We start from the raw sequence: 114425 nt of genomic DNA, 5'->3' as shown, positions 1-114425 counted from the left end.
AACATGGACATTACCGCAACCGCCAACGCGCTGTTGCCGCTACTCGGCGGCAAAGAAAACATTGCCAGCGCCGCCCACTGCGCCACGCGTCTACGCCTGGTGTTGGTGGATGACAGCAAGGTAGACAAAGTGGCGATCGGCAAACTGGACGGCGTGAAGGGCTGCTTTAGCAACGCCGGACAGATCCAGGTGATTTTCGGCACCGGTTTGGTCAACAAGGTACACGCGGAATTTATCAAGGCGGCCGGCGTCAGCGAGTCCAGCAAGTCTGAAGCCGCCGACATCGCGGCAAAGAAACTTAACCCGCTGCAACGTATCGCTCGCCTGCTGTCGAACATCTTTGTTCCGATCATCCCGGCGATCGTCGCCTCTGGCCTGCTGATGGGCCTGCTTGGCATGGTGAAAACCTACGGCTGGGCCGATGCCAACAGCGCTGTGTTCGTGATGCTGGACATGTTCAGCTCTGCGGCGTTTATTATTTTGCCGATCCTGATCGGCTTTACCGCAGCACGTGAATTTGGCGGTAACCCCTATCTGGGAGCCACACTCGGTGGCATTCTTACCCACCCTGCGCTGACCAACGCCTGGGGCGTCGCCGGCGGTTTCCACACCATGGATTTCTTCGGGTTGGAGATCGCCATGATCGGCTATCAGGGCACGGTGTTCCCGGTACTGCTGACAGTGTGGTTTATGAGCATGCTGGAAAAGCAGCTGCGTAAAGTGATCCCCAACGCGCTGGATCTGATCCTGACGCCGTTCCTGACGGTGGTCATTTCCGGCTTTGTCGCCATGCTGTTTATCGGCCCTGCCGGCCGTGCGCTGGGTGACGGCATCTCCTTTGTCCTCAGCACGCTGATCACCCATGCCGGCTGGTTTGCCGGCTTGCTGTTCGGCGGCCTGTATTCCGCCATCGTGATCACCGGTATTCACCACAGCTTCCACGCCGTCGAAGCCGGGCTGCTCGGCAACCCTAATATCGGCGTTAACTTCCTGCTGCCGATCTGGTCGATGGCCAATATTGCCCAAGGCGGTGCCTGTCTGGCGGTCTATTTCAAAACCCGCGACGCCAAGATTAAAGCGATTGCGGTGCCTTCAGCCTTTTCCGCCATGCTCGGTATTACCGAAGCCGCGCTGTTCGGTATCAACCTGCGTTTTGTGAAGCCCTTCCTGGCGGCGCTGGCGGGCGGTGCGCTCGGCGGTGCCTGGGTAGTGGCCAATCACGTCGGTATGAACGCGGTCGGGCTGACCGCAATCCCGGGGATGGCGATCGTGCAGGCCAGTTCACTGGTGAGCTATATCATTGGCCTGGTGATCGCCTTCGGTAGCGCCTTTATTCTCTCATTACTGCTGAAATACAAAACGGACAGTGAATAATGGAAGAACACGACTTAATGAAACAGGCTGTTCAAGCCTTGATGAGCGGCATGCCAAAGGCGCTGCGCGACCCGCACCGCCCGGCGTGGCATTTGGCGCCTAGCGTCGGCTTGCTTAACGATCCCAATGGGTTCATTCAGCATAACGGCGTGTACCATCTGTTTTATCAGTGGAATCCGCTGGGCTGCGATCACCGCAACAAATGCTGGGGCCACTGGCAATCGACGGACCTGGTCAATTGGCAGCATCAGCCGGTAGCCCTGGTGCCGGGTGCCTGTTACGACAGCCACGGCTGTTATTCCGGTTCTGCGGTCGTGGCGGACGGCAAGATCACGCTGGTCTATACCGGCAACGTGAAATACGCCGAGGGTTCTCGCACCGCTTATCAGTGCCTGGCGCAAGAGAATACGCAAAGCGGCTACGACAAACTTGGCCCAGTGTTGCCACTGCCAGCAGGTTATAGCGGCCACGTCCGCGATCCAAAAGTTTGGCGCCATCAGGACGCGTGGTACATGGTGCTCGGCGCACGCGATCTGCAAGATCGTGGCAAAGTCCTGCTGCTGCGTTCCGACGATCTACGCAGTTGGCAATTGCGGGGGGAAATCGCCGGTTCGCAACTTAACGGCATCGGTGACTTCGGCTATATGTGGGAATGCCCCGACCTGTTCACGCTGGACGGTGTCGAGGTGCTGATCTGCTGCCCGCAAGGGCTTGAAGCGCAGGCCGAACGTTACCTCAATGTTTATCAGGCTGGCTATTTCACGGGTAAGCTGGATTATCAACGGGCCACTTTTGACCATCAGGACTTCCACGAGTTGGATGCCGGATTCGAATTCTACGCACCGCAGACCACCCTGGCCGAAGACGGCCGCCGACTGCTGGTGGGTTGGATGGGCGTGCCAGAACAGGACGAGGATTATCATCCGACGCGGCAGTATGGCTGGATCCACACCATGACTTGCCCGCGCGAACTGTCATTGCAGAACGGCAAACTGTACCAACAACCGGCACGCGAACTGCAACAGCTGCGAGGCACAAGCCAACAATGGCAAGGTGCCGCCGACAGTGCGCCATGCTTGCCTGTCGATAGCGCGGAGCTGCTGCTGACACCGCAAGGGAGGTTCAGCGCTAACGTCGGCGATGCCATTGTGCTGGACTGGGACGGTGCCTTGCTGCGGCTGACGCGTAACAACCTACGCGACGGGCAGCCGGAACACCGCTACTGGCGCGGTGATCTGGCCCACTTGCAGATACTGTTTGACCACTCCAGCGTGGAGATCTTTATCAACCACGGCGAAGCGGTCATGAGTGCACGCTACTTCCCCGGCCCGCAACCGCTGTTGCAACTCGGTGGTGATGCGCACCTGGCGCTCGAACACTGGTCGCTGGCGCCATGCATGCTAGAATGACGCATCCTTCGATGAACTCAGATGCCGTCAGTGAAAAAAAATAAACGCATAACCATCAGTGATGTTGCCGCACTGGCCGGCGTGTCTAAATCGACCGCCAGTCTGGTGCTTAACGGCCGCAGCAAGGAATACCGGGTGTCTGATGACACCCGCGATCGTATCTTGGCACTCGCGGCCGAGCACCACTACCAACCCAGCTTCCACGCCCGTTCGCTGCGTTCTACGCGTAGCCATACGTTGGGGCTGGTGGTGCCGGAAATGACTAACTACGGTTTTGCGGTAATCTCACGCGAGCTGGAAACCCTGTGTCGCGAGGCCGGTTTGCAGTTGCTGATCGCCTGCACCGATGAGAATCCGGCACAAGAAATGATGGCGGTGAACAGCCTGGTACAGCGCCAGGTCGACGGTCTGATTGTCGCCTCCAGCCAGCTCACCGATACCGAGTATCAAAAAATCAATGCTGGCCTGCCGGTGGTGCAGATGGACCGTCTGATTACTGGCTCCGACCTGCCGCTGGTGATCACTGACTCGCTGACATCGACCGCCACCCTGGTTGAAAACGTGGCGCGCCAACACCCGGACGAGTTTTATTTCCTGGGCGGACAACCGCGCATCTCACCAACACGTGACCGGCTGGCCGGTTTTCAGCTCGGCCTTGAACGTGCCGGAGTCGTCTGTAAACCAGAATGGATCATCAACGGCAATTATCACCCCAGCTCCGGCTACGAGATGTTCGCTCAACTGTGCGCACAGCTGGGCCGGCCGCCAAAAGCGTTGTTTACCGCCGCCTGCGGCCTACTGGAAGGGGTATTACGTTACCTGAACCAGCACCAGTTGATGGAAAGCGATTTGCATCTGTGCAGCTTCGACGATCACTATCTGTTCGACGGCCTAACGCTGAAAATCGACACCGTGGCGCAGGACTGCCGCGCGCTGGCACAACACAGTTTCGACATGGTCAGCGCACTGATTGACGAGCGGCCATTAGAACAGAATGCGCTATACCTGCCGGGCAGTATCCACTGGCGGCATGCCGGTTCTAAAGCACTGCTCGACCAGCACCCGGTTTTTCCTTTTCCCGGTTAAGGAGCTCAACATGAGCCGTGAGATTAATAAAGATACCCAGCTGTGCATGTCGCTGGCAGGCCGCCCAGGCAACTTCGGTACTCGTTTCCACAATTACCTGTATCAGGAACTGGATCTGAACTTCATCTACAAGGCGTTTACCACCCAAGATATTCAGGCTGCGGTGGGCGGCGTTCGCGCATTGGGTATTCGCGGCTGCGCGGTATCGATGCCATTCAAAGAGAGCTGTATTCCCTTCCTGGACGCGTTGGATGCTTCCGCCACGGCGATTGAGTCGGTCAATACTATTGTCAATGACAACGGTTTTCTGCGGGCTTACAACACCGACTATATCGCCATTGCCAAACTGTTGGCGCAACATCAGATCCCGGCAGAAACATCCTTTGCCCTGCGCGGCAGCGGCGGCATGGCGAAAGCGGTCACCGCAGCACTGCGTGACGCCGGTTTCAAAAACGGCCATATCATCGCCCGCAACCCGGAGGCTGGACAGGCTCTGGCTAGCGCATACGGCTACCAGTGGCTGGCAGAAGTGGGTGAGTTACAGGTGGATATGGTGATCAACGTAACGCCAATCGGCATGGCCGGCGGTGTAGAAGCGGAGCAACTGGCCTTCGCGCCAGCGACTGTCGATGCGGCGAAAATCGTCTTCGACGTCGTGGCGCTACCCGCGGAAACGCCGTTGGTTCGTTACGGGCGTGAACACGGTAAACGCGTGATTACCGGGGCAGAAGTGATTGCATTGCAGGCGCTCGAGCAGTTTGTGCTTTATACCGGCGTACGCCCAACCGATGAGCAAATCGCCCGCGCTGCGGCGCACGCTCGCGGCTAAAGGGTGTTGAACGTTAGGGGCTGAGCAGATGAGCCAGCTCTTAACGTTCTAACGACAAGCCAGCAAACGCAAAATATTCCTCGCACCGTGGAATACTCGCTCGATCCTGACATTATGTTGCATCGCAGTAAAAACGATAAGGTATTTGCCATAGGCGCTAATCCTGACGTTCCGGCCAAGCTCAGGGCGCTTTTGATAGGTTTCCGGCGACTCGCCGATACGCTGGCATTGGCTATACAATTCAGAAATAAAACTCAGAGCACGCACCGGATTTTCCTGCGCAATATAGTCGCCAATATTTTCAATGTCACATATCGCCGCCGGCGATATTGTTAGCCCCATTAGTCACTTCCATTACCCACCATCCGTTGGTATTTAGTCCGTAAACGCGCAAATGCTTCCTCCGCGGGGACTCCCTCACCACTTTCGATTCCCTGCGCAATAGCGATTCGCAACTGTTCAATTTTCATCGCCCGCTCATGCTCTTCGAGCAGGCGTAGACCTGCTCGAATCACTTCACTGACGTTGCCATAACGCCCGCTGTCAATTTGCTCATGAACGAACCTTTCAAAATGAGGGCTTAAAGCAATGCTTGTTGGCATGGCCGACTCCGGAAAGTAGTGTTAATTACTATCTATTAGTATTTTCATTTGTTGAAGGCGCGTCAAGCTTTTGTACAAAATTCAGACAATAAAAAAGGGCGCCTGAGCGCCCTTTTTAGCCTGGGTGATCCCGACGCGCTACTTGGCGGCGCCTTCCATCCCCACCAGCCCGACTTTCAGGTAACCGGCTTTACGCAGCGTATCCATCACGCTCATCAGCGTTTCATAGTCCACGCTCTTATCCGCCTGGAAGAAGATAGTGGTCTCTTTGTTCGCCTGCGTCCGTTGATCCAGCACCGACGTCAGTTGATCTGCACTGACAGCTTGCTCGCCAACATAGAGCTGTTTGTCCGCTTTCACCGACAGGAACACCGGTTTTTCCGGGCGCGGCTGCGGTTTGGCGGAGGACGCCGGAAGATCGACACGGATATCTACCGTTGCCAGCGGCGCGGCCACCATAAAGATGATCAACAGCACCAGCATAACGTCGATAAACGGCGTCACGTTGATTTCATGCAGTTCGCCGCTGTCGTCCAAATCTTCATTTAAGCGCATCGCCATAACTCACCCCACCCGCAGTTGGTGTGAATGCTGTGAACGTTTGGCTTCCGCCGTAGCGGCCAGATCCAAATCGCGACCCAGCAGCAGCAGAACCTGCGCCGCTACGTCGCCAACCTGTGCACGGTGGCCGCTGATCACGCGGGCAAAGATGTTATAAATCACTACCGCCGGGATCGCGGCGACCAAGCCCAGAGCGGTGGCTAGCAGCGCTTCTGCGATGCCGGGTGCAACGACTGCCAGGTTGGTGGTCTGCGAGTGAGCGATGCCGATAAAGCTGTTCATGATGCCCCAAACGGTACCGAACAGACCGACAAACGGCGAAATGGCACCGATGGTCGCCAGGAAGCCATTGCCACGGCCCATATTACGGCTGTAGCCCGCTACGCGGCGCTCCAGACGGAAACCGGTACGTTCCTTGATGCCGTTGTTGTCGTTGGATGCCGCCGACAGCTCCAGCTCGTTCTGTGCATCGTTCAGCAATACGGAACTGATGCTCTCATCCGAGAAGCTTTGCGCCAGCTCAGAGGCTTCGTCCAGCGAGCGGACGTTGGCTAACGCCAACTGTTCACGGCGCAGACGGCGCTTGGCGCGGAACAGTTCGCTGCCTTTAGAGAACAAGATGGTCCAGGTGACAATAGATGCCAGCACCAAACCGATCATCACGATTTTTACCACGATGTCCGCATGTTGGTACATGCCCCAAACGGACAGGTCCATACCGCGGGTTTCTGGCGGTTGGATGGTCGGTTGTGGGTTCACCGGCGTGACATTTTCCGGCGTGGCTGCAACAGCAGGCGCCGCAGCCGGAGTAATGCTTTCGGTAACGGCTGGATTAGCCGCCGGTGCTGCCTGAGCGCTACCGGCCAGACCCACCACTAATACCATTGAAGCGATCAGACCGCGGCCGAATGCCTGGCCCCATTGCGCCCGGCCCTGACCGAACGATCCTTGATTTAAATTCTTGCCAGCCGTTTTCACGCTGTGCCTCCACCCGTTACCAATCAAAATTGAGGAATAATTCAGCGTGCGATCATATCAAACCACTCAGGGATTGATAGTAGTTCTCATTATTATTTACCAAATAATCGGGAAAATTATCGCTACGGCGTCTGCGACGCTCTCCCGCTAACCCATTCGCGACCTGTTCGGCCCTATAAGCACCTTTTATAAGGTTTTTCGTCACTTTTACGGCACAGGGCTGCAACAACGTCATCGTTTTATCGCATTTTGTCGTTACATCACGAATTTACCGATAAATCCGCTTGGTCATTGCAGCCCTGCAGAAGGATGACGTCCAGGAACAGCATCAGACAGAGGATTGCATCCGTTTCTGCATTTGGCGGTTAAAACGTCTGGATGGCTATTAAATGTCATGCTAACGTAAGGACTCTCGTAAATGGCCCGTGAAGACCCTATAAGGTGAGCCCGCTCCCATGACGTCAAAGAACATCGAAACCACCCTGATCGGCGCCGGGCGCAGCAAGCGCTATACACAGGGCTCCGTCAATCCCGTCACCCAGCGCGCTTCTTCACTGGTCTTTGATTCCGTCGCAGCCAAAAAACACGCCACCGCCAAGCGTGCTCATGGCGAGCTGTTTTATGGCCGGCGCGGCACCCTGACCCATTTCGCGTTGCAAGATGCGATGGTCGAACTGGAAGGCGGAGCGGGTTGTGTGCTTTACCCTTGCGGTGCGGCGGCGGTTTCCAACGCCATCTTGTCCTTCGTCAGCGCTGGGGATCACCTGTTGATGACCGGTTCTGTCTATGAACCAACGCAGGATTTTTGCACCCATATCCTGAGCCGTATGAACGTAACGACGACCTATTTCGATCCATTAATAGGCGCCGATATCGCCGGGCTGATTCAGCCCAATACGCGCGTGGTGTTCCTTGAATCGCCGGGTTCGATCACCATGGAGGTTCAGGATATCCCGGCGATGGTGCAGGCTATTCGTGCTGTGGCGCCGGACGTGGTGATCATGATCGATAACACCTGGGCAGCCGGCGTCTTGTTCAAAGCGCTGGATTTCGACATCGATATTTCGATTCAGGCGGGCACCAAATACATTATTGGTCATTCCGATTACATGCTGGGCACTGCCGTAGCAAACCCACGCTGTTGGGATCAATTGCGTGAATACTCTTATTTGATGGGCCAAATGGTGGATGCCGATACCGCTTATATGGCCAGCCGCGGGCTGCGCACGCTGGGTGTGCGTCTCAAACAACACCAACAGAGCAGCATTGAGGTCGCTAACTGGTTGGCCGACAGGCCTGAGGTGGCCGTGGTCAATCACCCCGCGCTGCCCAGTTGCAAAGGCCATGAGTTTTACCGTCGTGACTTCAGCGGCTGCAACGGCCTGTTCTCTTTTGTACTGAAGCAGCGTCTCAGTGACGTGCAGTTGGCCGATTACCTGGATAACTTCAACCACTTCAGCATGGCGTATTCCTGGGGAGGCTATGAATCACTGATCCTGGCTAACCAACCGGAAGAACTGGAAGCCATCCGTCCGGCGGGCGGCGTCGATTTCTCCGGCACGCTGGTGCGCCTGCATATTGGCCTGGAAAACGTGCAGGATCTGATCGCCGATCTCGCTGCCGGGTTCGAGCGTATTACCAACGCGCACTGATACATCGCCTGTTACAGCGGTAATTTTATTCGCCTCGTTTAATGTGTGCTTAAGCTATTAGCGGTACACTAGGCGGGTAACTGTCAGATACGGTCAACACCGCATCCTGGGGTACGTGGCTCCAGGCGCAACCGGCATGCAACAGGATATATAATGGATGTATTACGAGAGATTGTTCATGCGCTTTGGCAGCAGGACTTCATAGCCCTTGCCGATCCAAGCGTCATTTGGGTGGTTTATGCTGTACTTTTCACCACGCTTTTCTTAGAAAACGGATTACTGCCAGCTTCCTTCTTACCCGGTGACAGCTTATTGCTGCTATCTGGCGCATTGATCGCCAAAGGCGTAATGGCCTTTGTGCCTACGCTGATCATTTTGACCCTTGCCGCCAGCCTTGGTTGTTGGCTGAGCTACCTGCAAGGCCGTTGGCTGGGCCACACTAAACTGGTAAAAGGCTGGTTGCTGCAGCTGCCCGCCCAATATCACCAGCGGGCGCACAACCTGTTTAACCGTCATGGCCTGATGGCACTGGTGATTGGCCGTTTTCTGGGCTTTGTCCGTACCTTGCTGCCCACCATGGCCGGCATCTCTGGCCTGAACAGCACGCGTTTTCAGTTCTTTAACTGGTTGAGCGCCGTAATTTGGGTGGGTGCCGTAGTTGGCCTCGGCTACGCCTTCAGCCAGATCCCGTTAGTGAAACGCTACGAAAGCCAGGTGATGACAGGGCTGATGATCCTGCCGCTGGTTCTGTTGCTGGCTGGCCTGCTGGGTGCCATGTTGGTTATCTGGCGCAAAAAACGCGCAGCCTCTTCCTGATGCGTTAACGGGCGGCAGTCGCCGCCCGTACAGTTCAATCCGCATTAACCTGCAATCTACCCTTCCATCATCAGCGGAGGGTTGTCGCGCAGCCGGGCCACTTCGTCGCTCGGCGTCACGCCGAAGAAGCGTTTAAATTCGCGACTAAACTGCGAAGCGCTCTCATAGCCAACACGGATCGCCGCGGTGCTGGCCTTTAAACCATCATGCACCATCAGTAAACGGGCTTTGTGCAACCGATAGGATTTCACATACTGCAACGGCGAGGTATTCGTCACCGCTTTGAAGTTATGGTGGAACGCCGAAATGCTCATGTTCACCTCACCCGCCAGCTGTTCGACGTTGAGGCTGTCCGCGTATTGGTTCTCAATGCGCCGCAGCGCCTTGGCGATTTGGCTAAAGTGGGTATGGCGATTAACCAGCTCCTGCAGCGACGCTCCACAGGCACCACGCAATATGTAATACAGGATTTCACGTACAATCTGTGGCCCCAGCACCCGCGCGTCGAGCGGTTTGGCCATCACATCCAACAAGCGTTCGGTGGCGCACAATAGCTCTTCCGATAATTCAGCCAGGTTCACCCCACTGCTTTCTCGGCGCGGTTTCATCAGGTAGTCATCGTCGCCGATGTCGATCAGCAAATCCTGCAGCATCTGGCTATCGATATTCACGGATAACCCCACCAGTGGCAATTCTGGGCTGGCAAAGGTTTCACATTCGAAGGGCAAGGGCACCGTCATCAGCAAATAATTACGCGGGTCGTATTGGAATACCCGGTTACCGCAGTAACCCACCTTGTGACCCTGGAAAATGATCACTACCCCGGGTTCGTACATCACCGGTTGACGTGGGCAATGGCGGTCGACGTAGAGGATTTTCACCAGTGGCACTGGCGAGGGCGTATAACCGTTACTCTCGGCAAAACAGGCTGCCTGGCGCGCCATGCGGCTGCGCAGCTCATCAATGTCACTCACAGAAACACCCTCTTACACTAAGAATAATCCGGCATAAATAATAGTTTAAAACTCTATTTTTCTACAACGCTTTGTAGAAATAGGCAAGACTCGGGCAGGAATGTGCATTGTGCTGCGGGGCCAAGTTACTGACAATACCCCTCAGATATTTTGCGCCACCGGCGCTTGTCTTATGCAGAAGAGAAATAACCATGCAAAACTTTATTCTTCATACCCCAACCAAAATTCTGTTCGGCCAAGACCAAATCGCGGGTCTGGCGCAACAAATCCCTGCCGACGCCCGCATTTTGATCACCTACGGTGGTGGCAGCGTGAAGAAAAACGGTGTCTTGGATCAGGTCTATGCCGCGCTGGCGGGCCGCAATGTCCTGGAATTTTCCGGCATTGAGCCTAACCCAACCTACGAAACGCTGATGAAAGCGGTCGAGGTCGTGCGTGCAGAAAACATCGACTTCCTGCTGGCTGTTGGCGGCGGCTCCGTCGTGGACGGCACCAAGTTTATCGCTGCTGCAGCCCGCTACACCGCAGATAACGATGCCTGGCATATCCTGAAAACCGTCGGCAGCGAGATCAAAGACGCAGTGCCTATGGGTTGCGTACTGACATTGCCGGCCACCGGTTCTGAATCCAACAGCGGCGCAGTGATCACCCGTAAAAGCAGTGGTGATAAGCAGCATTTCTTCTCGCCACACGTACAGCCTTTGTTCGCCGTGCTGGATCCGGTCGTGACCTATTCACTGCCACCGCGCCAAATCGCCAACGGTGTGGTCGACGCCTTTGTTCACACCCTCGAGCAGTACCTGACCTATCCGGTTGACGCCAAGGTGCAAGATCGCTTTGCCGAAGGCCTGCTGCTGACCTTGCTGGAAGATGGCCCACGTGCGCTGGCTGAGCCGGAAAACTATGCGGTGCGCGCCAACGTGATGTGGAGCGCCACTATGGCGCTGAACGGTTTGATCGGCGCGGGTGTGCCGCAGGATTGGGCAACCCATATGCTGGGTCATGAACTGACCGCCATGCACGGCCTGGATCATGCCCAAACGCTGGCGATTGTCCTGCCTGCGTTGTTGATCGAGAAAAAAGCACAAAAACGCGAAAAACTGCTGCAGTATGCCGATCGCGTTTGGGGTCTGCGTGACGGTAGCGAAGACAGCCGCATTGACGGCGCTATTGCCGCCACTCGCGCCTTCTTCGAAAAAATGGGCGTGCCGACCCGCATGTCAGATTACCAGCTCGACGGCAGCTCAATCCCAGCGCTGCTCGATAAGCTGCACCAGCACGGTATGACCGCGCTCGGCGAACACCAGGACATTACCCTGGAAGTGAGCCAACGCATTTATGAAGCGGCGCGTTAATCGCAAACTCGCGATTTACTGCTAGGCTTTAGTTTCAACGACCCTCCTGCGCCCGACCGATCACGCTCGCCGGGCGCAGTGCCAAGCACGATTCCGATATCGTTGAAATTTGCTTAGCGAACTCAGCACTACCCCTGTTTGCCAGCTAGAATCTACTGATATAGCCTAAATAATTCGAGTTGCAGGAGGGCGGCAAGAGCGTGCATCCCGATGAGCTTACTCAAGTAAGTGATTTGGGATACAAATCTGCCGGGAGCAGATTTGAACGCTGCTTGCAGCGGCCCCTTTAGGGGCGTGGCCCACGGATGGGCCACGTAACCGTTTGCAGCCTACACCGCTGTAGCTTGAAGTATGACGGGTATCGCTGTTCCTGGTGCATGCAGCACCGGGCAATCCGTTGACAAGGAGATACGCATGACAACGCAACAACCCATCATCAAACTCCACGATGGTAATCTGATGCCGCAGTTGGGTCTCGGCGTTTGGCAGGCGAGTATTTCAGAAACCACCAATGCGGTGCTTAAAGCGCTGGAGGTGGGCTATCGCTCGATCGATACCGCTGCGATCTACAAGAACGAGGAAGGGGTCGGCGCAGCGCTGCAAACCTCCTCGATTCCCCGCGATGAACTGTTTGTCACCACCAAACTGTGGAATGACGATCAGGGCGACCCACAGGGCGCACTGGAAACCAGCCTGGAAAAGCTCAAGTTGGACTATGTCGACTTGTATTTGATCCACTGGCCGAAACCCCAGCAAGACCAATACGTGGACGCCTGGCGCGGGCTGATCAAACTGCGCGAACAAGGGCTGGTTAAAAGTATCGGGGTATGTAATTTCCATACCCCGCATCTCCAGCGCCTGCTGGATGAAACCAATGTCGCCCCGGTGATTAACCAGATCGAACTTCACCCACTGCTGCAACAACGCCAATTGCGTGCCTGGAATGCGACGCATCACATCGCTACCGAATCCTGGAGCCCTCTGGCACAGGGTGGTGAAGGGGTATTCGATCAACCCGTCATTAAATACCTGGCAGAAAAATACGAGAAAACACCGGCGCAAATCGTGGTGCGTTGGCATCTGGACAGCGGTCTGATCGTGATCCCGAAATCGGTCACGCCTTCCCGCATTCGTGAAAACTTCGAGGTCTTTGATTTCAAACTGGATAAAGACGAACTGAGCGAAATCGCCAAGCTGGATATCGGCAACCGTCTCGGGCCGGATCCAGACTCACTGTAATCTGACTCGGCCCTCTCCGCCTGAGAGGGCCACTTTATTCCCCGCTACAGCTGCTCACCGTTGGTGGCAATCACCCGCTGATACCAGCCAAAGCTCTGCTTTTTCTTGCGGGCCAGATTGTTGTCGTGATCGACATACACAAAGCCGTACTGTTTCTGATAGCCGTTAAGCCATGAGAGCAAATCGATAAACGACCAAGGGTAGTAGCCGCGTACATCAGCCCCCTGTTCGATCGCCGCACCGATCGCCTGAATATGATCGCGCAGGTAGTCAATCCGTGGTTGATCACGCACTTCTCCCTCGACGATCGGATCTTTGGCGCCCAATCCGTTCTCAGTAATGTAAATGGGTATGTTGCCATAGCGTTTGACGATACGCCCAATAGCATCGGTTAGCCCCTGTGGGTACACTTCCCAGTCCCAATCGGTGTAAACACCGTTCGGATTGCGTACCAGTTTGAACAGCCCTTTGAAACCCAATTCACGCCCGCTGCCCTTTTGGCCACTGGTGTTGATGGCATAGCCGTCCACGTCGTCGTTATGCGCCACCATTTCACGCTTGTAATAATTCAGGCCGATAAAATCTACGATGTTCTCCTTCAACAGTACCTCATCGCCAGGTGCAAAATAGGGTACGCCAAAGGCCTGCTGCGCCATCGCCAAGAGCTCTGCCGGATATTCCCCTTTTAGCACCGGATCGTACAACCAATGCGTGAAGATCCCTTCAGCGATCTCGCAAGCGCGTCGATCCTCCGGTGAATCGCTGATCGGATCGTTCGGTTGCAACACGTTGACGAAGCCGATCTGCCCCTTGATCTGCATTTCCCGGAAGCTTTTCACCGCACGGGCATTCGCCAAAAACACATGGTGGCAGGCCTGAATACCCTTCTTAGGATCGGTTAACTTGGGCGGATGCGCCCCGGTGATATAGCCCATACCGATAAACACGATGGTTTCATTAAAAGTGGACCAAAGCTCAACCCGATCGCCAAAACGTGCATAGCACAGACGAGCATATTCATCGAAAGCATCGACGATCTCTCGCGATTCCCAACCGCCAAAAGATTCTTGTAGCGCTTGCGGCAGATCCCAGTGGTACAGGGTGATCATCGGCTTGATATTGTGCTTAAGCAATTCGTCGATCAAGTCGCTGTAGAATTGGATCCCTGCTTCGTTCACTTCTCCCCTGCCCTGCGGCAACAGCCGTGGCCAGGAGATCGAAAATCGGTAGGTCTGCATACCCAATTCGGCCATTAGCGCCACATCTTCGCGGAAGCGATGGTAGTGATCGACCGCGACATCGCCGTTGGTACCCTGATAAGTGGTGCCGGGCAGATGGGAGAAGAGATCCCAGTTGGACAGGCCTTTACCGTCAGCATCAAAACCGCCCTCAACCTGGTATGATGCCGTCGCGGCCCCCCAGAGAAAATCCTTCGGAAATACGCTCATTGGTTTTTCACCCCGTTCTGTTCCAGTAATCGGTAAATTCTCACCAGCTCCTCTACCAGATCGCGCGCGAGCATGGCGTTCATGATGTGATCCTGTGCATGCACCATAATCAGGTTGACCGGTAACTTGCCTTCCCCCTCGTCAAATCCAATCAATTCAGTTTGAGTGGCATGGGCACGCTTGGCTGCCAGCTGCGATTCCGCCAGCAAAATGTCTACCTGATCCCACTGGTATTTACGCGCAGCGTACAGCGCCTGCATGGCGCAGCTGCGCGCCTCACCGGCGTTGATGATCAACTCCATGACTGCCGTTTCCATATCCATCATTCTGTGACTCCTTGCGTCTGTTCTATCTGATCCGCTTCGCTCACTTCCTGGTCCAACAGCTGTTGCTCATAGACCTTGAAGAACGGGTAATAAATCAGTGCTGATACCGCAGCCAACAGCAGCACCAACAGCGCCGCGCGGAAATCCCAACCGGTGGCCCAGGCCGCACCAATCGGGGCGGGTGCCGTCCAGGGCACTACCGAGATCACTCTGCCGATCAGATCCAGTTTCACCGCCGCATAGGCGATGATCGAATTGACGATCGGCGCGGTGATAAATGGGATAAAGAAGGTGGGATTCATGACGATCGGTGTGCCGAAGATCACCGGTTCATTGATGTTGAAGCAACTGGGCACCAGACTCAGCTTGCCGATCGAACGCAGATGCGCCGACCGGCTGCGCAGATAAAGCAGCACCAGTCCGAAGGTGGCGCCAGATCCGCCGATAACGATAAAGAAGGTCCAGAAGGCTTCCATAAAAATGTGTGGCATCGGCTGGCTGGCGGCCAACGCGTCCTGGTTGATACCCAGGTTGGTGAGCCAGAACGCCTGCAGCATGCCAGAGACGATCACCGCACCATGTATGCCGGCAAACCACAGCAAGTGGCCGATCAGCACAGCCAGCAGGATCGCCGGCAATGAGTCGGCGGCGGAAATCAGTGGCTGGAACAACGCCATGATCGCCTGCGGCAACAACAGGTTGAATTGGTGCTGCACCAGCAAACTAAGTGGATACAACGTGATCACCACCGCCAGGATCGGAATCAGCAGATCGAACGATTGCTTGATCTTGGCTGGCACCTGTTCCGGCAGTGAGATACCGATGTTTCGCACCTTGAGAAAACGGATCAACTCAGTGGTATAGATCGCCACCAGAATGGCGGTGAAGATCCCCACGCCACCCAAGGCCGCCGTCGGTAACATCTTCTCGGTTTGCGGCGCAGCGACCAATAAAAACGACATCAGGGCCAGCATCGCCGCCATAAAGGGATCGAGTTTATAACTTTGCGCTAAATTGTAAGCAATCGCAGCCGTTATATAGATGGACATGATCCCCATCGTCATATTAAACGGGGTAAGAATGGCAACCTGATGTTTTTCTGCCGTACCCAACCACCATTGGGCTATTCCCCAACTGCTGTCAGCAGAAAAAGGCGGATACGCGAAAACCAGTAAAAATGAGCCAACGATCATAAACGGCATGGCGGAAATAAAACCGTCGCGGATCGCCATAATATGTCGTTGAGTCGATAATCTACCGGCAATCGGGCTGATGCGGTTTTCAATAAAATTGAATGCGGCCTGGCTGATACTCATGGTTCAACCCTCGGGACGTTCTGAGTCAATGGTCACAGGGCGAGAAAGCCTACGGCAGCGCGCTGCGGCAGGCGGCCCCGGTAGGATTAGCGTGGTTCAATCATCGCCAACGCTTCGGCAAGGATTTTATCGCCACGCATCATGCCGTAATCCATACTGTTTATAACCGCAATGGGTTTATTTTCCCTGTCGGCGATCTTTTTAAAGTCGGCCAATTTATATTTAATCTGCGGACCAAGCAGGCAGCACTGGTAATTTTCCAATGTTGCTTCAAATTCATCTATACCGACGGCGATAATATCAACCTCAATACCCTGCTGTTCGGCAGACTTTTTCATTTTATTCACCACCATGCTGGTCGACATCCCGGCTGCGCAGCATAAGAATATTTTTTTCATCCGTTCTCCTGGGGTCAATAGGTGCAAATGATTCAGTTGAGGAATGAGTATGGTTTCAAAAATGAAAAAACAGCAACCGGTTTCAGTAACCGGTTACAGTGTTTGAACAGGTTCTGTGAAGGAGATCCAAAATTGCTGCCGATACCTCATTCATCCTGTCGAAAGCGCCCGATCCCCCTGTTTTTTACTAAAGATCTTTCCGGCAGCTGACGTTATGATGGCGGCACCCGGCCCCGTCCGCCGGCCCAATACCGTTAAAAATAGATAACGCACGGAGCACAATGAAATCTTCCCTATCACAGTGGTCACGCCTGAGCATACTTTGCGTCATGCTGATCCTGGCCGGTTGTTCCAGCAAAAAGCCACGTACCAGCTACGATGCTCATGCTTTTGATGATGCGATCGAAGATGCTGCGGATAAATACAACGTCGATAAGAAGCTGATCACGGCAATGATCAAAGTAGAATCCAGCTTTAACCCAGCCGCAATCAGCCGATCCAATGCTATCGGTTTAATGCAGTTGAAAGCAGATACCGCGGGGTGCGATGCCTATCGCTACAAAGGTAAACGCGGTTGCCCGGACGATGACGATTTGCTGGATCCTGATACCAACATCGATCTTGGTGCAGCCTATCTGGCCGTCTTGCAAAAACAGCAGCTTAAAGGCATCAACAATCCCGTCACCCTGCGTTATGCCACCATTATCGCCTACGTCAACGGCACGGGCGCACTGTTACGGACGTTCTCCAGTAACCGTCAGCAAGCCATTTCGATGATTAATAATCTGTCGCCAGAAGCCTTTAACTGGCATGTGCGTAAGTATCATCCAGCCCCGCAGGCACCGCGCCATTTGATGAAAGTGGAAGCCGCCTACGATCAATTGTGATTTTCAGACGTAAAGAGAAAACCTTGGGGTGAATGCCGATCGGTTAAGGTGTTTTTAGCAAGTTCAGCGTTCTTTTCGGTCGATAAACGCGCAAGGCACCATGAGGATCTTGCGCCTCGACCGAGCAAGGGGCCGTAAGCGCGGCCCCTTGCAACCCGCGCTCTTGCCCACTCAGACGGTTGGCTACGCCAACGGCTCTCACTTCATCACGCCGCATCACGGCCGGCTATGACAGGCGTCCATGGCGGTCTCGCCTATGCGTTGTGCTTGCGTTCGACGTCTTCAGGGCGCCCAACCGCGTGCTCATCTCATCATTTCCACTGTATTTCATCGCGCAACGTCAAACTGAGGCACAGGATGCTCAGTGGCTACCAATGTGGGTGGGGTAAAGGGGCCACGCCTTCGGCCCCTCCAATTGCCGTTCATTGTGGCCACAGAGAAATAGAGGGTATTTACGGCAATCCTACCTGCACTGAACCTACAGAAACCGAATAAAAAAATGCCGACCAGCTTTAACTGATCGGCATTAAACCCAGGGACTGAAGCCAATACCTACCCGTTACGGCTTACCATTACGGATAGGCTTACGCGGTGGCTTATTGGTCGGTGTTCGCTGACGGGTGATATCAGTATGCTTGGTCAGCGCCGGACGAGTATGGCGTTGCAGGCGCTTCGCTTCACGCTGTTCGTCGATGGTCGGTGCCGGCACCAGGCACTCGCGACGGCTGCCGATCAGGTGCTTCATGCCCATCTCTTCCAGCGCGGTGCGGATCATCGCCCAGTTGGCTGGATCGTGATAACGCAACAACGCTTTGTGCAAGCGACGCTGACGATCGCCCTTAGGTATCACGACGTCTTCACTCTTATAACCCACGCGGCTCAACGGATTTTTGCCGCTGTAATACATGGTGGTGGAGTTAGCCATCGGTGACGGATAGAAGTTCTGCACCTGATCAAGGCGGAAACGGTTTTTCTTCAGCCACAGCGCCAAATTCACCATGTCCTCATCACGGGTGCCCGGATGTGACGAGATGAAATACGGGATCAGGTACTGTTCTTTGCCTGCCAGCTTAGAATAATGGTCAAACAGCTGTTTAAACCGATCGTAGCTGCCCATGCCCGGCTTCATCATTTTCGACAGCGGGCCTTCCTCGGTGTGTTCCGGGGCAATCTTCAGGTACCCCCCCACGTGGTGGGTCGCCAGCTCTTTGATATAACGTGGGTCTTCCACAGCCAGGTCATAACGTACGCCAGAGGCAATCAAGATCTTCTTGATGCCCTCCAGTGAGCGTGCACGGCGGTACAGCTTGATGGTTGGCTCGTGATTGGTGTCCATGTAGGTACAAATCTCTGGATACACACACGAGGCGCGGCGGCAGGTCTGCTCAGCGCGCGGATTGGTGCAGCGCAGCATGTACATGTTTGCCGTCGGACCACCCAAATCGGAGATTACGCCAGTAAAGCCCGGCACTTTGTCACGAATTTCTTCGATTTCGCGAATAATGGAGTCTTCTGAACGGCTCTGGATGATGCGCCCTTCATGTTCGGTGATCGAACAGAATGAACAACCGCCGTAGCAACCACGCATGATATTTACCGAGAAGCGGATCATGTCATAGGCTGGAATGGTTTCCTTGCCATAGGACGGATGCGGAATACGCTGGTACGGCAGGGCAAATACGCTGTCCATTTCCGGCGTAGTCAACGGGATCGCCGGTGGGTTAATCCACACGTAGCGATCGCCATGTGACTGCATCAGTGCACGCGCACAGCCCGGGTTGGTTTCGTGATGCAGAATACGCGAAGTGTGCGCATACAGCACCTTGTCGGCCTTCACTTTTTCAAAGGACGGCAGCAACACATAGGTTTTTTCCCACGGCTTGGGTTTGGCTGCGCGTACGGTCACCGGCTTGGCTTCCGGCTCCGGCTTGCCACCGTCTGCGCACGGCAGATCGTCACCGTAAGGATTTGGAATTGGCTCAATGCGGCCCGGCTTGTCCAGACGGGTAGAGTCCACACCGGTCCAACCCGGCAACGCACCTTTGCGCATCACCGCCGTATTGCGGATATCGTGGATCTCGCTGATTTTCTCGCCCGCAGCCAGACGGTGTGCCACCTCCACTAACGGGCGCTCGCCGTTACCGTAAATCAGCATGTCAGCTTTAGAGTCAACCAGCACCGAACGACGCACGGTATCCGACCAGTAATCGTAGTGAGCGATGCGACGCAGGCTGGCTTCGATGCCGCCCAGCACGATCGGCACGTCTTTATAAGCTTCTTTGCAGCGTTGACTGTAAACCAGCGTCGCACGATCCGGGCGTTTACCGCCCACGTTGCCGGCGGTATAGGCATCATCGTGGCGCAGTTTACGGTCGGCGGTATAACGGTTGATCATCGAATCCATGTTACCGGCAGTGATGCCGAAGAACAGGTTCGGTTTACCCAGGCGCATAAAGTCTTCTTTATTGCTCCAGTCCGGCTGGGCAATGATGCCAACGCGGAAGCCCTGCGCTTCCAGCATGCGGCCGATGATTGCCATACCAAAGCTTGGGTGATCGACATAAGCATCACCGCTGATAATGATCACGTCACAGCTATCCCAGCCCAGTTGATCCATCTCTTCGCGCGACATGGGTAAAAATGGCGCAGTGCCATAACATTCGGCCCAATAAGGCTTATAGGAAAATAATTCACGATCGGGTTGGATTAGGCTGGTGGTGCTCATTCTCGTGCTCTTTTACAGGTTAATTAATCGCCGGGCGGCGATTATACGCACTAGTAGCAAAAAGAGCATGGTTATTTCACACATTAGTCACATCACAACGGGCTTGCCTCTCGACTCTGCACGCCTGCGCCGTCATCATAGCGCATTCTGTTCGGCCCACCGGTCGGCAGCGGAGGACATGAATGAATGAGTTTTTAGCAGTAAAGCCGGTCCTGGTTCTGGGCAGTGCGATCGGTGAAGTGACGCTAACGCAGGAACGGAAGATTGGCGGCAGTGCGTTTAACATCGCACGAGCACTGATGCATTTGCAGGTGCCGGTGATCAACGGCATGCCTGTCGGCAACGGTGACTGGGGTGCCGTGATTGAAGCAGAAATGGAGCAGATGGGCCTGCCGGTGCTGCTGCGCCACGGCCAAATGGACAATGGCCAGTGCCTGATACAGGCGTCGTCCAACGGGGAGTTGGTTCTTGTTATCAAGTCCGGCTGCGAAACCCAGTGGAATAAAGCCCAGCTGTCCACCCTCCCGTTGACTGAAGACACCCTGATCTACATCAGCGGTGAGCAATTGGTTGGGGACAACGGTGAAGCATTGCGCGATTGGCTGACGCGCCTCCCCTTCGACCAGCGCCGTCTTATCGTTCCGGGTTCCTATGTCGGCCAACTCGATGAAGATTTCTTCGCCATGCTCAGCGACAGCCACAGCCTGCTGATGTTGAACCGTAGCGAAACGACCACATTGTGCGGTACAGGTGATGTACTTGCCGCTGCCCGAGGGTTCGCCAGCGCTCATAACCTGACGCTGATTTGCCAATTGGACCGCGATGGTATCTGGCTTTGTGATGGCGATGCCCCACCGCTGCAAATTGCTGGCGGTTCGGTTGAAGACGCCAGCCCAAGCGACGCTCGCTGCGTCGGTCTGTTGGCTGGGCTGTCGGCCGGTTGGTCCGTGCCACAGGCCGTCGTTCTGGCCAACCGTGTCGCTGCTGAATGGGGAGCAAATCCGGGCTCTGTCGAGGTGCCGAGCAGGCAACAATGCTTTCCTCACGTTTGAATCAAAATGGGCGCATCCGGGCGCCCGTTTCATTTTTAATGTGCCCGTTGTACCGGCCCCGCATGCTCCTCGGGCCGATGCTGATAATTAAAGGTCAGCGCAAAAACGATGCCCAAGACCAACGTATACAACGCGAAGATCAACCAGATACTCTGCCAATCTTTTATGCCGTTGCTAGTGAAGTAATCCACAACTTCGCCGCTGGCAATCGCCCCCACATAGGCCCCGATCCCGTTAACCATGGTCATAAACAGCCCCTGAGCACTGGCGCGGATACGATGGTCCGCCTCTTTTTCAACAAAGATAGCCCCCGAAATATTAAAGAAATCAAAGGCACAGCCGTACACGATCATCGACAGCAGCAGTAAGACAAAACCGAAACCGGCTGGGGTGCCATACGCCAAAAACAAGAAGCGCAGCGTCCAGGCCGCCATACTGATCAGCATCACCTGTTTAATGCCGTATCGGCGCAGGAAGAACGGGATTGTGAGGATGAAGAACACCTCGGAGATTTGTGACAACGACAACAGCACCGCCGGGTATCTGACGCTTATGCTGTCTTGATACAGCGGATTGCTCGCAAAATCGTGCAGGAAGGGATTACCGAAGGTGTTAGTCACCTGCAGCGCAGCGCCCAGCAGCATGGCAAACAGGAAAAATAACGCCATGCGTCGCTGACGGAATAGCACCAGAGCGTCCAGCCCCAACACGCTGAGCACACTTTTTGATGTTTCCACCCTACTGGTCGGGCAGTTCGGTAACGTCAGCGAATAGAAAGCCAACAGTAGCGATACCCCAGAGGCCAAATACAGTTGCATATTGCTGAGTTCAATCTTGCTAAAACCGACCAACCACATCGCGACAATAAAACCGACGGTGCCATAGACCCGTACCGGCGGAAAATCTTTCACCGTGTCGTAACCCTGTTTCTCCAGGCAGAAATAGGAGATGGCATTGGAAAGCGAAATCGTGGGCATATACACCATGGCATTGAACAGCATGACCCAGAACATCACCATAGGCTGATCAACCTGCGCCGCGCAGTAAAGTGCTCCTGCACCGAGCAAATGGCACAACGCATACAGGTAGTTGGCTTTGATCCAACGATCGGCCAGGATGCCCGCCAATCCTGGCATAATCAGCGCTGCGATCCCCTTCGCGCTGTAAACCATGCCCACCTGCAGCCCACTGAAATGCAGGGTGTTAATCATGTAAGATCCCAGCGTGACCAGCCAGGCTCCCCAAATAAAGAACTGCAGAAAAACCATCACCTTCAGTCGCGTTTTTATAGCCATCACCATCACCTTATTATTTTGATTAAAACGATGATTTGCACGGCAAGGCCCCTGTGCCCTGCCGCGAAGGGACTAGAGCATTACAGCGTTTTGAAGAACTCACGGATCAGGCGCATAAAATCCTCTGCCGCCAGTGCAGCGCAGCTCAGGGTTTGCTCATGAGACAACGGCGTATCGGACAACCCTTCGGCGTAGTTGGTCATCGCGGACACCACCAACACCTTCAGCCCGCAATGGCGTGCAGAAAGCACTTCCGGCACGATAGACATACCCACCACATCACACCCCAGCGTTTGCATCATGCGGATTTCCGCTGGGGTTTCGAAGTTAGGCCCGGTGTAAGCGGCAAAGACCCCTTCTGCCAGCGGGATACCCACGCGTGCAGCCACCTGAGCCAGTTGGCTGCGCAGTTCGGGATCGTAAGCGTTCGCCAGGCTAAAGAAGCGCGGGCCGAAACGCTCATCGTTGTCACCGACCAATGGCGATTCAGGCATGAAGTTGATGTGATCGGTAAGCGCCACCAGGCTGCCCGGCGGTACCGATTGACGCAACGAACCGGCGGCGTTGGTCGCCAGCAAGAATTCGCAACCGAGCAATTTGAAAGTGCGCACGGCAGTGGTCATGACCTGCATGCCGCGGCCTTCGTAGTAGTGTCCGCGCCCTTTCATGCACAAGACTGGGACGCCCTCCAGCCAACCGGCAACCAGTTGCCCAGCATGGCCCACTACACTGCTTACCGGGAACCCCGGCAGCTCAGCGTAGTCGATGGTCACCGTGTCGGTCATGACCTCTGCCAAAGCACCCAGCCCCGAGCCCAGTATCAGCGCCGCTCGCGGTTGGAAACCCGGCAAGCGGGTGCGGATTACATCAGCACAGTAAAAAGCATCTTCTTGATTAAACATTGTATTCTCTTCTGTGAGGGGGGTAGTCACCCCATAGTAGAGAGCGATGTCCAACGGCGACCAATACATTATTGGCAGCCTATTTATTCCATTTACCTATAAATTGGCAGTCACAGGAGGCCATCATCAGCATGAAGCAGCCCCAGCAAATGCCCGATCCGAGCCGGATTAATTTCCGCCTGCTGCACTATTTCCGCGTCGTGGCAGAGGAGATGAACTTCACTCAGGCGGCACTCCGGCTAAATATTTCGCAGCCGCCGCTTAGCAAACACATCAAAGATCTGGAGAGCCAGCTGGGCGTCGCATTATTCAAACGCACCACACGCTCAATGGCGCTGACACTGGCTGGCCGAACGCTGTTTCGCAACGTGGAAATGTTGTTGGATCAAGCCGGGCATGCGCTGAATCAGGTTCAGCAGTTGGGCCGCGGCGAGGCGGGCCACATGGTCGTTGGCATGGTCGGTACCTCGATATGGGGCGGGTTGATACCGGCACTCAAGCGCTTTGCCGGGCAAACGGCCAATGTCACCTGGGCTTTAAACGAACTGACGCCCAGCCAACAGATCACGGCACTGCAAAAGCGTCATATCGATATTGGCGTCTGGCGGGAAGCCAGAGAACAGGTATTACCGGGGTTGGCGAGTCAATTACTGGCGCGGGAGAATATTGCGGTAGTGCTGCCACTGGAACACCCACTGGCGCACGCAGAAAGCCTCCCGCTTGCAGCGCTGAGGCATGAAAAGTTCATGGTATTGCCGCCACACGAGGCCAGCCTGGGCTTGTACCTGCATAACCTCTGCCTGCAGCAAGGGTTCAAACCCGATATCGCCTATCAGGTCAACGAACCGCAAACCCTGATGGCGCTAGTGGCCGAAGGTTACGGCATCACACTGCTGCCGGACAGCTATGGGCGCATTCCGTGGCCTGGCGTGCGTTTTTGCCCGCTACAGCAGGCGCCATCGGCAGATTTGTATGCCATTTATCATGCAGACAGCGCAACGCCGGTCGTACAGGCATTTCTGGACATGCTGCGTGCGGGTACGCAAGAGGAGTCCACACAACATGCTTAAAGTGCCGGCTGCACCATAAACTGACCTGCGCTACCGCGATCCGCCATTTCAAGCGTCTGGCTGTAGAAAAGGAACGGGAAGTGCTCCGAAGTGGACTGATTGAAATACACCAGCAGCTCGACGTCGCCATCGACCCATACCGTGTCCTTCCAGCCGCGATCTTCTGCCATCGGCTGCGCGCCGTTGACGCGTTTCACCAGGAACTGTACGCCCTGAATATGGAACGCCTGCGGCGTATCCGCGTGGATATTCCAGCGTTCCCAGCTGCCTTGTTGCGTTTGAACATCAATGCGGTTCATGTCCCAGATCGCCCCGTTGATCCCAGCCTGGCTGTCGCCCAAACGGAATTCGCGGGTACGGCTGACGCTACCATCCAGCAGTTGATCCGCCAGCAGGCGCATTGGCAAATTATCGGTCACCAGTGGCAATAACCCTGTCGGTTTCAACGTCAACACCTGGGTTGAAACCAGAATACTCGACGGCTCAAACAGCCCGCGCAGACGATCCATAATACCCGCTGCTTCACCGGCGGTGATTGTCACCTCATCGCCTTTAGACATGTCGATAAGCACTTCACGGCGCTCACCGGGTGCCAACGAAAGCTGTTGTACCGCAACCGGCGCAGGCAGGAAACCCTGATCGCTGGCGATAACGTTAAGTGGCCGGCCATCACTCAATTGCAGCATGTAGCGACGCGAATTGGAGGCATTGAGCAGACGTAAACGCACCCAACCACGTGATACTTCAACGTACGGGTTTTGCACACCGTTAACCAACAGCGTATCGCCAACAAAACCGCCTTGTGACGGCGGATCGTATTCCGGCGTACCGAAGTTATCTAATCGCTTGTCTTGAATAACCAGCGGGAAATCATCAACACCATAATGATTTGGCAGCGGCAGCGCCTTGCTGACTTCATCTTCAATCAGCCACAGCCCTGCCAAACCGTTGTAGACGTGAGGTGCCATACGGTTAGGCGTGCTGGCGTGATACCAGCAGGTGGTTGCGTTCTGGCGGATAGGCAGCACAGGTGACCAGTCAACGTTAGGCGACATCATGCGGGGGGCGCCGCCCACCAGCGTCCCCGGTACCTGCAGACCGCTGATGGTCATCGCCACCGGCTCTGGCAGACGGTTGCTGTAGATCAGCTTTACGTCATCACCGTTATAAACCCGCACTGTCGGCCCAAGATACATGCCGTTAATCCCCCACACCGAGGCTTTACGGTTATCCATAAATGCCCAATGGGCACGCTGCAGCGTTAAAAACAGCGGCTGTCCACGACGGGATTCAAGCAGGGGGGGAATAGGTAACGGGGTCTGCATTCCGCTCGCCTCAGCCCTCAGCGGCACGGATCCTGCGCACAGCGCCAAGCCCGATGCCTGAATAAACTGACGTCGACTGAGTGACATATTTTCTCCATGAAAAACAATAACTACACCCAAAATACTCGGCGTTCCATCAAGGCAGTAAGAGCGAGAATCCCCAAGAGCCTACGCAAGTCAGTGGCTGAGGTAAGCGCGCGTCGCCAACACAGATGCAACGTTTACTATAACGGGTATAAACCGTGTGCAAAGACCGGGCCCCTGACCATCAGATTAGCAGGAGCCCGGGCGTTAACGGCATTTGACGCCGTTTAAAAGTTCATTCTTTGAAGCCGGTAGGAATATTATTTTCCGGCTGCGTTGCGCTGGGCCACTTCTGCATCCAGCTCGGCAATTTTCGCCAGCATCAGCGCATGGCAATGGGCCGCCAGCTCACGCACATTTTCTTTACTGTAATGACTAATATCGACCGGTTCTAACATTTCGACGATCGCATGGCCATTATTCCAACGGTTAAGATTAATTTTACCGCTGGTCGTGGAAACGCAAATCGGCACAATTGGCACCCCAGCGGCAATCGCCGCGTGGAATGCGCCCGTTTTAAACGGCATCAGCCCGCGCCCGCGGCTACGGGTGCCCTCTGGAAACATCCAGATCGAAATATCGCGTTTTTTAAACTGTTCGGCTACCTGTGCAATGGTGCCATGTGCTTTGGCACGATTATCACGGTCAATCAGCAAGTTACCCGTCAGCCAATACAATGGGCCGAAGAAAGGAACCCACAGCAGGCTTTTTTTGCCCACGGTCACGGTGCGCGGCTGCACCGCCTTGGCGGCCGTCACCATGTCGTAGTTATTCTGGTGGTTGGCGATGTAAATGCAGTTGCCGTTTTTGGCCGCATCGGCCGGCACGCGAACTTCCACCTTCAAACCGAATAACCCGGACAGGCGGCCAAACAGGTGACCGAAGGTCGCCACATGGCGGGGATCACGCGGGCTGAACAAACAATAAATAGAACCGAAGATGCACACCAAAATACAATACAGAGTGGCAAGAATGGCACGCAAAATTAATAACATAACAACCTCATTAGCACACTGCCGACGCAGCCTGATGCGCTGCGTAGATCCCTTTTTCCCTTCATACTTGAAGTTGCATCTGTGTTGGCTGCGTCCGCGCCCCCCAGTCACTTAGTTTACTAAGCTCCCAGGGATTTACGGCCTTGCCGCCTTGATGCAACTCCAATTATTTTGGGTAAACTCATTCTTTGATTGCAGGGGCTGAAAACCTGCCCTGCATTTTTTTGCTATTTTCCCGCCAGCCGGCGATACGCACAATAATTTTATGCAGAGAAATGTTAACTATTTGAAAATAATTGCCGATAGTGGGAAATCAAGCGGGCGCAGCATGCTGCGCCCGCTTTGTTATCCTGCTGCAGTGAGCTTACTCTTCGCTGTCACCTGTAGGGGCGCGCGCCGGCGCGTCAATCTCTACGCGATCGATTCGCTGCAGCCCGCGTGGCAGTGAGGTACCTTTACGGCCGCGCTCCGCACGGAATTTCTGCAAATCTTCCGGACGCAACGTCAGCTTACGTTTGCCCACATGCAGAGTCACAGAGGTTTGCGGCGGCAGCACGAACAACCACGCTAACTTGTCTTCACCCGATGCGGCCTGCGCTGATGGGATAGAGACAATCTTGTTGCCCTTGCCCTTCGACAACTGCGGCAGATCTGCAACCGGGAACAATAACATGCGCCCTGCCGCGGTGATCGACAATAGCATGTCGTCGTTACCGTGAATCTCCATCGGTGCCAGCGCCTTGGCGTTATCTGGCAGGGTAATCATCGCTTTGCCGGCACGGTTACGCGCCACCAAATCGTTGAAGGTACAGACGAAGCCATAGCCGGCATCGGACGCCATCAGCAGCTTCTGATCGTCTGCCGCCATCAGCACTTGCTCAATGGTCGCCCCCGGCGGTGGCGTCAGCTTACCGGTCAATGGCTCGCCCTGACCACGTGCCGAAGGCAACGTCAGCGGATCAAGCGCGTAACTGCGGCCTGTGGAGTCGATAAACACGACCGGCTGGTTGGTCTTGCCGCGGGCCGCGCTGCGGTAGCTGTCACCGGCCTTGTAGCTCAGACCACTGGGATCGATATCATGGCCCTTGGCACTACGCACCCAGCCCATTTCAGACAGCACAATGGTCACCGGCTCAGACGGCACGAAGTCATGCTCGCTCATCGCCTTGGCTTCTGCACGCTCGGTAATCGGCGAGCGACGATCGTCGCCATAAGCCTGCGCATCTGCCTGGATCTCTTTTTTGATCAGAGTATTCAGCTTGCGCTCGGAGGCCAGTAACGCCTGCAGTTGATCGCGCTCTTTCGCTAACTCATCCTGCTCACCACGGATCTTGAACTCTTCCAACTTCGCCAAGTGACGCAGTTTCAGTTCAAGAATGGCTTCTGCCTGCGTATCAGAAATGCCAAAACGCTGCATCAGCACCGGCTTGGGTTCGTCCTCACTGCGGATGATGTGGATCACTTCATCGATATTGAGGAACGCCACCAGCAAACCTTCCAGGATATGCAGGCGTTTCAGGACTTTTTCCAGACGGTAGTTCAAGCGGCGGCGCACTGTGTCACGGCGGAACGCCAGCCATTCGGTCAGGATTTCCACCAACCCTTTAACTTGCGGGCGGTTGTCCAGGCCGATCATATTCATGTTGATTCGGTAGCTTCGCTCCAGATCGGTCGTGGCAAACAGGTGATTCATCACCTGCTCCAGATCGATACGGTTGGAGCGCGGCACAATCACCAACCGCGTTGGATTTTCATGATCGGATTCGTCACGCAGGTCTTCAACCATTGGCAGCTTTTTGGCGCGCATTTGGCTGGCGATCTGTTCCAATACCTTGGCACCGGAAACCTGGTGCGGCAACGCGGTGATTACCGCACTGCCGTCTTCTTTCTTCCAAACGGCGCGCATGCGAACTGAGCCGCGGCCATTTTGATAAATTTTGCGGATTTCGTCGCGCGGCGTAATGATCTCGGCTTCCGTTGGGAAGTCCGGCCCCTGTACGAACTCGAGCAAATCTTCAAGCGAAGCACCCGGCTTGTCGATCAATGCCACCGCGGCGGCGGCCACTTCACGCACGTTATGCGGTGGAATATCGGTCGCCATACCGACGGCAATGCCGGTAGTGCCGTTCAGCAGAATGTTAGGCAGGCGAGCCGGTAACATCTTCGGCTCCTGCATGGTGCCGTCAAAGTTCGGTACCCAGTCAACGGTACCTTGACCCAATTCGGCCAACAACACTTCCGCATACTTGGACAGACGGGATTCGGTATAACGCATCGCGGCGAAGGATTTCGGGTCATCCGGTGCACCCCAGTTCCCTTGGCCGTCGACCAGCGGATAGCGATAAGAGAACGGCTGGGCCATCAACACCATCGCCTCATAACAGGCGCTGTCGCCATGCGGATGGTATTTACCCAGCACGTCCCCCACGGTACGGGCAGACTTTTTGAATTTGGCGCTGTTATTCAGCCCCAGCTCAGACATGGCGTAGATGATGCGCCGTTGTACCGGCTTCAAACCGTCACCAATGTACGGCAACGCCCGATCCATGATGACGTACATGGAATAGTTCAGATAGGCGTTTTCAGTAAACGTGTGCAGCGGTAAACGCTCTACACCGTCATGAGTCAGATCACTCATTACTCAATTATCCTCAGACCGTGGCTTGGCAATCCCTGGACGACAAAGGGTTGATTCTGTCCGCGATAGTAACTCATCAGCGGGGTGGCTGTCACAGATGGCGCAGCAATCGTCCGGTAAAGCCCGCTCATCCGCTCGTTTTATTCGAAATCCCGTCATTTGACGCGCCTTTGTTGACTCAGAGTCAACACTGTTGTGCGCTGGATCCCATTTTTACTTACACGGCTAACAATTACACTCCCTATCAGCGAAAGGCTTCCCGCCCCTCTGGCGCGGAAAGCATCACATATTTTCATTCTGACAGGTGCCGTGAAAAATGAGCAATATCCTGATTATCAATGCGAAAAAACAGTTTGGTCATTCTAATGGCGAACTCAACCAGACCATGAGCGACGTTGCGGAAAGCTTCCTTCGCGATGTACAACATGAGGTACAGGTCACCGTCGTCGATGAGGGTTACGACATCGACGCCGAAGTGCAAAAATACCTGTGGGCAGACGTGGTGATTTACCAGATGCCGGGTTGGTGGATGGGCGAACCCTGGATCTTGAAAAAATATATCGATGAAGTGTTCACCGCAGGGCACGGTAGCCTGTACGCCAGCGACGGTCGCACCCGCTCCGATACCAGCAAGAAATACGGCTCAGGCGGCCTGATCCAAGGCAAGAAATACATGCTGAGCCTGACCTGGAACGCGCCACTGGAAGCCTTTACCGACCCAGATCAGTTTTTCCATGGCGTCGGGGTCGACGGAGTGTACCTGCACTTCCATAAAGCCAATCAATTCCTGGGCATGGAAGCGCTGCCGACCTTCATCTGTAATGATGTGATTAAACAACCGGATATCGACAGCGACATCGCACGTTATCGCGCGCATCTGACAGAAATTTTTGCTTAACTGGCATGATGCATGTCAATCAATGAGGTAGTGATGATCACCGTAATTGCAGAAATCAAGACCAAACCCGGCCACCGTGAAACCGTGCTGAAAGCGATTGAGAAACTGGTCCCCTTAGTGCTGGCGGAAGACGGTTGTAGCGAATATACGCCGATGGTAGACAGCCACACGCAGGCACCTTGGCAGAAGTTATCGCCAGATTCGGTGTTTATGCTGGAAAAGTGGGCCAGTCAGGCGCATCTGGAAAAACACCTGGATATCGCTCACATGCATCGCCATCGTGACACCATCAAAGACAGCGTGTTGGGCGTAACCATTCACGTGCTGGGTAACGCACTGTAAGCCCTTCAGGGGCCGCCTGACGGCCCCTACAATGTCTGCGTATCAATATGCGCGCTGACATAGTCCAGAAAACAGGTAATACGCGCTGCCAATTGGGTATTGCGGTAATACACCGCATTAATGGGCTGACGCACGTCCAATGTCTCCGATGCCAGTAATGGCACGAGCCGCCCGTTACGTTGATCGTCTCTCGTCATAAAATCAGCCAACTGCACGATCCCTTCACCACGCAAGGCCAACTGACGCAGCGTTTCACCGCTGGAGGCGGATATTGTCGGTGTAATGGCAAAATGCTGTGCCTGCTGATAGCGCAGCGGCCACAGATTGAGCGATTCCGGCTGCGTGAAACCGAGCAGGCAGTGGTCACGTAACGCCTCGACACTGCCAGGGATGCCATTACGGGCAAGATAGTCTGGGCTGGCTAAAATGCGTAAGCGGCTGGTACCCAACAAACGTGCATGGATGGTCGAATCTCTCAAGGCACCAATACGAATGGCAATATCGGTACGTTTCTCGAGCAAGTCGATAATCAGATTGTCGGTATTGAGCTCCAGCTCAATCTGCGGAAAACTGTGGCGAAACCCTGCGACCAACGGCACGATCACGTGCTCCATAAAGGGTGCGGCGGCGTTGACTCGCAGCTTGCCGGCCGGGATCAGCCTGCGTAGCGCCATCTGTTCTTCCGCATTCTCCACCGAGCGGATAATGTCTCGCGCATGACTGAGAAAGTTTTGCCCTTCTTCAGTCAATTCCAAGCGACGCGTGGTGCGGCGCATAAGGGTCGTTTCGAGTTTTTTTTCCAACCGGCTGAGCGCCCGGCTGATACCGGAGGTGGTTTGGCCGAGCTGTTCGGCGGCGGCGGTGATGGAGCCGCTGTCGACAACCGTGGTAAACGCCAATAATTCTTCGAGGGTGATTTTCATGCATTCCGCCCTGAGTGGTCAGGCACCACACGCAACGCCCCTACGGGAAGAAGGCCCGGCAAGGTGCCGGGCCTGGCAGTCGGTCAGACAGAGAGCTCTGCCATATCGCCTTTGTCTTGCAGCCAGTTACGGCGGTCTTCAGAACGCTTCTTGGCCAACAGCATGTCCATCATCGCCAGCGTTTGATCCACGTCATCCGCATCCACCGTCAATTGCACCAGTCGGCGGGTATTAGGATCAAGTGTCGTTTCACGCAGCTGCAATGGGTTCATCTCGCCCAGCCCTTTAAAGCGCTGAACGTTTGGCTTGCCCTTTTTGCGTTTCAACTGATCCAACACGCCCGCCTTTTCTTCTTCATCCAGCGCGTAGAACACCTCTTTACCAAGGTCGATACGGTACAGAGGTGGCATAGCCACATACACATGGCCGCCTTTGACCAGCGAACTGAAGTGGCGCACGAACAACGCACACAGCAATGTAGCAATATGCAAACCGTCGGAGTCCGCATCCGCCAGGATACAGATCTTGCCGTAACGCAGTTGGCTCAGGTCTTCACTGTCGGGATCAATGCCGATCGCTACGGAAATATCGTGTACTTCCTGCGAGGCCAACACTTCGTCCGAAGAGACTTCCCAGGTATTCAGGATTTTGCCTTTCAGCGGCATGATCGCCTGATACTCGCGATCGCGCGCTTGCTTGGCTGAACCGCCCGCCGAGTCCCCTTCTACCAGGAACAATTCGGTCATGTTCAAATCTTGAGAAGTACAGTCGGCCAGTTTACCCGGCAGTGCCGGGCCGCTGGTCAGCTTCTTACGGACCACTTTCTTGGCGGCACGCAGGCGGCGTTGGGCGCTGGAAATAGCCAGTTCAGCCAACTGTTCTGCCGCTTGGATATTCTGATTCAGCCATAGGCTGAAGGCGTCTTTCACTACGCCGGAAACGAATGCCGCACACTGACGCGAAGACAGACGCTCTTTGGTCTGCCCGGCAAACTGCGGATCCTGCATCTTCACCGACAGCACATAAGCGCAGCGATCCCAGATATCTTCAGCAGACAGTTTCACGCCACGCGGCAGGATATTACGGAACTCACAGAACTCGCGCATGGCGTCAAGCAGGCCCTGACGCAAGCCGTTAACGTGGGTGCCGCCTTGCATTGTTGGGATCAGGTTCACGTAGCTTTCGGTTAACAGCTCACCGCCTTCCGGTAGCCACAACAGCGCCCAGTCTACCGCTTCGGTATCGCCGGAGAAGTTACCGACGAACGCCGCTTCCGGCAACGTGATCAGGCCGTTGACGGCTTCCATCAGGTAGTCGGTCAGGCCGTCCTGATAGCACCAGCGTTGCTCGGTGTTGTTCACCTTGTCGATGAAATAGATTTCGACCCCAGGGCACAACACCGCTTTGGCTTTCAGCAAGTGGCTGAGGCGCGATACCGAGAAACGAGGGCTGTCGAAGAACTGTTCGTCAGGCCAGAAATGGATGCTGGTACCGGTATTGCGCTTGCCGCAGCTGCCCGTCACCGCCAATTCCTGCACTTTATCGCCGTTTTCAAAGGCAATGCTGTAGACGTTGCCGTCACGCTTGACGTTAACTTCCACCCGCTTCGACAGGGCATTAACCACAGAGATCCCTACGCCGTGCAGGCCGCCGGAAAACTGATAGTTCTTATTGGAGAATTTACCCCCCGCATGCAGACGACACATGATCAACTCAACCGCAGGCACGCCTTCTTCAGGGTGGATATCCACCGGCATACCGCGGCCATCGTCGATCACTTCCAGTGACTGATCGGCGTGCAAAATCACGTCGATGCGCTTGGCGTGACCGGCCAACGCTTCATCGACACTGTTATCTATCACCTCTTGACCAAGGTGATTGGGGCGCGTCGTGTCGGTATACATGCCGGGACGACGGCGCACTGGTTCTAGACCGCTGAGTACTTCAATGGCATCAGCGTTATAGCTGGATTGAGTCATCGTTGATTATTTTTTCGTGGTTAAAGGAAGGTGCCGGAAGCGTCTGCTCGATTCCCTTCGTGGTTCAAACCGCAGCCGGGTTATAGCCCTAAAAAATCCACAATCTGGGGGAAGTAGTGCTCGAAACCGACGAAGGCATGGTTTCCACCCGACTCCACCGTCTGTCGGCACGCGGTGTAATAGGCGACCGCTTGCCCATAATCGAGAATTTCATCGCCCGTTTGTTGCAGTAACCAGATTAAATCCGGTGACTCCAAGGGATCGATCTGCATCGTTTTCAGATCGTAAACGTGACGTGACTCTAACACATATTGCTGACCGGTGTAGGGGTTCTCGTTTTCGCCAAGGTAGTCAATCAACAGCTCAAACGGCTTCACCGCAGGGTTAACCACTACCGCTGGCAGTGAAAAACACTGTGAAAGCCAGGTCGCGTAGTAGCCTCCCAGTGAAGAACCGACCACGCCTATCGTCTGCCCGGCACGCTCCATCACCATGTTCTCGATCATCTCGGCGGCATCCGCCGGGAAAACCGGCAACTGCGGCACCAACATCTCAATATGCGGATGATGCTCAGCCAGCCACGCCTTGAAGGACGTTGCCTTCGCCGAGAGCGGTGAACTGTTAAAGCCGTGCAGGTAGAGCAATGTAGAAGGCATCAATATCCATCCGAATCCATGTCGGGGCGGAAATCGTCGTTTTCCAACCGGAAAACCTGTGTCTCGATGCAACCATCGGGCAGCAAGTCAAGGTAGCGCCAGCCGGGCGAAACGTCGTCGATAGTAAAGTTGGTGCAATGTGGTTTGAATTGCACGCACGTAGACGGCGACGCCAATAAACGCCGCCCCTGCCACTCCAGATCCAGCTCCTGGTGAATATGTCCACACAGCAGCGTGTTCACTTTCGGGTAACGCAGCAATACTGCCCCCAGCATATGCGGGTTACGCAGGCTGTGTTGATCAAGCCAGGTGCAGCCGGAAGGCAGCGGATGATGGTGCAACAGCATCAAAGTATAGCGATCGGGGTAGGCCTGAAGACAGCGCTCCATCCATTCGAGCTGGTATTCACTCAGTTCACCGTGCGGTACACCGAATACCTGGCTGTCCAGCAACAACACCTGCCAGTGATCGCCCACCAGTACGTGTTTTGACGGGGCAATGCCCGCGGCGGCCAGCGCGTCGACCATCGCTGGCTGAAAATCATGGTTACCCGGGAGCCAAACGCAAGGCGCCGGCAATCGTGCAATACCTTCAGCAAAATGCCGGTAGGCAGCCAATGAATGATCCTGCGCCAAGTCACCGGTGGCGACGATCAGATCAAAATCACGCTGTTGCGCCTTGATAGCGTCCAATACCGCATGATAGCTACGATAGGTATTGATGCCGAGCAACGTCTCATTTTCGCCGGCAAAAAGGTGGGTATCTGTTATTTGTAGAATCCTGACCCTGGCCCCACTTGCCACGGTCGGTTTAAACAGGCTTTCCAAATGGTGTCCTTTGTTATCTCAGTCTGTCTAACAAACCGGAACCGCCATCGCTCCATGCGCCAAACAGTAGCGCAACCAATCAGCAAGAAACTGGTTAATTTGATGCTTTTCGTCGCGTTGATGCAACTTTTTGTTGGGATAATCATAACGTGCTTTAAAGCGATAGATCTGCTGACTTGAACACACTTCCGCAACCATCGCATCATGATAGAGCCTTACCGTCATCGCAGGCAGGCTCCAATAGCTTACCGCCGGTGCGGTCTGCTCAATCTGCACCAGCGAGGTATAGCGCGTGGATTCAACAATAGTCAGACGATAACTGGCGCCGTTCACCTGATAAGTCACCGTTTCACCCACTTCATCATTGCGCGGCAGCAAGCGGCGCAATTGCGCGAAGTTGGTTTCGCACACTCTCATCATCTCGGGGAAATCAGGGGTATAGCGCTGTTTCATTAGTTAGCCCACTCTTTTCTTAACGATTCATGGTGCAACGCCAGCCACTGCAAAGCAATCACTGATGCCGCATTATCAATCGCGCCCTCTTCAACCCAGCGGTAAGCCTGTTCGCGGCTAACCACATGGACACGGATATCTTCATGTTCCTCTTCCAGTCCATGGATACCTTCCGCTGTGGTAGCGTCCACCTCACCCACCATGATCGACAGACGTTCACTGGTGCCGCCAGGGCTGGCCAGGTAGCTCAAGACGGGCTTACAACGTCCAACCACAACGCCGGCTTCTTCTTGCGCCTCGCGGCGGCAGACGTCTTCGACACTCTCACCGGTTTCGATCATACCCGCCACCATTTCCAGTAGCCAGGGCGAACTACTGGTATCGACCGCAGCGATCCGCAGTTGTTCAATCAGCACCACTTCGTCGCGTACCGGGTCGTAAGGCAGCAACACCGCCGCATGCCCACGCTCGAAAATTTCGCGCTTAATCTCAGGGCTCATTTCACCGTTGAACAAGCGGTGGCGAAAGCGATATAAATTGAGTGAAAAAAAACCACGATAAAGCGTCTCACGTGCAATAATTTCTACATCATTTTTATCGAGAGTAACGGGCGATGGCTGTGAGTGGCTCATAAGCGAATTCTCCTGCATGAGTATGCCGATAAAATAAACAGTTTTGATGACAGAAACGGCGGGATAATCTTCCGCGGCTTTATGTTAGATTGTGAGCCATGATATCAGGTGTGACGTGCGCAGCCAGTTGAACTAAGGTAAACAGGCGCCCTGAAAGGTAAAAGTTACGCAAGATGGCACATTCAGCCACCTGAGGCGTACAAGAGACTCTGCTAGAATCGGCAACTATTTCGTCTATCGTCAGCGCTAACATAGCAATATTGCTGCACAACAAGGAATGCAAATGAAGAAACTGCTCCCCCTTCTTATCGGACTGAGCCTGGGCGGCTTCAGTGCAATGAGCCAGGCAGAGAACCTGCTGCAGGTCTACAAACAGGCTAGGGAAAGTAACCCGGATCTGCGCAAAACCGCCGCTGACCGTGACGCCGCATTCGAAAAAATCAATGAAGCGCGCAGCCCGCTGCTGCCGCAGTTGGGTTTGAGTGCCGGTTACAATTACAATAATGGCTATCGTGACAGCAATGGCGTCAACAGTAATGTAGCCAACGGCTCGCTGGCCCTGACCCAGACTATTTTCGACATGTCCAAATGGCGCGCGCTGACGCTGCAGGAAAAAACCGCCGGGATTTCCGACGTGACTTTTCAAACCGCCGCGCAAACGCTGATCCTCAACACCGCTACGGCTTATTTTAACGTGTTGAGCGCCATTGATACGCTGTCTTATACCCAGGCGAATAAACAAGCGGTTTATCGTACCCTGGATCAGACCACTCAACGCTTTAACGTGGGTCTGGTAGCGATCACCGACGTGCAGAACGCCCGTTCATCCTACGACACCGTGTTGGCGGCAGAAGTGACCGCCCGTAACAACCTGGATAACGCGCTGGAATCCCTGCGCCAGGTGACCGGCACTTTCTATCCGGAACTGGCATCGCTGAATACCGCGTCCTTTAATACCAAGCGCCCGGAAGCCGTCAACAACCTGCTTAAAGAAGCCGAAAGCCGCAACCTGAGCCTGCTCTCAGCCCGTCTGAGCCAGGATCTGGCGCGTGAGCAAATCCGCTCGGCGCAAACTGGCTACATGCCAACGGTGAACCTGAACGCATCAACCGGTATTACCAATACCCAATACAATGGTTCGGTGACCCACAACAACGAACGCTACAGCGACTCTAACGCAGGTCAAAACCAAATTGGCGTATCGCTGAGCTTGCCACTGTATAGCGGCGGCCAAACCAACTCACAGGTGCAACAGGCGCAGTACAACTTCGTCGGTGCCAGTGAACAACTGGAAAGCGCGCACCGCAGCGTCGTGCAGACAGTCCGTTCTTCGTTCAATAACGTGAACGCGTCTATCAGCAGCATCAACGCATACCAACAGGCCGTTGTTTCTGCGCAAAGTTCATTGGACGCAACCGAAGCCGGTTATCAGGTGGGCACCCGTACCATCGTTGACGTGCTGGACGCAACCAGTACGCTGTATAACGCCAAGCAGCAGCTTTCCAGCGCGCGTTATACCTACCTGATCAACCAATTGAACATCAAGTCTGCACTCGGTACCTTGAACGAGAACGACCTGATGCTGCTGAACGGTGCACTGGGCAAGCCAATTTCTACGTCGCAAGACGTGGTCGCGCCACAGACCACCGCACAGGACGCTTACGCCGAAGGCTATAACGGCAACGCACCTGCGCCACAAACGGCAGCACCGGTTGCGGCCACCCGCGCCTCTGCGCCAGCAGCAAGCACCACGACCCAGCCAGTACGCAATAGCGGTAACCCATTCCGCAATTAATACGCGCACGACGCTGAAAACGGAGTTCGGCCTTTGCCGCACTCCGTTTTTTTTTGTTTTGTCACTGCTTCTGCCAGCCGTCTCACAGCCCGCCCCCCACCCGGTGGTGGTATCATTATGCGATGGCTTTATACCCAAAATAAACGGGATCAGATGGATAACACTTCGCGTTGGCAACGCCTGATAGAAGGTGAACTGCCTGCGGCACAACGCCCTGCCCCCACCATTTATGCGTCCTGGCTGCGTTGCCGCAGCCTGATGCAACCGGCGGTCTGGAAAGCGCCGCACTGTGCGCTCGGTGCCACTTTCAACTCCATCTGTCAGCGTAAGAATGATCTGCTAACGCTCGGCCAGGCGGCGCTGGAAGACGCCTGCGAATACATGGAACAGCGCCGCTGCTTGCTGATGATCCTCGACGAAAGCGGCTGCATGTTATGGCTGTGCGGCGATCCCCTGACGCGCGAGCGTTTGCAGCTATTGGGTTTCACCCCCGGCGCCTATTGGGCCGAAGGGGATATAGGCACCAATGCGCCGTCCCTGGCGGCGGCGGAGGGGCATCCGGTCCAGGTGCGAGGCAGCGAACATGTGCGCCAGGCGCTGCACGACTGGTCCTTCTGCGCCACGCCGGTTTATGACAACAGCGGCCGTCAGCGCGGTTCCATTTCGCTGGGCTGCCTGCTGGACGACTGTGCCGCCGGCGATCTTTCCCTGACGCTGGCACTGGCACGCGAGATCGGCAATTCACTGAATGCGGACAGCCTGCTGGCAGAGTCCAACCGCCATCTGAACCAGCTTTACGGTCTGCTCGATGGGGTGGATGACGGCGTCATGGCCTGGGATCATCGTGGCTACCTGCAATACATCAATCAGCGTGCCGCAACGCTGCTGAAGCTCGACGAACAGCACAGCCAAGGCAAACCACTGACACAGTTACTCACGCTACCCGCCCTACTCAATCGGGCCATTGCCCAGCGTCAGCCACTGCAACATGTTGAAGTGACCTTCGAAAGCCAGCGGCAGTTTATCGCCGCGCTATTAACGCTAAAGCCGATCTTCGACGGCGAGCGCTGTAGCTTTATCGCCCTGTTGCACCCCATTGAACGGCTGCACCAGTATGTCAGCAGCCAATTGGGGCGCGTCAGCCACAGTTTTGAACAGATGCCTTCCGCCTCATTGGAGATGCGCCGGTTGATTCGTTATGGCCAACAAGCGGCAAAAGGCCAGCATCCCATCTTGCTGTGCGGCGAGGAAGGTGTCGGCAAGGAGCTGCTCAGTCAGGCAATCCACAATGCCAGCGAGCGCGCCGCCGGGCCTTATATCGCCATCAACTGCCAGTTATTGCCGGAAGCACAAGGGCTTCGCGAACTGCTGGGTAGCGATGCCAACGAAGAAGAAGCGGGCCAACTGAGTAAGTTTGAACTTGCCAATGGCGGCACGCTGTACCTGGAGCAGATAGAGTATCTGCCGGCAGAAATGCAGTCGGCTCTGCTACAGGTGCTGAAGACTGGCGTGGTGATGCGGCTCAACTCTAACCGCGTGATCCCGGTTGATGTACGGGTGATCGCCAGCAGTGCAGCTAATCTCCCGTTGCTGGTGCAGCAGAACCGCTTTCGCCGCCAACTGTTTTACAGCCTGCAGGCGTTTGAGATCCAGATCCCCGCACTGCGCCAACGGCTTAGCGACATTCCACTGCTGGTAAAGCACCATTTGCGCACGCTGGAGCAACATTTCCAGTGTCGCTTCCGGGTGGATGATGAAGTCATGGCCCAGCTTGGGCTGTATTTGTGGCCCGGGAACGATCTGGAGTTGAAAGGCATCGTCGAACGCACGGCGATGATGTGCCACGGCCACCACCTTCAATTGGCGGATTTACCCGATCACCTGCTGAGCCACCAACCTTTGTTAGAAAGTGAACCACAACCGGGTATGCCGCTGTTAACGCTGGCGGAAATGGAACGCCAGGCGATTATCCGCGCGGCTAAAATCAGCCGCGGGCAATTGAACGAGATGGCGCAGCTACTGGGGATCGGCCGCACCACACTGTGGCGAAAAATCAAACAATATCAGATTGATATCCGCCAGTTTAAGCTGCGTGCCTGAACGCCCACTCAGTGGCTGAGTTGCAGCACACCGCGTGCTGCATCCAGCATCGCTTTCTGGCCGTTACGGGTTTTACTCATACAGTCGTTCATACCCACCACCATCGGTATACCCATCGCCTTGGCGAGGATCGCGCTGTGTGACAGCGCATTGCCACCACTCAGGCAGATGCCAAGCACTAAACGACGATCGAGCATGACCACGTCAGACGGCATCAGTTCGTCCATCACCAGAATTGCCGGGGCTGTGAGTGTAATCTGCGGCAATGGCTGCTGCTGCAGATGGCTCAGGGTGCGGCGCAGCATATCGCGAACATCCAACTCACGCGCCCGCATATACTCGTCGTCCAGCGCACGGTATTCCTCGGCTATTGCGTCCATTTCCTGCTGCCAGGCCTGCTCGGCGCTGCATTGCTGGCGGGCAATACGGCTGTAGGCCGCCTGCTGCAGATCCGGATCGTCCAGCAGCATGCTGTGCGCACCAAAAATCGCCGCCTGCGGTTTACCAATTAATGAGCCGGTACGTTCCGCCAACCGATTCAGATCACTCAACGTATGCTGTAGCGCCTGCCGTAACCGCTGTTGTTCATTCAGTACGTCGTCGGCACCAATCTGGCGTTCAACAACCTTTGGCCAGAAACTGTAGGCCTGCCATACTGGCCCGCTGGTTACGCTTTCCGCCACCGGAATGCCGTGTAACGAAGGCAGGCTCTGCTCAGAAACCGTTTCGCCAAAGTGCTGCTCTGCCAATGCTCGAAACGCCGCCAGCGCCTGTTCGGCCTGCACTCCATCTGCAATCAGTTGGATGGTGTCACCATGGCGAACCTGCAAAAGTGCCAGTTGGTTAAGGCTACGCGGGTTGGCATACTGGCCTTGCTTTTCCAACACCAGTTCTGCATCAAAAGGTGCCAGTACTTCCGCCAACCGTGCCGCTGGGCGCGCATGCAGCCCATGCGGGTTCTGCACCGTCCAACTCACACGTTTTCCCTGGATCAACGGTACTTCAACCTTTGAGGTGGCCGGCGCTGCTGCTTCGCCTAACTGCGCCTGTTTGGCCTGTAACGCCCCCTGTGCTTCAGCCAGTACCTGTTCTAACCCCGCACCGGCATTAGCGGCGACCACGGCCGCCAATGTGCCTTCAACCAGCGGTGCCGAACACAGCCTGACTTTAGCGGCCAAAGCCGGATCCAACAGATCAATTGCAGTTTCAGCGCTCAGCAATGCGCTGCCCAAATCCATCAGCACCACAATGCCCACGCCGTCGGCCACTGACTCGATCGCTTCCATCACTTTGATCGCATCCGTACCTATCGGGTTATCCACATCATCGACACCCGCCGCCAACACCAGTTTGCAACCCTCGCCGCGCATCATCTGCAACGACAGCTCCTCAACGCCGCGCGCCAATTGCGCACTGTGTGAAACTACAACGATATTGATCATCTCGCCTCCTGCTATTGACCCGCGACCTCTGCCAGCGTTTTCATCATCAACATTACGGACGTCGCCCCCGGATCCTGATGACCGATACTGCGCTCACCCAGATAGCTGGCTCGCCCTTTCCGCGCCTGCATGGTGATCGTACTTTCGACCGCCTGTTCTGCCCGTTCGCCGGCACGTTGCAAAGCTTCCGCCACGCTCAGCTGCTGTTGCGCTGACTGGCCGAGGCTTTCAACGACAGCCCACCAAGCGTCACACATGGTTTTATCACCCGGCTCTGCCTTGCCACGCATCACCACGCCATCAACGCCTTCCTGCACCATTTGATGCAGCTCAGCCAAATCCAGGCTCTGTTTGGCGTTCGCCGCCTGCGCCGCCCGAATAAAGAATGTGCCAAACAGTGGGCCACTGGCACCACCGACACTGGACAACAGCGTCATGCCGGTGTTTTTCAGGATAAAACCAATGTCTTTGTCCGCGACCGAAGGCAATTTCTCCACGACCTTATTGAAGCCACGATTCATGTTCAGCCCGTGGTCGGCATCGCCGATTTCGGTATCTAACTGGGTTAAAAAATCGCGCTGCTGGGTAAATACCTCACCGCAGCGCATTAGCCAATCGACCACCTGTTGTTTGGTTAACGCCATGATTCCTCCTCAGCAACCCCAACGCAGCGCAGGCGTTTTCACCGGCGCATCCCACAAGGACAACAACTCGTCATCCACCTTCAGCAACGTGATAGAGACCCCTTGCATATCCAAAGACGTGCAGTAGGAACCCACCAGGCTGCGCTCAACGATCATCCCAGCTTCTGCGCAACGCTCTGCCAAGCGGTGATAAACGCCATACAATTCGGACAGGGGTGTCGCGCCCAGGTTATTGACCAATGCAATCACTCGGTCGCCGCGCGTCAGCGGTTGTTTGGTCTGCACTTCATCGCGCCATTCCCCCTGCTGGCGATCCCAAACGCGAATCGTACGCTGGTAGTGGCCGTGCTCGATCAGCGTATGGAACATGTCGTCCACCGCCGCATTGAGTGTGGTGAAGGGACGCCGTGCAATGCCCGGTTCGCCATGGATACCGACACCGAATTCCATCTCGTTTTCCGCCAGCACAAACGACGGCTTACCCGCTGCCGGGACGGTACAGGCACCCAGCGCAATGCCGATCGAATGTCCGTGGTTATTGATGCTGTGGCCCAATGTCACGATGCTATCCAAATCGTCACCGCGCGCCGCAGCAGCACCGAGCAATTTTTCCATCAATACGGTATTCGCCACCCCGCGCCGTCCTGCGGTGAACAGGCTGTCTTTAACCGCGACATCGTCGTCGACCAGCACCGTCGCCACCTGGGTACCGCTGTCATGCAGCAGTTCGGTCGCCGTTTCAAAGTTCAGCACGTCGCCGGTGTAGTTTTTAATCAGCAACAATACCCCGGCACCACCGTCAATCGCCTGACCACATTCGTACATTTTGTCCGGCGTGGGTGACGTGAAAATCTCACCAGGGCAAGCCCCATCGAGCATACCCTCGCCGACAAAGCCACAGTGCATCGGCTCGTGGCCACTGCCACCACCGGACAGGATCGCCACCTTGCCCGCAACCGGCGCGTCGGCACGGGTGACAAACACCGGCTCCTGATGCACCAACAACTCAGGATGTGCCTCTGCCAACCCCAGCAGTTGCTCTTCCAGTACCGACTCAACGTTATTGATCAGTTTTTTCACGGTTATTTCCTCATGTCAGCAACGGGGCGCAGCCTGCTGCGCCCCTGCGCGATTAGCGTGAGTGTTGTTGCAGCCAGGCGCTGCCCAGCCGATCTGCCGTCAAGATTGCTGCCTGCACGCTGGCCGGCGTGACCTTGAACGGCATATTGTGGATAGTTTCGCCGGCAGCGCAGCTCGCCTCGGCAACGGCCATGATTTTCTCTGCCGGATCGCCGCTAACCCCCATCTGCGCCAGCGTGATTGGCAAGCCCAGGCGCTGGCAGAAGTCCAACACCGTTTCGATCTGCGCCATGCTGCTGTTTTGCAGCACTAACTGCGACAACGTACCAAATGCGACTTTTTCGCCGTGATACAGGTGATGACACTCTTCCAGCACGGTGAAACCGTTGTGGATAGCATGCGCAGCAGCCAGACCACTGCTTTCAAAACCGATGCCACTCAAATACGTATTGGCTTCAATAATGCGCTCGACCGCCTCCGTTACCACACCGGCCTCAACCGCCAGCTTGGCCTTAACGCCCTCCGCCAACAGCGTTTCGTAGCACAGACGTGCCAGGCTGAGCGCCGCCAACGTTGACTTGCCGCCCGCCATGCTGGTGGCCTGCGCATCAAAACACGCCTGCGCCTCAAAATAGGTCGACAGTGCATCGCCCATACCCGCCACCAGCAGCCGCACCGGCGCCTTGGCAATAATCGCGCTGTCCATCACTACCATGTCAGGGTTGCGTGGGTAGATCAGGTATTCGGCAAATTCACCCTGTTCAGTGTAAATCACTGACAGCGCACTGGTTGGCGCATCGGTAGACGCAATCGTCGGGATCAACACCACCGGCAAATGCTGGTAATGCGCGATGGCCTTGGCGGTGTCCAGCGTTTTACCCCCACCAACACCGATCACGCCACGGCAGCCATGGGCCTTCAACTCTTGGCCCAACCGGTCGATTTCCTTATGGCAGCATTCGCCGTTGAACACGCAGGCGTGATGCTTCACCCCGTGGTGTTGCAAGCTGCCCATCAGGGTATCGCCCGCCAGCTTCATCACGAAGTCGTCGGCAATCACAAAATAATGGTCGGCAAGGGCTTTAGCGTATTCGCCCACGGCGGCCAATGCGTTGGCACCCTGGATGTACTTGCCTGGAGACTGGATGATTCTCAACATAACCGGATCCTTTTTGGGAAATTGGCGATGGTAACGTTCAGATATCAGGTGATGGTGCGCCGGGCCTTGTGCCGTCGCGTTGTTATGGACTGACTATAGAGCCTGCCCGCCGCTTTGCGATCTCCCGTCTTTTTCGTTCCAAAGTGGAACGCCACTTTGCCCATGACGTTTCATAATGGAACTCTTACGCGGCTTTTTTAGCCAGTAAAGCGAACTGGCGCACAGCCTAACGTATAGCTGCGTAAAGAGTGGATTCTATGGGCGTTTCAGCTTTAATTTTGACCATCTTTCCCCTATTCTTACGGCCACTACTGGGAAAGGGCGAAAACAGCCCGACTGATGGGATTAATAACGATGAAACGGACAAAAAACATCAACCAAGAGACGTTCCGCAAATCCTGGCGCAACTACCGTGTTGCGCCCGTAGCCTTGGCGATCAGCGCAGTCTTTATGCTGGCCGGCTGCGAGAAAAGCGATGAAACGGTTTCGATGTATCAGAATGCCGACGACTGTTCGCGCACCAACCCTTCCATGAGCGAGCAGTGCACCACCGCCTATAACAACGCCCTGAAAGAAGCCGCAAAAACCGCGCCAAAATACGCCACCCGTGAAGACTGCGTCGCCGAGTTCGGTGAAGCTCAGTGTACTCAGGCACCGGCTCCGGCACAGGCCGGCATGGCCGCTGAATCACAGAGCAGCGGCAGCTTCTGGATGCCACTGATGGCAGGTTACATGATGGGCCGTATGATGGGCGGTTCCGGCTTTGCTCAGCAGCCGCTGTTCACGTCTAAAAACGCCGCCAGCCCGGCCAACGGTAAGTTCGTTGACGCGACCGGTAAGAGTTACGGCCCAGCCACCGCCGGCGGCCGCACCATGACGGTACCAAAAACCGCAATGGCGCCAAAACCAGCAGTGACCAATACCGTTACCCGCGGTGGCTTTGGTGAGTCCGTAGCCAAGCAAAGCAGCATGCAACGCAGCAGCGCAACCTCCAACTCCAGCTCTCGCAGTATGGGCGGCTAATACATGAAACGCGTTGCGATTACCGAGCGTCCGGACTGGCGCGAAAAAGCCACCGAATTCGGCTTCCGCTTCCACACCATGTACGGCGAACCGTACTGGTGTGAGGATGCCTATTATCAATTTACGCTGGCGCAGATTGAAGAGATTGAAAGCGCCACTGCTGAATTGCACCAGATGTGTCTGCAGGTCGTAGAAAAAGTGATCGGCAGCGATGCGCTGATGGCCAAGTTCTGCATCCCGAAACACACCTGGGATTTCGTGCGCAGCTCATGGCGTACTAACCAGCCTTCACTGTATTCGCGTCTTGATCTGGCCTACGACGGTGTTAACCCACCCAAGCTGCTGGAAAACAACGCCGATACGCCTACCTCGCTGTACGAGGCGGCCTTTTTCCAATGGCTGTGGCTCGAAGATCAGATCAACGCCGGCAATCTCAGCCCGGAGTCCGATCAATACAACAGCCTGCAGGAAAAACTGATCGAACGTTTCGCCGATCTGAAAGCACACCACGGTTTTGGCCTGCTGCATCTGGCCTGTTGTCAGGACAGCGAGGAAGACCGCGGTACCGTGCAATACCTGCAAGATTGTGCGCTGGAAGCGGGAGTCCCGACCGAATTCCTGTTTATGGAAGACATTGGTCTGGGTGAAAAAGGCCAGTTTACCGACCTGCAAGACCAGGTCATCGGTAACCTGTTCAAACTTTACCCGTGGGAATTCATGCTGCGCGAGATCTTTTCCACCAAGCTGGAAGATGCTGGCGTGCGCTGGCTGGAACCGGCGTGGAAAAGCATTATCTCCAACAAGGCACTGTTGCCAATGCTGTGGGAAATGTTCCCGGATCACCCAAACCTGCTGCCAGCATACTTTGCACAAGATGAGCACCCACAGCTCGATCACTACGTGACCAAGCCACTGTTCTCACGCGAAGGCGCTAATATCCAGATCGTGCAAAACGGTCAGGAAGTGGCACGCGTTGACGGCCCTTACGGTGAAGAAGGCATGATCGTGCAGCAGTTCCACCCGCTGCCCCAGTTCGAAGGCAGCTATACGCTGATCGGCAGTTGGCTGGTTGACGATCAACCCTGCGGTATCGGTCTGCGTGAAGACCGCGAACTGATCACCCAGGATCTGTCGCGTTTCTACCCGCATATTATTCTCGGTTAACGCTCACATTCGTGAGTAAAAGGCGCGACAATGTCGCGCTTTTTTTATGCCTTCCTTCTGGTGATTAATCGATTAACCTTTTATACTCGATATGTCTGTTCTCCTCGGGCGGAGCAACCAGATATGAAACTGACGTCCATTATTCCACCGCAGGTCAACCTGGCGAACGGATGCTTTACCGCGCCTGATATTCAGCGTAAATCCACAACCTTGAGCAGTTTGGCGGGCATCTTCGTCGATCCCGTCGCATGGGGCGCTATGCCTGCAGAGCTTGCCGTCTATCAGGTAGAAATGCTGCCCTCCGCCCAGCAAGAAGGCGAACTGTTTGTTGGTACCACTCACCTACAACCGGGCCGGGTGGGTAACGAATTCTTTATGACCCGCGGGCATTTCCATCAGCGCCCTGAACAGGCTGAATTTTATTTTGGCCTGCGCGGTCAGGGCTTGTTGTTGCTGCAACACCGGGACGGTGATTGCGTGCTGGAACAGGTTTTCCACGGCAGCGTTCACCATATCCCTTCCTTTACCGCTCACCGCCTGATCAATACCGGTAATGATGTACTCTCTGCGCTGGCCGTCTGGCCAACGGTTGCCGGTCATAACTACGATGCGTTGCAACCCCAGGGCTTCAAGCTGCGGGTCTTTGCCAACGCCGAAGGTTGGCAAGCGGAGGCGCAATATGAGTGAGTCGATGCTGCGATTTGGTCTTGATGTACACATAAACGACAACCCGATGGGGTTTGGCTACGGGGATGAAGTGATTGGGCCATTGCCAGAGATTCGGACGTTGGAACACATCCGCCGTTCGTTACGTGATCCGGACTGCAGCGGACCAGAACAGGTCTATGCCATCGCCATGGACGTCGCCAAACAGCGGCATTTGGCTGAATTGAAGAAACGCATGTTGTTGTTCGGCATTGTCACCTATGCCAAAGGCCAATTGGGTCAGGAGCCGGTACGCAGCCAGGGGCATATACACCGCATCAGCGCCCACAGCGGCTGGTCGCCGCCGGAGCTGTATGAGATCTGGCAAGGGAAGGCGATCATTTATATGCAAGAACGCGTGGAGCATGATCCTGGCCGCTGTTTTGCCGTCCATGCCGGCCCTGGCGAGAAAGTGTTGGTACCACCGGGATGGGCGCACGCCACAATTTCAGCCGACCCCAGTCAACCACTGACCTTCGCTGCCTGGTGCGATCGTGAATATGGCTTTGAATATGATGCGGTACGCGCATACAAAGGGCTGGCGTGGTATCCGTTATTGCAGGGCAATAATATTATCTGGCAGCAAAACCCGCGCTATCAATCCGGCAGGCTACATGCCATCGGGCCACGCCAATATCACGAATTCGGTCTGAGCGACGACCCTTTGTACCTACAGTTTGAAGTCGATCCAGCGCGTTTCCAGTTCATTTCCAAACCGGGCAACGTAGCGGAAAAATGGCAACGATTTGAGCCGTGAAAGAGAAAGGGGCGAATTTATTCGCCCCCTACGCGTCACTCATTATTGCTATAGCTTACGAGAACAAACCGCAGGCTACACCGGCCGCTGCCAACACTAATAACCCAAGCATCGCTTTCACCGGAGAAAGCCCTCGCTTCGCCATCAGATACCAGGTCACCAGCACCACCATCAGCGGCATCAGGTTAGGGAAAATGCCGTCCAGCATTTGCTGCAGGTGAATATTCACCCCATCTTTGGTAACAAACTCCAAACCCGTCCCCAGTTTGACGTAACTCGCCGCGACGCCTCCCATGACAAACACGCCCAACAGGGAAAGGGCTTCGCGCAGCCGCGAGGACTTGCTACTGACCAACATCTCCACCGAGCCGGAACCCATATGGTAGCCTTTCATAAACAGCCAGTAGGAGCCTGGAATGACGATCAAACTAAACGCGATGATGTAAAACAGCGGGCCAATCACACTGCCACCGGCCGCCAGCGCCATGCCGATACTCAATAAAATCGGGATCAGCATGCCCGGTACCATCGAGTCGCCAATACCGGCCACCGGCCCCATCAGCCCCACTTTGAGCGTGTTGATGGTTTCCCCGTCGATCGGCTCGCCGTTGGCGCGTTTCTCTTCCAATCCAATTACCATGCCGTTAACAATCGCGCCCAACTGCGGCTCGGTATTGTAAAACGAGGTATGGCGGCGAATGGCCTCAATGCGCTGTTGCTTGTCCTGATAGAGCTTTTTCAACGCGGGCATCATGCTCAGACAAAAACCGTAAGACTCCAGGCGTTCAAAGCTCATCGATGACAGGTTGTACATCATCCAACTACGCCAGCAACGGCGCAGATCCTGCTTATTCAGTTTTGGTGTTGGCGTATCCATCAGAATTCATCCTCATCATCAGCCTGAGGCGCGGCCTGAGCGGCAGCCACCTGTGGCTCTGGCTTATAGTTGTAGTGAATAAGTGCCAGCAGCGCGCCGACGATGACCAGCGCCACCATATTCAGCTTGAGGAAAACAATGCAGATGAACCCCACCAGGAAGTAAATCAGCATGCTGTAGCTTTTAATGATCTGTTTGAGAAGAATGGCGATGCCGACTGCGGGCAGAATACCCCCCACCACGTTCATGGTGGTCAGCACCAACGCCGGCAAGCTGTCCATAAAGGCGTTGATATAACGCGCCCCAAAAAAGACGGCGATAAACGTCGGCACAAAACGCAGCAGGAAGTTGGTAACCTGCGGCCAGATAGCGCTATTGAGGTAAATCCCTGGCTCATCTCCGCGTTCTACGGCCAGATCTGCACGGTGATTCCAGTAAGAATTGAGTACCATCATGGCATTGAACAGCACGGTCCCCATGATGCCAATCGTCGCCGCTAGCGCAACCGCCACCTCCGTCCCTTTACCGGAGAGGATACCCAGCGCGATCGCCGGGAACGCCACAAAGTTGAGATCGGCCGGCATCGATCCACCCGGCGTTACCATGGCGATATACACCGCCTGTACCGCAACACCGATGATAATGCCGGTCTGTACATCGCCGAGAATAGCCCCCACCAGCATGCCGGAAACTAACGGGCGGCTGAGAATATACCAGCCTCCGGTCAGCCCCAGCAGCCAAGGGCTGCTCAGCGCGCCGAGATAACACAGAATCCCGATAAGCGTCGCTTCAAACCACATAGTTAACTCCTGCCGTTTAGGCTTATTTGAGTTTCTTTTTTGCGTCCAACCAACTGAAATGACTGGCGTCAGGGACCAAACGGAATTCAATGGCATGCCCGTGTTCGGTCAGGAAATCAAAAGCAGCGGCTTCTGTGGCACTCACCGATTGATTCGGGCCAATCGTCACCGTTTCCTTACGGGCAGACATAGGTCCAACGTTAATCTTCTTGTTCCTGTTACTGAGATCTATCCCTGCTTCCATCAACCTACGCAGCGTGACCGGAGATTTGCCAATCACAAAATATTGCTTGTCACTGGCGATCACTTTCGGCAATTTTTCTATTGCCTGCTGTACGGTAAATAACCACACCTTGGTGTCCTGTACCGCCCCTTTCATCACCGATGACAGCAGCGGATCGGCCGCCACCTCATCATCGATCGCCACGATGCCGTCACAGGGCAATTCCTTTGCCCAGCGGGTTACCAGCTGACCGTGGATGACCCGGTCGTCGATACGTACAAATGAAATGGCCATATTCTTTCCTCAGAAATCGTCCAATTGCGCCGTTGATACCGGACGGGCAAGGGCTATTGCCTCTCCCCCCTGCGCCACCAGCTCCTGTGCCGCCTGTTGAACATCCTTCCCCTCCAGCAATTCGGCGCTCATCAACAACATTGGGAAATTCACCCCCGTTACCACGGCCATTGGCACCGGCGTCTCGGGGTCAAAAGCGTGGCGGCAGGCCACGTTGTAGGGCGTGCCACACAGCATGTCGCACAGCACCAGTACACCCTCCGCGCCGGTGCTCACCCGGCGCAGTTCGACAGCAAAATCGTGTTTAAAAGCCTCAATACCGGCGTTTTCACTCAGGCCGACATGGCTGGTTCCAGGCAGTTCGCCATAAACCATACGTGCGCTGCTTATCAGCGCTTCAGCCATTGGGCCATGAGAAATCACAATCACTTTCAACATGATACTTATCCCCTTACCCAAGCTTTAATCGTGCCAAGGGTTTTACCCAAGCTACGGCCATGAGGGCGAATGCGATACGCGCCTACGGCGGCCGGTACGATAAAGGTTTCCGCGTAATGCACCACAAAGGGAGCAAAATGCCCGTCGGGGCTTTCGATCACCGCCTCTTCGCCTTCGACCAAGTTCAGCACATTGACCCGGCCCTCTGTATGGTGCAGCACCGGCTTACTAAACCAGTGGCGTCGCGTTTCGATAAATTCACGCTCATGCAGACCCGTCCGTTCCTCTTGCCAGCCTTCCCCCTCGGCAACGGGTTCAATGCGGTTCACCAGATGCTTCGTTGCCCAGTCGGTATCACATTGCCAGTTAATCACTTGCTCGCCGTGCCGTAGATGCACGGGGCGTGGTTGACCATCTAATCCCAGGCGGCCCCAATCCCACAATTTGAAAGTGAAAATGTATGGCGTAGCGCTGATCTCCAACACCATGGAGCCTGCGCCTGAGCAATGCACCGTCCCCGCAGGGATTAAGAAGTGGTCGTGTTTACGCGCCGGAAACCGGTTAACAAAACGCCGATCATCAAACGCCTTTTCGCCTCGTTGGGCCGCGGCAAGATCGGCCATCATCGCTTGCGGGTCTGTGCCATTTTTTATACCCAGGTACACGTCAGACCCCGGCTCAGCGGCAAGAATGTAATAGCTTTCATCCTGGGTATAATGCATACCAAAGTGCTGTTGGATGTATTCCGTCAATGGGTGAACCTGGAAGCTAAGATTCTGCCCACCGACCGTGTCCAGCAGGTCAAAACGAATGGGGAATTCGGCACCAAAGCGGGCATGGACCTGCTCACCGAGTAAAGACTGCGGATACAGCAGTACCAAATCCTGTGAGGGGATCTCGACCCGAACGTCACCAAAACGCATTAGCAGGCTGTTTTCCTCGGGCACGCAGTCAAAACACCACGCGTAGTTGGCTGCCGTCGGGTCGAGATCAAACTGGTGTTTCATCCATTGGCCGCCCCAAATACCGGGGTCAAAAAACGGCACTACGCGGAATGGGCGTTGAGTTGCCTGCTGTAATCCGGCATGGAATGCCGTACCGGACACTAGGGTTGGTTTACCGGCCTGGTTCGTGTCCAGTACAAAATCTGCATGCTGAAGCAACGGAGTTTTATGGCGATCGAAGACCCGCCATTCCACAAAGAATGCCCGCTTGTAGCGGCGTAACACATCTTCATCCACATTGCCCGCGCCCCAGTTACCCAGCTCGCCACGGCGGAAACGCTGCTGGATTTCCCAACGGGCCATATCGGCATACACCAGCACGTCCCCTTCGGCGATCAACGCGGCGCCCGGCCCGTAGACCACGACCAGCCCATTATCGACACGTTCGATCTGGTCACGTAACCGCTGTACACGCGCAGTATCAAAAAATTCGGGCATTTCATGGCACGACAGCACGCCAAAAACACGATCATCCGTTAAATTACGCTCTATCATCGCGTGAATATGCGGTTCATCGTATTTGGCCGACTCGGCGTTGATACTGCAGGCCGGTTGCAGAGGATTGATGAAATGCTCTGTGAGCTCTGCCAGATTGACCCCATGGTAGCAATCCACGATCAACAGCGTTTTGCGCAACCCAAGAGCGGTAACTTTGCGACTGACAGCCTCAGTCACCGCCTGCCAACCTTGCCAGGCGGCGTCGTCATACCCCTGGACGGCCACTTCCGGGAACTTGTCGTAGCTTGTAGCCTGATACTGTTGCTCTGCCATATTGTTCTGCCTATGAACTGAATACATGGCAAAAGATTAATCGATTAACCTCATTTCAAACAGGCTGATTAACGAGATTAACCTCATATAACCGATAATAAACGCGTAAAAAACCGAAATCCCGTGACAGCCATCACGAATTATTTGCGCCATTTTACAAATTAAGGTTAATCGTTATACCTTAGTTTGATAGGCAGCACCCACAGGACATAAAATGAGCACAATCACCTTGGCGGACGTCGCCGCACATGCAAAAGTTTCCACCGCCACGGTATCGATGGTATTGCGCAACCGTGGACGCATTTCGGATGAAACCCGTAAACGCGTCCTGAGCGCCATTGACGAACTGGGCTACGTTTATAATCAGACCGCCGCCAACCTGCGCAACCGCAGTAGTAACCAGGTCGGCCTGCTGCTGCACGATATCACCAATCCGTTTTATGCCGAGATGACCGCAGGGTTGAGCCAGGAGATGGAACGTCATCAGTTGATGCTCTTTCTCGCTAACAGCGAAGAGTCGGCTGACCGACAGCAAAAGTTTGTCGACTCGCTGCTACAGAACAGTGCCAGCGGTATGGTGCTGTGTGCCGCCCGGCAAACGCCTACCCTGTTTTTTGAAACACTGAAACGTCGCAAGATACCGGCCATCATGGTGGTCCGCCCGGTGGCCGATGCGCACTTTGACTTTGTCGGCACTGATAATTTCCTGGGTACCCAATTGGCGACTCAGCACCTGTTGGATTTGGGGCACCGTCATATCGCGTTTATTGGGGGCTCCATCAATTCCACCACCCGCGCACAGCGGCTCGGCGGCTACACCAGTAAGCTGGTTGAACAGGGTATTGGGGTAAAAGGGGAATGGATCGTAGACAGTGAAGCCAGCCAAAGCTCAGGCGCCAAAGCTGCAGAACAGTTATTGATGGCCCACCCTGAAATCACCGCAGCGCTGTGCTATCAGGACATTGTTGCGTTGGGTGTGATGCAGACATTACGCAAGTTCAACCGTCAAATCGGCAGAGACTTTGCGCTGATTGGGTTTGATGATATTACCGAAGCGTCGTTGGTGCAGCCGGGTTTGACCACCGTATCGGTGGCCTCACGCGAGATTGGCCGTAAGGCTGGGGAATTGCTGTACAGCCGCATTCAAGGCAATGATGAGCCGCCAAAACGCATCATTCTGCCACCGTCATTGGTGATCCGGGAATCTTGCGGTTTTGCCGATAAAGCCACGCCAGCCTAAGCTGGCGGGGCAAATCAGCCGACCTGTACCGACAGCATGCTCAAAGAGCTCATCTCGATGCCATCTACCGGTATGGTGATTTCTTCCTTACCGTCCCATCCACCGAGCACATACAACAGCGGCAGATAGTGTTCCGGCGTTGGGTTCGACAGCGCCGCCCCTTCGTGCTGCATAAAATTCACCAGCGGATGGTTATTCCCCTGATAAGTCAGGTTATCCCGCACGAATTTATCAAACGATGTTGCCCACGGATACGGACTCGCTTCGCCCTGCCATTTGACCATCCGCAGGTTATGCACCACATTGCCGCTGGCGACGATCATCACCCCTTGATCACGTAATGCTGCCAGCTTGCGGCCTAGCTCATAATGATATTCTGCCGGTTGGGTACCATCGATGCTGAGCTGTACAATCGGGATATCCGCTTCAGGATACATCTTGATCAGCACACCCCAGGTACCATGATCCAACCCCCACTCGCTGACGTCTGCGGTGACGTTGACTGGCGCCAGCAGTTGCTGGATTTGCGCCGCCAATTCAGGTGAACCCGGTGCCGGATACTGCGTATCAAACAACGCCTGTGGGAACCCACCAAAATCATGGATAGTTTTCGGCTTTTCCATCGCCGTCACCGCGGTGCCACGGGTGTACCAGTGGGCAGAAACAGCGACGATAGCTTTTGGACGCGGCAACGTTTCACCCAGCCGCCGCCATGCCTGGGTATAGCGGTTTTCTTCCAGTGCGTTCATCGGGCTACCGTGACCGAGGAAAAGTGCAGGCATACGAGAGGTGTTCATACAGGATCCTTGGTTAGTCACAATATATTCTGAGGACTAGACTACGCCGTTTGTCACTGCGGCACAGCCGGATAACCGTGATGATGATTTTCAATAAATTTGAATGATTAAAGCCATAGAAGCAACCCGCAGTATCAGCCTGCGCAACTTCCCAGGTTTTTCTACCGACGTTAGCGGCAGCATCAGTTCATTATTTTCAGGCACAAAAAAGCCGCATTACGCGGCTTTTTCATATTCAGAATATCAGTCTGATATCAGCTGGCTTTCTGTTCGTGAGACTGGCGATAAGCCACCAGATCTTCGATAGTCAGCACAGTCATGCCATGCTGTTTGGCAAACAGGATAACTTCCGGTGCATGCGCCATGCTGCCGTCATCGTTAGTCAGTTCACACAACACACCGGCAGGTTTGAAACCCGCCATTGCCACCAGATCAATCGTCGCTTCGGTATGGCCACGACGGCTCAGCACGCCACCCGGCTGCGCACGCAGCGGGAACACGTGGCCTGGGCGATTCAGATCGCTCGGCTTGGCGTTATCAGCGATAGCCGCGCGGATCGTGGTCAGGCGGTCGGAAGCAGAAACACCGGTAGTCACGCCCTGCGCCGCTTCGATAGTCACGGTGAAAGCCGTCTGGAACTGACTGGAGTTGTTAGTCACCATCATCGGCAGCTCAAGCTGCTGACGGCGGTCTTCAGTGAGACACAGGCACACAATGCCGCTGCCGTGACGAATGGTCAGTGCCATCTGCTCAACGGTCATGGTTTCTGCGGCGAAGATCATATCACCTTCGTTTTCACGATTTTCATCATCGAGCACCATCACACCGCGCCCGTTGCGCAATGCTTCAAGAGCGCGTTCTACGCGTTCTACCGGCGTGCCGAAATCTGAAAGTAGGGTCTGATTCATGGTAAAAAACCTCATTAAAAAATTATGGATTACCAGAACCAGGGCGAACTTGAGGAGTAGCTAGCAATAGCTAAAAAAATAACGCAAGCGGGCGCAAACCCGACAGATACCGTTACTCTCTCCCATCCGGACTATAACCGTCGGCCCCGGAATTACACCGGATCTGCTGACCTCTAACCAAACTGCAAGAGATTGGCTGAGCGCTCGCGGGCTTTCACCGTAACAGGTGATTTACCGCCGGTGGGGACTTGCACCCCGCCCTGAGAATAAGCCTCTCGACTATAACGCTAATGATTAATCAGGGCAATTGGCAAAAGCACAATTCGGCCAGCGTCAGGGAATGCGGTTAATGGTTTATCCGGCGGGCAACTCGCATTACACTAAGGGAAAGCTATTAAACTCTGAAAGGGATACGCCATGATTGACCCGAAAAAAATTGAACAGATCGCACGCCAGGTACATGAGTCCATGCCTAAAGGCGTGCGTGAATTCGGGGAAGATGTTGAGAAGAAAATCCGTCAGGTGTTGCAGTCACAGCTCACCCGTCTGGATTTGGTCAACCGCGAAGAGTTCGACGTGCAAACCCAGGTGCTGCTGCGCACCCGTGAAAAACTGGCGTTGCTGGAACAGCGTATGAGCGAGCTGGAAAGCAAGCTGAACGCCGCACCGGTAGCACCGCAGCCTGACGCAGAGTAAGTTATTGATAAGGGCGCAGTACCGCGCCCTTATTGCTGTTTCAACGCTGCCTTCGACGTCAATTGCAATACCAGCCCAATCAGCGCAAACATCCCCAGCGCATACAGGCTTTTCCAGCCGATGATCACCATCAACAGCACACACAACACCAGCCCCGTCAGCGCCATTAAGCGCGAACGTCCATGCAGAATCCGACAGCCCGCCAGCATGCACAGCAAATAAATGAACACGAAGATCCCATTGGCATACACCAGCAACGTATCCAGCGGCAGATTCAATGTATAAATCAGCAAGGTGAATAACAGGCAGCTGCCGACCACTGCGCTGAGTGCGTTGACCGGTGCCTGCCCGGCGGACAGTTTGGCCAGCGCACTGGAGGGACGATCTTGCGCCTGCGACCACACCAGCCGGGCGAAACTTTGTGTATAGATATTCACGCTGGCAAAACAGGCCAGATAACCAATGATACAGGCCACCCACAGCGCATGCTGGCCAAACAATTGCACCACAATACCTGGCAACGACGCAGCCGCCGCCTGATGCTCACCGTAGGCGTGAAAATGCAATACCGCCACGGTACATCCCCAGTACACCGCCCCGGCGACCAACATGCCAAACAGCAGCGCACGCGGGAAATCGCGCTCCGGGTTACGGAATTCTGTCGCCAAATGCGCAAATGCTTCCAAACCAACAAAACACCAGAACATCACTGCCAGTGCATGGAACAGATTAGGGGGAGAAATTTCGTTGAACGTCGGCCAGGGAATATGAGTCAGCGAGATGTCGCCTCGCCACCAAATAGCGGCGACCAGCGCCACCACCAAAATAGCGATCAACGTTTGAATATTGGCGCTGGAACCGGCACTGCGCATGCCCAGCAACCAGATAACAACCAGCGTGGCAATTTGTACCAACAGCAGGCCGTTGGCACTCCAGCCGAAAGTGGCCTGCCAAAAACCGGCTGCAATCTGCAATGCCGCTGGCAACCCTACGGGGATTACCGACAAAAACAGCCAGCCGGTCACTTTTGCCATGCGCGGACCAAAGGCCAGGCCGACGAAGTGCGCAGCCCCCCCGGCACTGGGGAAATGACGCCCCAGAGCCGCAAAGGTAATAGCAATAGGGAAAACCAAGGCAATCAGCACCGGCCAGGCCCACAGGCTATCGCCCTGCGCCACCTGAGCCGCCAACGCCGGAACGGCAAATACGCCGGTACCCAGCAGTGAAGTGGACAATAGCCCAACGCCCTGCGCCAAACTCAGCTCTTGCTTCAGTCCACTCACTGCTCACCGCCGTTTATCCGTCATACTTCAAGTGGCATCCGCACACATGGCCAGTAACTCGCTCAACCTCGTAGCGAATCAGCCGGTGCCACCTTGATACCACTCGAATTATTTAGGCGAAATTAGCCACGTCCGTCTTTGATTGCCTTGATGATGTTGGTGGTCGACAGGCCGTCTTCAAAGTTCAGCACTTTGACGTCGCCGCCATTGGCCCACACCTCAGTGCTACCGGCGATATCTTCAGGCTTGTAGTCACCGCCCTTCACCAGCAGATCTGGCAGGATATCGGCGATCAGGCGTTGTGGCGTGTCTTCTTCGAAAGGCACCACCCAGTCCACGGCTTCGAGTGCACCCAGTACAATCATGCGGTTTTCCAAGGCGTTAACCGGGCGGGTTTCGCCCTTCAATCGTTTGGTAGAAGCATCACTGTTTACCGCTACGATCAGGCGATCGCCCAGTTTGCGGGCATTCGCCAGATAAGAGACATGACCGGCATGCAGAATGTCGAAGATGCCGTTGGTCATCACAACTTTCTCTCCGCGCTGACGAGCTTGCGCCACAGCGGTTTTCAACTGGGCTTCGGTCATCACGCCAAAGCCGGTTTCAGCCCGACCGCGTACCGCGTTTTCCAGTTCTATCGGTGAAACGGTAGACGTACCCAGCTTGCCCACTACCACACCGGCAGCGGCATTGGCCAGGAAACAGGACTCTTCCAGTGTGTTGCCGGCAGCCAGTGCCGCCGCCAGTACGCCAATAACCGTATCGCCGGCACCGGTAACGTCGAACACTTCCTGCGCCAACGTTGGCAAATGTAGCGGTGCAATACCCGGCTGCAACAGCGTCATACCGTGTTCGGAACGGGTCACCAACAGGGCAGAAAGCTCAAAATCCGCGACCAGCTTCATGCCGCGTTCAACCAGTTCAGCGTCGTCTTTACAGTGGCCTACCACCGCTTCGAATTCGGACAGGTTTGGCGTCAGCAGCGTCGCGCCGCGATAACGTTCGAAATCAGATCCTTTAGGATCGATCAGCACAGGGACTTTGGCAGCACGAGCCAGTTGGATCATGCTCTGCACCTGGCTCAGCGCACCTTTGGCGTAATCTGACAGTACCAACGCGCCAATCTGCGGCAATGCCTGCTGAATACGTTCCAACAGTGGCTGCGGATCGACGTTAGAAAAGCCTTCTTCGAAATCGAGACGAATTAATTGCTGATTACGCGATAGCACGCGCAGCTTGGTGATGGTCGGGTGCGTCGGCACCGAGACAAAATCACAGCGCACGTTCACTTCGTTCAATTTGGCGCTCAGCGCACGCGCCGCATCGTCAATACCCGTCAGGCCTACCAAGCGTGAGTTAGCACCCAGCGAAGCAATGTTCATCGCCACGTTAGCCGCACCGCCAGGACGCTCTTCAATGGTTTCAACCTTGACCACCGGCACCGGCGCTTCCGGTGAAATGCGGCTGGTCGGCCCATACCAATAGCGATCCAACATGACGTCACCCACCACCAATACCCCGGCGCGGCGAAAATCAGGCAGTGTAACTTTCATCCGATAACTCCAAAAAAGTACAAAATTTTAGTGGCGCAGATATTACCACAGACGTTTGTAATAGCGGCAAAACGTATTGCGCAACTGGCCTGCTCAGCCCAGCCACTTCGCCCAACTGGCGCGGACTTGCTCACGTTCGGCAACGAATTGCCCATTACTGACCTTGCTGGAATGCTCTTGCAACGCCAGGTGGTGGATCTCATCGCGCATGGTGACATACGCCTGAGTCAGCGCACGCGCTTCCTCTTCCGGCATGATGTCGTAATTGGCCATCAGTTCGAAAATACGCACGTTATCAGACCAGCGCGTCAGGCGCGGTTCAGCCCCCGCATAGCCTAAGACCAGATACTGGGCAATAAATTCGATATCGGTGATCCCGCCTTCATCCGCTTTGATATCAAAGAGATCGCGTTGCTTGCTGCCAAGATGATTGCGCATTTTCTCCCGCATCTCGCGGACCTCACGCCGTAGCGTTTCCGCATCACGCGGTTTGCACAGGATCTCACGACGGATAATGTCAAACTGCTGATGCAACGCCGGATCGCCATGCACAATGCGCGCCCGCACCAGCGCCTGGTGTTCCCAGGTCCAGGCTTCGTTTTGCTGATAATCCGCAAACGCCTCGACGGTACTGACCAACATGCCCGCCGCACCCGATGGCCGCAGGCGGGCATCAACTTCATACAATATGCCCGACGAGGTACGGGTACTGAACAGGTGCATCACACGCTGTGCCAGACGCAGATAGAATTGGCGACCATCGATGCTACGCTCCCCGTCGGTCATCACTTCCGGTGGGCAATCCAGGATAAATACCAAATCAAGATCAGAACTGTAACCCAGCTCCCACCCGCCCAGCTTGCCGTAGCCAATTACCGCAAAACCGCGCCCTTCGCGCTCTTGCAAATGCGTCGGCTGGCCATAACGTGCAACCATGTCATTCCACGCCTGCTGCACCACCGTGTCGATGATGGCTTCAGCCAGATAAGTGAGGTGATCGCTCACTTTCATTACCGGCAACGCGCCCGAGATATCTCCTGCGGCAATGCGCAATTGTTGGGCCTGCTTGAACTGGCGTAACGCCTCCAGTCTCTGCTCTTCGTCGTCTTCGGGTACCCGTAATAGATATTGGCGCAGTTCGCTACGATAGGCATCCGGGGCCACCGGCTGATACAGCGTCGCCGGGTCCAGTAGTTCATCCAACAGCAACGGATAGCGCGACAGTTGGTTGGCAACCATCGGCGAAGCCGCGCACAACCGAATCAAATGGCTAAGTGCCGCATGGTATTCCACCAGCAGTTCAAGGTAGGTGGTGCGGGTCACGATACTCAGCAATAACTGAGTCAAACGCAGCAAGGCCGTCGGCGCATCCTGACGCGGGCACACTTCCGCCAGTAATCGCGGCATCAGTTGGTCAAGCACGTCCCGACCACGTGGCCCAATGGTGCGTTTGTCGACGTCATGACGGAATTCAGCAATGGTGCGCAACATTTGCTTGCGCGCATCTTCGTCCAGGTGCGGCGTCAACGGCGCCAATTCGTTTTCTTCCAAGGCATCCTGCCACAAGCTGTGGTAGTTCTGATAATCCGGATCTTCACCAACATCCGGGCTATCATCGCCAATCAAGTCGTTAAATACGGCCCTTACCGCTTGCATATGCCCGTCGAGCGTGGCCAGCAGTGCAGACCAATCGCCGAACCCCATCCCCCAAGCCAAACGCGCCTGATCGAGTTCATCTTGCGGCAGTGTTTGTGTCTGTTGATCGGCAATTGCCTGCAGCAAGTTTTCCAACCGACGCAGGAACAGGTAACTGGCGCTCATTGCCTGTACCTGTTGGGGTTCCAGTAATCCCAATTCCCCCACGGCCTGTAACGTCGGCAGCAGCGAGCGCCCCTGCAATGCAGGCTCACGCCCACCACGGATCAGTTGGAACACCTGAGTGATAAATTCAATTTCGCGAATGCCGCCGGCGCCCAGCTTGATATTGTCTTTCAGCCCGCGCCGCCGCACCTCACGCGCAATCATGCCTTTCATATTGCGCAGTGACTGGATCACGCTGAAGTCGATATAGCGACGGAAGACAAACGGCCGCAGGGTTTTGCGTAACTCCTCGCTGTAAGCATCTTCTGAACCGCCCATCAGCCGCGCCTTCACCATCGCATAACGTTCCCAGTCGCGCCCTTGCTCCTGGTAATAGTCCTCCAGCGCGGCAAAGCTCATCACCAGCGGGCCGCTGTCGCCGAATGGCCGCAGCCGCATGTCCACGCGATAAACAAAGCCGTCGATAGTTTGTTGATCCAGCGCTTTGATCAGCCGCTGCCCCAGGCGGGTGAAGAACTGGGCATTATCCAGTTCACGCCGTCCGCCCTGAGTTTGGCCGTTTTCCGGGTAAGCAAAGATCAGATCGATATCGGAGGAAAAATTCAGCTCGCCGCCGCCCAGCTTCCCCATACCGAGGATCAGCAACGGCTGTGGCACGCCCTGCGCGTTGCACGGCGTTCCCCATTCACGGCAGCAAGTTTGGTACAACCAATCGCGAGCGCTGACAATCAGCGTCTCCGCCAACCCACTCAGCTGCAACAGCGTCTCTTGCGTGCTGCATAGCTCTTGTGCCTGCGCCCAAGCGATCCTCACCAGCGTCTCGCGGCGGAACAGGCGCAGTACGCGCATCAATTGCGCTTCGTCGCGAACCTCTTCCAAATCATCCTGCAGCCAGGCGGCGTAATGCTGCCACTCGCCCGCCACCGGCGGTTGTTTGCGCAGCGTCTCCAGCCATTCCGGCTGATTGAGTAACATGTCACAGACAAAGTCACTCGACGCTAAAACCCGCTGTTCCTGATCGCTGAGCGCGCAGCCCGCGCCCTGAGTTTCCTGAAAACGCTGCACAATGTTCTGTGCCTGAGCCTGTAACGCTGCTGAGAGTGGCAACATAATGAATGATCCGTTTTGCGGCCCGCGCCTCGCAGGCCAGCTTAATTAGCGGAGCGCGCCATTTAACCAGAATGGCGCATGCAATAAGGCTTGCTTGCGGCTACCTTCGTACCAGCCCTGGCGCCGCTCGGCTATCGCCAGCTGCAGCTCACGCCAGCCGTCGATATAGGGGCCGGTTTCGTCGTCAGGGTAAGCACCTGACAGCAGGATAAATGCCGAGATCTGACGCGTCAGACGCGGCAACTGTTCTTCGTATTCATCATCGTTCAGCGTACGGGTAAAAGCGTCTTTCAACTCCGCAGCGCTACGCCCCAGCATAATGTCACTGAAACGTTTGAAAGAACCGTCAAGTTTGGCCTGCGCCTTGGCGTCAATGAACGGGCGCCATGCGCCAGTCACCAACCAAGATGTGAGCGCCAACTTACATTGTAGATACTCTGCGCTGTAGCACAGCACCTGTGGCTGAGTGGTTTTATCGATCAGCAGCGGCTCCAGCGCCGTCAACCGGGCGCGCAGATCGGCGCTGGCCTTGCGCGGAACCAGGCCGCCGAAGATCACCAGGGCCTGACGGATCAGCGCAATCGCCTCCATAACGGAACGGCGTGCCTGAGCATCGCCGCGCAACCACAGTTCTTCGTGGTACTGCCAATGGCTCAAACCCCATTCAAAACTGGCGATCATCCCTTGTTCAACGCTGGATTTGGCGGCAGGCTTCAATACCGCCAAAGGGCGGCGCTCGCGCGGGGCATTGCCTTGTGCCAAATGATAACCGCGCGCCGCTTTACTCAGGCTACCCTGACGCAGGCCGCCGTGTTCTGCCAATGCGTTGGCCAGCGCCAGCAAATCTGCGGTATTCCCGGTTTTAAGCTCCAGTTCGATCTCACACAGCGCTTCGCTCAGCTCACCTGCCTTCACTTCACCCTGGTCAAGCCCCACTTCTATCTCGCTCTTACCGTAAGTGACCACCCACTTTTCACGCACAAAATCGGTACGGAACAGCGGTTGGAGCGCCTGTTGCAGAGCGTTGATATCACAGCCCTGTGGCCAGATATCTGCCGGAAACTGTGCCAGTGCCAGTTCTGGCGTGGCAATCGCGACATTGTATTCTGGGCGCTGATGCAAGCCTGCGACGACTTTACCGGCGGTTTTGATGGTCATTTCATAGCTGTCATCAAACCCGCGGATACGCAGCCCCATGTCATGACCACGCAGAAAATTATCCGCGGTTTCGAAATAAATATTGGTCAGTTTTTGCGGTGCGGAATGTTGGTTCGGCCAAACCGCCAGTTGCTGTGGCAACGCGGCAACGGCATCCGGGGTAGCAATAAATTTCAGTTCTATTTCAACGGTCATAAGTCTTTAACACCAATAAGTTACGCATTCGCGTCAGCCTTCACGGCGGCAAACCTTACCTGCCACGTTCTGCCCGGCGACGCACAGTTACCCTTATCTTACCGCGATTCCCGGCGCCTTAACCCTGCTAACTGCAGAAAAAACCTGTTACGTTATAAAACACCGCGCAACTCACAGAATCTGCCACAGTAAGATAGTTCTCATTCCGGTTTTTGCGTTGCGTCGTCAGACTGAACGCTCTACTATCGTTCCCATAAATTCACACAGAAACGATGAACTAATGCAGAAATTACGCCTAATTTGCCTTGCCGTGCTGAGCTTCAGCATCACTTGGGGCGCACATGCCGAAGATAAGCGCTATATCTCCGATGAACTGAATACTTACGTCCACAGCGGCCCGGGTAATCAGTACCGTATTGTCGGTACCTTGAACGCCGGTGAAGAAGTGACCCTGTTGAGCGTAAATGACAGCACTAATTATGGCCAGATCCGCGATGCCAAAGGCCGCACGACCTGGATCCCACTGGATCAACTTAGCCAAACGCCAAGCCTGCGTACCCAAGTCCCTGCGCTGGAGCAACAGGTAAAAACCCTGACCGACAAGTTGGCTAACATCGACAACAGCTGGAACCAACGCACTGCGGAAATGCAGCAAAAAGTGGCGGGCAGCGACAGCACCATCAGCGGCCTGCAACAGGAAAACCAGGATCTGAAAAACCAGCTGGTCGTCGCACAGAAAAAGGTTAACGCGGTTAACCTGCAGCTTGACGACAAACAGCGCACCATTATCCTGCAGTGGTTCATGTACGGCGGCGGTGTCGCTGGCGTAGGCTTGCTGCTTGGCTTGTTGTTGCCACACCTGATCCCACGTCGTAAAAGCAACAACCGCTGGATGAACTGATTTTCAGTCTCCTTCGGTTTGAAATCGGGCGCCTGTGGGGCGCCCTTTTTATTGGCGCCAACATCCCGCCACCAATTCATGTAATCTGATAGACAGAGCCTTAAGAAAAATTCAGGAGTTAACCGTGAAGATTTACCTGGTCGGCGGCGCTGTCCGCGACAGCTTGCTTGAGTTACCGGTGTTTGATCGCGACTGGGTGGTGGTGGGTGCCGCGCCCTCAGAGCTGATAGCACTGGGGTATCAGCAGGTCGGTAAAGACTTTCCGGTTTTTCTCAACCCGGAAACTCATGAAGAATATGCGCTGGCCCGTACCGAACGAAAGTCCGGCCAGGGCTACACCGGGTTTACGTGCTACGCCGCACCTGACGTCACGCTGGAAGAAGATCTGCAACGCCGCGATTTGACCATCAACGCCATCGCTCGAAGCGCCGACGGTGAACTGATCGATCCTTTCCACGGCGTAGCCGACCTACAAGCACGCGTACTGCGTCATGTGTCTGACGCTTTTGGTGAGGATCCCTTGCGAGTGCTGCGCGTGGCGCGCTTTGCCGCCCGTTTTGCTCATCTGGGCTTTACCATTGCCCCAGACACCCTTGCGTTAATGCGTCAAATGGCACGCAGCGGCGAATTGGTCGCGTTGACGGCCGAACGGGTATGGAAAGAAACGGAGAAGGCGCTGCAAAGCCAAAGTCCGCAGGTGTACTTTCAGGTGCTGCGAGACTGTGAGGCACTGAGCGTGCTGTTCCCAGAGATCGACGCTTTGTTCGGTGTGCCGGCCCCCGAAAAATGGCACCCGGAGATCGACACCGGCATTCACACGCTGATGACGCTGGCTATCGCTGCCCAGCTTAGCACTGAAGTTGACGTTCGTTTTTCGGCGCTGTGCCATGACCTCGGCAAGGGGCAAACGCCAAAAGAACACTGGCCACATCACCATGGCCACGGGCCAGCCGGTGTTTTGCTGGTCGACGCTCTCTGCCAGCGGCTGCGGGTTCCTAATCCAGTGCGCGATCTGGCTAAATTGGTCGCCGAATATCACGATCTGATTCATACCGTAAACAAGCTGCGCCCAGAAACGTTGTTGAAGCTGTTTGACGCGATCGACGTCTGGCGCAAACCACAGCGCCTGGAACAGATGATCCTCACCAGTGAAGCAGATGCCCGTGGCCGAACCGGATTTGAAAATAACCCTTATCCGCAGGGCGACTATCTGCGCCAGGCTTTCCAGGTGGCAAATGCCGTCTCGGTAAAAGAGGTGGTGGCTAGCGGACTGCAAGGGTTAGCCATCCGCGACGAACTCAAACGTCGACGCCAGCAGGCACTGGCAGACTGGAAGCAAACGCTGGATACTCCACAGGATCAGGCATAAAAAAACCCCGCAATGCGGGGTTTTTTATTGGCGAATCGCTTACATGAAGACCATGTAAACCACTCCGGCAACGATAAAGCGATAGATAGCGAACGGCACAAACGAAATACGTTTGATCAACGACAGGAACGTCTTGATCGCAATCAGCGCCACAACGAAAGCGGTGGCAAAACCGACCGCGAACATCGGTAAATCGCCCATGGTCAGGAAGTGCAAGCTCTTGTACAAATCCAACGCGCTGGCACCAATCATCATCGGCACCGCCAGAATGAAAGAGAACTCCGCAGCCGCGTAACGGTTCACCCCGACCAACATACCACCGGCAATGGTGGAACCTGAGCGAGAGAACCCCGGCCACAGTGCCAGGCATTGGAAGCAACCAATCATAAATGCCTGTCGATAAGTGATGTCATCCAGCCCTTCCGCACTCGGTTTCTTCGGTTTCAGCCATTCTGCAGCCAGGAGCAGGAAACCACCGACGACCAGCGCATACATCACGTTTTTCGGCGCGAACAGCGATTTGATGAAATCATGGAGCAACAGCCCCAGCACCACCGCAGGGATCATCGCCAGCAAAATATGGCCCAGTTTCAAATGGCCCGTCGTTTTGCCTTCGTGCTCAACCGGTTTGCCACCAAAATGAATGCCGATCAACCCAAACAGACGGCGCCAGAACATCACCACCACTGCCAGAATTGACCCCAACTGGATGATTACCTCAAAGGTTTTAGCCTTATCTCCGGTAAAACCCAGCCACTCGCCCACAATGATCATGTGTCCGGTAGAAGATACGGGTAAAAATTCAGTTAATCCTTCGACAACCCCAAGAACAAACGCAATAAACAGTGAATGCATGTCCGCCATGTGCTTCGATCACCCTATAAATTTACGGCTATAAACATAAAAAAGCGGCAGTGTTCAATACATTGCCGCTAAAACTATTCTCAGGTTCGGACCAAATTAACGGTCTTAAGTTGCATCTTTATGACAGAACGTCACGCCGGGCGAGTACCGCGCTCAATGATCACCCCAACCCGGTTGGCATGTGCAACTGCGCCCGGTTTGCTGACCTTAATACGGACCCACGGGGAATTGAAGCGCTGGAGTAATATTTCAGATATTTCCTCTGCAACCCGCTCTACCAGCGCAAAGCGATTGGGCTCCACGTGTTGGATGATGGCTTCACTAATATCGGCATAGCTCAGGCAGTCATTCACATCGTCACTGGCAGCAGCGCGACGGTTGTCCCAGCCCATTTCGATATCGAACACCAACTTCTGGCGAATGTTTTGTTCCCAGTCATAAACGCCAATGGTAGTAATTACGGTAAGCTCTTCTATAAATACGATATCCATCACGTCATTCTCTGTTTTTGGCCTTGCCGGATACCACTTCCAGCGGAATATGCGTATTATCCATATATGTTGCGAGTAAAACGACCCTTATTAAACGGAACCGCGTTATGAGTGCTACCGCGCTTGGCATGATTATCTTCGCGTATCTGTGTGGCTCAGTTTCCAGTGCGATCCTGGTTTGCCGGATCGCCAGGCTGCCCGATCCGCGTGCAAATGGCTCAGGGAATCCAGGGGCTACCAACGTCCTGCGCATCGGCGGTCGTGTCGCCGCGGCGGCAGTGCTGGTGTTCGATATTTTAAAAGGGATGCTGCCGGTCTGGCTGGCATACAAGCTCAATGTCCCACCGTTGTACCTGGGGCTAACGGCGATCGCTGCCTGTTTGGGGCATATCTATCCCGTATTCTTCCACTTCCGCGGCGGCAAAGGCGTAGCAACGGCATTTGGTGCCATCGCGCCGATCGGCTGGGATCTTACCGGCCTGATGACCGGCACCTGGCTGCTGACCGTGTTGCTCAGCGGCTACTCTTCACTCGGTGCCATCATCAGCGCGCTGATTGCTCCTTTCTACGTCTGGTGGTTCAAACCGCAATTTACCTTCCCCGTGGCCATGTTGTCGTGCCTGATCCTGATGCGACACCATGACAATATCCAGCGCTTGTGGCGCGGCCAGGAAGGGAAAATTTGGGGTATCTTCCGCAAAAAGAAAACCGATGCGGTAGAACAGGACGAGAAAAAAGAAGAGTGATCAAAAAGGCCGGAACTCTCCGGCCTTTCTCATATTTATACTGCAGGCAGTTCCGCCAGCGGCCAACGCGGCCGTACCGAAACACCCAGCTCCGGGTTGGCTCCGCTTTTCAACCGCACCAGGCCTGCATAAGCGATCATCGCGCCGTTATCCGTGCAGAACTCCGGACGGGCATAGAACACTTCACCGCCACGTTTTTGCATCATTTCCGCCATTTTGACCCGTAGCGTACGGTTGGCGCTGACGCCGCCGGCCATGACCAAACGTTTAAAACCGGTGTGCTCCAGCGCGCGTTTGCATTTGATCGCCAACGTATCGACAACGGCATCCTCAAACGCCCGCGCGATATCCGCCCGCGTCTGATCGTCATTGCCGCTGGAGCGGATAGTATTGGCCGCAAAGGTCTTCAGACCGGAGAAGCTGAAATCCAGACCGGGACGATCGGTCATCGGGCGCGGGAAGGTGAAACGACCCGCAGTGCCCTGTTGCGCCATTTTTGACAGCATCGGGCCGCCAGGATAGTCCAGCCCAAGCAGCTTGGCGGTTTTATCGAAGGCTTCACCGGCCGCATCGTCCACTGACTCACCCAGCAGTTCGTACTGACCAATGCCGGTCACGCTGATAAGTTGGGTGTGACCACCGGAAACCAGCAGTGCAACAAACGGGAAAGCCGGAGGATTATCTTCCAGCATCGGGGCCAACAGGTGACCTTCCATGTGATGCACCGGCACCGCCGGCACATTCCAGGCAAACGCCAATGCGCGACCAATGGTAGCGCCGACCAGCAGCGCACCGACCAGGCCTGGCCCGGCCGTATAGGCAACGCCGTCGATATCGGCTGCAGTCAAGTTCGCTTCCTTCAACGCCGCCTGAATCAAAGGTACGGTTTTACGCACGTGATCGCGGGAGGCCAGTTCCGGTACCACACCGCCATAATCGGCATGCAGCTTCACTTGGCTGTATAATTGATTGGCTAATAAACCGGTCTGATCGTCATACACTGCAATTCCGGTTTCATCGCAGGATGTTTCTATACCCAGTACTCGCATTACATTTCCCATCATTCACGTGCGGCCGTCAGTTTAGCACAATCAGACCTGTTTACCGCCAGCACAGCGCATCTTGTCCGAGGTTATAGGCTATGTTGATGATTCCAGCCATAAATGCCGGTTTGATTAAAAACGAGCATTTTTTTCTGATTAGTCTATAATCAGCGCCCGATGCAAAATTGCGCATGTTTTACCAGGGTGGCCGCAGGTTTCAATTTGCTGTGGTGCTTTACAAAGCAGCATCCGTTGAAGTAAAATTCCGCACCATTTTGAAATTGCTGGCGCTTGGCCAGCAGCAAACCGAATTTTATTGAGGTGAGAGGCACATGCCTGTAATTAAAGTACGTGAAAACGAGCCATTTGACGTTGCTCTGCGTCGTTTCAAACGCTCTTGCGAGAAAGCAGGCGTTTTAGCTGAAGTTCGTCGTCGTGAGTTCTATGAAAAACCGACTACCGAACGTAAGCGCGCTAAAGCTTCTGCTGTGAAACGTCACGCGAAGAAACTGGCTCGCGAAAACGCACGCCGCACTCGTCTGTATTAATTCTTCGGGGGTAACCCCGCCGCGTGAATTTCTGATTTTAAAAATCGCGCAGACTGAGTAGTTGCATACGAAGGCCGTGCTTTCCGAAAGGAATGCGCGGCTTGTTCTCGTTTATAGGCTAGTAAAGTAAGGGCTTATGGCTGGACGAATTCCGCGCGTATTTATCAATGACTTGCTGGCTCGCACCGACATCGTCGATCTGATCGACGCACGTGTAAAGCTCAAAAAGCAGGGCAAGAACTATCACGCGTGCTGTCCGTTCCACCACGAAAAAACGCCTTCATTTACTGTTAATGGCGAAAAGCAGTTTTACCACTGTTTTGGTTGTGGTGCGCACGGTAATGCCGTCGACTTTCTGATGAATTACGACAGACTTGAGTTTGTTGAAACCATCGAGGAGCTGGCGACCATGCACGGACTGGAAGTGCCTTACGAGGCAGGTTCCGGGCCAACCCAAATCGAACGTCATCAGCGCCAGAGCCTGTATCAACTGATGGAACAGCTCAGCGCGTTCTATCAACAGTCACTGCATCAACCTTCCGGTGCGCCGGCGCGTGATTATCTGCAACAGCGCGGGTTGAGTGACGACGTTATCCGCCATTTCGCTATCGGCTTTGCACCTGCCGGTTGGGATAACGCCTTAAAGCGTTTTGGTCGCGATGCCGACAGCCGTAGCGCATTGAACGATGCCGGCATGTTGGTGACTAACGATCAAGGACGTTCGTACGATCGTTTCCGTGAACGCGTGATGTTCCCTATCCGCGACAAACGCGGGCGAGTGATCGCCTTTGGCGGTCGCGTATTGGGTGACGGTATGCCGAAATACCTGAACTCGCCGGAAACTGAAGTATTCCACAAGGGTCGTCAATTGTACGGCCTTTATGAAGCACAACAGAGCCACCCTACCCCGCAACGGCTGCTGGTAGTGGAAGGTTATATGGACGTGGTGGCGTTGGCGCAATACGGTATCGATTATGCCGTCGCCTCGCTTGGGACTTCAACGACAGCTGAACATATTCAGCTGCTGTTCCGCGCCACCGATAACGTTGTCTGTTGCTATGACGGTGACAGAGCCGGCCGTGAAGCGGCCTGGCGTGCGCTGGAAACTGCGCTGCCCTATCTCAACGATGGGCGTCAACTGCGGTTTATGTTTTTGCCTGATGGCGAAGACCCGGACACCTTGGTACGCAAAGAAGGTAAAGAGGCCTTCGAACAACGAATGGAGCTGGCGCAGCCGCTTTCCACTTTCCTGTTCGAAACTTTGATGCCACAGGTTGATTTGAGCAGCCCGGACGGTCGCGCCAAGCTGAGTACGCTGGCACTCCCCCTGATCACTCAAGTGCCGGGCGAAACGTTGCGCTTGTACCTGCGCCAACAGCTCGGCAGCAAGCTGGGTCTGCTGGATGACAGCCAGCTCGACAAGCTGATGCCCAAGCAGGCTGAAAATGCGAATACTTATCAGGCGCCCCAGCTAAAACGCACAACCATGCGTATACTAATAGGGCTACTGGTACAAAATCCGCAACTGGCTACACTTATCCCTTCACTCGAGGGGTTAGAGCAGACTAAACAGGCGGGGTTACCGCTGTTTGTCGAGTTGGTGCAAACCTGTTTGGCCCAGCCAGGCCTGACAACCGGTCAGTTGTTGGAGCAGTATCGCGACAACAAATTGAGCCAACAGCTTGAAACCTTGGCGACATGGAACCATATGATCGTTGAGGACAGGGTCGAACAGACCTTTTTGGATACCTTAGCTAGCCTCTATGACTCGGTACTGGAGCAACGGCTGGAAACATTGATCGCGCAGGCCAGAACGCACGGCCTCAGCCCAGAAGAACGTGAAGAAGTCCGTTCTCTTAACCAAGTGTTAGCAAAGAAAAACTAATTTTTGACCAAAATGATTCATGTTTAGGCTGCCAATAACGCCGCCAAAACGTGAAGAATAAAGAATACAACGGCTTAAGTGCCGATAAATGCGAGGGCAGAGCCCTGCAATATGCCGCCACAGTGGGCCGCGGCAACAACAAAAACGCCCCAAATGCTATTGTTGGCGGTTTCGCCGACCGACACCAACCCAAATACTCTGAAGTGTGGATACCGTCTTATGGAGCAAAACCCGCAGTCACAGCTAAAGCTACTTGTCACCCGTGGTAAGGAGCAAGGCTATCTGACCTATGCTGAGGTCAATGACCATCTGCCGGAAGATATCGTCGACTCCGACCAGATCGAAGACATCATCCAGATGATTAACGACATGGGCATTCAGGTTCTGGAAGAAGCGCCAGACGCCGATGACCTATTACTCGCTGAAAACTCAAACAGCACAGACGAAGATGCGGAAGAAGCTGCCGCTCAAGTGCTGTCGAGCGTTGAGTCTGAGATTGGCCGTACCACCGACCCGGTGCGCATGTACATGCGCGAAATGGGTACCGTTGAACTGCTGACGCGTGAAGGCGAAATCGACATCGCCAAGCGTATTGAAGACGGTATCAACCAGGTTCAGTGCTCCGTTGCCGAATACCCTGAAGCCATCACCTATTTGCTGGAACAGTACGATCGCGTCGAAGCAGGCGAAGCGCGCCTGTCCGATCTGATCACCGGCTTCGTTGATCCTAATGCGGAAGAGGACATCGCCCCTACCGCTACCCACGTGGGTTCTGAGCTGTCGACCGAAGAGCAGAACGACGACGACGAAGAGGAAGACGAAGAGGAAGAAGAAGACGACAACAGCATCGATCCTGAGCTGGCGCGTCAGAAATTCGCCGACCTGCGCGATCAGTATGAAGCGACCCGCATCGTCATCAAAAAGAACGGCCGCAGCCACGCCAGCGCAGCAGAAGAAATCCTGAAGCTGTCTGAAGTGTTCAAGCAGTTCCGCCTGGTGCCAAAACAGTTCGACTTCCTGGTCAACAGCATGCGCACCATGATGGACCGCGTTCGTACTCAAGAACGTATCATCATGAAACTGTGTGTTGAACAGTGCAAAATGCCGAAGAAAAACTTTGTCACTCTGTTCGCCGGTAACGAAACCAGCACCACGTGGTTCGAGGCAGCACTGGCAATGGCTAAGCCATGGTCAGAAAAGCTGAAAGACGTAGCGGAAGACGTACAGCGCAGCCTGCAAAAACTGCGTCAGATCGAAGAAGAAACCGGCCTGACCATCGAGCAAGTGAAGGACATCAACCGTCGCATGTCTATCGGTGAAGCGAAAGCCCGCCGTGCGAAAAAAGAAATGGTTGAAGCCAACTTGCGTCTGGTTATTTCTATCGCCAAGAAATACACCAACCGTGGCCTGCAGTTCCTGGATCTGATCCAGGAAGGTAACATCGGTCTGATGAAAGCCGTAGACAAGTTCGAATACCGTCGTGGTTATAAGTTCTCAACTTACGCCACCTGGTGGATCCGTCAGGCTATCACTCGCTCTATCGCCGACCAGGCGCGTACCATCCGTATCCCGGTGCACATGATTGAGACCATCAACAAGCTCAACCGTATTTCGCGCCAGATGCTGCAAGAGATGGGCCGTGAGCCAACGCCGGAAGAGCTGGCTGAACGTATGCTGATGCCGGAAGACAAAATCCGTAAAGTGCTGAAGATCGCTAAAGAGCCGATCTCCATGGAAACGCCGATCGGTGATGATGAAGATTCACATCTGGGCGATTTCATCGAGGATACCACCCTCGAGCTGCCACTGGATTCTGCGACATCAGAAAGCCTACGTTCTGCAACGCACGACGTATTGGCTGGCCTGACTGCACGTGAAGCGAAAGTGCTGCGTATGCGTTTCGGTATCGACATGAACACGGACCACACGCTGGAAGAAGTGGGCAAACAGTTCGACGTTACCCGTGAGCGTATTCGTCAGATCGAAGCCAAAGCTCTGCGTAAACTGCGCCACCCTAGCCGTTCCGAAGTGTTGCGTAGCTTCCTGGACGACTAAGGTTTCGCTGCTTGCAAAAAACCCCGGCATGCCGGGGTTTTTTATTGCCTAAAATCCGCAGGACTCATTTCAACGCCAGAAACAGTTCGTGATAGCTCGCCGTAAGTTGCTCCAACGTGGCACGGTTCAATCCGCTTGGGTTAGGTAATACCCAGACCTCCGTGTTGCCAATCGTCATCTCTTGACGCCCCCAGGGCGCGTTACGCACGCCAAAAGCGCTACTGAACGCCTGTTTGCCCAAGATCGCCAGCGAACGCGGCTGGTAACGCAGAATCTTTTCTTTTAACGCTTCGCCACCGCTGAGTAACTCGTCACGCGTCACTTCACTGGCAGCTACCGTCGGTCGCGCCACCAACGCCGTGATGCCACAGCCCGTATCCTGCAGCTGCTGCCACTGCTCCGGGGCAAGCTGACGTTCGGTAAAACCGGCCTGATACACCACCTTCCAGAAGCGGTTGCTGCCGTTAGCAAAAGGGTAGCCTTGATGGGCGGAAGAAAGGCCGGGGTTGATGCCGCAAAACACCACCCGCAGGTTTGGCGCCAAGAGTTCCATAGGGTTTGCGAGTCCATTAAAAGGATTTACAGCGGTTATCGCAAAATCCGTCAGTAATTACAACAGGCTAGAACTGCTTATAAAAGCAACATACAGATGGGTAACAGTAGACCTGCGCCGAAAGATTACCGTATAATCTCGCCGCTTGGCCCCTTAGCTCAGTTGGTTAGAGCACGCGACTCATAATCGCTTGGTCACTGGTTCAAGTCCAGTAGGGGCCACCAAATTTTAGCTGATATAACAGCGTCAAAAACCACCTCTTAGCAGGTGGTTTTTTGTTTCCGCAGGCTCAGCGCTGCCAAAGCGAATCCCGACCTTCCCGACGGACATCGCAAGATCGCAATCCGATATCACGCAATTGCCAGCAACGCATGGCATCCAAAGACTTTCTGCCAGCAGAACTAAAACTTCGACGCCGCCAATACTGGCACCAATTGCACCATAGGCTCCACCGCTGCGATTTACTGTCGACGCGCAAACTCTCTGTATTTTTCATTGCCTTCCCCCGTTTGTCACTCAGGGATATAGGGTGACTCAAGTCACAAAAACAAGACAGATTCACCGAGTTACTATAATCATCATACAGATCGAGCCGCGGTGATTCTGTATGGTACCCTGCATCCCCCTTTGTACCGGTCTGCTGTCCCATAAAACAGGAAATCCCATGATCGTCATTTGTAACAACGCCAATTTTAATGCCTGGCTGACACTGCGAAGTGCATTGTGGCCAACTTGCCCACAGGAAGAACACCGGGCAGAAATGAATGAGATATTGGCTTCGCCACATCACACCGCGTTTATGATCCAAACCAAGGATGATGCTTTTGTCGCCCTTGCTGAAGTCGCGCTGCGCCATGATTACGTCAACGGCTGCGAATCATCGCCGGTGGCCTTTCTGGAAGGGATTTATACTGCGGAATCAGCTCGTCGCCAGGGCTGCGCATCGCGATTGATTGCACAGGTTCAGCAATGGGCCAAACAGCAAGGGTGCAGCGAACTGGCGTCCGATACTGACATAGCCAATCTCGACTCCCAGCGCCTGCATGCGGCACTGGGTTTTAGCGAAACAGAACGCGTCGTGTTTTACCGAAAAACGCTCGCGTAATCAGGCTTTTCCAGCCTGCCTCTGGTGCGCCAACTGTTCGGCACGCAGCAGAATGTCCTGCAAATCGTCCTCATCGATATCAAAGAGTTCGCCCTGCATCAGCGCCTCGTGCAGATCGGCGCGGGTAATAGACACCGCATCAATCGGCAGATTGGCCGGTTTTGTCTCTGTCGGTGCCAAAGGGTGCGGGTAACGTCGTCCTGCCAGGTTATTGAAGATAATCGCCAACAGCGCCAATAACACTGAGTTAAGCAGCACTGGGTACAGCACGAAGCTATAGCCGAGTTGGTGAATGCCCGGCCCACCGAGGATGGCCGTCAGTGCCACCGCGCCGCCGGGCGGATGCAAACAACGCAGCTTGAACATCAATCCAATCGCCAGCGCGGCCGCTACCCCACAGGCCAAACCAGGATCGGGAATCAACAGACCGGTACTCACCCCCACCGCAGCAGCCGACATATTGCCACCCACGATTGACCAGGGTTGCGCTAACGGGCTATTCGGTACACCAAAAAGCAGCACAGCAGATGCGCCCATAGGTGCGATAAACCACAGGTTCACCTCGCCCAGCACAAAATGACTGATCCACCCCGCAATCATCAACCCCAGCCCGGCGCCGAGGCTGGAAAGTACAATCTCTTTTTTGCCTACCGCCAGAGGATGTGGCCACAAACGTGCACAGCCCACTTTCAATCTTGCTTTCAACGACATCTTCATGTTACTTCGCACTGCCAAATTCAACTTAATGGCAACAAATATATCACAACGCAGGCCTCTGCTGCTTACCGCACCAAACTCACCAGAAATAACTTTAAGCTAACAGATTGATCTTTAGCCACTCCTCGTCAATTATCAAAGTTCGCATCCCTTTGCCTTGAGGAAAACCCAATGTCTCAGCCGATTGCCGAACTCTATACCGATGCTGAATTTTTCAGTCCTTATGCCATGTCGGCGTTTATTACGTTGACGGAAAAAGGCATCCCCTTCACCGTAAAGCCGGTCGACCTGGCACAGGGGAAAAACAAAGAAGCAGCCTACGCGGCGCTGTCCTTGACGCGCCGTGTGCCTACGCTAGTGGTCGGCGAGTTTCAGCTTTCGGAATCCTCAGCCATTGATGAATACCTCGATGAGATCCATCCGGCCCACCCAGTGTACCCACGCGATGTCAAACAACGGGCCAAAGCCCGCGAGGTTCAGGCATGGTTACGCAGCGATTTACAGGCCCTCCGCGCCGAGCGCCCCACCGAGGCGGTATTCATTAACAGTAAGTTTCCGCCGTTGTCCGCCACGGCGCAGGCTGCCGCCAACAAACTGATCGCCGCGGTCGAAAAGTTGCTGAGCCACGGCCAGGATAACCTGTTCAGGGAATGGTGCATTGCCGATACCGATCTGGCCTTGATGCTGAATCGGTTGGTGATACACGGCGATACCGTACCCGAAAGTATTCGCCACTATGCACACAAACAGTGGCAACGCCCTTCGGTGCAGGCCTGGTTGGCGCTGCCGGGGAAAATAAGCGGGGAGTAAAAAATCGGCGGCCACGACGCCGCCGTTCTCAATGACCGAGAAACAACATCACTTCTTGAGGGAAGGCAAGTCACCATCCAGAGGGCAGATAACCTAATAACGAGGCAATGGCATATCCCGCGCTGGACAGATACAGCAACACAATGCTGATCTGCAAAATCGGATGAGTGATCCAGCTACACTGCCAACGCGGCGTCTGATCGCCGTGCTTACGCGCACCACGCAGGATCAACATCGGCATAATCGACAAGATCACCCCGCTGAATACCCCAGCGAAATACAGCGCATTGACGAACGACACCAGCCCGCTATAAGCCAACACAAACGGCGGCAATACGACCAACATCAACACACCGAAGCGGCGCAGCGGCTGCTCGTCGTTGCCCAACCTGAACTGGTCAAAAATATTGGTCAGGAAGCTCCCGCCCAGTCCCCAGTAAGACGTCAGCATCGCGCACAGTGCAAAAATGTTGGCTGAGAAGAAGGCCCACTGCCCCAACGCCTGTCCCCATGAAATGGTTGCCACGTCAGAGATACCATTCAGCCCACTGAGGGCGATCACCGACATCGGTACCGCTGCCAACAGCACGAAGGTCACCGCCATGCCGACCATAATCGCTTTTGGCAGTTGCTCTGGTTTGTCAGAGAAGCCGCGCGCCATTTCTGGCACTATGTATTGCGCAGAGAAGCAAAACACCACCACGTTAAATACCGGCACCATAAAGCGCCAATCACCGTCCAGCAGGTTGCGCATCTGGGTGGTGTCCTTGACCAGCGTGGCCGTCACCAATGCGGTCAACATCACCACCATGCCGATACTGATAAACTTTTCACCGCGGCCAATCGCTTTAAGCCCCAGGTACAGCACCCCTGCCGCCGGCACGAAAAACAGCAGGCTGCCTATCGCCGGGGAAATGCCAAACAGGGATTGCAACAGCTTGCCGCTGCCGGTCATATAGGCGGTCAAGGCCCCAACGCTGTTGACACAGACAGAAGCAAACATCAGCCAGGCACCGATACCGCCGACATAACGTTTCGCCAACCCGCTCAGCTGCAGATGAGCGCGGGTACGCAGGGTCGATTCGGCGACGTACAGCATGGTGATCGTGGTCAAACTCCCCACTAACACTAACCAGAACAACAGGGGTAAAAAACCGGCCTTGCTTGAGGCATAAGCGATAGACAGTACGCCGGCCCCAATATTGGTGCCGACAATCATCGCTACCCCTTCGAGGAAGCTCAGTGATTTGGTGGGTGCAGACGTTCGCACCCCGGCGGCAAGCGCCGGAGAAATAACGGTATTATCAGAAGACATGCGGCATCCTTTGTCTCCCGGTAGCGCTGGCCACCGGGGTAGGTTAGTTTCCCGGTGGTTAACAGCTCACATCGATACACAGGTATTTCAGCTCCAGATATTCTTCAATCCCGTAACGCGATCCTTCGCGTCCGAGCCCTGACTGCTTCACGCCGCCGAACGGCGCAACTTCATTGGAAATCAACCCGGTATTGATCCCGACCATGCCGTATTCCAAGGCTTCAGGCACCCGCCATTGGCGCGACGCATTCTGCGTGAATACATAGGCCGCCAGGCCGAATTCAGTATCGTTGGCCATCGCGATGGCTTCCGCCTCATCATGGAAACGGAACAGCGGCGCTACCGGCCCAAAGGTTTCTTCTTTGGCGAAACGCATTTTTTGCGTCACGCCTGTCACCACCGTCGGTTGGAAGAAGGTACGGCCCAGCGCGTGCGGCTGCCCCCCCGTTGCGATCTGTGCGCCTTTGATCAACGCGTCGTCGATGTGGTTCTGCACTTTTTCAACCGCATCCTGGTCAATCAACGGCCCCTGTGTGGTGCCTTCCTGGCTACCGTCACCGACGTTAAGTTGCTCAACCGCAGCCACCAGCTTGTCCACCAAACGGTCATAGATACCGTCCTGCACGTAGATGCGGTTGGCGCAGACACAGGTTTGGCCGCTATTGCGGAATTTAGAGGCCATAATGCCCGCTACCGCGGCATCCAAATTCGCGTCGTCAAAGACAATCACCGGTGCATTACCCCCCAGCTCCAGTGACAGCTTCTTAATGGTTGGCGCACACTGCGCCATCAAAATACGGCCGACTTCGGTCGAACCGGTAAAGCTCAGTTTGCGCACCACCGGGCTGTCGCACAGTACTTTGCCCACTTGGGCTGCGTCGCCGGTCACTACCTGCAGGACGCCGGCAGGAATACCCGCGTCCTGCGCCAATTTGCCCAACGCCAGCGCAGTCAGCGGCGTTTGTTCGGCCGGTTTGACGATAATGGCGCAACCTGCCGCCAATGCCGGTGCCACTTTGCGGGTAATCATCGCAGCCGGGAAATTCCACGGTGTGATCGCCGCACAAACGCCGATCGGTTGCTTCACGACGACCAAGCGCTGTGAGGCTAACGGCGCCTGCAAGACCGCTCCGTCGACCCGTTTGGCTTCTTCGGCAAACCAGGTGATAAACGAGGCCGCATAAGCCACTTCGCCACGCGCCTCCGCCAATGACTTGCCCTGTTCAGCCGTCATCAACTGCGCCAAATCCTCTTGCGCTGCCAGCACCTTATCGGCCCAGGCCTGCATCAATGCAGAACGTTGCTTAGCGGTCAGCTGCTTCCAGCTTTGCTGTGCCACCTGCGCAGCATTGATCGCCTGTTGGGTCTCTTCGCCGCTGACCAGCGGTATGCTGGCCAGTTCAACACCGGTTGCCGGGTTGATGACCGCTTCGCGTTTACCACTTAACGCATCACACCACTCACCATTGATCAGGCACTGGCTGCGTAACAGTTCAGGATTAGTCAGTTTCATCGTAGCCACTCCTTATTGAGCCAGTGCGCGAGAAAGAATGCCCAACGCCTTGGTGAACTGGTCTTCAGGGATGGTCAGCGGATACAGGAAGCGGATTACGTTGCCGTTCACACCGCAGCTCAGCAGCAGCAGTCCTTCTGCCAGTACTTTCTGCTGTACCTGGCGGGTAATCTCCGCCGATGGCTTACCGGTGGCCGGATCATTAAACTCCACCGCCACCATCGACCCCTGTGCGCGAATATCCGCAATCGCCGGGCTGGTTTGACGCGCCTGCTGCAATACCTCCACCAGATGCTGGCCCAGGCGTTGCGAACGCTGGCACAGCTGTTCTTCTTCAATCACGTCAAGTACTGCCAGCGCAGCCGCAACCGCCAGTGGGTTACCGGCATAAGTACCGCCCAATCCACCCGGAGCTGGGGCGTCCATCACGTCGGCACGACCCGCCACCGCGGACAACGGCATACCCCCTGCCAGGCTTTTCGCCATGGTGATCAAATCGGGTTTAACGCTGTAATGATCCATCGCAAACAGCTTGCCGGTACGGGCAAAACCGGTCTGCACTTCATCGGCAATCAGCAAAATGCCATGTTCGTCGCACAGCGTACGTAACGCCTGCATAAACTCGGCGGGTGCGATATTGAAGCCGCCCTCCCCCTGCACCGGCTCCAGCACGATAGCGGCGACCTGCTTGGGATCGATATCCGCTTTGAAAATACGTTCCAGGCTGTTCATCGCGTCTTCGGTGGTGACGCCATACAAGGCATTCGGGTACTGCCCGTGGAACACCGACCCCGGGAATGGCCCAAAGCCCAACTTGTAAGGTGCCACTTTACCGGTCAACGCCATGGTCATGTAGGTACGCCCGTGGAAACCGCCACCAAAGGTGATCAACCCCGGACGGCCTGTATGGGCACGCGCAATTTTGACGGCGTTTTCTACCGCTTCAGCACCGGTGGTGAAGAACGCGGTTTTGCATGGGCCGTCGATCGGTGCGCGTTGGTTGATACGTTCAGCCAGCGTAACGTAGCTTTCGTAAGGAACAATTTGGTACGCGGTGTGGGTAAAGGCCTTCAGCTGCTTTTCAATGGCAGCGATCACCTTCGGGTGGCGGTGCCCGGTATTGAGCACTGCAATACCGGAAGCAAAATCGATAACCTCATTGCCTTCGACGTCCCACAGCGTGGCGTTCTCTGCACGCTCAGCGTAAAAACCACACATCACGCCTACCCCACGCGGAGTGGCATCCTGACGACGTTGATTCAATTCTGCGTTTTTCATGTTGTTCTCTCCGGTCGGTGCCTGTTGTACGTTTCGTTCACATTCGTGAAACAATGACGTTTATTTACACAGGATGTGGCCCTATAATCGAGAGCCAGTTACGATTAATTGAGGGATCCAATTGCGCTCACTGAGTGGTGACCTGCTATTGCAACGGCTTGGCGAACAGCCCGAAGATAAGCTGCATAAACGGCTATATAACGCGATTCGCACCAGCATTCTGGACGGCAGCCTGCCGCCCTCCAGTCGCTTGCCTGCCTCACGGGATTTGGCGCAGGAACTTGGCCTCTCACGTAACACTGTATTAACCGTTTACGAACAATTATTGGCAGAAGGATATGTTCTGGCTCGTGCCGGGAGTGGCACATTCGTCGCCGAAACCGTGCCGGATAGTTGTTTATCCACTGCGAGTGCGCTAGCAGGCAGTGACGGGGAGCAACGGCGTATAGAGCTGTCAGCACGCGGTAGCACCCTGCTGCACCACGCCAGCGCCAGCCCAAAACAGTGGGGGGCATTTATTCCCGGCGTCCCCGACGTTAACGCCTTTCCACACCAGTTATTCAGCAAAATCCAGGCGCGCATCAGCCGCCGTCCGACACCACAGCGGCTGACATACAGCAATCAGGGCGGCAGCCCGGAGCTGCAACATGCCCTGGTGGATTATTTACGGGTGGCACGCTCGGTCCGCTGTTCACCAGAGCAAATTCTGATCACGGAGGGCATTCATCAGGCGATAGATCTGGTGACACGCATGTTGTGCAATCCGGGTGACGATGCGTGGATTGAAGAGCCAGGTTATTGGGGGATCCGCAACATCCTGCGGATGAACGACGTAAATATCTGCCCGCTAGAGGTTGATGAAGCCGGTATGGTACCGCCGGAAAAACCCACTGTGGCACCACGGCTCATCTTCGTTACGCCGTCGCACCAGTATCCGCTGGGATCCGTGATGAGCCTGGCGCGACGGCAACGGCTGTTGGCTCTCGCACGCAACGGCGGCAGTTGGATTGTTGAAGACGACTACGACAGCGAATTCCGTTTCTCCGGTCAGCCGATACCGGCACTGCAGGGGCTGGAGGCCGACGCGCCGGTAATCTACATCGGCACCTTCAGTAAAACGCTCTATCCAGCGCTGAGGTTGGGTTACGTGGTCTTGCCAAAGCCGCTGATGGCTGCGCTGAAAACGGCGCATGCCGAACTGTATCGTGGGGGCCACTTGCTGATCCAAACCGCGTTGGCGCAATTTATTCAGGAAGGCCATTACACGGCGCATATCCGCCGTATGCGGCTACTTTACGCCCGGCGCCGAGCCTTTCTGACCGCGTTGATCGAACAGCATCTGGGTAAGCAAGCGCTGAGCGAATTTAACAACAACGCCGGGTTGCATCTGATCCTTAATCTGCCGGACGAGGCTGACGATGTGGCGATCGCCGCCGCTGCCAACGCACGCGGCGTGCTGGTGCGACCGCTTTCACGTTACTACATGCAGCCCAACCATCGTCGTGGCCTGCTGATGGGCTTCGCTTGCGTGCCGGAAGAACAAATGGCCGCCGCCTTTACCCTGCTGTTGGAATGCATTCATCCCTGAAAAAAAAAGCGGCCGCCAAGGCCGCTCTGCAGATTCAACTGGCTTGTATCACCAGGCTTGAAGTTGCCACTCTCCCTCCTGCCACTGTAAACGATGAGTCAATTTCAGCGCCTGCAGAAAGTTTTCATCGTGAGACACCACCAGCATCGCGCCAGGGAAACCGGCCAGCGAGGCCTCGATCGCCAAAGACGACGCCAGATCCAGATGGTTAGTCGGCTCATCCAGCAACAGCAACTGCACAGGCTCCCGCCGCCACAACATACAGGCAAGTGCCGCCTTTAATCGCTCGCCACCGCTCAGCGCGCCCATCGGCAGCAGCACATGATCGGCATTTAACTGCAGCTGTGCCAGTTGACTGCGTACCACGCCTTCATTAAGCGGTGAGTCCTGTAGCCCCAGGTGCTCAACCACGGATAAGGATAAATCGAGTTGTGAGAGACTTTGATCGAGGTAACCCGTTGGCAGCGGGCAGTGACAACTGCCGGCTCTCGCCGCCAACTGGCCCAGGATCACTTTCAGCAACGTCGACTTCCCGCAGCCGTTTGGGCCTGTCAGTGCCACACGCATCGGGCCATCAATGCGTAAATTCAGCGGTGGCATAGTGATAAAAGGCAGTTCCACCTGTTCGAGCACCAGTACCTGTTTGCCCGCCGCCACGGCGCTGCCCGGCAGCGTGAGCATCACCGGGCTGTCCTCTTCCACCCGCTGGTAAGCGTCGCGCACTGCGACATCAAGAGCATTCTTTTGATCCTGATGCTGCTTGCGCAGCGTACCGAGGCTTTCTTTGGCCGCCGCCTTGTAGGCCACCCGCTCAAAAGACGCGATATTCAACGTATCGACGGTTTTAAGTGTCTGTGCAGAGCGTCGCTGGCTGATGTCGTGTTCTTTTTGCTGCCGTGCGCGGGTGCGGCGGCGTTCCTGCCGCGCATGCTCCAACCCGGCACGCGCCGCCTGCTGTTCCAAATCACGCTGTCGGCGATAGTCATCGTAGTTGCCGCCGTAACTGTGCAGAGCACCGGGCGTCAATTCAACGATGCGCTGCATACGCGCCAACAATTGCCGATCGTGGCTGGCCACCAGCAAACCACCGCGCCATTGTTCTAACTGTTGATGCAACCAATCACGCCCCGGAGCATCGAGATGGTTGGTCGGTTCGTCCAGCAAAAGAAAGTCCGCATCGCTCAACATCGCCCCGCACAATGCAGCACGCATGCGTTCGCCGCCGCTCAAATCATGTGCCGGTCGTTGTGGATCGAACGCTGGCAGCCCAGCGGCGGTAAAGGCGATCTGTAGACGATCGATCAGATCCCACTGCCCTTCAAGACGATCGATATCGTCCGCCAGTGGGCGTCCCTGCTCGATACGGGCTAGTGCTGCGAACGTCTCACCGTAACCCAGCAGTTGCGCTAGCGTGGTGTGCGATGAAATTTCTGGCTGCTGTGCCACATAGGCCAATGAGGCATGAGATTCAACATGCCCGCCGCCAGGTTGATCTAGCCCCGCGATCAGGCGCAGCAGCCGCGTTTTACCGACGCCGTTGCGCCCAACCAGGCCGCAGTGTCGTTGATCAAACGTGAGATCCAATGGGCCGAACAGCGTTTCGCCGTCAGCAAACTGGCAGGTCAGTTGGTGTAAAACAAAATGGGGGGACTGCGCAAAATGAGCCATAAGCACTCCTGAATGAAATCAAAACATCCCCACAACGCACGAATACGTGCAGCGCAGGACAAGATATCAGCAGGTGTGTGTGTTCATTTTCGGTAATGGCTCCGCAGAGGGCAGGAATTTCAACGCGCAAATGCTAACCGATTTGCTGTTCACTATGCAAACAACAATAAAGATTCATGACATCTATCACATTCAGCGCAACACAGATTCCCAACGGCAGAGACAACGGCTAGATTTATCTCATCCGACCACTTAGCGTCGCAACATAATAATAACAACTAATCATGCCCAATCATTTGCAAGCGGTAACCCGTTTGAAAGAGGCAGGGGATGAACGATGGAGACTGCAATGAGCAACTACCCGCATCTGCTGGCACCGCTGGATCTCGGCTTCACGACCCTGAAAAACCGGGTGCTGATGGGATCAATGCACACCGGCCTGGAAGAACTGCCTAATGGCCCCGAGCGCATGGCAGCCTTTTATGCCGAACGTGCGGCGGCTGGCGTAGCGCTGATCGTCACTGGCGGTATTGCCCCCAATGAAAAAGGCGTGGTGTACCGCGGTGGTTCCACCCTCAGCCACCCGCAGCAAGTCGATCACCATCGCATCGTTACCGATGCCGTCCATCAGGCCGGTGGCAAAATTGCGCTACAGATCTTGCATGCCGGTCGCTACAGCTATCAACCACAGCCGGTAGCCCCTTCCGCATTGCAAGCGCCGATCAATCCCTTCGCCCCGACAGCGCTCAGCGAAGCGGAGATCGTGCAGACCATCGCCGACTTCGCCCAATGTGCCGCGCTGGCACGACAGGCCGGTTACGACGGCGTTGAAGTCATGGGTTCTGAAGGTTATCTGATCAATCAATTTCTGGTGTCGCGCACCAATCAACGCGATGACCAATGGGGCGGCAGTTTCAGCAACCGTATGCGTTTCGCCGTGGAGATCGTCCGCGCGGTACGCCAGGCGGTCGGCAACGACTTCATTCTGATTTACCGTCTCTCGATGCTCGATCTGGTGGAAGACGGCTCCAGTTGGCAGGAGATAGAGCAGTTGGCGCTGGCGGTTGAACAGGCAGGCGCGACCATTATCAACACCGGTATTGGCTGGCATGAGGCGCGTATTCCAACCATCGCCACCATGGTGCCACGCGCAGGTTTCAGTTGGGTGACCCGTAAGCTGATGGGGAAAGTACGCATCCCACTGATCACCACCAACCGCATCAACGATCCTGCGGTAGCAGAACAGGTATTGGCGGACGGCTGTGCAGACATGGTATCGATGGCCCGCCCGTTCCTGGCGGACGCTGCCTTTGTACAAAAGGCCGCGGAGGGCCGTGCCGACGAGATCAACACCTGTATTGGCTGCAATCAGGCTTGTCTCGACCAGATTTTTGAGGGCAAGCTCACCTCTTGCCTGGTTAATCCGCGCGCCTGCCGCGAAACCGAGATGCCGTTACTCCCGACAGAGAAACCAAAAAAACTGGCGGTCATCGGCGCAGGGCCTGCCGGGCTGGCATTTGCCACCACGGCTGCCAGCCGTGGCCACCGGGTGACGTTATTCGACGCTGCCGATCAGATTGGCGGTCAATTCAATATCGCCAAGCAAATTCCTGGCAAAGAGGAATTCCATGAAACCCTGCGCTACTTCCGCCGCCAACTGACGCTGCTTGAGGTGACGCTGAAACTGGGTACCTGGGTGACGGCAGCCGATCTGGCAGAATTTGACGAAGTGATCCTCGCCTGCGGCATCATACCGCGTACCCCGGACATCCCCGGTATCGATAGCGCCAAAGTGCTGACCTATCTGGACGTGCTGCGCGACAAAAAACCGGTCGGCCAACGGGTCGCGATTATCGGTGCCGGCGGTATCGGCTTTGATACCGCCGAGTACCTCAGCCAGCACGGCGTGTCGAGCAGCCTCGATCAGGCTGAGTTTAATCGTGAATGGGGCATCGACGGTCAGCTTAGCCAACGCGGCGGGCTAGCAGCACAGGGGCCGATCGCCGCGCACGCGGCCCGACAAATTTATCTGCTGCAACGCAAGACTAGCAAAGTCGGTGAAGGCTTGGGGAAAACAACGGGCTGGATCCACCGCACCAGCCTGGCGATGCGCGGTGTAAAAATGCTCAACAGTGTGAATTATCAGCGTATTGATGATGAAGGGCTGCATATCTTGCGCGCCGAGCAGGAAAGCTGCTTGCCGGTAGACACGGTGATTATCTGCGCCGGGCAAGAGCCACGTCGCGAGTTGCAGCAACCGCTGTTGGAAATGGGGAAAAGGGTGCATTTGATTGGCGGAGCGGATGTTGCCGCCGAGCTGGATGCGCGCCGCGCTATCGATCAGGGCACGCGGCTGGCGATGGCACTGTAGTGACAATAAGGGGCGCATTCACTGCGCCCCTTGATCGACTCAGTAACGTGCGCCAGATTTCACCGCTTTCAAGATCACGAACTTCTTGTTTGAGGCTATCAAGGTGCAATTACCGAACAAGCGTTTCAGCTTCTGGTGATAATCCAGATGGCGATTACCGACAATGCGCAGCTCGCCGCCCACCTGCAGGCACCGCTTGGCGTCACAGAACATCTGCCAGGCCGTGTGATCGGTGATCGCATGCTGCTGGTGGAACGGTGGATTACACAGCACCGCACGCACACTTTCACGTTCAATCCCCGCCAGCGAGTTGTTCACTTCAAACTGACAACGATCCATATCCTGCGGCAGGTTGTGCTCCACGTTCCGCTCACTGGAAGCCACCGCCATATAGGACTCATCAGCAAAGGTCACCTGTGCTTGCGGGTTCTGCATCAAGGCAGCCATACCGATGATGCCGTTACCACAGCCGAGATCGATGATATGGCCTTCAAGGTCATGCGGCAGATGATCCAGGAACAGGCGTGCACCAATATCCAGGTTGCTACGTGAGAACACGTTAGCGTGGTTGTGAATGATCCAATCCGTACCGTCCAGCACCCAATTGGTGGTTTCCGGCGTGGCTGGTGGCACGATGTCTGCAACTTCACAGAAGATTAACCGTGCTTTCTTCCAGGCCAGGCTAGTACGCGTCGGGCCAAGCACCTTTTCAAACAGCTGCATGGTCGAGGTGTGTACGTCACGTGCCTTGGCGCCAGCGATAATCACCGTGTCCGGCGCCACCACATTGCGCAACGCACGCAGTTGCTGTTCCAGCAAGGCCAGCGCCTTAGGAATACGGATCAATACCACCGCCGGTGATGCCGGCAGTTCGGCAAGGCTGTCCAACAGCGTAACCTGCTCTGGATCCAGTTCGTTGAGCTTCAGGTTATGGCGCGTTGCCAACTGGCTCATGTACGAATCGCTGATGCTGTATGGCTGATGACGGTGCAACGCACAGGCCAAAGTGCCAAAGTTGTCGTTGAAAATCAGCACCGGACGACCGTCGATGTTCACATTTTCAAGCTGTTGCAGCAGATATTCGTCCGCCGCTTCCCACGCCTGTAATTGGGTGGATTCTTCCTGTTGGGGATAACGTTCCAGCTCAAGTTGCTGTGTTCCCAGATCGAGTTGGCTCATTGCCCCTCCTGACTGATAAAATTTGGGCTGTTTATCCCCTAAAAACGTCCGGCAGTAAAATGTTTTTTCGGATAAATTGCGCATTCCCTCGCATCGCGTAAAACCAATCCCGATTTTCGCTTCTTTAAGCTATAGCATTCATTCCGCTTATTCTGAGTTGAACAATTTTCAACCTGACGTGATGTAACTTTAAATGTTACACTCATTCACCCAATGGAATGGGGAAGGAAATGATTTCATCTTTCCGAGACGGATACCTGGCGCAATTTTATAGGGAGGGTCGGCGCGATCGTTTGATCCCCTCAACCATTGAGCGCCAACTGGCTAGAAAACTCGATATGCTGGCTGCCGCGCAAAAAGAATGTGATTTATATAATCCGACCGGCAATTATTACAAACGTCTGTCCGGCCCCTTTCAAGGCTGGTCTAGTATGCGGGTGAATATTCAATGGCGTTTAATGTTTCAATGGCGCCATGATGCTGCTGAGCAAATTTACCTGGACCCGCACCAAGATACCTAGGCAACGGAGAACATATGTTAGAGACCTCAAGCCGAAAACCCACCACGGTCGGGGAAGTGCTGCAAGAAGAGTATTTAACACCACTGGGTATTGGCCAGGAAGATCTTGCAAGGGTCTTGGGAATCACCCGTGCGACGGTCAATCGCTTATGCAATGGGCATCGCCGCCTTAGCGTTACAGAAGCGAACCTGTTTGCCGACCTGTTCGAAACCACCGCCGATTTCTGGCTAAACCTGCAAGCGGCCCACGACCGTTGGGAAGCCCGACAGGCCAATGTGCAGCGCGAGCGCCTGCGTCCGATCATGGAAATATTGGGGCGTAATATTACCCATGCGTAACATAGAACTGACCTACCTGCAGGGCTACCCTGAACATCTGCAAAGCCAGGTGCAACAGTTGATCGACCAACAACGGTTGGGGGATGTGCTGTTGCAGCGCTATCCGCAGGTGCATGACTGCACCACCGACAAATCGCTTTATCAGTTTACCGTCGATCTGAAAAACCAATACCTGCGCAACGCCCAGCCACTGAGCAAAGTGGCCTACGACGGTAAAATCCAGGTGATGAAACACGCGCTTGGCATGCACACCGCCATTTCTCGCGTACAGGGCGGCAAGCTGAAGGCCAAAGCGGAAATTCGCGTGGCGACGGTATTCAAATTGGCACCGGAGCCGTTTCTACGCATGATCGTCGTGCATGAGCTGGCACACCTGAAAGAGAAGGACCATAACAAAGCTTTCTACAGCCTGTGCTGCCATATGGAACCCAATTACCATCAATTGGAGTTCGATACCCGGCTGTACCTGACTCACCTCTCCGTGTTTGGCGATCTGTATACCTGACGAGCCCCTGTGATACTCTGATTTCTAACGTCTGGGAACTGGAGATATCTATGATTCGCTTTGCTGTTGTTGGCACCAACTGGATTACGGAACGCTTTATCGACGCCGCACACGAAAGTGGCAAACTCACGCTGACCGCTGTCTATTCACGCAAGTTAGAACAGGCCCAGGCGTTTGGTGCCAACTACCACGTCAATGCGTTTTTCGATTCCCTTGAGGCAATGGCCCAGTCAGACGCGATAGATGCAGTTTACATCGCCAGCCCTAACGCCCTGCACTACTCGCAGGCACTGCTGTTCCTTAGCCATAAAAAGCACGTCATTTGCGAAAAGCCGATGGTATCCAACCTGCGCGAAGCCGAAAAGTTGGTGGCCTGCGCCCGCGAGAATCAGGTGGTGCTGTTCGAAGCCTTTAAAAGCGCTCACCTGCCGAATTTCTTGGCGTTACGGCAAGCGCTGCCCAAAATTGGTCGCCTGCGTAAAGCCTATATCAATTACTGCCAATACTCTTCACGCTATCCGCGCTATCTGGCAGGAGAGAACCCGAATACCTTCAATCCGCAGTTTTCCAACGGTTCGATCATGGACATTGGCTATTACTGTTTGGCCAGTGCCGTGGCGCTGTTCGGTGCGCCAAAGTCGGTCATTGCCAGCGCGTGTTTGCTGGACACCGGCGTTGATGCTCTCGGCACAGCTTGCCTCAACTACGGTGATTTCGACGTGACCATCTCTCATTCCAAAGTCAGCAATTCGGACATTCCAAGTGAGATCCAGGGTGAAGATGGCACGTTGGTGATTGAGAAAATCTCGGAGTGCCAGAACGTAGCGCTAACGCCCCGCGGGGGACATCGTCAGGATCTGACCCAGCCACAGCACATTAACACCATGCTGTATGAGGCACAGGTGTTCGCCGATTTGGTGGAGAAGCGGCAGGTAGAGCACCCTGGGTTAGAAAATTCGTTGATTATCGCCAACTTGTTGACCGAAATTCGCCGCCAGACTGGCGTCGTGTTTCCTGCCGATGGAGAATGACATGAAGCCATTATTACTGATGCAAACCGGCGATGCCCCAGACGTTATTCGCCGGGAGAAAGCCAATTTTGACGGCATGTTCCTGCAACAGGGAAACATTGACGCCGATCGTGTGCAGATTGTGCATCTTCCTGCTGGCGAACAACCTTTGCCCCCACAAAACTATTCTGGCGTGGTGATTACCGGTTCACCGGCCATGGTCACTGAACAATTACCCTGGAGCGAGCAGGCTGCCGAGTGGCTACGCCAGGCGATGCTCATTAAGCTGCCTATTTTTGGCGCCTGTTATGGCCACCAACTGCTGGCCTACGCGCTCGGCGGCGAAGTCGGCTACCACCCGCAAGGCATGGAGGTCGGTACGCTGGACATCGAACTGTTGCCCGCCGCCGCCAATGACCGGCGGATGGCAATGTTGCCACCGCGCTTCAAGGCGAACCTGATCCACTCCCAGAGCGTATTAACGCCCCCTGCCGGCGCCGTAGTGCTGGCACGTTCCCAGCAGGATGCTTATCAGATCCTGAGTTATGGCGATCACGTGCTGACGACGCAGTTCCACCCAGAGTTTAACGGCGCAGTGATGCACCAGTATCTGAGCTGGCTCGGCGAGCTGTACCCAGAACAACATGCGGAGTATCAGCTTAAGCAACAGCAGGTTAGCGATACGCCGTTCAGCCGGCTGCTGTTGCAAGGGTTTGTCGTCAGTTTGGGTGCGCAAAAAGCCTTGGCCGGGTAACGCAATAAACGTTGACCGCTGACACATTTTGCATTACTTTCTGCCCTGCAAAGGGGAGTAACTTTTATACCTAATAGATTTCAAGGTGCGGCAAGGCGGCAACCGAAGGAATCCTTAGGAACTTACTTAAGTAAGTGACTGGGGTGACAGAGGGAAGACAACGCAGCAGCGGCTTGAAAGATGAAGGGTATCTTGCCGGTCAATCGTCATTACGGTGCGTAAGCACCCGGTTACCGGGCAACCTGATGTCAGGGCGCACTATCGGTGCACCTTCATCAACGTTGTAAGTGAGACCTTGCCGGAAGGCGAGGTTTGCTTGCAGCGTTCATAAGAGCGGCTAGCGTCTTCCGACGTTGGCCGTTTTTGTTTTTGAAGGATACCTCTGATGATGAATACCGTTGGCACACCTTGGTTATGGGGCAGCTTTGCCGCCATCATAGTTGTGATGCTCGCAATCGACTTACTGCTGCAAGGCCGCAAAGGCGCACACACCATGACGCTAAAGCAGGCCGCCAGTTGGTCGCTGGTGTGGGTCAGCCTGTCTCTGCTGTTCAACCTGGGTTTTTGGTACTACCTGAACCAGACCGCAGGGCGCGCTGTTGCCGATACTCAGGCGCTGGCCTTCCTCACCGGTTATCTGATCGAAAAAGCGTTGGCGGTTGATAACGTCTTCGTCTGGCTGATGCTGTTCAGCTACTTTGCCGTACCAGCCAACCTGCAGCGTCGGGTATTGATTTTCGGCGTACTGGGCGCGATTGTGCTGCGTACTATCATGATTTTTGCCGGTAGCTGGCTGGTAACCCAGTTCCAGTGGTTACTGTATTTGTTCGGCGCTTTCCTGCTGTTCACCGGTATCAAGATGGCGCTGGCGAAGGAAGACGATTCGGCGATTGGCGACAAACCCTTGGTGAAGTGGCTGCGCAGCCACCTGCGTATGACCGATAACCTGGAAGGTGAGCGTTTCTTCGTGCGCCGCAACGGCGTGTTGTTTGCGACACCGCTGGTATTGGTACTGATACTGGTGGAGCTGAGTGACGTGATCTTTGCCGTCGACAGCATCCCGGCAATCTTTGCCGTCACTACGGATCCGTTTATCGTTCTGACTTCTAACCTGTTCGCCATCATGGGGCTGCGTGCTATGTACTTCCTGCTGGCTAACGTGGCAGAACGTTTCTCGATGCTGAAGTACGGCCTGTCGATCATTTTGATGTTTATCGGCGTCAAAATGTTGATTATCGACTTCTTCCATATCCCGATCGGCGTTTCGCTCGGTGTCGTGGCCGGTATCCTGACGCTGACCCTGCTGATCAACGCCTGGGTTAACCGCCGTAACGACCGTTTGGCTAATAATAAAGCACCATAATCTGTTATCCGGGGCGCTAGTCGCCCCGTGATTGTTTGGCAATTCATCCCAAACGCCAAATGTTATTGCGATCACACAAATGTAATCAGAATGTTATCAAGAGTTGATCCGCCCTCAGAATTTCACCGCTGACCCTTTCCAACCCCATCCGTTTACTGAATACTGATTAAGCAAACACACTTGGTTACAGATTCAAATAAAGTTGTCCGGTGGCGTTCCCGCCGAGGTGACAAAGTCTGTACGCAACATCATCGGGAAAAAGCATCATGCAAAAATTACTACAACGGATCGTACAGGGCAGCCTGGTTAAACAAATCATGATCGGCCTGGTGGCCGGCATCATTGTTGCGTTGGTCTCACCGGCAACGGCTTCAGCCGTTGGGCTGCTGGGCGCGCTGTTCGTCGGGGCATTAAAAGCGGTAGCGCCTGTGCTGGTGCTGGTATTGGTTATGGCGTCAATCGCCAACCATAAACACGGCCAGAAGACGAACATCCGTCCGATCCTGTTCCTTTATCTGTTGGGCACCTTCGCTGCCGCGCTGGTGGCGGTTGTCGTCAGCTTTATGTTCCCGTCCAATCTGGCGCTGGTGGCCGGTAATGCGGATATCAACCCGCCGGGCGGTATTATTGAAGTGCTAAAAGGCCTGTTACTGAGCGTGGTTGCCAACCCGTTCCAGGCACTGATTAGCGCCAACTATATCGGCATTCTGGCTTGGGCCGTGGGCCTGGGCCTCGCACTGCGCCACGCTTCCGAAACCACTAAATCGCTGATTAACGATCTGTCACACGCGGTAACCATGGTGGTGCGCGCGGTGATCCGTTGCGCACCGCTCGGCATCTTCGGTCTGGTGGCCTCGACGCTGGCGGATACCGGTTTCGGTGCGCTGTGGGGTTATGCCCAACTGCTGGTGGTGCTGATCGGCTGTATGTTGCTGGTAGCGCTGGTGCTGAACCCGCTGATCGTTTACTGGAAAATTCGCCGTAACCCTTATCCGCTGGTCTTTGCTTGCCTGCGTGAGAGTGGCGTGACCGCGTTCTTCACCCGCAGCTCAGCCGCCAATATTCCCGTGAATATGGAGCTGTGCAAAAAGCTGAATCTGAACGAAGACACCTACTCGGTTTCTATCCCGCTGGGTGCCACTATCAATATGGCCGGTGCGGCAATCACCATTACCGTGCTCACGCTGGCTGCGGTCCACACTCTGGGAATTCCCGTTGATATTCCGACTGCACTGCTGCTGAGCGTTGTCGCTGCCGTCTGTGCCTGTGGTGCTTCCGGCGTGGCCGGCGGTTCGCTGCTGCTGATTCCATTGGCCTGTAACATGTTCGGTATCCCGAACGATGTGGCCATGCAGGTCGTTGCTGTCGGCTTTATTATCGGTGTACTGCAAGACTCCGCCGAAACGGCACTGAACTCCTCTACCGACGTGCTGTTCACTGCTGCGGCCTGCCAGGCAGAAGACCAGCGTTTGGCGGATGAAGACCCACTGAGAGTGCGTTAATTCCTGATACGATTGTACAAGGCGCCCGTTATCGGGCGCTTTTTTTCGGCGCCAGCAAAGCAGATACCGCAGCTTTACAATGTCACCCCGCTTTTAAAAATCGCTAATTCACGAAAGTCATTCACTTCGTTACACGTCGCCTGACCATTGGCGATCGCCACGATGAGATCGACAAATGCCTCCAGTAGGCTGTCCATTGATGTCCCGTGGATCAACTTGCCGGCATCAAAGTCGATCCAGTGGGGCTTCTTCGCCGCCAGTTCGCTGTTAGTGGCCAACTTAACCGTAGGAACAAAGCCACCATAGGGCGTACCACGCCCGGTACTGAACAACACCATGTGACAGCCCGCCCCCGCCAACGCACTGGTCGCCACCGCATCATTGCCGGGGGCACTCAGCAAGTTTAAGCCAGGTTGCCGCAATCGCTCGCCATACTTGAGTACATCCACGACCTGACTCTGCCCCGCTTTCTGCGTGCAACCAAGGGACTTCTCCTCCAGCGTGGTGATACCACCCGCTTTGTTGCCCGGTGAGGGATTTTCATAAATGGGCTGATTATGAGCGATAAAATACTGTTTAAAATCGTTAACCATGCTGACGGTCTTTTCGAAGGTTGCCCGATCGCGGCACCGGCTCATCAAGATCCGCTCGGCACCAAACATCTCTGGTACTTCTGTCAGCACCGTTGTGCCACCGTTAGCGATCAGGTAATCGGAAAAACGGCCCAGCAACGGATTGGCAGTGATGCCTGATAAACCGTCCGAACCACCGCATTCCAGGCCAAACTTCAACTCACTCAGTTTACCTGGCTGCCGGCGATCATCGCGCATCACCTGATACAACGCATGTAGCTGCTCGAGGCCCGCTTCCACCTCGTCATCCTGTTGTTGGCACACCATAAAGCGCACCCGCGATTCATCGATTGCACCCAGCGTACTGCGAAAAACATCTACCTGATTGTTTTCACACCCGAGTCCAATCACCAACACCGCGCCCGCGTTTGGGTGTCGCACCATATTTTGCAGCATGGTTCGGGTATTGTCGTGATCCTGCCCCAGTTGCGAACAGCCAAACGGGTGGCTGAACAGATGCACGCCATCGATCCCCGCCGCATTTTGGGTTTCCTTTAAAAAACGCTGTTGGATCTGCCGGGCAATACCGTTAACACAGCCAACGGTCGGCACAATCCACAACTCGTTGCGGATCCCGACCTCTCCGCTGCTACGACGATAAAGATGTACCTTTCGGTCTGCTGACTGCGGGGGCAGTGATGGAAAAGCAGGTTGGTACAGATAACTGTCCAGATCGCTCAGATTGGTTTTGGCATTTTGTGAGTGGATATGCTCACCGGGTGCGATAGCGTCCAATGCATGCCCGATCGGCAAACCGTATTTGGTGATCGCCTCACCGGCCGCTATGGGTTTCAGCGCAAACTTGTGTCCGCGAACCACCGCTTGCGACAGCACAATGTCCTGAGCCTCTACACGCAGCGTTTCGCCTGCGGCCAGGTCACGCAGTGCCACCGCGACATTGTCCAGTGAATGAATTTTTACCGTGCTTTGCATAATCCCGCCTTGGGCAACCGCTATGCCAGTTCAATGGCAAAATAGTTTTTGGCATTGTCGAAGCAGATATTTCTCACCATCTGACCTAGCAGCGTGATGTCCGCCGGGGCTTCCCCCTCTTCCACCCAACGACCGATCATCTGGCACAGGATGCGACGGAAGTATTCATGGCGGGTATAAGACAAGAAACTGCGACTGTCGGTCAGCATGCCGACAAAACGGCTCAATAACCCCAGTTGCGCCAACTGTGTCATCTGCCGCTGCATACCGTCTTTCTGATCGTTGAACCACCAACCGGAACCAAACTGCATTTTGCCCGGCGTGCCTTCTCCCTGGAAGTTACCGACCATGGTGCCGATCACCTCGTTGTCGCGCGGATTGAGGCAGTACAGGATCGTTTTCGGTAACCCACCTTGACGCGCCTGGGCGTCCAGCAAGCGTGAAAGCGGCTCCGCCAGCGGCCGATCGTTAATCGAGTCGAAGCCGATATCCGGTCCCCGGCTTGCCAGCATGCGGCTGTTATTATTACGCAAAGCACCAATATGGTATTGCTGCACCCATTCACGGCGTTGATATTCAGCAGCCAGGAACACCAGCACGGCGCTTTTAAACTGGGCGCTTTGCTCCGGTGTCGGCAGTTTGCCACTCAGACGTGCCGCTAAAATAGCGTCTAATGTCGCTTCGTCCGCTTCGCCATACACCACCACATCCAGCGCATGGTCAGCCACCTTGCAGCCGTGGGCAGCAAAGTGATCCATACGCTTTTTCAATGCGTCACACAGGGCACTGAAACGACCAATATTGATATCCGCCGCCGCTTCCAGCTTTTGCAGGTAATCATTGAAACCCGGCGCATCAATATTGAACGCCTTATCCGGTCGCCAGCTTGGCAATACTTTGATATCGAAACTGCCATCGGCGGCAATGGCTTTGTGGTGGCGCAGATCGTCGATGGGATCATCTGTCGTGCCGACCATTTTCACGTTCATTTGCTGCATGATGCCACGCGCCCTGAAATCATCCTGCGCCAGTAACGCATTACCGCGCTGCCAGATATCGTCCGCCGTCGTCGGGGAAAGTAACGTTCCTGTGATACCGAACGGGCGGCGCAGCTCCAGGTGTGTCCAGTGGTATAGCGGGTTACCGATGGTGTGAGGCACAGTGGCGGCCCAAGCGTCGAATTTCTCACGATCGCTGGCATCCCCGGTACACAACCGTTCCGCTACGCCGTTAGTGCGCATCGCGCGCCATTTGTAGTGATCGCCTTTTAGCCAGATCTCATACAAATTATTGAAACGGGTATTCTCGGCAATCTGTTCCGGGGGTAAATGACAGTGATAGTCAAAGATCGGCTGGTCCGCAGCATAATCATGATACAAACGCCGGGAGAATTCGGTATCTAACAGAAAATCTTCACTTAAAAACGTCGCCATATCTGGCTCCTCACCTTGCTTGTCGTTCTGCGACTCTGTTCAATTCGACAAAGTTATCACACCAATTTAACCGAGCGTCCAGCAAAATATCACTCTGCGTAGCGACTAGGCCCTCTTCAAAAGGCCATTAACCGGCATTTTTGCGGCAAAAAACGGCACAAATCGCATAATTATCCCGCAAACAGTATTGCCCAATTGAAAAACGGCTTTTGTGATATCACTCAACTTTTAAATCTGTATGACAAGTTATTGTCTCGCCACCCAGTCGTTCATGCGGCGGGAATACGTCGGTGACGGACAGGCCGGCGCAGAACAACGAAAAGGGATCACCCCCTACACGCTGCTGCCATCTCGGCACTGCCTATTGAAGACTGGGAGACATTTCGGATGCGTAAAATTAAAGGGTTACGCTGGTACATGATCGGCTTGGTGACCATCGGCACCGTGCTGGGTTACCTGACCCGCAACGCCATTGCCGTCGCAGCACCGACGCTGGAAGGCACCTTACATATCACCACGCAGCAGTACTCATACATCGTCGCGGCCTATTCCGCCTGCTATACCCTGATGCAGCCAGTGGCGGGATACGTACTGGACGTTTTAGGGACCAAAGTGGGATACGCCATGTTCGCTATCCTGTGGGCCCTGTTTTGCATGGGCACCGCGCTCGCCAACAGTTGGGGTGGACTAGCGCTGGCACGCGGCGCCGTGGGTATGGCGGAAGCAGCGATGATCCCCGCCGGGCTGAAAGCCAGCAGCGAATGGTTCCCAGCCAAAGAACGATCCATTGCTGTGGGTTATTTTAACGTAGGTTCGTCGATCGGCGGCATGCTCGCCCCGCCGTTAGTGGTCTGGGCCATCGTTGCGCACAGCTGGGAAATGGCGTTTATCATCACCGGTGTGCTAAGCCTGATCTGGGCCATCTGTTGGCTGATTTTCTACAAACACCCGAAGGATCAGAAGAAACTCAGCAATGAAGAGCGCCATTACATCCTCAATGGCCAGGAGGCTCAACACCAAACCGATAATGCCAAGAAAATGTCTGCCTGGCAGATTGTGCGCAACCGCCAGTTCTGGGGCATCGCGCTCCCTCGATTTTTGGCGGAGCCTGCCTGGGGAACGTTCAATGCCTGGATCCCGCTATTCATGTTCAAAGCCTACGGTTTTAACCTGAAAGAGATCGCCATGTTTGCCTGGATGCCGATGCTGTTCGCCGATCTCGGCTGCATCGTTGGCGGATATCTGCCACCGTTTTTCCAAAAGCACTTTAAGGTGAACCTGATCGTGTCGCGCAAACTGGTGGTCACTCTGGGTGCGGTGCTCATGATTGGCCCCGGCATGATCGGTTTGTTCACGAGCCCTTATGCGGCTATCGCGCTGTTATGCGTCGGCGGTTTTGCTCATCAGGCACTGTCCGGGGCACTGATTACCCTGTCTTCTGACGTCTTTGGTCGCAACGAGGTCGCCACCGCCAATGGCCTGACCGGCATGGCTGCCTGGACCGCCAGCACGCTGTTTGCTCTGGTGGTCGGTGCATTGGCAGATACTCTGGGGTTCAGCCCATTGTTTGCAGCGCTGTCGGTATTCGATATTCTCGGCGCCATTGCTATCTGGACCCTCTTGCAAAATCGACCGGCAACCCCGCCGACAGAAGATGCCCTGCAACCGGAACCCGCACGCAGTTAATCCCGCCGCCCGGCCACCGCGCCGGGCGCTCCCTAGCCGTCACTGGTAGCTCCACCGGATAAGTGGTATAACAAATCTATGGTTATGCCCCCTCTCTACCCTAAGAGCATTCACTATGGAATTCACTGAAACCAGACGCCTGTACCAACAACTGGCCGCCGAGCTTAAGCAACGTATTGAGAGTGGCCGATACCCTGTGGGCGATAAACTGCCGGCCGAGCGTTACATTGCCGAAGAAATGAATGTCAGCCGTACCGTAGTGCGGGAAGCCATCATCATGCTGGAAGTGGAAGGCTACGTTGACGTACGCAAAGGCTCCGGGATCCACGTGATGTCCAACCAGCAGAAAAATCTGGTCGTGCCGGGCGACAGCATTGAGTTCGCCACCGCCGGCCCCTTTGAGCTTCTGCAGGCGCGCCAACTGATCGAAAGTAATATTGCGGAATTTGCGGCTACCCAAGTCACCAAGCAAGACATCGTTCAATTGATGGAGATTCAGGAGCAAGCCCGTAAGGAAGATCGCTTTCGTGATTCACAGTGGGATCTGAAATTCCACGTGCAGGTGGCGCTCGCTACCCAAAATACCGCCATGGCCACAATCGTAGAAAAAATGTGGGTGCAACGCGTCAATAACCCTTATTGGATCAAGCTGCATGAACACATCGACGATCGCTCAATTGCCAGTTGGTGTGACGATCACGATCAGATCCTTAAGGCGTTGATTCGCAAAGATCCCCATGCTGCCAAACTGGCCATGTGGCAACACCTGGAAAACACCAAGCAGATGCTGTTCAACGCCACCAGCGACGATTTCGAATATAACGCTGACCGCTATCTGTTCGCCGATAATCCGGTGGTGCATCTGGACAATGCAGCCGCAGAAAATAAATAGCCCAGGCGGTCAAAAATCGTCGGGTTATGTCAGGTATTGTAAAATCCGCTGAATCGATGCCTGAACCGCAGTTTGCCGTGTAGTATTTCACCGATGGCAACGTAGATTTCCCTGTTGCCAATCGTGCTATTTTGTTAGAGTTGAGCCACTTTTTTTACCCTCTGCTACGGGGCGGGACGCGAATAAATGCGCTGGTTGTTTGCCATGCTTATTGCTCTTTTCTGCTGGACCGGTTCGGTCTCCGGCCAAAAGCTATGCGCGACGACTCCCACAGCATTGAACAGTCAGCCATTGTTCGCTGATACAACGCTTTCCTCTTCTGACTTGGTTTACCAGTCACCTGCAGAACTGCGGCGCAAACCGCCCGGCAAGGTGCCGCTCCTGTTGCCGCGGGTGCATTCTTACCCCGGTTCATTGACAGCCTCAGCCCAATGGCTGCCGGTCTATACTCAGACCACAACCTTAGGCTACCGCACTCGGCTCCCGCGCCAGACCTCACCTGCGCTAAACCGGCTTGCCCAGGTCAATTGGGCACTGCACGCCCCGCAGCGGCAGAACAGGCTGGGTGGCTGGAAAGAAAGTAATATGCTTTACCGTGGCACGCTGACTTACCACTCTTGACCGGTGTCGCACCGATTAGAACCCACTAAAAAGCAACGCCGTTTCATCGTTACCAGCAGTCAGGATCGCCCGCGCGCTCTTCGCCCACTTCCGATCCGCCGCTGAGACACAAACAAACAATGACGTTTTAGGAACACCGGATGGACATCATTAAAGAACTGTTACATGCCTTATGGCAGCAGGATTTTGAGACGCTGGCGAACCCTTCGCTCGTGTGGACCCTCTACGTCCTGCTGTTTATGATCCTGTTCCTGGAAAATGGCCTGCTGCCCGCGGCGTTTCTGCCGGGCGACAGCTTGCTGATCCTGGTTGGCGTGTTGATCGCCAAAGGCACCATGAATTTCCCGCTCACCATTTTTATCCTGACCGTCGCCGCCAGCCTGGGGTGCTGGGTCAGCTACATACAAGGTAAGTGGCTCGGCAATACGCGAACGGTGCAGGGCTGGCTATCGCATCTGCCGGCGCACTATCACCAACGCGCGCATCAATTGTTCCACCGTCACGGACTTTCCGCCCTGTTGGTTGGTCGTTTCCTGGCGTTTGTCCGTACCCTGCTGCCAACCATTGCCGGCCTCTCCGGTTTGAGCAATGCGCGTTTCCAGTTCTTTAACTGGATGAGTGGCCTGCTGTGGGTGGTGATCCTGACGTCTCTGGGCTTTGCGTTGGGCAAGACTCCGGTGTTTCGCAAATATGAAGACCAGTTAATGTTCTGCCTGATGCTGCTGCCGTTAGTGTTACTGGTTGTCGGGCTGGTCGGCTCGTTGATTGTGCTGTGGCGTAAGAAACGCTCAGACAGCCAAAATCAGGGGAAAGGGGCGTGATGACAAAGCGCCCGCGCTGGCAGTATGTTCTGCTGATTGCGCTCGCTTTGCTGGCGCTCGCCACGCTCTTGGTGCCTTGCATGGTGCGCACTGAAAGCGAACTTCGCATTCGTGCTGGCCAGCAAGGCCTTTCGCTGCCCGACGGTTTTTATGTTTATCAGCGCTTGGATCAGCGTGGTATTCGCATCAAAAGCATTACCCCGGAGGGCGATGGTTTGGTGATTCGCTTGGACTCACCCGAACAACAATTGTTGGCACGTGAGGCACTGCAAACCATTCTGCCGCCGGGATACATTATCGCCCTGAGCGAATCCCCTGTTCCTACCCATTGGGTGCGTGAATTTGCGCGCGCCCCACTCAATCTGGGATAATACCCCTTCATATGAAGGGTTTTCCTTTCATATCGTCCGCAGCTCAATTAATCACCAATCAAGACTCAACTGTGGCGGATTCTTTGGGGTCTTCACGATTTATGGCTATGCTAAAGGTTAGCGTCAGTCAGCAGCGTAAGACTCCTGTCGCACTGCCTTTGTGGCAGTCTGGAACGGTGGATGTGTGCCAATGCATCCCATTAACAAGGAACTGATAGCATGAAATTACGCCAATCGATGTTACTGGCTCTCCCATTATTCGCCCTCCCTGCCCTGTCGTTTGCAGCAGAGGACGGCTGTGCCATCAAGGCACAAAATATTCAACAACAGATCGATTACGCTACCCAACACGGCAATACCCAGCGTGTTGCCGGTTTGAAGAAAGCGTTGAATGAAGTGCAAACCCATTGCACACCGGCCAGTCTGCAGGCCGATCGTCAGAAAAAAATTGACGAAAAACAACGCAAAGTGACTGAGCGTCAGCAAGAGCTGAAAGAAGCTCAGCAGACCGGCAATCTGGAAAAAGTCGCCAAGAAACAGAAAAAGCTGGCTGAAGCTCAAGCAGAGCTTAAGCAAGCCCAAGCGGAATAATTTTTTTACACCAGCGGATTTATCGCTGAGAGCCGCGTCATACGGGATTTTCATTGCATATAAAATGGATGCTTAGTGATATCAGCTACCCATCCGCCCTTTGCTCCGGCGAAAAAATCCGCTATGTTGAAAGTCTGTCGAAGTTAACGTTAAGGAATAATCACATGGCACATGATTCAAATGCAGAGAACTTACGCGCTGAACTTAAATCCTTAGCCGATACGTTGGAAGAAGTGTTGAACTCTTCCACCGATAAGCCAAAAGCAGAACTGGAAAAACTGCGTTCCAAAGCAGAAGGCGCATTGAAAGATACCCGCGCACGCCTGAGCGATGCTGGCGACAAAATTGCCTCTCAGACCAAACAGATCGCAGGTCAGGCCGACGATTACGTGCGTGATAATCCGTGGACCGGCATCGGTATCGGCGCTGCCGTTGGCGTGGTGTTGGGCGTTCTGCTCGCGCGTCGTTAATTATGGCTGAACAACCACAAGGCCGCGAGGGCCCCGCTAAAGGGGTCCTGGACATCGGGCAGCGCATCATCACTATTCTGGTCGGTATGGTGGAAACACGCGTACGACTGGCCGTGGTCGAGCTGGAAGAGGAGAAAGCCAACCTTATTCAGTTATTGATCATGGCCGGTATGACGCTGTTGTTCACGGCATTTGGCCTGATGAGCCTACTGATCCTGATATTCTGGGCTATCGATCCGGTTTACCGCTTGATCGCATTAGGTACCACCACTGGCGTACTGTTGTTCCTGGCCATTGTCGGCACCATTTGGACGCTGGTCAAAGCGCGGCGCTCTACGCTGCTTGGCGCTTCGCGCAAACAATTGGAAATAGACCGTTCCCAGTTGGAGGGTGAACAATGAATCGCCGCCGCTATCTGGAATGGAGGAAAGAGAAGCTGATTAACAAGATCCAGCAGCAAAGGCTGGATCTTGCTGACAACAAAACTCTGTGGCTGGAAAAGACCGAACGTATCGATCGCGGCTGGCAAACCATTTTTGGCCTGCGTAAATATCTGGTGGTCGGTTCAAGTGTGATGGCACTGTACGGTGTACGCCATCCCAGCAAGCTGATTCGCTGGTCTCGTCGCGCCTTTGCCGCAATTAGCACTATCCGATTGATCCAGAAAACCTTTTCCTCGAAATAACCTGTCTCACTTTCTTCAAAACTTCCGTTGTTAAGCCCGCCTTTTCACAGAAACATCACGTTTCTGTCGGTGAAGGTTGGGCAACATTCTGATTACCCTCCATTTGTTAGCAGGCTAAAGATTCAGTTTTTTTGAAAAAATACGACAGTTTTACTTGCTAACAAAGCATCCGCTTCCCGATTAACATTCACTCCATCGATACGAAACGGGCAGGACAGGGTCAGATACCCGGCATACCACCCACTGACATGAAAACGCCAAGACTGGCAAACAAAAATTACTTTGGAGTAGATGATGAAAAAATTAGAAGATACAGGTTTGCTGGTTGCTCGTATTCTGATGCCAATCCTGTTTATCGTGGCAGGCTACGGCAAAATGGGTGATGCCTATGCCGGTACCCAACAGTATATGCAATCGATGGGCGTCCCTGGCTTCTTGCTGCCATTGACCATTCTGCTGGAGTTTGGCGGCGGTCTGGCAATTCTGTTCGGCTTCCTGACCCGTACAGTGGCACTGTTCACCGCCGGTTTTACCATCCTGACTGCGCTGTTGTTCCATACTAACTTTGCAGAAGGCGTAAACCAGCTGATGTTCATGAAAAACCTGACCATCGCCGGCGGCTTCATCGTCCTGGCCGTAGCAGGCCCAGGCGGTTTCAGCATCGACCGCATTCTGAACAAAAAGTGGTAAGATTTTAAGACCGATTCAGGGTCCGGCATGCCGGACCCTTCTGCTTTTTTCACTCGGACACGAAGGAGATTCCCATGGGACAACTCGTCGATGGCGTTTGGCAAGACACCTGGTATGACACCTCATCTACCGGAGGCCGTTTCAAACGCTCAACCTCTCAGTTCCGCAATTGGGTGACCGCTGACGGTCAACCGGGCGAACACGGAGTCGGAGGTTTTAAAGCGGAGAAAGATCGTTATCACCTGTACGTTTCCCTCGCCTGCCCTTGGGCACACCGCACTCTGCTGATGCGCAAATTGAAAGGGCTCGAGCACATCATTCCCGTTTCCGTGGTGCATCCGCTGATGTTGCAAAACGGCTGGACCTTCGGCACCGACTTCCCGGAAGCGACAGGCGACAGCCTGTACCACTCGGATTTCCTCTACCAGCTTTACTTGCGCGCCGACAAACACTATACCGGCCGCGTGACGGTACCGGTGCTGTGGGATAAACAACAGCAAACCATCGTCAGTAACGAATCCGCCGATATCATCCGGATGTTCAACAGCGCATTTGATGGCGTAGGCGCACGTGCTGGCGATTACTACCCGGCAGAGCTACGCGGAAAAATCGATGAGTTAAACGGTTGGATTTACGATCAGGTCAATAACGGGGTGTACAAAGCGGGTTTTGCAACCAGCCAGGCAGCCTATGATGAAGCGGTAAACGGGGTATTTGATGGGCTCGCACGGTTGGAGCAAATATTGGGGCAACAACGCTATCTGACCGGTGAACGCCTTACCGAGGCTGACCTGCGCCTGTGGACCACGCTAGTGCGTTTCGATCCGGTGTATGTCACCCACTTTAAATGCGACAAACACCGCATCAGCGATTATCTCAACCTCTATGGCTTCCTGCGGGACATTTATCAGATGCCCGGCATTGCCGAAACGGTCAGTTTGCCGCACATCCGTAATCATTATTACCGCAGTCACGCCACCATCAATCCGCACGGTATTATTTCCATCGGCCCGGCACAGGATTTGGACGAACCCCATGGTCGGGACACGCGTTTCGGCTAAAACATTCCCCCTCGCCTTACCGGCGAGGGGGAATGAACTACTGTCGTTCCAACTGCGCAAACAGCCGCGGAATTTCGCGCAGGAACCAGGCTTTTGCCTCTCCCATGCTGTCACGCCGCCAAGCCATGATGATATCAGCCTCACGGCTGTATTCCGGCCCCACAACGCGCAGGCGCCCCTCTTCAATGTCCTTTTCGACCATCGGGTAAGGCATGGTCGCCACACCCAAGCCTGCCAGCAGGGCCAGACGCTTGTCTTCAATGGTGCTGACCGTCAGCCGCTGCTGTTTATCCAACAGTTGCACCGTCAATACCGGCCGTTCCCGGGCGGTATCCGCTACCGCAATACCGCGGTACTTCACTCGCGTCAATTCGGATAACGGCTCAGGCTCAAGGTGGATCGGGTGGTTCGGCGCGGCAACATATACGCTCATCACTTTGTACAGCTTACGGGTGTTGATTTCTGACGAGGCGCGGAAATGCATGTCCGGGGCGATAACGATATCGGCACGCCCCTGCTCCAGCCTTTCCCAGGCACCTGCCAGCACCTCGGTGAAAATTGACACCTGGGTATTCGCCTTTAGGGCCAATTTGTCGACCAGCGGAAATAACTTGCTCGGCGGCGACAGCGCTTCGCTGACGATCGTCAGATGGGTTTCCCAACCACGCGCCAAGGCTTCGGCATCCGTAGTCAGCTTGTCTGCGGCTTCCAACAGTACCCGACCACGCTCCAGCAACATGCGCCCAACATTGGTGAACTTAGTACGGTGACCGGAACGGTCGAACAGCACCACGTCCAATTCTTCTTCCAATTTTTGCATGGTGTAGCTGAGTGCCGACGGCACGCGCCCCAGCTCATCGGCTGCCGCAGCGAAGCTACCACGTCGGTCGATCGCATCCATAACCCTTAACGCTTCTAGCGTTAACGCCCGATCTCTGGCCATCGAATCTCTCTGTCAGGAAATTTGAATATGCCGACCAGATTAACTGGCTAACAATCCGGCGTCCAGATGCTTACCATCTTAATATACCCAATAGGTTTCTGGCGGCAGCGAGACAGTGGTCGAGATAAGCCAAAACAGCAGCAACCAGAACGATGAAGGGAAGAATAAATTTAGAGAGCCGATTGCCATGATTACATGCAGAACAGCACAACAATGCGGGCAAGCTGACTTTGGTTGGCTGCAGGCTCGCTACACCTTTTCTTTTGGACATTATTTCGATCCCAAGCTGATGGGCTACGCCTCACTACGGGTGCTGAATCAGGAGGTGCTGGCGCCAGGTGCGTCATTCCAGCCACGCACCTATCCCAATGTGGATATCCTGAATCTGATCTTGCAGGGGAAGGCCGAATACCGCGACAGCGACGGCAACACGGTGAATGCTCAGGCTGGTGAAGCCTTACTGTTGTCCACACAGCCTGGTCTGAGTTACAGCGAGCAGAACATCAGCAACGATACGCCACTGACCCGTTTGCAACTCTGGCTGGACGCCTGCCCAGAGCGCAGCAACGAGCGTGTACAGCGCCTGATGCTGCCAGAGGCCGGTCTGACGCTGCTGGCTTCGCCTGATGGCGCACAGGGCAGTCTGCAACTGCGCCAACAAGTGTGGATTCATCATTTGGATTTACAACCCGGCGAGCAGCAGACACTGGCGCTGAACGGACCGCGTGCCTATTTGCAGTCGATCCACGGCACCATTGAAGCCCATGGCGAACGTCACGACGGCCAACGGCTAACCTGCGGTGATGGAGCGTTTATCCATGAGGAAAACCGACTGACTATCCGCGCTAAAACGCCACTGCGCGCACTGTTGATCGATTTGCCGGTGTGAATGATCTTCTGAATGGAAAAAACCCCGCGTAACGCAAGTTACGCGGGGTTTTCTTTATAGAGGGAGTTGACCGGTAAGCCGGGTTCTGTCGTGGACAGTCATTCCTCTAGGCCAGCAATCGCTCACTGGCTCAAGCAGCCTACCCGGGTTCAGTACGGGCCGTACCATGTGAACCCCTATTTGGCCTTGCTCCGGGTGGAGTTTACCGTGCCACGAACTGTTGCCAGTCGCGCGGTGCGCTCTTACCGCACCCTTTCACCCTTACCTGATCCCGCTTGCGCGGGCCATCGGCGGTTTGCTCTCTGTTGCACTAGTCGTAGGCTTGCGCCTCCCAGGCGTTACCTGGCACCCTGCCCTATGGAGCCCGGACTTTCCTCCCCTCCACCTGTCTCCCCCGAAAGGGACGGCAGTGAAGCGGCGACTGTCTGGTCAACTCCGGCGCGGATAGTAGCGTCGTGCTCACGGCAGGTCAACCGCTTTACTGTTCTTGTTGCTCTAACGCGTACTTATACAACGCATTTTTCTTCACGCCGTGGATTTCTGCCGCCAGCGCTGCCGCTTTTTTCAATGGCAGTTCTTTTTGCAGCAATGCCAGCGTACGTAGCGCCTCCAGCGGTAATGCATCTTCCTGCACCTTGTGGCCTTCTACGATAAGCACCATTTCGCCGCGGCGACGGACTTCATCTTCCTGCACCCAGGCCAGTAGCTCACCAACCGGTGCGCCGGTGATCGATTCCCAGGTCTTGGTCAATTCACGCGCCAATACCACATAGCGTTGTGGCCCCCACACGGTCACCATGTCCTGCAAACTTTCCAACAACCGGTGAGTTGATTCGTAGAAAATCAACGTGCGCGGTTCCTCTGCCAGCGCCATCAGCGTATCCTTACGCCCCTTGGTTTTCGCCGGCAGGAACCCTTCGTAACAGAAACGGTCTGAAGCAAGGCCTGCGGCGCAGAGTGCGGTGGTTGCCGCGCAAGCCCCTGGCAAGGGGACGACCCGAATGCCGGCTTCACGACAACGGCGTACCAGGTGGTAGCCGGGATCGTTGATCAAGGGGGTACCTGCGTCGGAAACCAGCGCGATGCTCTGGCCTTCCTGCAATTTCGCCAGCAGTTGATCGGCTTTTTGCTGTTCGTTATGGTCGTGCAGCGCAAACAACCGCGCGCTAATCGCAAAGTGTTGCAGCAGCAACCCGGTATGGCGCGTGTCCTCGGCCGCAATCAGATCAACGCTTTTCAGTACCTCTAACGCACGATGGGTTATATCCCCTAAATTGCCGATTGGGGTGGGCACCACATACAGTGTTGATGCAGAAATGACTGATTGTTGGTGTTGATTCATTGTTTCATCCGAGTTGCCGATTTAATATTAAGCATCTTGAAAAAAACATCACTGGATACAGTATGCTTTCCTCAACATTCGTTCGTACCAAAGCAGGGCGTTCAAAGCCTGTCCGACTTACCGCAGTTATCGCGGCAGCTCTTTTCCTCGCAGGCTGCCCGAGTCAGGCCCCGCAGACGCCGCCCGCTAATATACAGGACGAAGCGAGCGCCAGTTCCGATTACTATCTGCAGCAGTTGCAGCAAAGCAGTAATGATAACAAGGCTGACTGGCAATTACTTGCTATTCGCGCGCTGTTACGCGAAGGGAAACTGCCGCAAGCCAGTGAACAACTGAACCAGCTGCCAAAAAACCTGAGCAACGTGCAGCAGACAGAACGCCAACTGCTGAGTGCTGAGCTCCAAGTGGCGAACAAAAGCTATGTCAGTGCCCGCAGTACATTAGGCCATCTGGATACCGGCTCGTTGTCAGCCAACCAGTTGGTACGCTTCTATCAGGCGCAGATCGCCGCCAATCAGGGCAAACCTTCCCTGCCGCTCATCCGTGCTTATATTGCACAAGAGCCCTTGCTGACCGGCAAAGCACACCAAACTAACCTGGATCAAACCTGGCAGGCATTGTTGCAGCTGACACCCCAGGATATGAACAGCCTGGTGATCAACGCCAATGAGAATGTGCTGCAAGGCTGGCTTGATCTATTGCGTGTTTATCAGGACAACAAACAGGATCCGGATCTACTGAAGGCAGGCATTAAAGACTGGCAAAACCGTTACCCGCAGAATCCGGCGGCAAAAACGTTGCCGACCCAATTAAACCAGGTGCTTAACTTTACCCAGGCGTCTACGTCAAAAATTGCGCTGCTGTTGCCGCTGAACGGCCAGGCTAAAGTGTTCGCCGACGCGATCCAAAAAGGTTTTGAAGCGGCGAAGAATGGCGTGACGTATTCGGCACCGGTGCAACAGCAGCAGCAACCTGTCAGTGCCCCCGATCAGGCACCTGCCCCAACGGACCAAAACGCCAATGGTGCGGTAAGCACCTCTGCACCGCCAGCTGAAGCTGCTCCGGTCACCGCCGCACAACCGTCTACAGCGTCCACTGCGCCTATTACGCCGCCACAAGCCGCTAATGCACAGATTAAGGTCTATGACACCACCAGCCAGCCACTGGCCGCGTTGTTGACGCAGGCACAGCAGGATGGCGCGACCCTAGTGGTCGGTCCGCTGCTGAAAGAAAATGTCGATCAGTTGGCCAGCAGCACGACGACGTTGAACGTACTGGCGCTCAATCAGCCGGAAACGCCGAAAGACAACCCAAATATTTGCTACTTCGCACTTTCACCGGAAGACGAAGCCCGTGATGCCGCACGCCACATCTGGGAACAGCAGAAACGGCAACCGCTGTTGCTGATCCCGCGCGGTGCCTTCGGCGATCGCGTTGCTAAAGCCTTTAATCAGGAGTGGCAGAAACTGGGTGGTCAGACCGTGTTGCAACAAAACATCGGGTCACCGGGTGAATTACGTCAGATGGTGAACAGCGGCGGCATTCGCATGTCCGGCACCCCCATCTCTGCGGCACCTGCGCCACAGGCGGTAACCATTGCCGGGCTGACCATTCCTGCACCGCCAAGCGACACGCCTGCAACCAGCGGTGGCGGCGTGGACGCGGTCTATATCGTAGCGACACAGTCTCAGCTGACACTGATCAAACCGATGATCGACATGGCTACCACCTCGCGCAGTAAGCCGGCCATGTACGCCAGCTCACGCAGCTACCAGGCCGGTGCCGGCCCGGACTTCCGTCTGGAAATGGAAGGTCTGCAGTTCAGCGACATTCCATTGTTGGCCGGTTCCAACCCGCAATTGTTGCAGCAGGCAAGCAGTCAGTTCCGTAGTGATTATTCGCTGGTACGTCTGTACGCAATGGGGATGGATGCCTGGACATTGTCCAACCACTTTGCTGAAATGCGCCAACTGCCTGGCTTCCAGGTCTCAGGCACGACGGGTGTGCTCACATCCTCACAAGGTTGTGTGATCAACCGAAAACTGCCTTGGCTGCAATACCGTCAGGGTATGGTCGTTCCGGTCTCTTGAGTCAACGCGCCACAGGGGCGGGCTATGAGTTACAAGCCCGCCACTATCTGGAACGCGCCGGGCTCACCTTCTTCGCCGCCAACGTGGCGGTGCGTGGCGGTGAGCTCGATCTCATCATGCGCGAGGGTAAAACCTGGGTGTTCGTAGAAGTCCGCTACCGCCGCAACGACACTTTTGGTGGTGCGGCAGCCAGCGTCACTTATCGTAAGCAACAACGGTTGTTGCATGCCGCCGCCGTTTGGTTGGCGGGGCGCGGAGCCAGTTTTGACACATCATCTTGCCGTTTTGATGTTTTGGCCATCACCGGTAGCCAGTTAGAATGGATACCCAACGCCTTCAATGCGGATTAAACATTATTTATACCCTATGGATTTCACGTTGCAGTTAGGCAACCTGCGCACTCATCCCAAGCGCTTACCAAAGGGTGAGTGAGTGCAGAGAACAACGCTACAGCTTGAAAAACGACGGGTATACCGGTGCCAAGTGGCCCTTTGACTGAGTGGATTAATACAACGTGCTGGATAGAATTAAAGCCTGTTTTACCGAAAGCATCCAAACCCAGATTGCGGCGGCGGAGGCTTTACCCGACGCCATTTCGCGAGCAGCGATGACGCTGGTCCAATCTTTACTTAACGGTAATAAAATTCTTTGTTGCGGTAATGGCACCTCGGCAGCCAACGCACAGCATTTCGCCGCCAGCATGATCAACCGCTTTGAAACCGAGCGCCCAAGCCTGCCGGCAATTGCTCTCAATGCCGATAACGTGGTGCTGACGGCGATCACTAACGATCGCCTGCACGATGAAGTTTATGCCAAGCAAGTCCGCGCGCTCGGCCATGCCGGCGACGTGTTGTTGGCAATTTCCACCCGCGGCAACAGCCGTGATATTGTAAAAGCAGTCGAAGCCGCAGTGACGCGTGATATGACCATTGTCGCGCTGACCGGTTACGACGGCGGTGAACTGGCCGGCTTGCTCGGTCAGCAGGATGTCGAAATCCGCATCCCCTCGCACCGCAGTGCACGCATTCAGGAAATGCATATGCTCACCGTAAATTGCCTATGCGACCTGATAGATAGTACGTTGTTTCCCCACCAGGACGATTAAGGAACTGAGATGAAGCTGAAAGCCACATTTGCAGTGCTGTCCAGCGCCCTGCTGTTACAAGGTTGTATTGCAGGCGTTGTCGTTGGCAGCGCCGCTGTTGCCACCAAAACCGCCACCGACCCACGTAGCGTGGGTACTCAGGTAGACGACGGCACGCTGGAAGCCCGGGTTGAGAACGCCCTAAGTAAAGATCAGCAGTTGAAAAAAGATGCCCGCGTCGTCGCAACGGCTTACCAGGGTAAAGTGTTATTGACGGGTCAGGCGCCAAGCACCGATCTGGCCGCACGCGCCAAACAAATCGCGATGGGTGTTGAAGGTACGACTGAAGTGTATAACGAGATCCGCCAAGGTACCCCGGTCAGCCTGAGCACGGCCTCTTCCGATACCTGGATCACCACCAAGGTACGTTCACAGCTGCTCACCAGCGATACGGTGAAGTCATCGAATGTGAAAGTCACCACAGAAAACGGTGAAGTGTTCCTGCTGGGCCTGGTGACACCACAAGAAGGGCAGTCAGCGGCACAAATCGCCAGCCAGGTGAGCGGTGTGAAACACGTCACCACGGCCTTTACTTCAGTGAAATAACCCGCAGCGCCGGATAAGGCACTTGCCTTTATCCGGCACGTTAATCCAGATTATTCTCTTTCAAAAACGCGTCCCCGCCCAGTTGGCGCATCTGGCGCATAATCCATTGCTGCCGTTGTATCACGTAACCCGAAGGGGCATTCGCCTTGAAACGGTGCGGGTTCGGCAATACCGCTGCCAGCAATGCAGCCTCTGATGCGGTCAGCCGCTTGGCCGGTTTATTGAAGAAACGTTGTGATGCCTCCTCCACACCGAAAATACCGTCGCCGAACTCGACGATATTCAGGTACACCGTCAAGATACGCCGCTTGGTCCATACCAGCTCAATACCCGATGTCAGCCCGGCCTCAAGCCCTTTGCGCAACCAGCTGCGGCCATCCCACAAAAACAGGTTCTTGGCAGTTTGCTGCGACAGCGTAGAGGCACCGCGGATGCGCGTCGGGCGCTTCTCGTTGTGGCTGAACGCCTTTTCTATCGCCGCCACGTCAAAACCCCAGTGGTCAGGGAATTTCTGATCTTCGGCTGCCATCACCGCCAGCGCCATCTGCGGGGAAATATCGTCCATCGACACCCAGTCGGAGTGTGCCACGTAGCTAAAATCCCCCCTCAACCAGGCCCCCACCTGCCGTTCCACCATGACGGAAGAAAAAGGCACTGGCAGGAAAGCAAAGGCGACAATCCCTAATAGCCACACCCCGACCAGAACAAGAAGTCCACGTTTCAGCCAAAACCCCAGCCGGGATAAAATCGATTTTCCCGCAGACTTTCTCATTCAGCCAAATCCAGCACCCGTGAAACCAGCTTATCAATCCCGCTGGCTGCTTCACCGATAGATTTCGCCAGCATATAGGCCGGTGTCGTTACCACTTTGTTTTCACTGTCCACCACGATGTCATCGACTGGGCAAATCACCGGTTCACCGCCCATGGCATCAATCACTTCACCCAGGTCTGGATCGTTGCCAATGGTCAGCCGCACTTGTTGATCCAGCAACTTTGGCAGCAACGCAGGGGCAATGCACATAAAACCGATTGGTTTATTTGCCTTATGCATTTGCTGCGTTAACTTAACCAAATCCTTATCAATCCAGCATCCCGCGCCTTCGCTTGCAAAACTGCTGAGGTTCTTCGCGGCACCAAATCCACCTGGGACGATCAGGGCGTCCAACTGACTGGCATCGGCGTGTGAAAGCGGACGGACCTCGCCTCGGGCAATGCGTGCTGACTCCACTAAAACATTGCGCTGCTCTGGTGCTTCATCGCCAGATAAGTGATTAATAACATGAAGTTGAGGTTTATCAGGCGCAAAGCACACTGCTTTCGCCCCCGCGCGGTCCAACGCCAACAGTGTCAGAACGGCTTCATGGATCTCCGTACCGTCATAAACCCCGCAGCCACTTAGCACTACACCCACGTTTTTCATCACCCTTCCTCCTGTCGATACTGTCAACTGGTTAGTGCTCGGAGTAGACAAACACTAATCTACATCACACATTTTAATGAATCTTCTAACAAGAGCGCTTACATTTGCTATGTTGTTGGCTGTATGATGTTTAGGAATTCTCTACAACCTGCTCGACCAGAACATGAAATCCAATACGCAGGTTCACAATTTCCCTGGTGTTGGCGCAATATTCGCGCACCCCGGCTTAGGTCGGGGTCATTTTTTTTCAGCGTTCGCTACCCATTCCCGCAGCACTTGCACATCGTTACGCCATTCCTGTTTCAGTTCATCAACCCAGTCCTGCACATTATCCCACCATGCCGGCAGCGTTGGCGTTTGGATTTGCTGGGCAAGCTGTTGCAGATGACGTAAACCCACCGAACCCGCCGCACCTTTAATTTTATGCGCCTCTTCTGTGATGCCTTTCTGATCGCGCGCCGTCATATTGGAGTCCAGCACCGCCAGATAACCTGGCATCATCTGCTCAAACATCTCCAGGCTTTGATGAATCAACTGCGGCCCCACCAGGTCCATATACTGTTCCAGCACGGTGGTATCCAGTAACGACTCATTAATCTGCATCGTCTTTTGCTCCGTTTTCTTTGTGGTGTGAGAGGATTGGTGATCCCAGTAATGTTTAATGACTTTGGTCAACGCCGGTACCGACAATGGCTTACTCAGCACGTCGTCCATTCCTGCGTCGAGGTACTCTTTTTTGTCTTTCAGCACGTTGGCCGTCAACGCCACCAAGGGGGGTAGTGCCTGCCCGGCATAGCGCTCACGCAGTATCCGAGCGATATCCAGCCCGGTCATGTCCGGCAGTTGGATATCCAGTAACACCAGATCGAACTCGTCCGGATCAAACATCGCCAGCGCATCCTGGCCATTCATCGCGACTTCTACGCTGTTACCCAGTTTCTCCAGCACTGAACGTGCCACAATCACATTCAGTTCAATATCTTCCACCAGCAGGATATGCAGAGCCGGCAATGGCAGTGCTTCTTCGGCCGGTGTTTCGTTTTCCGCTTCCTGTACCCCTGGCGCCTTAATGGACAACGTGAAGCAAGAACCGTGCCCCTGTACGCTGCTGACGGTAATATCACCGCCCATGCTCTGCGCCAGCCGCTTGGAAACCGCCAGTCCAATGCCGGTACCGGTCGCCGGGCGACCGCCATGCTGATCCTTCACCTGATAATACATAGCGAAAATCTTGTCTTGTTCGTCCTGAGGAATCCCCATACCGGAGTCTTCAACCTCAAACACCAACCGATCCTGTTCCTCGCGCCGCACGCGCACCACGATCCGCCCTTGCGGGGTGAATTTGACCGCATTGCCGATCAGGTTCCACAAGATTTGCCGCAGGCGGGTACCGTCAGTGATGATTTGTTGCGGCAGCGGTTGCTGCGGCTCCATCACAAATTGCAGCCCTTTCGGTTGTGCCAGCAGGCCAGAGAGGTTTTCCAGGTCGGCGAGGAAACCGGTGAAATCTACCGGTTGGTTGTCGAGCTGCACTTTGCGCCGCTCAAGCTTGTCCATCTCGATAATGTCATTGAAGATATTGCCCAGCGTAATGGCGCTGACATGGATGGTTTTGAGGTACTTCAGCTGTTCGTCGTTTAAATCGGTATCGAGCAGAATGCGGCTTAAGCCAACAATGCCATTAAGCGGCGTACGAAGCTCGTGGCTGATTGTTGAGATGAAGGTGGTCTTGTCCCTACTGGCGTTCTCCAGCGCGTCCTGGTAGCGCTTACGCTCGGTTATATCGCGGCCAAAGCCCATAAGCCCGTGACGTTTACCCACTCGGTCGTAAAACGGGACCTTACGCAATTCAAAACAGGCCTTGCGCCCGTCCGGATAAACCAGCCACTGTTCATAAGTCAGGGAGACGTTGTGACGGAATACTTTTTCGTCGGTTTCTATCACTTTCTCGGCAATTTCCTGGCCGTAAACATCAAACGGCGTTAGCCCAATCAGCTGTTTTTCGCTTTTGCCGGTCAACAGCTCCATTGCCCGGTTACAGCCGGAGAACTCTTTGTCTTCGTTGCGGTAATACACCAGGTCAGGTGA

Annotated in this window: 107 protein-coding genes, 1 tRNA gene, 1 other RNA gene and 1 riboswitch (1 of these 110 cut by a window edge); of the genes, 55 read left to right on the top strand and 54 right to left on the bottom strand. The window is 54.9% G+C overall.

Annotated elements, in window-relative coordinates; genetic code table 11:
• The first annotated feature begins 3 nt into the window (after positions 1–3).
• From AC2FC2_RS08925 to AC2FC2_RS08910, 4 genes are read left to right on the top strand one after another with little or no spacing between them, the layout of a single operon-like run.
• Positions 4–1374 (top strand): sucrose-specific PTS transporter subunit IIBC, encoded by a 1371-nt coding sequence (locus AC2FC2_RS08925; protein WP_209637388.1) that lies wholly within the window; start codon positions 4–6, stop codon positions 1372–1374.
• Positions 1374–2783, top strand: a complete 1410-nt coding sequence (locus AC2FC2_RS08920; protein ID WP_490659089.1) for a glycoside hydrolase family 32 protein — start codon at positions 1374–1376, stop codon at positions 2781–2783. The genes AC2FC2_RS08925 and AC2FC2_RS08920 overlap by 1 nt, the downstream gene beginning before the upstream one ends.
• 21 nt (positions 2784–2804) lie before the next feature.
• On the top strand, positions 2805–3869 hold the full coding sequence (locus AC2FC2_RS08915) for a LacI family DNA-binding transcriptional regulator (protein WP_209637385.1): 1065 nt from the start codon (positions 2805–2807) through the stop codon (positions 3867–3869).
• 10 nt (positions 3870–3879) lie between these two features.
• Positions 3880–4698, top strand: coding sequence for a shikimate 5-dehydrogenase (locus AC2FC2_RS08910; RefSeq protein ID WP_209637383.1), 819 nt, complete (start codon positions 3880–3882; stop codon positions 4696–4698).
• A gap of 48 nt (positions 4699–4746) precedes the next feature.
• Here the strand turns inward: AC2FC2_RS08910 and AC2FC2_RS08905 are convergent, their stop codons facing one another.
• The 4 genes from AC2FC2_RS08905 to exbB form a co-directional block, all read right to left on the bottom strand.
• Positions 4747–5040 carry a type II toxin-antitoxin system RelE/ParE family toxin gene (locus AC2FC2_RS08905; protein WP_490659088.1) on the bottom strand — a complete coding sequence of 98 codons (294 nt, stop codon included), beginning with the start codon at positions 5038–5040 and terminating at the stop codon, positions 4747–4749.
• Positions 5040–5300, bottom strand: a complete 261-nt coding sequence (locus AC2FC2_RS08900; RefSeq protein ID WP_490659087.1) for a type II toxin-antitoxin system ParD family antitoxin — start codon at positions 5298–5300, stop codon at positions 5040–5042. Before AC2FC2_RS08900 ends, AC2FC2_RS08905 begins: the two co-directional genes overlap by 1 nt.
• A 138-nt stretch (positions 5301–5438) precedes the next feature.
• Positions 5439–5861: a TonB system transport protein ExbD gene (gene exbD / locus AC2FC2_RS08895; protein ID WP_037416623.1), complete on the bottom strand. Its 423-nt coding sequence runs from the start codon at positions 5859–5861 to the stop codon at positions 5439–5441.
• Between the two features lie 3 nt (positions 5862–5864).
• Positions 5865–6839 (bottom strand): tol-pal system-associated acyl-CoA thioesterase, encoded by a 975-nt coding sequence (gene exbB / locus AC2FC2_RS08890; protein WP_490659086.1) that lies wholly within the window; start codon positions 6837–6839, stop codon positions 5865–5867.
• Between the two features lie 455 nt (positions 6840–7294).
• On the opposite strand from exbB, the gene metC reads away from it, so the two are divergent.
• Both metC and AC2FC2_RS08880 read left to right on the top strand, forming a co-directional pair.
• Complete coding sequence (gene metC, locus AC2FC2_RS08885; RefSeq protein WP_209637375.1) at positions 7295–8491, top strand: cystathionine beta-lyase; 1197 nt, start codon at positions 7295–7297, stop codon at positions 8489–8491.
• A 153-nt stretch (positions 8492–8644) separates the two neighbouring features.
• Entirely contained in the window at positions 8645–9307 is a 663-nt protein-coding gene (locus AC2FC2_RS08880) for a DedA family protein (protein ID WP_209637373.1), read from the top strand.
• 56 nt (positions 9308–9363) lie between these two features.
• Here the strand turns inward: AC2FC2_RS08880 and AC2FC2_RS08875 are convergent, their stop codons facing one another.
• The gene (locus AC2FC2_RS08875; protein WP_404760568.1) at positions 9364–10251 is read right to left on the bottom strand and encodes an AraC family transcriptional regulator; all 888 of its coding nucleotides are present in this window, start codon (positions 10249–10251) and stop codon (positions 9364–9366) included.
• Positions 10252–10472: 221 nt separating this feature from the next.
• Here AC2FC2_RS08875 and yqhD point away from each other — a divergent pair, with 221 nt between their 5' ends.
• Positions 10473–11636 carry an alcohol dehydrogenase gene (yqhD, locus tag AC2FC2_RS08870; RefSeq protein WP_209637369.1) on the top strand — a complete coding sequence of 388 codons (1164 nt, stop codon included), beginning with the start codon at positions 10473–10475 and terminating at the stop codon, positions 11634–11636.
• A 414-nt stretch (positions 11637–12050) separates the two neighbouring features.
• Positions 12051–12875 carry a 2,5-didehydrogluconate reductase DkgA gene (gene dkgA, locus AC2FC2_RS08865; RefSeq protein ID WP_209637366.1) on the top strand — a complete coding sequence of 275 codons (825 nt, stop codon included), beginning with the start codon at positions 12051–12053 and terminating at the stop codon, positions 12873–12875.
• A 44-nt stretch (positions 12876–12919) separates the two neighbouring features.
• Here the strand turns inward: dkgA and AC2FC2_RS08860 are convergent, their stop codons facing one another.
• The 4 genes from AC2FC2_RS08860 to AC2FC2_RS08845 form a co-directional block, all read right to left on the bottom strand.
• Positions 12920–14323: a GH1 family beta-glucosidase gene (locus AC2FC2_RS08860; protein ID WP_209637364.1), complete on the bottom strand. Its 1404-nt coding sequence runs from the start codon at positions 14321–14323 to the stop codon at positions 12920–12922.
• On the bottom strand, positions 14320–14649 hold the full coding sequence (locus tag AC2FC2_RS08855) for a PTS lactose/cellobiose transporter subunit IIA (RefSeq protein ID WP_020828661.1): 330 nt from the start codon (positions 14647–14649) through the stop codon (positions 14320–14322). Before AC2FC2_RS08855 ends, AC2FC2_RS08860 begins: the two co-directional genes overlap by 4 nt.
• A complete protein-coding gene (locus AC2FC2_RS08850; protein WP_209637363.1) occupies positions 14646–15965 on the bottom strand; it encodes a PTS sugar transporter subunit IIC in 1320 nt (439 codons plus the stop codon). Before AC2FC2_RS08850 ends, AC2FC2_RS08855 begins: the two co-directional genes overlap by 4 nt.
• A gap of 86 nt (positions 15966–16051) precedes the next feature.
• Positions 16052–16363, bottom strand: coding sequence for a PTS sugar transporter subunit IIB (locus AC2FC2_RS08845; RefSeq protein ID WP_209637361.1), 312 nt, complete (start codon positions 16361–16363; stop codon positions 16052–16054).
• Positions 16364–16644: 281 nt separating this feature from the next.
• On the opposite strand from AC2FC2_RS08845, the gene AC2FC2_RS08840 reads away from it, so the two are divergent.
• Positions 16645–17250: a transglycosylase SLT domain-containing protein gene (locus AC2FC2_RS08840; protein ID WP_209637358.1), complete on the top strand. Its 606-nt coding sequence runs from the start codon at positions 16645–16647 to the stop codon at positions 17248–17250.
• Between the two features lie 559 nt (positions 17251–17809).
• Here AC2FC2_RS08840 and AC2FC2_RS08835 read toward each other — a convergent pair.
• Positions 17810–19975 (bottom strand): YgiQ family radical SAM protein, encoded by a 2166-nt coding sequence (locus tag AC2FC2_RS08835; RefSeq protein WP_209637356.1) that lies wholly within the window; start codon positions 19973–19975, stop codon positions 17810–17812.
• 182 nt (positions 19976–20157) lie between these two features.
• Here AC2FC2_RS08835 and AC2FC2_RS08830 point away from each other — a divergent pair, with 182 nt between their 5' ends.
• A complete protein-coding gene (locus AC2FC2_RS08830; RefSeq protein WP_490659085.1) occupies positions 20158–21027 on the top strand; it encodes a PfkB family carbohydrate kinase in 870 nt (289 codons plus the stop codon).
• A 35-nt stretch (positions 21028–21062) separates the two neighbouring features.
• Here AC2FC2_RS08830 and AC2FC2_RS08825 read toward each other — a convergent pair whose 3' ends face one another.
• Both AC2FC2_RS08825 and xapA read right to left on the bottom strand, forming a co-directional pair.
• Positions 21063–22322: a nucleoside permease gene (locus AC2FC2_RS08825; protein ID WP_209637352.1), complete on the bottom strand. Its 1260-nt coding sequence runs from the start codon at positions 22320–22322 to the stop codon at positions 21063–21065.
• 80 nt (positions 22323–22402) lie between these two features.
• Positions 22403–23224 carry a xanthosine phosphorylase gene (gene xapA, locus AC2FC2_RS08820; protein WP_490659084.1) on the bottom strand — a complete coding sequence of 274 codons (822 nt, stop codon included), beginning with the start codon at positions 23222–23224 and terminating at the stop codon, positions 22403–22405.
• Positions 23225–23355: 131 nt separating this feature from the next.
• Here xapA and AC2FC2_RS08815 point away from each other — a divergent pair, with 131 nt between their 5' ends.
• Positions 23356–24294, top strand: coding sequence for a LysR family transcriptional regulator (locus tag AC2FC2_RS08815; protein ID WP_490307913.1), 939 nt, complete (start codon positions 23356–23358; stop codon positions 24292–24294).
• Here AC2FC2_RS08815 and ftsP read toward each other — a convergent pair.
• The 3 genes from ftsP to parC all read right to left on the bottom strand — a co-directional run bounded on the left by ftsP (position 24291) and on the right by parC (position 29336).
• Positions 24291–25706, bottom strand: coding sequence for a cell division protein FtsP (ftsP, locus tag AC2FC2_RS08810; protein WP_490659083.1), 1416 nt, complete (start codon positions 25704–25706; stop codon positions 24291–24293). The two genes, AC2FC2_RS08815 and ftsP, sit on opposite strands and share 4 nt — an antisense overlap.
• 257 nt (positions 25707–25963) lie before the next feature.
• Positions 25964–26698: a 1-acylglycerol-3-phosphate O-acyltransferase gene (locus AC2FC2_RS08805; protein WP_209637344.1), complete on the bottom strand. Its 735-nt coding sequence runs from the start codon at positions 26696–26698 to the stop codon at positions 25964–25966.
• A gap of 364 nt (positions 26699–27062) precedes the next feature.
• Positions 27063–29336 carry a DNA topoisomerase IV subunit A gene (gene parC / locus AC2FC2_RS08800; RefSeq protein ID WP_209637342.1) on the bottom strand — a complete coding sequence of 758 codons (2274 nt, stop codon included), beginning with the start codon at positions 29334–29336 and terminating at the stop codon, positions 27063–27065.
• A gap of 316 nt (positions 29337–29652) precedes the next feature.
• Here parC and AC2FC2_RS08795 point away from each other — a divergent pair, with 316 nt between their 5' ends.
• Together AC2FC2_RS08795 and AC2FC2_RS08790 are read left to right on the top strand one after the other, a co-directional pair.
• Entirely contained in the window at positions 29653–30234 is a 582-nt protein-coding gene (locus AC2FC2_RS08795; protein ID WP_490659082.1) for an NAD(P)H-dependent oxidoreductase, read from the top strand.
• 33 nt (positions 30235–30267) lie between these two features.
• On the top strand, positions 30268–30576 hold the full coding sequence (locus AC2FC2_RS08790; RefSeq protein WP_209637631.1) for a putative quinol monooxygenase: 309 nt from the start codon (positions 30268–30270) through the stop codon (positions 30574–30576).
• A gap of 26 nt (positions 30577–30602) precedes the next feature.
• Here the strand turns inward: AC2FC2_RS08790 and AC2FC2_RS08785 are convergent, their stop codons facing one another.
• The 6 genes from AC2FC2_RS08785 to nudF all read right to left on the bottom strand — a co-directional run bounded on the left by AC2FC2_RS08785 (position 30603) and on the right by nudF (position 36046).
• A complete protein-coding gene (locus AC2FC2_RS08785) occupies positions 30603–31499 on the bottom strand; it encodes a LysR substrate-binding domain-containing protein (RefSeq protein WP_209637338.1) in 897 nt (298 codons plus the stop codon).
• An 83-nt stretch (positions 31500–31582) separates the two neighbouring features.
• Entirely contained in the window at positions 31583–33478 is a 1896-nt protein-coding gene (parE, locus tag AC2FC2_RS08780; protein WP_209637336.1) for a DNA topoisomerase IV subunit B, read from the bottom strand.
• An 80-nt stretch (positions 33479–33558) separates the two neighbouring features.
• Positions 33559–34134 (bottom strand): esterase YqiA, encoded by a 576-nt coding sequence (gene yqiA / locus AC2FC2_RS08775; RefSeq protein ID WP_209637335.1) that lies wholly within the window; start codon positions 34132–34134, stop codon positions 33559–33561.
• Positions 34134–34961, bottom strand: coding sequence for a 3',5'-cyclic-AMP phosphodiesterase (gene cpdA, locus AC2FC2_RS08770; RefSeq protein WP_209637333.1), 828 nt, complete (start codon positions 34959–34961; stop codon positions 34134–34136). The genes yqiA and cpdA overlap by 1 nt, the downstream gene beginning before the upstream one ends.
• A gap of 27 nt (positions 34962–34988) precedes the next feature.
• Entirely contained in the window at positions 34989–35414 is a 426-nt protein-coding gene (locus AC2FC2_RS08765; protein WP_209637331.1) for a DUF1249 family protein, read from the bottom strand.
• Positions 35414–36046 (bottom strand): ADP-ribose diphosphatase, encoded by a 633-nt coding sequence (gene nudF, locus AC2FC2_RS08760; RefSeq protein WP_037416554.1) that lies wholly within the window; start codon positions 36044–36046, stop codon positions 35414–35416. The genes AC2FC2_RS08765 and nudF overlap by 1 nt, the downstream gene beginning before the upstream one ends.
• 283 nt (positions 36047–36329) lie before the next feature.
• Between nudF and tolC the strand changes: the two genes are divergently transcribed.
• The gene (gene tolC / locus AC2FC2_RS08755) at positions 36330–37841 is read left to right on the top strand and encodes an outer membrane channel protein TolC (protein ID WP_209637329.1); all 1512 of its coding nucleotides are present in this window, start codon (positions 36330–36332) and stop codon (positions 37839–37841) included.
• Positions 37842–37994: 153 nt separating this feature from the next.
• Positions 37995–39941 carry a dihydroxyacetone kinase operon transcriptional regulator DhaR gene (gene dhaR / locus AC2FC2_RS08750; RefSeq protein WP_490659081.1) on the top strand — a complete coding sequence of 649 codons (1947 nt, stop codon included), beginning with the start codon at positions 37995–37997 and terminating at the stop codon, positions 39939–39941.
• Positions 39942–39949: 8 nt separating this feature from the next.
• Here the strand turns inward: dhaR and dhaM are convergent, their stop codons facing one another.
• Genes dhaM through AC2FC2_RS08730 form a run of 4 tightly spaced genes read right to left on the bottom strand, consistent with a single transcriptional unit; the run spans position 39950 to position 44266 of the window.
• Entirely contained in the window at positions 39950–41383 is a 1434-nt protein-coding gene (gene dhaM / locus AC2FC2_RS08745) for a dihydroxyacetone kinase phosphoryl donor subunit DhaM (protein ID WP_265555954.1), read from the bottom strand.
• Positions 41384–41394: 11 nt separating this feature from the next.
• Positions 41395–42027 (bottom strand): dihydroxyacetone kinase subunit DhaL, encoded by a 633-nt coding sequence (dhaL, locus tag AC2FC2_RS08740; RefSeq protein ID WP_209637313.1) that lies wholly within the window; start codon positions 42025–42027, stop codon positions 41395–41397.
• A gap of 9 nt (positions 42028–42036) precedes the next feature.
• Positions 42037–43107: a dihydroxyacetone kinase subunit DhaK gene (gene dhaK, locus AC2FC2_RS08735; RefSeq protein WP_209637311.1), complete on the bottom strand. Its 1071-nt coding sequence runs from the start codon at positions 43105–43107 to the stop codon at positions 42037–42039.
• A gap of 52 nt (positions 43108–43159) precedes the next feature.
• The gene (locus tag AC2FC2_RS08730) at positions 43160–44266 is read right to left on the bottom strand and encodes a glycerol dehydrogenase (protein ID WP_209637309.1); all 1107 of its coding nucleotides are present in this window, start codon (positions 44264–44266) and stop codon (positions 43160–43162) included.
• Positions 44267–44620: 354 nt separating this feature from the next.
• Here AC2FC2_RS08730 and AC2FC2_RS08725 point away from each other — a divergent pair, with 354 nt between their 5' ends.
• The 4 genes from AC2FC2_RS08725 to AC2FC2_RS08710 all read left to right on the top strand — a co-directional run bounded on the left by AC2FC2_RS08725 (position 44621) and on the right by AC2FC2_RS08710 (position 47915).
• Positions 44621–45289 (top strand): DUF1190 family protein, encoded by a 669-nt coding sequence (locus AC2FC2_RS08725; protein WP_037416536.1) that lies wholly within the window; start codon positions 44621–44623, stop codon positions 45287–45289.
• A 3-nt stretch (positions 45290–45292) separates the two neighbouring features.
• Positions 45293–46453 carry a glutathionylspermidine synthase family protein gene (locus tag AC2FC2_RS08720; protein WP_265555951.1) on the top strand — a complete coding sequence of 387 codons (1161 nt, stop codon included), beginning with the start codon at positions 45293–45295 and terminating at the stop codon, positions 46451–46453.
• A gap of 123 nt (positions 46454–46576) precedes the next feature.
• On the top strand, positions 46577–47140 hold the full coding sequence (locus tag AC2FC2_RS08715) for a glucose-6-phosphate isomerase family protein (RefSeq protein ID WP_490659080.1): 564 nt from the start codon (positions 46577–46579) through the stop codon (positions 47138–47140).
• Complete coding sequence (locus AC2FC2_RS08710) at positions 47133–47915, top strand: glucose-6-phosphate isomerase family protein (RefSeq protein WP_265555949.1); 783 nt, start codon at positions 47133–47135, stop codon at positions 47913–47915. The genes AC2FC2_RS08715 and AC2FC2_RS08710 overlap by 8 nt, the downstream gene beginning before the upstream one ends.
• 55 nt (positions 47916–47970) lie before the next feature.
• Here the strand turns inward: AC2FC2_RS08710 and AC2FC2_RS08705 are convergent, their stop codons facing one another.
• From AC2FC2_RS08705 to AC2FC2_RS08685, 5 genes are read right to left on the bottom strand one after another with little or no spacing between them, the layout of a single operon-like run.
• The gene (locus tag AC2FC2_RS08705) at positions 47971–48792 is read right to left on the bottom strand and encodes a PTS system mannose/fructose/sorbose family transporter subunit IID (RefSeq protein WP_209637294.1); all 822 of its coding nucleotides are present in this window, start codon (positions 48790–48792) and stop codon (positions 47971–47973) included.
• A complete protein-coding gene (locus tag AC2FC2_RS08700; RefSeq protein WP_404760497.1) occupies positions 48792–49592 on the bottom strand; it encodes a PTS mannose/fructose/sorbose/N-acetylgalactosamine transporter subunit IIC in 801 nt (266 codons plus the stop codon). Before AC2FC2_RS08700 ends, AC2FC2_RS08705 begins: the two co-directional genes overlap by 1 nt.
• A 22-nt stretch (positions 49593–49614) precedes the next feature.
• Positions 49615–50109, bottom strand: coding sequence for a PTS sugar transporter subunit IIB (locus tag AC2FC2_RS08695; protein ID WP_209637292.1), 495 nt, complete (start codon positions 50107–50109; stop codon positions 49615–49617).
• Between the two features lie 9 nt (positions 50110–50118).
• Positions 50119–50547, bottom strand: a complete 429-nt coding sequence (locus tag AC2FC2_RS08690) for a PTS sugar transporter subunit IIA (protein ID WP_490659079.1) — start codon at positions 50545–50547, stop codon at positions 50119–50121.
• 5 nt (positions 50548–50552) lie between these two features.
• A complete protein-coding gene (locus AC2FC2_RS08685) occupies positions 50553–52322 on the bottom strand; it encodes a class I mannose-6-phosphate isomerase (RefSeq protein ID WP_490659078.1) in 1770 nt (589 codons plus the stop codon).
• Positions 52323–52536: 214 nt separating this feature from the next.
• Between AC2FC2_RS08685 and AC2FC2_RS08680 the strand changes: the two genes are divergently transcribed.
• Positions 52537–53562, top strand: coding sequence for a LacI family DNA-binding transcriptional regulator (locus tag AC2FC2_RS08680; protein ID WP_209637286.1), 1026 nt, complete (start codon positions 52537–52539; stop codon positions 53560–53562).
• A gap of 14 nt (positions 53563–53576) precedes the next feature.
• On the opposite strand, the gene ygiD is transcribed toward AC2FC2_RS08680, so the two are convergent.
• Both ygiD and ribB read right to left on the bottom strand, forming a co-directional pair.
• A complete protein-coding gene (gene ygiD, locus AC2FC2_RS08675; protein WP_490659077.1) occupies positions 53577–54359 on the bottom strand; it encodes a 4,5-DOPA-extradiol-dioxygenase in 783 nt (260 codons plus the stop codon).
• Between the two features lie 254 nt (positions 54360–54613).
• Positions 54614–55267: a 3,4-dihydroxy-2-butanone-4-phosphate synthase gene (gene ribB, locus AC2FC2_RS08670; RefSeq protein WP_209637282.1), complete on the bottom strand. Its 654-nt coding sequence runs from the start codon at positions 55265–55267 to the stop codon at positions 54614–54616.
• A gap of 110 nt (positions 55268–55377) precedes the next feature.
• Positions 55378–55539: riboswitch (FMN riboswitch) on the bottom strand.
• A gap of 145 nt (positions 55540–55684) precedes the next feature.
• Here ribB and ubiK point away from each other — a divergent pair.
• Entirely contained in the window at positions 55685–55963 is a 279-nt protein-coding gene (gene ubiK, locus AC2FC2_RS08665; RefSeq protein ID WP_209637280.1) for a ubiquinone biosynthesis accessory factor UbiK, read from the top strand.
• Positions 55964–55992: 29 nt separating this feature from the next.
• On the opposite strand, the gene yjeH is transcribed toward ubiK, so the two are convergent.
• From yjeH to AC2FC2_RS08645, 4 genes are all read right to left on the bottom strand, one after another.
• Entirely contained in the window at positions 55993–57246 is a 1254-nt protein-coding gene (gene yjeH / locus AC2FC2_RS08660; protein ID WP_265555945.1) for an L-methionine/branched-chain amino acid transporter, read from the bottom strand.
• Between the two features lie 122 nt (positions 57247–57368).
• Positions 57369–58799: a bifunctional D-glycero-beta-D-manno-heptose-7-phosphate kinase/D-glycero-beta-D-manno-heptose 1-phosphate adenylyltransferase HldE gene (gene hldE / locus AC2FC2_RS08655; RefSeq protein WP_209637276.1), complete on the bottom strand. Its 1431-nt coding sequence runs from the start codon at positions 58797–58799 to the stop codon at positions 57369–57371.
• 93 nt (positions 58800–58892) lie between these two features.
• Positions 58893–61730: a bifunctional [glutamate--ammonia ligase]-adenylyl-L-tyrosine phosphorylase/[glutamate--ammonia-ligase] adenylyltransferase gene (glnE, locus tag AC2FC2_RS08650; protein WP_265555943.1), complete on the bottom strand. Its 2838-nt coding sequence runs from the start codon at positions 61728–61730 to the stop codon at positions 58893–58895.
• Positions 61731–61775: 45 nt separating this feature from the next.
• On the bottom strand, positions 61776–63083 hold the full coding sequence (locus tag AC2FC2_RS08645; protein WP_209637272.1) for a CYTH domain-containing protein: 1308 nt from the start codon (positions 63081–63083) through the stop codon (positions 61776–61778).
• A gap of 280 nt (positions 63084–63363) precedes the next feature.
• On the opposite strand from AC2FC2_RS08645, the gene AC2FC2_RS08640 reads away from it, so the two are divergent.
• Together AC2FC2_RS08640 and AC2FC2_RS08635 are read left to right on the top strand one after the other, a co-directional pair.
• The gene (locus tag AC2FC2_RS08640) at positions 63364–63984 is read left to right on the top strand and encodes a TIGR04211 family SH3 domain-containing protein (RefSeq protein ID WP_037416495.1); all 621 of its coding nucleotides are present in this window, start codon (positions 63364–63366) and stop codon (positions 63982–63984) included.
• 124 nt (positions 63985–64108) lie between these two features.
• Positions 64109–65353: a multifunctional CCA addition/repair protein gene (locus AC2FC2_RS08635; RefSeq protein WP_490659076.1), complete on the top strand. Its 1245-nt coding sequence runs from the start codon at positions 64109–64111 to the stop codon at positions 65351–65353.
• A 39-nt stretch (positions 65354–65392) separates the two neighbouring features.
• Here AC2FC2_RS08635 and bacA read toward each other — a convergent pair whose 3' ends face one another.
• Both bacA and folB read right to left on the bottom strand, forming a co-directional pair.
• On the bottom strand, positions 65393–66217 hold the full coding sequence (bacA, locus tag AC2FC2_RS08630; RefSeq protein ID WP_209637267.1) for an undecaprenyl-diphosphate phosphatase: 825 nt from the start codon (positions 66215–66217) through the stop codon (positions 65393–65395).
• A 131-nt stretch (positions 66218–66348) separates the two neighbouring features.
• Positions 66349–66708 (bottom strand): bifunctional dihydroneopterin aldolase/7,8-dihydroneopterin epimerase, encoded by a 360-nt coding sequence (folB, locus tag AC2FC2_RS08625; RefSeq protein WP_209637248.1) that lies wholly within the window; start codon positions 66706–66708, stop codon positions 66349–66351.
• A gap of 107 nt (positions 66709–66815) precedes the next feature.
• Here folB and plsY point away from each other — a divergent pair, with 107 nt between their 5' ends.
• Positions 66816–67454, top strand: a complete 639-nt coding sequence (plsY, locus tag AC2FC2_RS08620; protein ID WP_209637246.1) for a glycerol-3-phosphate 1-O-acyltransferase PlsY — start codon at positions 66816–66818, stop codon at positions 67452–67454.
• A 35-nt stretch (positions 67455–67489) separates the two neighbouring features.
• Here plsY and tsaD read toward each other — a convergent pair whose 3' ends face one another.
• Complete coding sequence (tsaD, locus tag AC2FC2_RS08615; RefSeq protein ID WP_209637244.1) at positions 67490–68503, bottom strand: tRNA (adenosine(37)-N6)-threonylcarbamoyltransferase complex transferase subunit TsaD; 1014 nt, start codon at positions 68501–68503, stop codon at positions 67490–67492.
• 326 nt (positions 68504–68829) lie between these two features.
• Between tsaD and rpsU the strand changes: the two genes are divergently transcribed.
• The 3 genes from rpsU to rpoD all read left to right on the top strand — a co-directional run bounded on the left by rpsU (position 68830) and on the right by rpoD (position 72985).
• Complete coding sequence (gene rpsU, locus AC2FC2_RS08610; RefSeq protein WP_001144069.1) at positions 68830–69045, top strand: 30S ribosomal protein S21; 216 nt, start codon at positions 68830–68832, stop codon at positions 69043–69045.
• Positions 69046–69181: 136 nt separating this feature from the next.
• Positions 69182–70930: a DNA primase gene (gene dnaG, locus AC2FC2_RS08605; protein WP_209637242.1), complete on the top strand. Its 1749-nt coding sequence runs from the start codon at positions 69182–69184 to the stop codon at positions 70928–70930.
• A 219-nt stretch (positions 70931–71149) separates the two neighbouring features.
• Positions 71150–72985, top strand: a complete 1836-nt coding sequence (rpoD, locus tag AC2FC2_RS08600; RefSeq protein ID WP_209637240.1) for an RNA polymerase sigma factor RpoD — start codon at positions 71150–71152, stop codon at positions 72983–72985.
• 64 nt (positions 72986–73049) lie between these two features.
• Here the strand turns inward: rpoD and mug are convergent, their stop codons facing one another.
• Positions 73050–73538 carry a G/U mismatch-specific DNA glycosylase gene (gene mug / locus AC2FC2_RS08595; RefSeq protein WP_490659075.1) on the bottom strand — a complete coding sequence of 163 codons (489 nt, stop codon included), beginning with the start codon at positions 73536–73538 and terminating at the stop codon, positions 73050–73052.
• Positions 73539–73685: 147 nt separating this feature from the next.
• Here mug and AC2FC2_RS08590 point away from each other — a divergent pair.
• Together AC2FC2_RS08590 and aac(6') are read left to right on the top strand one after the other, a co-directional pair.
• Positions 73686–73762 (top strand) — tRNA-Ile (locus AC2FC2_RS08590).
• A gap of 440 nt (positions 73763–74202) precedes the next feature.
• Positions 74203–74643, top strand: a complete 441-nt coding sequence (aac(6'), locus tag AC2FC2_RS08585; protein ID WP_490659074.1) for an aminoglycoside 6'-N-acetyltransferase — start codon at positions 74203–74205, stop codon at positions 74641–74643.
• Here the strand turns inward: aac(6') and AC2FC2_RS08580 are convergent, their stop codons facing one another.
• The gene (locus AC2FC2_RS08580) at positions 74644–75360 is read right to left on the bottom strand and encodes an HPP family protein (RefSeq protein ID WP_209637234.1); all 717 of its coding nucleotides are present in this window, start codon (positions 75358–75360) and stop codon (positions 74644–74646) included.
• 171 nt (positions 75361–75531) lie between these two features.
• Here AC2FC2_RS08580 and yfcF point away from each other — a divergent pair, with 171 nt between their 5' ends.
• Positions 75532–76170, top strand: a complete 639-nt coding sequence (yfcF, locus tag AC2FC2_RS08575) for a glutathione transferase (protein ID WP_490307898.1) — start codon at positions 75532–75534, stop codon at positions 76168–76170.
• Between the two features lie 70 nt (positions 76171–76240).
• On the opposite strand, the gene AC2FC2_RS08570 is transcribed toward yfcF, so the two are convergent.
• Genes AC2FC2_RS08570 through AC2FC2_RS08560 form a run of 3 tightly spaced genes read right to left on the bottom strand, consistent with a single transcriptional unit; the run spans position 76241 to position 80276 of the window.
• On the bottom strand, positions 76241–77485 hold the full coding sequence (locus tag AC2FC2_RS08570) for an aromatic amino acid transport family protein (protein WP_265555918.1): 1245 nt from the start codon (positions 77483–77485) through the stop codon (positions 76241–76243).
• Between the two features lie 58 nt (positions 77486–77543).
• Complete coding sequence (locus AC2FC2_RS08565; RefSeq protein ID WP_209637228.1) at positions 77544–78998, bottom strand: NAD-dependent succinate-semialdehyde dehydrogenase; 1455 nt, start codon at positions 78996–78998, stop codon at positions 77544–77546.
• 12 nt (positions 78999–79010) lie between these two features.
• Positions 79011–80276, bottom strand: a complete 1266-nt coding sequence (locus AC2FC2_RS08560) for a 4-aminobutyrate--2-oxoglutarate transaminase (RefSeq protein ID WP_490659073.1) — start codon at positions 80274–80276, stop codon at positions 79011–79013.
• A gap of 121 nt (positions 80277–80397) precedes the next feature.
• Here AC2FC2_RS08560 and pdxR point away from each other — a divergent pair, with 121 nt between their 5' ends.
• Positions 80398–81864 carry a MocR-like pyridoxine biosynthesis transcription factor PdxR gene (pdxR, locus tag AC2FC2_RS08555; protein WP_490659072.1) on the top strand — a complete coding sequence of 489 codons (1467 nt, stop codon included), beginning with the start codon at positions 80398–80400 and terminating at the stop codon, positions 81862–81864.
• 48 nt (positions 81865–81912) lie between these two features.
• Here the strand turns inward: pdxR and AC2FC2_RS08550 are convergent, their stop codons facing one another.
• Positions 81913–83532 (bottom strand): ABC-F family ATP-binding cassette domain-containing protein, encoded by a 1620-nt coding sequence (locus AC2FC2_RS08550; protein WP_490659071.1) that lies wholly within the window; start codon positions 83530–83532, stop codon positions 81913–81915.
• A 349-nt stretch (positions 83533–83881) separates the two neighbouring features.
• Between AC2FC2_RS08550 and AC2FC2_RS08545 the strand changes: the two genes are divergently transcribed.
• The gene (locus AC2FC2_RS08545; RefSeq protein ID WP_404760511.1) at positions 83882–85903 is read left to right on the top strand and encodes an oxidoreductase; all 2022 of its coding nucleotides are present in this window, start codon (positions 83882–83884) and stop codon (positions 85901–85903) included.
• Positions 85904–85942: 39 nt separating this feature from the next.
• On the opposite strand, the gene rlmG is transcribed toward AC2FC2_RS08545, so the two are convergent.
• Positions 85943–87082, bottom strand: coding sequence for a 23S rRNA (guanine(1835)-N(2))-methyltransferase RlmG (gene rlmG, locus AC2FC2_RS08540; protein ID WP_265555916.1), 1140 nt, complete (start codon positions 87080–87082; stop codon positions 85943–85945).
• A gap of 230 nt (positions 87083–87312) precedes the next feature.
• On the opposite strand from rlmG, the gene AC2FC2_RS08535 reads away from it, so the two are divergent.
• The 7 genes from AC2FC2_RS08535 to sstT all read left to right on the top strand — a co-directional run bounded on the left by AC2FC2_RS08535 (position 87313) and on the right by sstT (position 93075).
• Positions 87313–87603 carry a type II toxin-antitoxin system RelE/ParE family toxin gene (locus tag AC2FC2_RS08535; protein ID WP_209637217.1) on the top strand — a complete coding sequence of 97 codons (291 nt, stop codon included), beginning with the start codon at positions 87313–87315 and terminating at the stop codon, positions 87601–87603.
• A gap of 14 nt (positions 87604–87617) precedes the next feature.
• Entirely contained in the window at positions 87618–87941 is a 324-nt protein-coding gene (locus tag AC2FC2_RS08530) for a HigA family addiction module antitoxin (RefSeq protein ID WP_490659070.1), read from the top strand.
• Entirely contained in the window at positions 87934–88446 is a 513-nt protein-coding gene (locus AC2FC2_RS08525; RefSeq protein ID WP_209637213.1) for a M48 metallopeptidase family protein, read from the top strand. Before AC2FC2_RS08530 ends, AC2FC2_RS08525 begins: the two co-directional genes overlap by 8 nt.
• A gap of 50 nt (positions 88447–88496) precedes the next feature.
• Positions 88497–89477: a Gfo/Idh/MocA family protein gene (locus tag AC2FC2_RS08520; RefSeq protein WP_404760513.1), complete on the top strand. Its 981-nt coding sequence runs from the start codon at positions 88497–88499 to the stop codon at positions 89475–89477.
• Position 89478: 1 nt separating this feature from the next.
• Entirely contained in the window at positions 89479–90210 is a 732-nt protein-coding gene (locus AC2FC2_RS08515; protein ID WP_490307895.1) for a glutamine amidotransferase, read from the top strand.
• A gap of 385 nt (positions 90211–90595) precedes the next feature.
• Positions 90596–91573 (top strand): TerC family protein, encoded by a 978-nt coding sequence (locus AC2FC2_RS08510; RefSeq protein ID WP_280921279.1) that lies wholly within the window; start codon positions 90596–90598, stop codon positions 91571–91573.
• A 266-nt stretch (positions 91574–91839) separates the two neighbouring features.
• Positions 91840–93075 (top strand): serine/threonine transporter SstT, encoded by a 1236-nt coding sequence (gene sstT / locus AC2FC2_RS08505; RefSeq protein ID WP_209637206.1) that lies wholly within the window; start codon positions 91840–91842, stop codon positions 93073–93075.
• A gap of 74 nt (positions 93076–93149) precedes the next feature.
• Here the strand turns inward: sstT and AC2FC2_RS08500 are convergent, their stop codons facing one another.
• Both AC2FC2_RS08500 and uxaC read right to left on the bottom strand, forming a co-directional pair.
• Complete coding sequence (locus AC2FC2_RS08500; RefSeq protein ID WP_265555912.1) at positions 93150–94640, bottom strand: UxaA family hydrolase; 1491 nt, start codon at positions 94638–94640, stop codon at positions 93150–93152.
• Between the two features lie 20 nt (positions 94641–94660).
• Complete coding sequence (gene uxaC, locus AC2FC2_RS08495; protein WP_209637202.1) at positions 94661–96073, bottom strand: glucuronate isomerase; 1413 nt, start codon at positions 96071–96073, stop codon at positions 94661–94663.
• Positions 96074–96460: 387 nt separating this feature from the next.
• On the opposite strand from uxaC, the gene AC2FC2_RS08490 reads away from it, so the two are divergent.
• The 11 genes from AC2FC2_RS08490 to AC2FC2_RS08440 all read left to right on the top strand — a co-directional run bounded on the left by AC2FC2_RS08490 (position 96461) and on the right by AC2FC2_RS08440 (position 103961).
• The gene (locus tag AC2FC2_RS08490; RefSeq protein ID WP_209637201.1) at positions 96461–97759 is read left to right on the top strand and encodes an MFS transporter; all 1299 of its coding nucleotides are present in this window, start codon (positions 96461–96463) and stop codon (positions 97757–97759) included.
• A 115-nt stretch (positions 97760–97874) separates the two neighbouring features.
• The gene (exuR, locus tag AC2FC2_RS08485) at positions 97875–98651 is read left to right on the top strand and encodes a transcriptional regulator ExuR (protein WP_265555910.1); all 777 of its coding nucleotides are present in this window, start codon (positions 97875–97877) and stop codon (positions 98649–98651) included.
• A 186-nt stretch (positions 98652–98837) separates the two neighbouring features.
• Positions 98838–99272 (top strand): hypothetical protein, encoded by a 435-nt coding sequence (locus AC2FC2_RS08480; RefSeq protein ID WP_490659069.1) that lies wholly within the window; start codon positions 98838–98840, stop codon positions 99270–99272.
• 140 nt (positions 99273–99412) lie between these two features.
• On the top strand, positions 99413–100093 hold the full coding sequence (locus AC2FC2_RS08475) for a DedA family protein (protein WP_037416416.1): 681 nt from the start codon (positions 99413–99415) through the stop codon (positions 100091–100093).
• Positions 100093–100464, top strand: coding sequence for an EnvZ/OmpR regulon moderator MzrA (mzrA, locus tag AC2FC2_RS08470; RefSeq protein WP_061807841.1), 372 nt, complete (start codon positions 100093–100095; stop codon positions 100462–100464). Before AC2FC2_RS08475 ends, mzrA begins: the two co-directional genes overlap by 1 nt.
• Before the next feature lie 219 nt (positions 100465–100683).
• Positions 100684–101055: a DUF1090 domain-containing protein gene (locus AC2FC2_RS08465; protein ID WP_209637195.1), complete on the top strand. Its 372-nt coding sequence runs from the start codon at positions 100684–100686 to the stop codon at positions 101053–101055.
• Between the two features lie 164 nt (positions 101056–101219).
• Positions 101220–101525 carry an ElaB/YgaM/YqjD family protein gene (locus tag AC2FC2_RS08460; protein WP_037416411.1) on the top strand — a complete coding sequence of 102 codons (306 nt, stop codon included), beginning with the start codon at positions 101220–101222 and terminating at the stop codon, positions 101523–101525.
• Between the two features lie 2 nt (positions 101526–101527).
• A complete protein-coding gene (locus AC2FC2_RS08455; RefSeq protein WP_061807840.1) occupies positions 101528–101926 on the top strand; it encodes a phage holin family protein in 399 nt (132 codons plus the stop codon).
• Positions 101923–102210, top strand: a complete 288-nt coding sequence (locus AC2FC2_RS08450; RefSeq protein ID WP_209637192.1) for a YqjK-like family protein — start codon at positions 101923–101925, stop codon at positions 102208–102210. The genes AC2FC2_RS08455 and AC2FC2_RS08450 overlap by 4 nt, the downstream gene beginning before the upstream one ends.
• A 294-nt stretch (positions 102211–102504) precedes the next feature.
• Entirely contained in the window at positions 102505–102900 is a 396-nt protein-coding gene (locus AC2FC2_RS08445) for a DoxX family protein (RefSeq protein WP_099062123.1), read from the top strand.
• A gap of 74 nt (positions 102901–102974) precedes the next feature.
• Positions 102975–103961 (top strand): glutathione S-transferase family protein, encoded by a 987-nt coding sequence (locus AC2FC2_RS08440; protein WP_265555906.1) that lies wholly within the window; start codon positions 102975–102977, stop codon positions 103959–103961.
• Between the two features lie 37 nt (positions 103962–103998).
• Here AC2FC2_RS08440 and AC2FC2_RS08435 read toward each other — a convergent pair whose 3' ends face one another.
• On the bottom strand, positions 103999–104904 hold the full coding sequence (locus AC2FC2_RS08435; RefSeq protein ID WP_037416398.1) for a LysR family transcriptional regulator: 906 nt from the start codon (positions 104902–104904) through the stop codon (positions 103999–104001).
• A gap of 187 nt (positions 104905–105091) precedes the next feature.
• Here AC2FC2_RS08435 and AC2FC2_RS08430 point away from each other — a divergent pair, with 187 nt between their 5' ends.
• The gene (locus AC2FC2_RS08430) at positions 105092–105793 is read left to right on the top strand and encodes a pirin family protein (RefSeq protein ID WP_209637188.1); all 702 of its coding nucleotides are present in this window, start codon (positions 105092–105094) and stop codon (positions 105791–105793) included.
• 58 nt (positions 105794–105851) lie between these two features.
• Here the strand turns inward: AC2FC2_RS08430 and rnpB are convergent.
• Positions 105852–106230, bottom strand: an RNA gene (gene rnpB, locus AC2FC2_RS08425) — RNase P RNA component class A.
• Positions 106231–106271: 41 nt separating this feature from the next.
• The gene (gene rsmI / locus AC2FC2_RS08420; protein WP_037416395.1) at positions 106272–107135 is read right to left on the bottom strand and encodes a 16S rRNA (cytidine(1402)-2'-O)-methyltransferase; all 864 of its coding nucleotides are present in this window, start codon (positions 107133–107135) and stop codon (positions 106272–106274) included.
• A gap of 62 nt (positions 107136–107197) precedes the next feature.
• Here rsmI and AC2FC2_RS08415 point away from each other — a divergent pair, with 62 nt between their 5' ends.
• The 4 genes from AC2FC2_RS08415 to dolP all read left to right on the top strand — a co-directional run bounded on the left by AC2FC2_RS08415 (position 107198) and on the right by dolP (position 110915).
• Positions 107198–109225: a penicillin-binding protein activator gene (locus AC2FC2_RS08415; protein ID WP_490659068.1), complete on the top strand. Its 2028-nt coding sequence runs from the start codon at positions 107198–107200 to the stop codon at positions 109223–109225.
• On the top strand, positions 109222–109575 hold the full coding sequence (locus AC2FC2_RS08410) for a YraN family protein (RefSeq protein ID WP_209637183.1): 354 nt from the start codon (positions 109222–109224) through the stop codon (positions 109573–109575). Before AC2FC2_RS08415 ends, AC2FC2_RS08410 begins: the two co-directional genes overlap by 4 nt.
• Positions 109576–109739: 164 nt before the next feature.
• The gene (gene diaA, locus AC2FC2_RS08405; RefSeq protein ID WP_037416387.1) at positions 109740–110330 is read left to right on the top strand and encodes a DnaA initiator-associating protein DiaA; all 591 of its coding nucleotides are present in this window, start codon (positions 109740–109742) and stop codon (positions 110328–110330) included.
• A 9-nt stretch (positions 110331–110339) separates the two neighbouring features.
• Entirely contained in the window at positions 110340–110915 is a 576-nt protein-coding gene (gene dolP, locus AC2FC2_RS08400; RefSeq protein WP_037416385.1) for a division/outer membrane stress-associated lipid-binding lipoprotein, read from the top strand.
• A gap of 40 nt (positions 110916–110955) precedes the next feature.
• Here the strand turns inward: dolP and mtgA are convergent, their stop codons facing one another.
• The 3 genes from mtgA to arcB all read right to left on the bottom strand — a co-directional run.
• Positions 110956–111687 (bottom strand): monofunctional biosynthetic peptidoglycan transglycosylase, encoded by a 732-nt coding sequence (gene mtgA, locus AC2FC2_RS08395; protein WP_209637181.1) that lies wholly within the window; start codon positions 111685–111687, stop codon positions 110956–110958.
• Complete coding sequence (elbB, locus tag AC2FC2_RS08390; RefSeq protein ID WP_404760519.1) at positions 111684–112337, bottom strand: isoprenoid biosynthesis glyoxalase ElbB; 654 nt, start codon at positions 112335–112337, stop codon at positions 111684–111686. The genes mtgA and elbB overlap by 4 nt, the downstream gene beginning before the upstream one ends.
• Before the next feature lie 237 nt (positions 112338–112574).
• Positions 112575–114425, bottom strand: partial view of an aerobic respiration two-component sensor histidine kinase ArcB gene (gene arcB, locus AC2FC2_RS08385; RefSeq protein WP_209637177.1) — the 3' portion only. Its footprint extends 489 nt past the window's final position; 1851 of the gene's 2340 nt are visible here — the last part of the coding sequence; its start codon lies off the right edge, out of view — the gene reads right to left on this strand; its stop codon occupies positions 112575–112577.

The sequence above is a fragment of the Serratia sp. CoH_122_TC_1 genome (genome assembly GCF_058191755.1).
This window is presented reverse-complemented; position numbering and strand designations above follow the sequence as displayed.

What these genes read in the sequence shown, in the direction of transcription:
- AC2FC2_RS08715 (WP_490659080.1), top strand. Translation starts at nt 46,577, where the DNA reads ATGAAACTGACGTCCATTATTCCACCGCAGGTCAACCTGGCGAACGGA.
- dnaG (WP_209637242.1), top strand. Translation starts at nt 69,182, where the DNA reads ATGGCTGGACGAATTCCGCGCGTATTTATCAATGACTTGCTGGCTCGC.
- AC2FC2_RS08565 (WP_209637228.1), bottom strand. Translation starts at nt 78,998, where the DNA reads ATGAAACTGACTAATCCTGAACTGTTACGCAGCCAGTGCCTGATCAAT.
- AC2FC2_RS08855 (WP_020828661.1), bottom strand. Translation starts at nt 14,649, where the DNA reads ATGATGGATATGGAAACGGCAGTCATGGAGTTGATCATCAACGCCGGT.
- AC2FC2_RS08725 (WP_037416536.1), top strand. Translation starts at nt 44,621, where the DNA reads ATGAAACGGACAAAAAACATCAACCAAGAGACGTTCCGCAAATCCTGG.
- metC (WP_209637375.1), top strand. Translation starts at nt 7,295, where the DNA reads ATGACGTCAAAGAACATCGAAACCACCCTGATCGGCGCCGGGCGCAGC.
- AC2FC2_RS08860 (WP_209637364.1), bottom strand. Translation starts at nt 14,323, where the DNA reads ATGAGCGTATTTCCGAAGGATTTTCTCTGGGGGGCCGCGACGGCATCA.
- AC2FC2_RS08680 (WP_209637286.1), top strand. Translation starts at nt 52,537, where the DNA reads ATGAGCACAATCACCTTGGCGGACGTCGCCGCACATGCAAAAGTTTCC.
- AC2FC2_RS08815 (WP_490307913.1), top strand. Translation starts at nt 23,356, where the DNA reads ATGAAGCAGCCCCAGCAAATGCCCGATCCGAGCCGGATTAATTTCCGC.
- AC2FC2_RS08845 (WP_209637361.1), bottom strand. Translation starts at nt 16,363, where the DNA reads ATGAAAAAAATATTCTTATGCTGCGCAGCCGGGATGTCGACCAGCATG.
- AC2FC2_RS08450 (WP_209637192.1), top strand. Translation starts at nt 101,923, where the DNA reads ATGAATCGCCGCCGCTATCTGGAATGGAGGAAAGAGAAGCTGATTAAC.
- AC2FC2_RS08500 (WP_265555912.1), bottom strand. Translation starts at nt 94,640, where the DNA reads ATGCAAAGCACGGTAAAAATTCATTCACTGGACAATGTCGCGGTGGCA.
- dkgA (WP_209637366.1), top strand. Translation starts at nt 12,051, where the DNA reads ATGACAACGCAACAACCCATCATCAAACTCCACGATGGTAATCTGATG.
- AC2FC2_RS08435 (WP_037416398.1), bottom strand. Translation starts at nt 104,904, where the DNA reads ATGGCCAGAGATCGGGCGTTAACGCTAGAAGCGTTAAGGGTTATGGAT.
- nudF (WP_037416554.1), bottom strand. Translation starts at nt 36,046, where the DNA reads ATGAGCCACTCACAGCCATCGCCCGTTACTCTCGATAAAAATGATGTA.
- AC2FC2_RS08825 (WP_209637352.1), bottom strand. Translation starts at nt 22,322, where the DNA reads ATGGCTATAAAAACGCGACTGAAGGTGATGGTTTTTCTGCAGTTCTTT.
- AC2FC2_RS08905 (WP_490659088.1), bottom strand. Translation starts at nt 5,040, where the DNA reads ATGGGGCTAACAATATCGCCGGCGGCGATATGTGACATTGAAAATATT.
- ubiK (WP_209637280.1), top strand. Translation starts at nt 55,685, where the DNA reads ATGATTGACCCGAAAAAAATTGAACAGATCGCACGCCAGGTACATGAG.
- dhaM (WP_265555954.1), bottom strand. Translation starts at nt 41,383, where the DNA reads ATGATCAATATCGTTGTAGTTTCACACAGTGCGCAATTGGCGCGCGGC.
- AC2FC2_RS08640 (WP_037416495.1), top strand. Translation starts at nt 63,364, where the DNA reads ATGCAGAAATTACGCCTAATTTGCCTTGCCGTGCTGAGCTTCAGCATC.
- uxaC (WP_209637202.1), bottom strand. Translation starts at nt 96,073, where the DNA reads ATGGCGACGTTTTTAAGTGAAGATTTTCTGTTAGATACCGAATTCTCC.
- AC2FC2_RS08840 (WP_209637358.1), top strand. Translation starts at nt 16,645, where the DNA reads ATGAAATCTTCCCTATCACAGTGGTCACGCCTGAGCATACTTTGCGTC.
- AC2FC2_RS08850 (WP_209637363.1), bottom strand. Translation starts at nt 15,965, where the DNA reads ATGAGTATCAGCCAGGCCGCATTCAATTTTATTGAAAACCGCATCAGC.
- AC2FC2_RS08880 (WP_209637373.1), top strand. Translation starts at nt 8,645, where the DNA reads ATGGATGTATTACGAGAGATTGTTCATGCGCTTTGGCAGCAGGACTTC.
- AC2FC2_RS08430 (WP_209637188.1), top strand. Translation starts at nt 105,092, where the DNA reads ATGATTACATGCAGAACAGCACAACAATGCGGGCAAGCTGACTTTGGT.
- hldE (WP_209637276.1), bottom strand. Translation starts at nt 58,799, where the DNA reads ATGAAAGTTACACTGCCTGATTTTCGCCGCGCCGGGGTATTGGTGGTG.
- yqhD (WP_209637369.1), top strand. Translation starts at nt 10,473, where the DNA reads ATGCAAAACTTTATTCTTCATACCCCAACCAAAATTCTGTTCGGCCAA.
- tolC (WP_209637329.1), top strand. Translation starts at nt 36,330, where the DNA reads ATGAAGAAACTGCTCCCCCTTCTTATCGGACTGAGCCTGGGCGGCTTC.
- AC2FC2_RS08720 (WP_265555951.1), top strand. Translation starts at nt 45,293, where the DNA reads ATGAAACGCGTTGCGATTACCGAGCGTCCGGACTGGCGCGAAAAAGCC.
- plsY (WP_209637246.1), top strand. Translation starts at nt 66,816, where the DNA reads ATGAGTGCTACCGCGCTTGGCATGATTATCTTCGCGTATCTGTGTGGC.
- AC2FC2_RS08805 (WP_209637344.1), bottom strand. Translation starts at nt 26,698, where the DNA reads ATGTTATTAATTTTGCGTGCCATTCTTGCCACTCTGTATTGTATTTTG.
- rpoD (WP_209637240.1), top strand. Translation starts at nt 71,150, where the DNA reads ATGGAGCAAAACCCGCAGTCACAGCTAAAGCTACTTGTCACCCGTGGT.
- rlmG (WP_265555916.1), bottom strand. Translation starts at nt 87,082, where the DNA reads ATGAGCCAACTCGATCTGGGAACACAGCAACTTGAGCTGGAACGTTAT.
- yfcF (WP_490307898.1), top strand. Translation starts at nt 75,532, where the DNA reads ATGTCTCAGCCGATTGCCGAACTCTATACCGATGCTGAATTTTTCAGT.
- AC2FC2_RS08480 (WP_490659069.1), top strand. Translation starts at nt 98,838, where the DNA reads ATGCGCTGGTTGTTTGCCATGCTTATTGCTCTTTTCTGCTGGACCGGT.
- AC2FC2_RS08875 (WP_404760568.1), bottom strand. Translation starts at nt 10,251, where the DNA reads ATGGCGCGCCAGGCAGCCTGTTTTGCCGAGAGTAACGGTTATACGCCC.
- AC2FC2_RS08460 (WP_037416411.1), top strand. Translation starts at nt 101,220, where the DNA reads ATGGCACATGATTCAAATGCAGAGAACTTACGCGCTGAACTTAAATCC.
- AC2FC2_RS08445 (WP_099062123.1), top strand. Translation starts at nt 102,505, where the DNA reads ATGAAAAAATTAGAAGATACAGGTTTGCTGGTTGCTCGTATTCTGATG.
- AC2FC2_RS08525 (WP_209637213.1), top strand. Translation starts at nt 87,934, where the DNA reads ATGCGTAACATAGAACTGACCTACCTGCAGGGCTACCCTGAACATCTG.
- mtgA (WP_209637181.1), bottom strand. Translation starts at nt 111,687, where the DNA reads ATGAGAAAGTCTGCGGGAAAATCGATTTTATCCCGGCTGGGGTTTTGG.
- ygiD (WP_490659077.1), bottom strand. Translation starts at nt 54,359, where the DNA reads ATGAACACCTCTCGTATGCCTGCACTTTTCCTCGGTCACGGTAGCCCG.
- AC2FC2_RS08730 (WP_209637309.1), bottom strand. Translation starts at nt 44,266, where the DNA reads ATGTTGAGAATCATCCAGTCTCCAGGCAAGTACATCCAGGGTGCCAAC.
- AC2FC2_RS08705 (WP_209637294.1), bottom strand. Translation starts at nt 48,792, where the DNA reads ATGGATACGCCAACACCAAAACTGAATAAGCAGGATCTGCGCCGTTGC.
- AC2FC2_RS08690 (WP_490659079.1), bottom strand. Translation starts at nt 50,547, where the DNA reads ATGTTGAAAGTGATTGTGATTTCTCATGGCCCAATGGCTGAAGCGCTG.
- AC2FC2_RS08510 (WP_280921279.1), top strand. Translation starts at nt 90,596, where the DNA reads ATGATGAATACCGTTGGCACACCTTGGTTATGGGGCAGCTTTGCCGCC.
- elbB (WP_404760519.1), bottom strand. Translation starts at nt 112,337, where the DNA reads ATGAAAAACGTGGGTGTAGTGCTAAGTGGCTGCGGGGTTTATGACGGT.
- AC2FC2_RS08795 (WP_490659082.1), top strand. Translation starts at nt 29,653, where the DNA reads ATGAGCAATATCCTGATTATCAATGCGAAAAAACAGTTTGGTCATTCT.
- AC2FC2_RS08465 (WP_209637195.1), top strand. Translation starts at nt 100,684, where the DNA reads ATGAAATTACGCCAATCGATGTTACTGGCTCTCCCATTATTCGCCCTC.
- AC2FC2_RS08830 (WP_490659085.1), top strand. Translation starts at nt 20,158, where the DNA reads ATGAATGAGTTTTTAGCAGTAAAGCCGGTCCTGGTTCTGGGCAGTGCG.
- exbD (WP_037416623.1), bottom strand. Translation starts at nt 5,861, where the DNA reads ATGGCGATGCGCTTAAATGAAGATTTGGACGACAGCGGCGAACTGCAT.
- AC2FC2_RS08545 (WP_404760511.1), top strand. Translation starts at nt 83,882, where the DNA reads ATGAGCAACTACCCGCATCTGCTGGCACCGCTGGATCTCGGCTTCACG.
- yqiA (WP_209637335.1), bottom strand. Translation starts at nt 34,134, where the DNA reads ATGCCTTCTACATTGCTCTACCTGCACGGCTTTAACAGTTCACCGCTC.
- AC2FC2_RS08700 (WP_404760497.1), bottom strand. Translation starts at nt 49,592, where the DNA reads ATGTGGTTTGAAGCGACGCTTATCGGGATTCTGTGTTATCTCGGCGCG.
- tsaD (WP_209637244.1), bottom strand. Translation starts at nt 68,503, where the DNA reads ATGCGAGTACTGGGTATAGAAACATCCTGCGATGAAACCGGAATTGCA.
- AC2FC2_RS08415 (WP_490659068.1), top strand. Translation starts at nt 107,198, where the DNA reads ATGCTTTCCTCAACATTCGTTCGTACCAAAGCAGGGCGTTCAAAGCCT.
- sstT (WP_209637206.1), top strand. Translation starts at nt 91,840, where the DNA reads ATGCAAAAATTACTACAACGGATCGTACAGGGCAGCCTGGTTAAACAA.
- AC2FC2_RS08560 (WP_490659073.1), bottom strand. Translation starts at nt 80,276, where the DNA reads ATGAAAAACGCAGAATTGAATCAACGTCGTCAGGATGCCACTCCGCGT.
- AC2FC2_RS08520 (WP_404760513.1), top strand. Translation starts at nt 88,497, where the DNA reads ATGATTCGCTTTGCTGTTGTTGGCACCAACTGGATTACGGAACGCTTT.
- parE (WP_209637336.1), bottom strand. Translation starts at nt 33,478, where the DNA reads ATGACTCAATCCAGCTATAACGCTGATGCCATTGAAGTACTCAGCGGT.
- rpsU (WP_001144069.1), top strand. Translation starts at nt 68,830, where the DNA reads ATGCCTGTAATTAAAGTACGTGAAAACGAGCCATTTGACGTTGCTCTG.
- AC2FC2_RS08515 (WP_490307895.1), top strand. Translation starts at nt 89,479, where the DNA reads ATGAAGCCATTATTACTGATGCAAACCGGCGATGCCCCAGACGTTATT.
- ribB (WP_209637282.1), bottom strand. Translation starts at nt 55,267, where the DNA reads ATGAATCAGACCCTACTTTCAGATTTCGGCACGCCGGTAGAACGCGTA.
- xapA (WP_490659084.1), bottom strand. Translation starts at nt 23,224, where the DNA reads ATGTTTAATCAAGAAGATGCTTTTTACTGTGCTGATGTAATCCGCACC.
- AC2FC2_RS08490 (WP_209637201.1), top strand. Translation starts at nt 96,461, where the DNA reads ATGCGTAAAATTAAAGGGTTACGCTGGTACATGATCGGCTTGGTGACC.
- AC2FC2_RS08570 (WP_265555918.1), bottom strand. Translation starts at nt 77,485, where the DNA reads ATGTCTTCTGATAATACCGTTATTTCTCCGGCGCTTGCCGCCGGGGTG.
- AC2FC2_RS08790 (WP_209637631.1), top strand. Translation starts at nt 30,268, where the DNA reads ATGATCACCGTAATTGCAGAAATCAAGACCAAACCCGGCCACCGTGAA.
- AC2FC2_RS08835 (WP_209637356.1), bottom strand. Translation starts at nt 19,975, where the DNA reads ATGAGCACCACCAGCCTAATCCAACCCGATCGTGAATTATTTTCCTAT.
- parC (WP_209637342.1), bottom strand. Translation starts at nt 29,336, where the DNA reads ATGAGTGATCTGACTCATGACGGTGTAGAGCGTTTACCGCTGCACACG.
- AC2FC2_RS08785 (WP_209637338.1), bottom strand. Translation starts at nt 31,499, where the DNA reads ATGAAAATCACCCTCGAAGAATTATTGGCGTTTACCACGGTTGTCGAC.
- AC2FC2_RS08645 (WP_209637272.1), bottom strand. Translation starts at nt 63,083, where the DNA reads ATGACCGTTGAAATAGAACTGAAATTTATTGCTACCCCGGATGCCGTT.
- AC2FC2_RS08455 (WP_061807840.1), top strand. Translation starts at nt 101,528, where the DNA reads ATGGCTGAACAACCACAAGGCCGCGAGGGCCCCGCTAAAGGGGTCCTG.
- AC2FC2_RS08580 (WP_209637234.1), bottom strand. Translation starts at nt 75,360, where the DNA reads ATGAAGATGTCGTTGAAAGCAAGATTGAAAGTGGGCTGTGCACGTTTG.
- ftsP (WP_490659083.1), bottom strand. Translation starts at nt 25,706, where the DNA reads ATGTCACTCAGTCGACGTCAGTTTATTCAGGCATCGGGCTTGGCGCTG.
- mzrA (WP_061807841.1), top strand. Translation starts at nt 100,093, where the DNA reads ATGACAAAGCGCCCGCGCTGGCAGTATGTTCTGCTGATTGCGCTCGCT.
- AC2FC2_RS08440 (WP_265555906.1), top strand. Translation starts at nt 102,975, where the DNA reads ATGGGACAACTCGTCGATGGCGTTTGGCAAGACACCTGGTATGACACC.
- AC2FC2_RS08685 (WP_490659078.1), bottom strand. Translation starts at nt 52,322, where the DNA reads ATGGCAGAGCAACAGTATCAGGCTACAAGCTACGACAAGTTCCCGGAA.
- AC2FC2_RS08530 (WP_490659070.1), top strand. Translation starts at nt 87,618, where the DNA reads ATGTTAGAGACCTCAAGCCGAAAACCCACCACGGTCGGGGAAGTGCTG.
- AC2FC2_RS08550 (WP_490659071.1), bottom strand. Translation starts at nt 83,532, where the DNA reads ATGGCTCATTTTGCGCAGTCCCCCCATTTTGTTTTACACCAACTGACC.
- mug (WP_490659075.1), bottom strand. Translation starts at nt 73,538, where the DNA reads ATGGAACTCTTGGCGCCAAACCTGCGGGTGGTGTTTTGCGGCATCAAC.
- AC2FC2_RS08900 (WP_490659087.1), bottom strand. Translation starts at nt 5,300, where the DNA reads ATGCCAACAAGCATTGCTTTAAGCCCTCATTTTGAAAGGTTCGTTCAT.
- dhaR (WP_490659081.1), top strand. Translation starts at nt 37,995, where the DNA reads ATGGATAACACTTCGCGTTGGCAACGCCTGATAGAAGGTGAACTGCCT.
- dolP (WP_037416385.1), top strand. Translation starts at nt 110,340, where the DNA reads ATGAAGCTGAAAGCCACATTTGCAGTGCTGTCCAGCGCCCTGCTGTTA.
- AC2FC2_RS08915 (WP_209637385.1), top strand. Translation starts at nt 2,805, where the DNA reads ATGCCGTCAGTGAAAAAAAATAAACGCATAACCATCAGTGATGTTGCC.
- AC2FC2_RS08695 (WP_209637292.1), bottom strand. Translation starts at nt 50,109, where the DNA reads ATGGCCATTTCATTTGTACGTATCGACGACCGGGTCATCCACGGTCAG.
- bacA (WP_209637267.1), bottom strand. Translation starts at nt 66,217, where the DNA reads ATGGCGGACATGCATTCACTGTTTATTGCGTTTGTTCTTGGGGTTGTC.
- AC2FC2_RS08765 (WP_209637331.1), bottom strand. Translation starts at nt 35,414, where the DNA reads ATGAAACAGCGCTATACCCCTGATTTCCCCGAGATGATGAGAGTGTGC.
- exuR (WP_265555910.1), top strand. Translation starts at nt 97,875, where the DNA reads ATGGAATTCACTGAAACCAGACGCCTGTACCAACAACTGGCCGCCGAG.
- AC2FC2_RS08920 (WP_490659089.1), top strand. Translation starts at nt 1,374, where the DNA reads ATGGAAGAACACGACTTAATGAAACAGGCTGTTCAAGCCTTGATGAGC.
- glnE (WP_265555943.1), bottom strand. Translation starts at nt 61,730, where the DNA reads ATGTTGCCACTCTCAGCAGCGTTACAGGCTCAGGCACAGAACATTGTG.
- AC2FC2_RS08475 (WP_037416416.1), top strand. Translation starts at nt 99,413, where the DNA reads ATGGACATCATTAAAGAACTGTTACATGCCTTATGGCAGCAGGATTTT.
- AC2FC2_RS08535 (WP_209637217.1), top strand. Translation starts at nt 87,313, where the DNA reads ATGATTTCATCTTTCCGAGACGGATACCTGGCGCAATTTTATAGGGAG.
- AC2FC2_RS08925 (WP_209637388.1), top strand. Translation starts at nt 4, where the DNA reads ATGGACATTACCGCAACCGCCAACGCGCTGTTGCCGCTACTCGGCGGC.
- rsmI (WP_037416395.1), bottom strand. Translation starts at nt 107,135, where the DNA reads ATGAATCAACACCAACAATCAGTCATTTCTGCATCAACACTGTATGTG.
- dhaL (WP_209637313.1), bottom strand. Translation starts at nt 42,027, where the DNA reads ATGGCGTTAACCAAACAACAGGTGGTCGATTGGCTAATGCGCTGCGGT.
- AC2FC2_RS08710 (WP_265555949.1), top strand. Translation starts at nt 47,133, where the DNA reads ATGAGTGAGTCGATGCTGCGATTTGGTCTTGATGTACACATAAACGAC.
- AC2FC2_RS08910 (WP_209637383.1), top strand. Translation starts at nt 3,880, where the DNA reads ATGAGCCGTGAGATTAATAAAGATACCCAGCTGTGCATGTCGCTGGCA.
- folB (WP_209637248.1), bottom strand. Translation starts at nt 66,708, where the DNA reads ATGGATATCGTATTTATAGAAGAGCTTACCGTAATTACTACCATTGGC.